We start from the raw sequence: 115343 nt of genomic DNA on the forward strand, positions 1-115343 counted from the left end.
AAGAGTTTAGCGGACAAATATGTTCCACCAAACTTGATGAAGAAAAATAAAGACAATCAAGAGGTCGCGATCCAACCTCACCCCCGCGAAAAAGGTGTGAGCTATGAGTTTGGTCGTCCCAATTCTTATCCTTTATTTTGGGTGAAGCGCACAGCCGTCAGCTCACAAGCCGGCGCGACTCCCGAAGCGGGAAACATCAAAGGGGAACTTTTAGATATCACTTCTAATCAACGCTTGGTCGGCAAACCCACCGTGGCCAATCTTTCGGGCGACTTCCCGGGCATGCAAATCTTTGGTTTTTTAATCCATTTATCTTTAGATAACACTAAAGATGAAAGTATCGTTGATTATCGCTTCAAAGTAGATTCTTACAACATCGAAGGCAAAGACCTCGTCCAAACCCCAGAAGTTAAAATTTCCTTTAATAAAGCTAAAGGCGCGATGAACCTGGATGGAAAGCTTGTGGGTCTTAAAAACGTCACTTTGAATTTGGACAACCGCTTTAGCCAAATTGAGTACGCGGTGTCTTCAACCAATGATATCGCCGATCAGATTTTAAAAGCCGTGTTTGCCGGAATCCCGACGGTAACCTTAGATGTTGATGGCCAAGGAACCATTCCTAATGTGCCACTTTCGATCAACTCAAATCTAGGACCCGAATTGCAAAAAGGATTTGAAAAACAGATCCAAGCTAAGATTGAAGAGGCCAAGAAAAAAGTTTCCGAGCTTATCAATCAAGAAATCGGCAAACAAAAGGCACAAATCGATGCGGAACTCAAAAAACTCCGCAGCCAATTTGATGGCGAAGTCACCAAAGCACAAGCACAGTTAGATGCGCAGAAAAAAACAGCCGAGTCGCGCGTTGAACAAGCTAAGAAAGATGCCGAAAACCAAGCTAAAAAAGGTTTAGAAAAAGAAGGTCAGAAAGCTGTTGATGACCTAAAAAAGAAATTTGGCTTCTAAAATTTTCTTGAATAGCACAAGGCTTGAGTGATCTTTTCACTCAAGCCCCCAAATCTTCTCGCCGGAATCCTTCTTCATTCTTATGTTTAACGTCCAAGCTCTTTACAGGACCTGTCTAGACCTTCGACGAAATACCTAACATGCAGTTATTACTAAATTTTTTTTCAACAAGCCTGTTTTTTATGCAAATGTTTTTGGGCTCACCTGACGAAGAGGTAGTTATGGAAACTTTGAATCTTCAAACAAAGTTAGTTGTAGCGTGTGTGTTCATGTCGATGCTTTCTGCTTGTAACAAAGTAGAATTCAAACCCGTCGCTGCCGACAACATTCCTACCGGGATTGTAGAGCCGGAACCGAACACACCATCTAAGACCATCTCTAAGAGCGAAATCGTTGCTTACGGAAATAAGCAAGTCGACTTCCTTTTAGTCCTCGACGACTCAAACTCGATGCTGCCGGAACTTAAAAAGCTTTCCGCACGCATGGCGACTTTTGTAAGCTCATTGGAAGCGAGCAACATTGATTGGCAGATGTGTTTAACCACGACTCGTGGATACGTTTCTGGCACAAGCCTAGTACACGGACCAAATCTAGTTTGGAGAAATTATGTCCCGAAATCGGGAGTGCCTGCATACCTATTAAAAAAAGGGGCCTCCAACTTAAATAGTATTTTCACTTCGACGATCGATAACCTAACAATTGGCGGAGCAAACTCTGGCGATGAGCGCGGCATCAAAGCCACACATGATCACTTTAAGAATTCTGCTTTACACAGCTGTTACCGCGAAGGTGCGGCCGTTTCGGTGATTCTGATTTCTGATGAAGACGAAAGATCTGTGGGCGGCGATGCGAAATACGTCAAAGCCAAAGACGCTCCGGGCGCTTACCAACCCTTTGAGCTTGAAGACCTACCGGACACTTTACTGGCGCGCGCGAAAACAACATTCGGCGACGACCTCCGCTTTACGTTTAGTTCGATTATTGTGAAGCCCGACGACCTAGTTTGTGAGGCCGAACAAGACCAGGACACTTCACCAAGTCACTTCGGTCGTACTTATGAAACAGCCTCTAAGCTGACTGATGGGGGCGTGGGAAGCATCTGTGACGCCGACTACAGTGCAAACTTAAATACCTTCAAAGACAAGATCGTAAATTCGCTTTCATCTCTAACACTTGATTGTGAAGCCGATCCAAAATCTTTAACGGTGAAAATTGAAGGGCTCTCCGTACCAGGCTTGAAGCTTGACGGTAAGATCTTGAAATTTGCGTACCCATTAATTGAAGGAACGAAAATCGATCTTAGCTATAACTGCCTGGATTAGATTACTTTGCTAAGAGCGCTTTCATATAAGCAATTGAGTCCTTGTTATACCAATCAATAGAGCCCACAAGCTTTTTTGTAAGTTTGTGCTCTTTATCTAAGACCAAAGACTCAGGCAAACGAGCTACATCAAAGCGCTTCATTACGGAGCGATCTTCATCAAAAACGATGCTCATATGATCGCCTTTTAGTTCAGGGAAAGATTTTAAAAACACATCGATGTCTTCACGATTGCTATCGCCAGAAACGGCAATAAGAACAACATCCCCTTTGAATTCTTTGATCAGCTTAATCAGCGAGGGCACTTCTTCAATACAAGGTCCACACCAAGAAGCCCAAAAATTCAGAATAACAACCTTACCCTTAAAAGATTCAAGCTCATAGGACTGCCCTGCCAGATCTTTAAAGGCGAAGTTCGGGACACCTTCCGTTTCCATTTGCTCTACGGTGGCTAGAGCCCCTGAGGTTTCGGTCAAACGAGCATTCATGAAGTGAACATAGGCCCAAACGCCCCCAGCGGCGACGACGACGACAACGGCAAAAGCGATCAAATGTTGTTTCATAAACTCTCCTGGAAGCTGCCAAAAGCCTAAGGCAAAACGATCGTATTATCAAGGCACAGAAGACAGCCGCAGCTTTATGAAGCAGGCTTTTAATACAAAAAAAGGCCCAGGAAACCCTGAGCCTTTTAATAATTTATTTATAAATCTGAAGTTCAAAGTACACCGATCTTATCGGCGCTCAAACTACGCGCGAGATGCTGCGCGGTCTTTCTTTTGAATCTTTTTAACAGATTTCTTTTTAGCAGCTACTAGTTTAGTAGAAGCTTTTTTAGCTTTAGCTGCTGGAGCTTTAGCGGCTTTCGCCTCGCCTTTTGCTGCTTTAGCTGGTTTAGCAGTTTCTTTCGCTGCACCTTTAGCTTCGTAGTCATAGTCTACGAATTCAAGGAATGCCATCTCTGCCGTGTCACCAGGTCTGCGACCGATTTTGATGATACGAGTGTAACCACCTGGACGAGTTTTGAAACGAGGAGCGATATCTTTGATGATCGCAGATACTGCATCTTGATTGTTGTTGAAACGAGATAACAACAAACGAGTTGCTGCTAGATCGCCAGCCTTACCTACAGTAATAGCTTTTTCAACGTGACGACGTACTTCTTTCGCACGATCAACAGTTGTCGTGATACGACCGTGTTCAACCAACGAAACGACCATTCCGTTAAGAAGGGCTTTTCTTGGGCCAGATTTACGATCAAAATGTTTTACTCTTCTTCTGTGTGAACTCATGTTCTCTCCGTTTAACGTGCCGACCGTACAAGGTATCGACACATGCACGCCCTTTTAGAGCGTTTCTTTAAAGCCATCCGGGCTTGCCCGCCGTAGCCTTTTGGCGAAGGTGGGGCGTATAGTTAACAAGCCCCATTCTTGGGGCTTGTTTTAAAAACAAATTACTGAGGCACTTCAGAGCGCTTCACTGGTGGTTGAGAAGGATCCCAACCTGGAGGTGGCCAACCTTCGATTTTCATACCGAGGCCAAGTCCCATCTCGCCCAAGATTTCTTTGATTTCATTCAAAGATTTGCGACCGAAGTTTTTCGTTTTCAACATTTCTGCTTCAGAACGAACAACTAACTCGCCGATGTAACGGATGTTAGCGTTTTTCAAGCAGTTTGCTGAACGAACTGAAAGCTCAAGATCGTCAACAGAACGGAACAAGTTCTCATTCAATGAAGGAGATCCCATTTCGCGTGCTTCTTCAGCTGGCTCCATCATTTCATCGAAAGTTAAGAAGATTTGAAGTTGTTCTTTCATGATTTTAGATGAAAGAGCTACTGCTTCTTCTGGTTTCAATGAACCGTCAGTCCATACTTCAAGAGTCAATGCATCGTAGTCAGTACGTTGACCAACGCGAGCATTTGAAACGTTGTAGTTCACCTTACGGATGGGGCTGTAAAGAGCATCAACACCGATAAAGCTGATTGGCAAATCAGTTTCTCTGTTTTCAGTCGGAACATATCCGCGACCAAAGCTTACGATGATTTCAGCAGAGAAGTTTGCATTCGCACCCAAAGTCGCGATGTGAAGATCTGGGTTCAAAACTTCGATCTTATCAGTCGTTTGGATATCCGCTGCTGTAACTTTACCCGGACCTTTTTTATTGATCTTCAAAGTTAAAGCATCAGAAGTGTATTGTTTGAAGCGAACTTCCTTAAGGTTCAAGATAATGTCAGTAACATCTTCTAGAACATCTGGAATCGTAGTGAACTCATGCAAAACACCTTCGAATTTAACCGCAGTGATTGCAGAACCCATCATTGAGCTAAGAAGAATTCTTCTCAATGAGTTACCAAGAGTAACACCGAAGCCTCTTTCAAGGGGACGGATAATAAACTTAGCGTAGTCATCACGGAGAGTATCACGATCAATTTCAAAACCTTTAGGCTTGATCATCTCTCTCCAAAATTTATAATAGTGCTCTTGCATTGCTCCCCCGAGAAGTAAAATTATCTTGCGTAATAACCAACGATCATAGTTTCTTTACAGAGCGTTGTCATCCTTCAAAACCTGTACCAGGTTGAAAGCGTCAAACATTTTCTGAGGAAACCCATGATCGACTCAAGGCAGTATGCGTCATAGCACACCACCCGAGTATCTCCATTAGATTCTTCTGCGTTTAGGCGGACGGCATCCATTGTGTGGCACTGGAGTGATGTCTTTCAAAGACAAGATTCTCATGCCTGTAGCTGCCAACGCGCGGATAGCTGGTTCACGACCAGCGCCAGGGCCTTTCAGATACACGTCGATAGACTTCATACCTGCTTCCATAGCTTTTTTCGCTGCATCTTCAGCCGCAACTTGCGCTGCGAATGGAGTACCTTTACGGCTACCTTTGAAACCAAGGTGACCCGCAGAAGACCAAGAAACTGTCGCACCAGTCAGGTCCGTCATAGTAACGATCACGTTACCGAAACCAGCTTGGATGTAGCAGTTCCCTTGGGGAACGTTCTTTTTAACTTTTTTCTTTACAACTTTTTTGTTGTCTTGAGCTTGTTTATTTTCAGCCATTAGCTACTCCCTAGACCGCTTTTTTCTTATTCGCGACCGTTTTCTTAGGACCTTTACGAGTACGAGCGTTCGAACGTGTGTTCTGACCGCGCACTGGTAAACCTTTACGATGACGGATACCGCGATAGCAGTTTAGATCCATAAGACGTTTGATAGAGAGGCCGATTTCACGACGAAGATCACCTTCAACTTTGAAGCTTTGCTCGATGATTCCACGGATTTTAGCAATGTGCTCGTCCGTTAAACCTTCAGTGCGAAGTTCATGGGGGATACCCACTTGTTTACAGATGCTAGCCGCACGAGGGCGACCGATGCCGTAAATATACGTCAAAGCGATTTCAACTCGTTTATTTCTAGGTAAGTCGACACCAAGTAAACGTGCCATTTTTAACCCTGCCTTTGCTTATGTTTAGGGTTTTCGCAGATAACGCGAATAACGCCTTTTCTTTTAATAACTTTACATTTGTTACAGATAGCTTTAACCGATGGTCTTACTTTCATAACTGTCTTCCCATGCTTAATTCTTTTGCCCCCGATAGTAGAGGCAAAAATACTGGCAATAACACGAACGCGGTCCGGCACACTAACGCTGAAAAGAATTAAAGTCTAGAAATAAAAAAAATAATACAGTGGTCTATCTAAGATATTATTTTTTCGATTTCGTTGTATACATTTTCAGTTTCGCGGTTGCCGTCCACTGCCGTGAACTTGCCTGCTTTTTTATAAAAATCTTTTAGGGGGCTTGTGAATTCTTCGTAGGCCTTAAGACGAGTGCCAATGACCTCCGCCTTATCGTCATTTCGCTGAATGACTTCGCCGCCGCAGTTATCACAAACGCCTTCCTTCGTGGTAGGCTTGCTAACGATATGGTAGACAGCCCCACAGTTTTTGCAAACCCGTCTACCCGTCAATCGATCCATCAATATCTCCATCGGAACTTCCAAAAAAATGGCTTTTCCGATTGTGAGATGCATTTTATTTAACAATTCATCCAATGCCTGCGCTTGCGCCACAGTTCTTGGGAAGCCGTCTAGAATAAAGTTTTTTACACCTTTAGCTAGCACTTCCTCTACCATACCGATAACAATGCTATCCGGTACGAGCTGCCCCTTGTCCATAAAGGCTTGAGCTTGCTGGCCTAGTTCAGTCTTACCCTTGATGGCAGCGCGGAATAAATCTCCCGTGCTGATCTGAGTCATATCTTTACGCTTAATAAGCAATTCAGACTGAGTACCTTTGCCGGCTCCCGGAGCCCCGAACAGGATCAAGTTCATTAAAATTGAACCCTTCTGCTACGGATCTTAGCTCCTTTTAGGAAGCCCTCATATTTTTGAGTGATCATGTGAGATTGGATTTGCTGAGCAGTATCCAAAGCAACACCGACTAAGATTAACAAACTGGTTCCACCGAAGTGGAAAGGAACATTCAATTGAGAAGTCAAAAGACCTGGCAAGATACAGATCGTGCAAAGATAGATACAACCTAGAACATTCACGCGCTCAAGAACACGTTGAATGTAATCAGCTGTGGTTTTACCAGCACGGATACCAGGAACGAAACCACCGTATTTTTTAAGATTGTCAGCAACGTCATTAGGGTTGAAAACGATCTCAGTATAAAAGAACGAAAAGAATACGATCAAAAGAACGAACAAGATATTGAAGATCGTCCCAGACGGATTCAATGAGTCTTGAAGCGCTTTCAACCAAGGTACATTCACGAATTGAGCCATGGTCGCAGGGAACATAAGCAAAGAACTCGCGAAGATCGGCGGGATAACCCCAGAAAAGTTGATTTTAATTGGAAGATGGCTTGAAGGGGTTTGCATTGACTGCATTCCGCCACCACCTTGACGTTGAGAATACTGTACCGTGATACGACGTTGCGCAACTTCCATATAGATAACTGCCGCAATGATCGCCACCATGAAAATGATCAGACCCAAAATGACCGCAAAGCGCATTTCGCCTGATCTCATCAGCTCCCACAATTGTTGAGCACCGTGAGGAATCGCCGCTGCGATACCTGTAAAGATGATCAAAGAAGTACCGTTACCGATGCCACGTTCGGTGATTTGCTCACCCAGCCACATGATAAAGCATGTACCTGCGGTCAGGGTGATGATTGTCATGATTTGGAACGGAAGAAACGCCACCACCGGCGCAATCACCAGAGGTTGTCCTTGGGGACTTGTCGAGTTCATCAACCACGTGCTGATTCCATAACCTTGGATAATAGCCAAAGCGACAGTCGCATAACGAGTGTATTGATTGATCTTACGACGGCCTGCTTCGCCTTCTTTCTTAAGAGCTTCAAGATATGGAATCGCCGAAGTCAAAAGCTGGAAAATGATTGAAGACGAGATGTAAGGCATGATTCCCAATGCAAAGATTGAGAATTGAGAAAGCGCACCACCCGTGAAGGTATTGAACAGGCCAAAAATGCCATTGTTCTGCGCTTGGAAAAATGAGAGCACCGCGTTTCCATCCACACCTGGGGTTGGAACGTGAACACCTACTCTGTAGATAGCTAACAGCGCTAAAGTGAACAAGATGCGTTTACGAAGATCGGAATTCTTTGCGATGCTCTCAATTGCAGACACTACTTAATTACCTCGACTTTGCCGCCAGCAGCTTCAATAGCTTTCTTAGCGCTTTCTGAGAATTTATGAGCTTTAACAGTCAAAGCTGTTTTAAGCTCGCCTTTTCCCAAAATCTTAACAGCGCCTTTGGAAACAAGTCCAGCAGCTTGTAGAGATTCAGGAGTTACTTCTCCAGAAAGTTTAGCAAGTTGTTCAAGATTAACAATTTCAAAGTTGTTAGCGAACTTAACGTTGCTGAAACCAAATTTTGGCAAACGACGGTGCATAGGTGTTTGACCACCTTCGAAACCACGGCGCACAGTACCACCGGTACGAGCCAATTGACCCTTGTGACCTTTAGTAGATGTGCCACCCATACCAGAACCGATACCGCGACCGATTCTTTTTGGGTAATGCGTAGATCCGGCTTTTGGAGCTAATGTACTTAGCAAGCTCATGACTACCCCTTAACTTCAACATCGACAAGATGTTGAACTTTCATAATATTTCCACGCGCCGCAGGAGAATCTTTCACTTCTGCAGTGCTACGAATTTTTTTAAGACCAAGGCAACGAACTGCATCTTTTTGATCTTGAGTGCACTTGTTAGTTGATCTTTTCAATGTAAGAACAAATGTTTTAGCCATCTGATTCACCCGTCTATTACAGCTGTTGTTTCAACTGTTTTAAGCCGTCGATAGTCGCTCTTACTGCATTGTGCGGGTTACGAGTACCAACACATTTAGTAAGAATGTCTTTTACACCGACAGATTCAAGAACCGCACGCACCGCGCCACCAGCAATAACGCCAGTACCAGGAGCCGCAGGTTTCATGATTACTTTTGCTGCGCCGAATCGACCAATCACTTCATGAGGGATTGTGCGACCATCTTTTAATTGAACGCTTTTCGCAGTTTTCTTTGCAGATCTGCTAGCTTTTCCGATAGCTTCTGGAACTTCAGATGATTTACCAGAACCGAATCCGATATCACCAGCTTTGTTTCCAACAACTACTAGAGCTGCGAAAGAGAAGCGACGACCACCCTTAACAACTTTTGTTACGCGGTTGATCGCTACTACACGCTCTTCTAATTCAGCTGCTTGAGCTTGAACTTTCTCCACACATCACTCCTTAGAAATTGAGGCCGCCCTCACGAGCGCCTTCAGCTAGAGATTTAATACGTCCGTGATAAAGGTAACCGTTGCGGTCAAAAACCACAGAAGTGATTTTTTTAGATGTAGCAGCCTTAGCGGCTTCAACACCTACGTGTTTCGCAAGTTCGATACCAGATTTATCTTCATTACCTAGAGAAGAAACAGCAACCAATGTCGTGCCATCAACGTCGTTGATAATTTGCGCATACATGTGTTTGCCGCTGCGGAATACGCAAAGGCGTGGTCTTTCCGCAGTACCTGTTACAGTCTTGCGGATGCGGATTTTCTTCTTGAGGCGATTTGCTTTTCTATCGCTTGTATGTTTTCCGATTTTAACTTTCATTTTCTACCTCAATTATTTACCAGCCGACTTACCAGCTTTACGTCTGATATGCTCACCAGTGTAACGAACACCTTTACCCAAGTACGGCTCTGGTGGACGGAAGCCGCGGATTTTCGCCGCTACTTGACCAACAAGCTCTTTGCTTGGACCAGTGATGCTCAATGCAGTTTGCTTATCTACTTTGATTTCGATGCCTTCAGGGATATCGAAGATCACTGGGTGAGAAAAACCTAGTGAAAGCTCCAATTTTTTGCCGGCTACGTTTGCACGGTAACCGACACCTTGAAGTTCAAGACCTTTTGTGAAGCCTTTAGTTACGCCAGTAACTGCGTTTTGAATAAGAGCGCGATAAAGACCGTGCAAGGCACGAGTTTCTTTAGAGTCATCTTTACGAGTCAAAACAACTTTGCCAGCTTCTACTTTCGCAGTGATAGCTTGTTGAAGACCGATTTTCAAAGAAGACTTCGCACCTTTAACGGTTACTTCGTTAGAAGGTGAAACGCTTACTTGTACTGTGTTATCAAAAATAACGGGTGCTTTTCCAATACGTGACATTTTTCACCTACCAAATAGTCGCTAGCAATTCGCCACCGATTTTTTGATCGTTAGCTTGTTTGCCGCTCATGATGCCTTTGCTTGTGCTGATGATGGACATACCATAACCAGAACGAACAACAGGAATCTTGTCAGATTTAATATAAACACGACGGCCTGGACGGCTGACGCGATCGATAGAATTGATAACGTGGTTACCAGCTTCGTCGTATTTCAAGTAAAGGCGCATGATGCCTTGTTTACTATCTTTAGCGACTTTGAAGCTTCTGATCAAACCTTCGTTAACAAGGATTTGTGCAATCCCTGCGCGAACTTTTGATGCTGGAAGATCCACTTTTTCGTGCTTTGCAGCACCAGCGTTACGAATCAATGTAAGGAACTGAGAAATTGTATCCATCTTATTACCCCTACCAGCTAGCTTTCGTTACGCCGGGCAATTTACCGTCAAGCGCCAAAGCTCTGAATGCAATACGAGACAAACCGAATTTTCTGTAGTTACCACGAGGGCGACCAGAGATTTCACAACGAGTGATAACGCGGTTTGGATTTGTATTCTTAGGAAGAGCTTGAAGCTTTTTACGAGCTTCCATTCTTTCCTCTTCAGACAACTTCATGTTAACAGCTTTTTCTCTAAGCTCTGTGCGGTAAGCCGCATAGCGCTTAGAGATTTCTTTACGTTTATTATTTTTTACGATGCTTGATTTACGAGCCAAGTGACACCCCTCTTACTTTCTGAAGGGCATACCAAGTGCTTCAAGAAGCGCTCTGCCCTCAGCGTCGTTTTTCGCTGTTGTACAAATAGTGATGTTCATACCGCGGACTTTATCTACTTTATCGTAGTTGATTTCCGGGAATACGATTTGCTCTTTCAAGCCCATGTTGTAGTTACCACGGCCGTCGAAACCTTTATTAGGCAAACCACGGAAGTCACGTACGCGAGGTAGTGCCAACGTGTTCAAACGATCCATGAAAGACCACATACGGTCTCTACGCAAAGTCACGCGAACACCCAATGGGATGCCAGCACGCAATTTGAAGTTAGAGATCGCTTTTTTAGCTTTAGTGATAACCGCTTTTTGTCCAGAGATCGCAGTGATCTCATCAACAACAGTGTTCAAAATTTTTGGATTTTGAACTGCTTCGCTTAAGCACACGCTTAGAGTGATTTTCTCTAAACGAGGAACTTGCATCACGTTTTTCGCGCCTAATTGTTTCATCAATGAAGGAGCGATTTCTTTTTGGTATTTATTCTGTAAACGATTCATTTCATTCACCTACAGTACTTCCGGAGCTAGTGATACAATCTTTACGAAAGATTTAGCTCTCAATTCTCTGGCAACTGGGCCAAAGATACGTGTTCCGATGGGCTCTTTAGCTGCGTTGATCAAAACTGCAGAGTTATCATCGAAACGGATGTAAGATCCGTCTGGACGACGCAATTTTTGAACAGTTCTAACAACAACGGCTTTAGCTACGTCACCCTTTTTTACTTTTGCATTTGGCAAAGCTTCTTTAATAGAAACGACAATGACGTCACCGATAGAAGCAACACGACGTTTAGATCCACCAAGGACCTTAACGCACATAACTTCTTTCGCGCCAGAGTTGTCAGCAACATTGAGTCTTGTTTGCATTTGAATCATGACAACTCTCCCTATGCCTTAGCGGCTTCGACTACTTCAGCCAAAGTCCAACGTTTAGTTTTGCTAAGAGGGCGAGTTTCACGGATCTTAACGATATCACCAGTTTTAGCTTGGTTCTTTTCGTCATGAGCCTTGAATACAGATGTCTTCTTAACATATTTTCCGTATTTTGGATGTTTAACCATGCGGTAGATAAGAACAGAAATGGTTTTATCCATTTTGTCGCTGACTACTTCGCCGGTAACTTCAATTTTACGACCTCTAGTATTAGTTTCTGTACTCATACTCTACCTCGCCACTTTTTTAACAATGGCTGTATTGATTTTCGCGATATTCTTACGAAGATCACGAATTACCAACGGGTTTGAAAGCTGACCGATGGAATTTTTGATACGCGCTTGGAACAACTCCTCAGCGAAAGCTGTTCTACGCTTTTTTAATTCAGTTACAGAAAGATCTTTAATCTCAGTGAACTTCATGACTACTCCCTTACCAAGAAACGAGTTTTAAAAGGGAGCTTGTGAGCCGCGCGCTCGAAAGCTTCTTTAGCTTGCTCGCGAGTGACGCCGTTCATTTCAAACAGGATTTTACCTGGAAGACAGCGTGCAACCCAAAGTTCTGGATTACCTTTACCGCTACCCATACGAGTTTCAGCAGGCTTTTTGGTTACTGGAATATTTGGGAACACACGGCACCAAATTTTACCACCACGCTTTACTGAACGAGAGATAGCGATACGGCCTGCTTCTAGTTGACGAGCTGTAAGGCGACCTTCCTCAACGCACTGAAGACCGTAGTCTCCGAAGTCAAGGTTAGAGCCACGAACTGCGAAACCAGTTGCACGACCTACGAATTGTTTACGATGTTTTACTCTTTTAGGACTTAACACGACCTGCCTCCTCAACTTCGCGAGCAGATAAGATATCGCCTTTATAGATCCATACTTTCAGACCGATGATACCGTATGCTGTTAGAGCTTCTGCAGTACCGTAATCGATATCTGCGCGCAATGTATGAAGAGGAACACTCTTCTCATTGTACCACTCTGAACGAGCAATCTCTGCACCATCAAGACGTCCCGAAACACGGATCTTGATACCTCTCACGCCGCCTTTGATCGCAGCTGCAATAGATTTTTTAAGAGCTCTTCTCCAAGAGATACGTTTCTCAAGTTGTTGAGCAATGCTCTCAGCGACGAGCTGAGCATCGAGGTCTGGCTTGCGCACTTCTTGGATGCTCAAGAAAACTTCGTTGGGTGTAAGTTTTTGAACTTCCGCTTTAAGCGAATCAATACCAGTACCTTTTTTACCAATAACAACACCTGGGCGAGCAGTCGAGATGATGATTTTAATCTTCTTCGCTGCACGTTCCATTTCAATTTTTGCGACACCCGCGTGCTTAAGTTTATCTTTTAGATATTTTCTTAAGCGGATGTCTTCGTGAAGGTTTTCAAAATATTGTTGACCCTTCGCGTACCAGCGAGAATCCCAAGTTCTGATAACACCAACGCGTAAACCAATTGGATTAACCTTTTGTCCCACGACTATTTCTCCTCAAGTACTACGTTGATGTGACTTGTCTTTTTACGTACACCGAAAGCACGGCCTTGAGCGCGTGGACGGAAACGTTTAAGAACCGGACCTTGATCAACCCAGATGGTTTTGACGTAAAGGTTATCTACGTCCATAACTTTTTTGTATTCAGCATTCGCAACCGCTGATTCGATTAATTTCTTAACCATTCCAGCCGTTTTCTTGTTCAAGAAAGTAAGAGTTTTTACTGCTTCGTTCACGTCTTTACCGCGAACAAGGTCAGCTACCAATCTTGCTTTCTGTGCGCCTACTCTTGCATATTTTAAGCTAGCTTTAACTTCCATTATCAACCTCTATTACTTCTTGGCTGCAGCAGGAGCAGCTGCTTTCTTCTCGGCGTGACCTTGGAAAGTTCTTGTTGGAGCAAACTCACCGAGTTTGTGACCAATCATATTCTCAGTGATGTACACTGGAACGAACTTTCTTCCGTTATGAACTGCGAATGTCAGTCCAATCACTTCTGGAAGAATTGTTGAGCGGCGAGACCAAGTTTTAATAACTTTCTTATCATTTTTTTCGATCGCTGTGTCGATTTTCTTTTGAAGATGTAAATCAACGAAAGGACCTTTTTTAATTGAACGTGCCACCGATGACTCCTACTTACGTCTCTTGATGATTGAAGAGTTGGTTCTCTTGTTATGTCTAGTTTTGTAACCCTTACACGGTTGACCCCAAGGAGTTACCGGGTGATGACCTTTACCAACACCCTCACCACCACCCAATGGATGGTCGACTGGATTCATATGCATACCGCGAACTGAAGGGCGGATACCTCTCCAGCGAGAACGACCTGCTTTACCAAGTTTGATGTTTTCGTTGTCAGTGTTACCAACTTGACCGATCGAAGCTTTGCAAACAGACAAGATCTGTTTCAATTCGCCTGATGGCATACGTACTTGGCAGTATTGATCACCTTTACCTGCAAGAGTTGCAGAGGCACCAGCACCACGGCATACTTGGCCGCCTTTACCTGGACGCATTTCGATGTTGTGGATCACAGTACCAACTGGGATCGCCGCCAAAGAAAGGCAGTTACCTGGCTTGATATCGGCTTTGTCAGAAGCAAGAACAGTATCACCTACGTTCAAACCTACTGGAGCGATGATGTAAGCTTTCGCTCCATCAATGTAAGAAATCAAAGCGATACGGCAAGTTCTGTTTGGATCGTACTCGATCGCAATAACTTTTGCTGAAACTTCAACTTTAGTACGTTTGAAATCAACCAAACGATACTTACGTTTATGTCCGCCACCTTGGTGACGAATAGTAATCTGTCCATGATTGTTACGAGCCGCTTGTTTTTTCAAAGGAGCCAATAAAGACTTCTCTGGAGTGGTTTTAGTGATTTCTTTGAAATCAAAACCAGTCATTCCGCGACGGCCGTGAGAGCGTGGGGCGAATGTTTTAATACCCATCTCTATACTCCCTCAAAAAGAGCGATCTTCTCACCTTCAACAAGCTTAACGTAAGCTTTTTTCCAGTAAGGGATCTTGGTTAATCCGAATTTAGTGTACTTCGAGTGGCCGCGGCAGATGCTTGTACGCACGCTGTCTACTTTTACTTTGAAGTTCTTTTCAACTGCAGCTCTAACTTCAGTTTTTGAAGCTTTCAAATCAACTTCGAAAACATAAACGCCTGCAGCGTTGTGATATGTGTTTTTCTCCGTAATGAGTGGAGTCTTAATTACTTGTTTCATTACGCGTTCTCCAATGAGCAACGATCAACGATTTTCGCTACAGAGTCTTTAGTGATGACTGCTGCATCGTATTTCAAAAGATCGAATACGTTCAAACCTTCAACTGGGAAGTATTTGAATGTAGGTAGGTTTTTAGTAGCGCGACCGAATTTTTCGTTAACAGCAGAGTCAACCAAGACAGCTTTCTTCAAGCCGAATGCTTTTAAGCGCTTGTTAAGCTCAGCTGTTTTGCCTTCAGAAGTCATGCTGTCCACGATGAACAACTTGCCTTCAGCTTGAAGGTGAGAAAGCGCCATGCTCAAACCTAAGCGACGGACTTTTTTAGGAAGTACGAACGCGTAGCTGCGAGGTTGTGGACCAAACATAGTACCACCGCCAGGCATTAAAGGTGAACGTGAAGAACCTTGACGAGCTCCACCAGTTCCTTTTTGTTTGAAAGGCTTTTTACCACCACCAGACACAAGACCTTTAGTTTTAGTCATGTGAGTACCTTGGCGACGAGCAGCCAATTGCCATTGAACTACTGTGTGAAGAACTTCCTTTTTAACAGGAGTTTCGAACACGTCAGAAGCCAACTCAACGGATCCAACTTTTTCTTTTTTCCAGTTTAATACGTTTACTGTAGCCATATTACTCTCTCACCAACTTAACCAAAGTGTTTCTAGCGCCAGGAACTGGGCCTTTCACCAAAACAACGTTTTCATCAGCAATAATTTGCACGATTTCAACGTTCTTAACTGTGACGTTTTCAGCTCCCAAATGACCTGGGAATTTTTTACCTGGCATTACGCGACCTGGCCATGTTCTGTTACCAGAAGAACCCGGACGACGGTGGAATTTAGAACCGTGGGATGCAGGACCGCCCGCAAAGCCCCAACGTTTTACTGAACCTGCAAAGCCTTTACCTTTAGACTTAGAAGTCATCTTAACGATGTCTCCTGCTGCTAAAGAATCGATAGACACTTGCGCGCCTACTTTAAGACCTTCTGGAGCTGCTTGACGAAGTTCTTTTACAAACTGAGCGCCATTTTCAAAGCCAGCATCTTTAAGATGACCTTGTTCAGCTTTGTTAGAATTTTTTGCTTTTTTAGGAGTGCAAGCTACTTGAATAGCTTCATAACCATCAACGTCATTAGTTTTGATTTGAGAAACAAACCAAGGCTCATAACGTAGAACTGTAACAGGAATAGCTTCACCTTGTTCATTATAAACAGTAGCCATACCTTCTTTGAATGCGAACAAGCCGTTCAATTTCAAGCTCGCTGTAGTGTTTTGTGTAGTTTCGCTCACGTGTTACTCCTAGATCGCCGACAGCTTGATTTCAACATCAACACCTGCAGAAAGATCCAACTTCATAAGTTGGTCTACTGTTTGTTGGGTTGGTTCTAAAATATCGAGCATGCGCTTGTGAGTTCTCACTTCGAATTGTTCACGAGATTTTTTATCTACGTGCGGAGAACGCAATACAGTGTAACGGTTGATGCGAGTAGGCAAGGGAATTGGACCCGCAATTTTAGCACCTGTACGGCGAGCAGTTTCAACGATTTCTTTCGTCGACTGATCAAGCAGCTTATGATCGAATGCCTTCAATCTGATTCTGATTTTTTGACTTTGCATATGGACACTCTTCTTCTTTTTAAAGTATCGTAATTACTAGCATTTTTCTTCAAACAACCCTATCCCATCGAAAACTTATCCCCGAAATAGCCCTTGCGGCTGATGTCGCTTCTACGCGGGGGGTTTTTTGTAAATTTGGTTGCTACGAGTGCGCGAGTATGCTGAGGAGGAAACTCTTTGTCAAAGGGAAATTATTATTTTTTTAAAATCTTTGGGGAACCCGCAAAGTGCGGTTTTTCCCAGTGAAAAAAGCACCCAGAGGGTCTTCAAAAAAGCTCCCCCGGAAACGCAAATATGCCCATAATTAGGGCATATTTATCGAAGGATCTTCGTATATATTTATAGTCAGGCTCGGAATCCCATCACAAAACGTCTTCTGGCCCGCTGAGTCGAACCTTAAACTCTAAAATCCAACGTTCAAGATCGGGCAGACGCTGATCAAACCCTTATTGTTAAAGTTGATCAGACCAATTTGAATACCATGTAGATTTTCCGCGATATTCACGACCCCCAGCTGAAGACCATAAACTTCCTTGGCTCTATTATAAAGACCTGCCTGCACCCCGAAGACATCCGTGAAAGGCGCATGATTCCCCGCCGCCAACTGAAGACCCACAATGTCAGAATCTGCCGACTGATAATTCATCAAGGCCACCTGCAAGCCGTAAGCGCTGACCTTATTTGTATTGATGTTGGCCACGCCCGCAAACTGAAGACCTAAAATGGTCGTCTGCCCACCCGTCTTATTAAAAAGGCCACTCACAGCCAGCCCCGTGAAGGTTTGATCGGTGATATTTCCCAATGCACCGACATCCAAACCATAAACATTGCGATGATGTCCATATAACAGACTTAAACGAAAACCCGTGATCGTGAAGTCATCTGAAGGAAACTGCACCGGGGGCACAATCCCTACAGCCAACGGCGTGATCGTGGTCGCAGCCATGACATGGTTAGAGAAAAAAACAGCGAATACGACAAAGATGATTTTTATGTGAGTCTTCATAGGAGTATTGTAGGAAGTTTTGACAGCAAATCAACACTTCGTACATTACAACAGCCAAACACGCTGGCATTCCGCCTTTTTTGTTAAAATATCAGCGAAAGAATGAGTTTTAATTCGTGGAATGATGATTGAGCCATACCACTGGTGGGATTTTCTGCCTCAGTTGCAAAATGCATTTCCTCCACATACCTTTCATCTGCCCCATGTCCATGGGACGGGCCCCACGGGCCTGTCACTCACTTCTCAAAGTGTAAGCAAAAACCTGACGTATTTACGTCAGCAGATTAATTCTTCCACGACACGGCCTCTTCATCAGAGGCTTATTTTAAAGCTTTGCGCTTCTTGCCGTAATCTTTAAAAATACCGAAGTCACCATGGCGTTCGCAGCAGAACGCCATGATATGTGAAGCTCCCAGCGTCCGAAATCCGGGAATGCCATCCTTTAAAAATGGACTGACCTACGCAGCCCCTCATCTAAACCATCAAAATCATTATATTTCGACTCCTCCAACATCTTGGCATTTTCGTTGCGATAAGAGGCATTTGAGACTTATGGAGGTCCCAGATGATTAAAAGCTACCTGATAATCGGAATTTTCTATCTAGCCTTTTCAACCCCAGCCTTCGCATGGGACATCGGCATTGCAAAAGGAGATGATCCCCAATTCGTTAAAGATATAGTAGAGGGAGCCAAGCATGGCGGAACTCAAATCGCTAATGGGGCTAAAAAAGCAGGTACAGAAATCAGCAACGGAGTTCGAGACGTATTTTCTGTCGTAGGCAATGCGACGGGAATCTCCGACGTAATCGATTCAAATATGGAAACAATTATTTCAGCCGGCCGAGCAAAAGCTTGTTTAGCTACTTTATGTTACAGCGAAATTTTGAGAAAAAAACAGCTCGAAGAAGCTGAGGAAAAAGCAAAAAAACAATACGAATTGGCATTCCAGGATTACGTTGAAAAATCTTCGCGAGCGGACCGTGAAATGAGAATTTCATCAGCAAAGAGGGCTTATGAACTCGCTAAAGCTTATTACAACCAACTGTATGAAAGATATCAAATTGTCTTAAGCCAACATAAGGCGCTGTTCTCCATTCAGCAAGCCATTTTCGCAGAGAATGAGTATCGAAAAAAACTCGAAGAAGCGGGTGTCCAGGGTAGACGACTAGAAAACCGAGAGATGATCCCTCCAACAAACGAGTTTGTCCAAAATCGATCGCAGAATTACACCACCGCCATGCAAAAACTCAATCAACAGATGGAAGTCATTTCGGCGCAGACAGGGCGTTCACGAGAGAAGTTGCTGGCTGAATTCGTACGGATATTAGACTTTCCGACAATGAAATCTATCATAAACGATACAAACTCAATCGGCGAGAACATGCTGAAGGAAAAAGCTGACCTAAAAATTCAGCTTCAAAAAGCACACAAAGAATTAAAAAAACAAGAAAATAATTATAACGTGGAGTTGGCATAATGAAATACTTTGCATTTATATTGCTAACTATGATGTCCCTTCATTCATTTGGAATGAATGACCTGGAACGAGGCGCCCTTTTTTATTCCAATCTGTATTCATATGGAACTTTCCTCCCAGACATGGAAAGCAGAATGACTCTGATCCGGCTTGAATATGAAAAAAAGAAGTCAGAGCTTAAGATGAGTTTTGAGGCCAATTTCAGAGCATCACAAATTGAACAAATCAGACATGCGATTACAATCAACAAAGAATACATCAGGTCCTTTGCCGCTGAGAAATCAATGGCTGAAGCAAAACTTAAATCTTTTTCCATCTTAGTTGGGTATGCCAAAAACCTCTTTAAGGGCTCAGTATCCCGCGAATTGATTTTGAACGAAATCGCAATATATGCTGAAGAAGACGAATCTTTCAAAAAAGATTGGAACCAAATTCTGATTGAATCAGGCGCCCTTGAGGTCGAAAGCTCTATCTCAGAGAAAAATGAATTAATATTCTCTACGGCACTTGAAATTCAGGCACAACTTGAAGTTTTGCAAAGCTCAATTCAGATTCAAATTGATGATCTAGAAGAAGAAAATCAGCAGCTTGATGAACAGCTTAGGACGATTCAATGAAGACATTCATCAAATTCGCGATATCGTTTTTAATCACCATCAACGCCGTTGCCACCCCCGACTCTTCGAGCGGATACATTCCAATTTTTATCGAAAGCGACGGGGATACAGAAATTAATTTTTTTGTGCCTGACAGAAACCCAGAATCATTAATCCCCGGAGAACTCTATTATTTCACGGATGGCACAAATGAATATCAAGGAATTTACAAAGGTGTGAATGAGGACGGAAGAGCACACTGGACAAACTTTGAAAAAGCGCCGACTGACGATATAAACTCACATGTCTATTCAGGTCCCTCCTTGAATGACAGGAAAAAAAACTCTGGTGTTCAAAGTCCGTTGCAATCCGCTGACTACCTAAATTCAGATGCTCATAAAAGAGGTGTTAGCTCCGCCACGTCGACAGGCTTAGCACATGCTATTTACAAAGGAATTATTTTTACCCCAGATTACATGTCAGAGTTGGCACGAATTCAAACAGAGACGGCAAAAAATCAAGCAAAGTCGGAGGCCAACTATAAGCATATCCGTGAAACAGTAATCCAAGCAGAAGAAAAATATAAAAATGCAATTACTGCTTTTCAAAAATCACTAACCAATCTTAACCAATCAGGTGCGTCCCACGTATACTCTATCGATTTCAAAAGTAATGACGTGGCTCTAGTCAAAGAACTAAAGTCTCTAGAACAAATCTTTCGCGCGAGCCGAACTCTAACAACAAAAGGACAAAACTCGCGGCGGTATGGATTAGAAATGATCCGCCAATCCGATATTTCTTCTACCTTCGGCGATACGGAGGCTGCATACGCATTTAAACAATATGCGGAATCATTCGCTGACATTGTGGTCGGATTGGATCCAGTGACGGGTCCAATTCGGGATGTTTATGAAGCGTTCACCGGTAAGAACCTCATCACAGGAGAAAATCTAGAAACAGTTGACAGAACTTTCGCCGTCTTAGGCGCCATATCTTTCGGTTTCGGATCAAAACTATCGAGAGGTATTAAGGCGATAACGAAAATCGTCGGCCGAAATACTGAAGCCATCATTCATTCTGAACGCATCGCGATACATACTGAGGAAAAACTTGGGCTCGAGAGCCGTGCGCAATACCATGCATACATAAAATATCTACGAACAAAGATGGAACGTCCTAAATTCGAAGATCCTATTCTGTCCGAATATATGGATTGGTTTTGGCGAAGGGATGGAAAAGTCGGCAACGGAAGCACGATGGCCGCTATTCGAGCTGAGAGGGCATCTGGCAAAAAAATTGGTGGACGCTCACATACCCAGAAGGGATCTGATGCGGTAATAACGTTGACTAATTGGCTAAGGAATAATCCGAATGCGAGCACAGCTGACCGTCGGGCTGTTGAGAATATTCTTTTGGATCTCATGGATGCACTTAAGGGAGATATATGAATAATCAAAGAAAAATAACGGCCTTAATAGTAGCTAAATTACGCGAAGGCCAAGACAGTCTTACTGATAATATTGAACAGCGCCTTCGTGAGGTGAGCAGTTTTCCGGACAGAGTTCAAGTTCAGTTCATCGTGAGCATTTTTGCCAAAAATCCGTCGGAAACTGATTGGAAAGTTCTTTTCGAAAATATTGAAAGTCTTCTTTTAACCACAGACGAAGATCAGCTGGAAGTCATCTATCAAGATGTCCTTGAAACATTATCTAATCTTATCTGCAACCAAGTGCTAGCTCCTCACTTGGTAACTTCGGTCATTGGCCCACGCTCACGTAAATATATAGAAGATTATGACAAACTCCTAGGGTCTAAAACTCCCGGTTTCTAAAAGACTGTCCGGATTCTCAGACGTAAGACGGACAACAAATCCACCTCACTCCATAACTATTTGTAATTACTTATAAAAATGAATTGGCCACATTCCTGAGGTTGGCGGCGATCTTTGCATTAAGCGCTATGACAAAGGAGATTTAATGAAAAACATCTTATTACTATCGATAGTCGCTATTTGTATCACGGCTTGTGCGCCCGATACGAAAGACCCTTATATTGGAACCAAGATATATGGGTATTCAAATGATGTGATTTTTGAACTCGGAAACGTCCATAACGACTCAGGTAGCCTTCCTTCCCAAGTAAAAGTGAATCTCGAAAAACCTGACCCGAAATTTTCAAAATTAAGAGTAATACCGTTTATCGAAGAAAACGCACCATATCCTCAAGACACCGTTGTAAAAATCGGATGCGACGGTGCAAGCCAGGATATGCCGGAAGTCCTAGAGGTGCATACCATCATTTTGTGTGGAGATTTGTATTTTGAAAAACAAAATCTTAACTACACAGCAAATACGATCATTTTGATTTCGGCAAATATCAAGATAGTTTCTACGTATGAAGATTTAAAATATCTTGGCGTTAATCTTAGAGCCCAATCAAAAATCATTTTAAAAGGAAGATCTGTTATAAATCTACAAGGTCGAGCTCGACCTAACAATGCAGGCCTCGAAACACCCCCTAGACTGACCATGGCCACAAAATTATTCGACGAAGAGGGGTCTCTAGAAGTGACATCAAAAGCCAACTACCTCATTTACGGAAAATAGTGTGAAAAATCTTATCGTTGCTTTTTTTGCTATTACGCTTCCCGTTCATGCTTTTTCTCAAGAAAGGTCTGTTCTACAAGGTGTCATCGAAGAAATGACGAAAAAATACTTAGAAGAAGTCTCGAAGACCTTTGTAACTAAAAAACTGGAAGAATATGCGGCCCAAAAATTGGGAATGGAATTGACCGGTCGATTGGGTACCGCGCTCGCATTCGTTAGTCTCGTCGACGGAATTATTCAATATGATAAAGCGACATCTGAAACTCAACGCTATCAATCATTCAGTCAAACAGTTGCTTCTGGTATTTCGCTCGTCGCTCCCCCTGTTGGAGCACTAGTAGGATTAGGAGTTATGGCACAGGGGATGATGGGTGCCCTCGTATCTAAAACCTACTCACTTAAAATAGCGAAGTTGGTAAACGAAATTAGCGATCTCGAAAGAAAGTCTTCCGAATTACTAATTAAACAGGCGGAGTCGGAAAAAAATCGCTTTGCAGTTCTCCTTGCGAGATCAGAGGCAATTAAAATTTTGGTTGAGGAAAATTCAAAGATCATCGAGCGACGGTGCTCCGTAGAGCAATCCTTAGTGGCTGAAATCAACTCCTGTTTTCAGAGTGCACTTTTACAGAGATCTCTACTAAGACTATATATTAGTACAATGGCTAGAATCGCCGGATTTAACGGAAGATTTATTAATGTTATTGCTGGATTAAATCAGACTGAGATAGCCAAAATCAACGCAACCTTAAAAGCAGCCACTGATCATGTGACGAAGATTGAGTTGTCAATTCAAGAAACCGTCCTCTACCTCACAACAGCCTCGGCCCTTTTTGTTCGCGATGAGGTAAAGAAAAAATATCGCCACCTGACTTGTGAAAGATTGTTACTTTCAAACACAAAAAAGATTTTATCTTTGAAAATCTTAATAGAGAATAGCGCTCCATCAGCTGAATTACTGAGCTTTGCCATTGAAGAATACCAAATAGATCTAAAGTCCCTAGCAGAGGAATCTTGCGCAGAGGCTCTGAAGCTTTTCGATCCATCTATTCAAGCAGTTATCCAAAGCCTTCTGCATACTTGACTTGTAATCGACATGGTTGTCCCATAGGATATTTCGGAACAAAAATTAAACAGCGTCTCAAACCGAGACGCTGTTTTGCTTCAGAGGGCCACGCAAAAATCCGATAATATCCCAATGAAACTTAAATCCATCGGGACTTTTATTGGGTGTGTTTGCCTGTCGGCGTTCATTCCTTTTTTTGCGATGGGTGATTCCGACAAGATCTGCCTGATCATGACCTTTAAACAAGACCTGCAGGGCACCGATGCGGACCTAAAAAATTATCGAGATATCGCCGCCAATAACAATTGTAAGCCGGTCGAACTCAATGAAAAATTCTTTATCGACAACCATCCCAAAGAAAAAGCGCTGAAAAAGCTGCAAGCCATGTTGGGATCTAACTATACAGATGTTCTCTTCATGTATTCTGGTCACGGACATTGCCTTTCCAACGACCGCTATGCAGGCACCGAAGCGGCCTTGCCTGCAGAAGCCCTTCGCAAGCCCGGCACTCGCGGGCTGACACCAGTTTCAAAATCGGGTGTTGAAGGAAGAATGTTCGGTATGGAGTTTGGCAATTCAGATCAATGCATCACCAAGTGTCCCAAGCATAACTTTGCTGACTGCAGGCTTGCCTGTCGAAAAATCAATAGTATTACCGACACCGACCTCGAGGCCATTTTTGCGGGCAAGAACGTTTCTTCCATCATCGACGCTTGTGGCAGTGGATGTCAGGAAACCAAACAATTTGGTCCAAGAACTTATAATGCCTTAACCTCGACCAATGATGGCAGCACTTCTGCGGACAGCCCTGAAGGCGGAGGGCTGAATTTAAAGATTAAAGAGGTCGCAAGCTCTTCCCAAGCTTGTTTGGCAGACACCGACAAAGACGGGATGATTTCCGTTAGCGAAATGACGTCTTACATTTCGAAATCTCCGGGCGAAAACCTGGATAAGAAAGCGTATTTCACGTCTAAGGGACAAGGCCCCCACCCCGTCCAATTGATCAAAGTATCCAGCGATGTTTCTTGCGGAAAAAATTCAAATTCGAAAGCAAATCAAAGTTCCAAGGGTGGTGTCCAGTGAGAAAAGTACTTTTTCTTTTCATACTGCTGACAAGTCTGCCCGCTTTGGCTTTTTTGAAACTGGAAAGAGTTGATCTCACCAAAAAAAATATTGAACTGGAGTTCTTTGCCGATGGCTCTAATGTTGTGCTGCGAGACGAACAAGGTTGGGTGACCTTAAAGCTAGTGACTCTTTTGATGTTTCAAGATTCCATTTACGCCTCTTATAAAAAACCGGAAAAAGCGGCGGCTTACTTAAAACAGACTCCACCCCACTTAAATACCCTGGCACCAGTGTTAAAAGAAATTCTTAAGAAAATAAAATCCCAAAATATCAATGCCGAGCAGATAGATCGCCTCGAGTCATTAGAGGAATCAGGCCTCCTGGATTTACAAAAAGATCGCAAAAGAACTACAGAAATTCTTTTACATGATAAGATCGCTCCTCTGCTAGCGACCGCCCCTGAAATCAAAATACTAAAAATGAATATTAATGGCAAAGAGACGCAGAAGCCCGCCAGGAGTTTAAATCCTGATGATTTCATTGCTTACCAGCTGACAGCCTCGACCCTCGAGGTACCGCCGGCAAAGATTTACAAAACTTCTCCGGAAATTCTTTGGAACAAAAAGAGAACCCTTTTTGTGATTCCTAAAGGAAGCTCTGAATAAGTTTTAAGGCCCGGTGTTTCCCGAATTGAATCCTTGAAATGTCGTGGCGCGATTAATCCAAGTGCTGGCGGCTTCGGTGCGAAAACCAATAGAACCCGCTTGAACGGCTGAGCCTCTGGAAATCGAATTCGATCGCAGGACAGTTCCCGTGAGTTTTGTACCATTCATGGGAACGGAATCAAAGGTGCCCGTCTCCCAAATGACTTTTAATGCCGAGATCAAACCATAGTGGACGTTGGTTAAAACGTTTTTTTCAAAAATATGAGAATCGATGTTGCCACCTGCGGAATCCCATTGATCAAAGGCGATTCCCATGTTCGTCATGCCGTTAATCGTGTTACCGCGAAAAACGTTTCCAATCGCTCCCCAATCAAGAGAAGAGTCATAGCCGTAAACCATCCCGGTGTAGATTCCATTATTTCCATCCGTGATCGTGTTGTTAGCTGTTAAAGAAAAATAAAGTGGCGCTCCGTTACCGGCCATATTTGAGACGTGGGTTACAATCATCAAACCGTGGCGCATGCGAGAGATCGTATTCTTATCAACGATCGCATCAACACTGCTGCCAAAAACATTCACCGCCGTTGAGGCTGAATCATGGGTGGAGTGAGTCGTGCGACCTTGAAATGTATTATTATATACGACCGTTTTTTCCGAAACTGCGTTGATCAAAAATTTACTGCTCGCATCCGGCGCAATCGTCCATGCTCGATCGACGGTCACCACCCCGGCCGCAACTGAAACAACTCGTCGATGCTGTCCTAAACCTTTGCCGCTGGTGATGGTGATATCTAAGCCGCCTTCGGTCGTTGTTGGATCTGAAGTCACGGAAGCAAAAGTCACTGAACTTGCGCCCACGGCGGTAGCTGCCGTTTTGTATTCACCACCTCCAAATTCAAAAAGAATTTGTTCGCCCATATTGCAATCTACAAAATTACAATCGCGAGGTGCATAATTGTGAGAAGCATTACCTGAAAAGTAGGCATTACGTAAACTGCCGAAGTGACCTTGGGAGACGAACATGCGACCGATCCCGTGACCATCCGCTTGTGTTTCATCGAAATTAGAGAAATCGTTGTTGGTCAGGGCGATCTCTCTCCCGCCCCATAACGACACCCCACTTTCGGCGTCATTCGTCAGGCGAAAAGTCGTGTTATTAATAAACACTTGCGAAGCCGAAGCCCAAAAACTTCCCGCCCCCACAAAGTCCACGCCATCCAGCAGGATGTTATTACATCCGTTGCCAACCTCGAAGACTTTGCCACCGCGAGATTTCAAGCGCGAGTTGATGATCTTAAGATCATTTACCGACATGTAAATCAAAGCTTCGCCATTCGCGGCAATCATGCCGTCAGCATCAATTTCAATACCCTCAATCACGATGCCGCTGCCGATGTTTTTTATAAATCCATTTTCAGTGGGTAAAGGGATCGTCATTTTTAAACTAGTGACGTCTCGGCCCGCGCCTAACAGACGAGTTTTCGCTGGTAAAAAGAAACTCTCACTCACCGCATAGGTCCCGGCGGGTAAATATACCGTCGCCGGTGCCCCTGAGTTGCCGGCGGCAATGATCGCGTTGCGAATAGCGACCGAGTCATCCGTCACGCCATCACCGACAGCATTATAAGGTGCGTTCTTCACATTGAACGTTTGGGATTCAACTCCCGCCCACGGTGACGTCGCTAAAACATTTAAAGTCAAAGGCCCACTCCAACCAAAACGTCCGCCATGACCGTTGTGAATCCACAGCTCATAAGTTCCCGCGGCAAGGTTGGGCACCACAAAATCCACTTTATACGGGTTCACTGTCGTAGGCGTCACCCAAGAACCCTCAGCATTCGCGGGCTTCACATAAACGTACGAAGTTGAAGTGCCGTTGCCGTAAGATAGATTACGACCAAAAATGGAAATAGTCTGACCTGCGATCGCCTTTTTGGGACCGACCCACCAGCCTTCGGTGCGATTGAGGGCGAAGGCCTTTCCGCGCACGTCACCATCATGGGGCCACACCAGATACATCGCCCATGGCAATCCGCCAGGGACCGTGGTTGAAGCCGTTCTGGTATTTGTATAAAGAGGCGCTACGGATTGAGTCGCGCGATCTGAACTTATTGTCTGAGAGAAAATTTCGAACTTCATCCCCGAACTAAAATTTTCACCAGCCAGGGTGAAAGTTTCATCCGCGCCCGCAGTACGCAACATCTCCGCTATAAGTGGACCGGTATCTTTTGTTTCAAGTGAAGGAGGCTGATAGATGTCGACGCCCGAAGGAAGAGTAGGCTCCGGGTTGGGAACCGGGAAACCAAAATCCGCCGGCTCGGCTAAAGGTCCTAAATTAGGGTTCGGCGTGGTCGTCCACGGAATTGGAAAAAATGAATTCTGAGTGCAGGAAAGGGTGAGGAAGAGTAAAAACGGCAACAGCCAATACCCGTGTCCACTTTTCTGCATCGTAGAACCCTCCGAATTTTATCTCTGGGTTCTATTTTCGATGCTAGTGAATTAAAAGTAAATGAGGACGTCTCACTTGTATGTCGACAATGCTCGGTTTTACCGACTAAAAACGGCCCATTTTGTGAAGGATCTCAGCTTTAACTTTTGGTGGTACGACTGCATATTCCAAGAATTCCATACTGAAACTTGCACGGCCTTGGCTTAACGAACGCACGTTCGTCGCATAACCAAACAAGTTAGATAACGGAGCTTCGGCAGAAATCACCTGACCGCCACCGACTTTTGCATTCATCGTCAGGATTTTTCCACGACGAGAATTTAAATCGCCAACAACGTTACCCACGAATTCATCCGGGCAAGTCACTTCCAGCTTAAAGATAGGCTCTAACAATTCCACTTGGGCGTTTTTCACGGCCTCACGGAACGCTAGGCTGGTCGCCGCTTTAAAGGCCATTTCGCTAGAGGCTTCCGGACGAACTTCAACAGCATTCAAAGTCCCGCGGATACCAATCATCGAATAACTTGCTAAAGGACCCACTTCCGCTGCTTCTTTAAAGCCACTTTCGATCGCTTTTAAGAAACCTTGGTTGAACTCTTTAGAAATAGAAACTTTCGATTGAAATTGGATTCCGTCATGTTGAGAAATCGGATCAATCGTCAAAGAAACTTTAGCGAACTGCGCTTCACCCGCAACTTCACGTTCGTAAATGAATTCAGAAGTGGCAGAAGCAGAAATCGATTCACGGTAAGAAACTTGGGGCTTACCGACATTGGCTTGAACTTTGTGTTCACGCAACAAACGATCGACCAAAATCTCTAAATGCAATTCACCCATCCCAGACAACAGAATCTGCCCTGTCTCAGGATCGTTACGCAAACGGCACGATGGATCTTCTTTACCTAGCTTATCTAAACCTTGAAGCATTTTTTCTTGGTCCGCTGAAGACTTCGCTTCAATCGCCACAGAAATAACAGGCTCAGGGAAAGTGATCGACTCAAGAACCACTGCGTGTGAAGTTTCACACAAAGTGTCGCCCGTTGCTGTGAACTTCAAACCTACCACAGCTCCGATATCCCCCGCTTTAAGGCTTTGGATTTCTTCACGAGAGTTGGCGTGCATTTTCACTAGTTTTTGGATGCGCTCTTTTTTCTCTGTACGAGGATTGAAAAGTTGGTCGCCCACTTTCACTTCGCCAGAGTAAACACGGATGTAAGTCAAAGTTCCCGCAAATGGGTCATTGGCAATTTTAAATGCCAACGCTGCCACATTGGCGTCAAACTCTGTTTTACAGATAATTTCTTTTTCAGGTTTCGCAGGATCATGACCTACGATCGCCGGCACCTCAATAGGTGATGGCAAATAATCGATCACGCCATCTAGCAGTGGCTGAACACCTTTATTTTTAAAAGCAGCTCCGCAGAATACCGGGAAGGCTTTTAATTCTAAAGTGCCTTTGCGAAGAGCGGCTTTAAGCTCAGCGACCGACACTTCTTCGCCATTCAGATATTTTTCTAAAAGTGCATCGTCGAATTCAACGATTTTCTCGACAACTTCAGTGCGGAAACGAGCGACGTCTTCTTTCATGTCAGAAGGAACGTCTTGCACTTCAAAGTTATCTCCCATGCCGGATTGATCCCACATGTAAGCTTTATTTTCTAATAGATCTACAACGCCACGGAAGGTGTCTTCCATACCGATAGGTACTTGTACAGGAATTGGATTGGCGTTTAATTTGTCTTTGATCGTCCCGAAAGACATCACAAAGTCAGCTCCGACACGGTCCATTTTGTTCACAAAACAAATGCGCGGAACTTTGTATTTATCGGCTTGTTTCCATACAGTTTCAGATTGAGGTTCTACGCCGTTGACGCCGTCGAAAACCGCAATAGCTCCGTCAAGAACACGCAATGAACGCTCCACCTCGATGGTGAAGTCCACGTGTCCGGGAGTATCTATGATGTTGATTCTGTGATCTTTCCAGAACGCCATGGTCGCGGCCGAAGTGATAGTAATACCACGTTCTTGCTCTTGAACCATCCAGTCCATGGTGGCATCGCCATCATGAACTTCTCCGATTTTATGACTTTTACCTGTGTAGTAAAGAATGCGCTCGGTGGTGGTCGTTTTACCGGCATCGATGTGAGCCATGATGCCGATATTACGAGTGAACTTGAGATCAGCTACTGTTTTTGGATCTTTAGCTGACATTAAACTAGATTACCAGTTGTAGTGAGAGAAAGCCTTGTTCGATTCAGCCATACGGTGAACGTCGTCTTTCTTCTTAATCGCGTTACCACGATTGTTGTAAGCATCAACGAATTCGCCAGCCAAACGCTTAGCCATGTCTTTTTCACCACGCTCGCGAGAGTATTCAACCAACCAACGCATTGCCAAAGCAAGACGGCGAGATGGACGAACATCTACTGGAACTTGGTAAGTTGCTCCACCTACGCGGCGAGAACGAACTTCGATAGAAGGCTTCACATTTTCCAAAGCTTTTTTGAAAACATTCATTGGCTCTTCACCTTGAATTTTTCCTTCAAGCTCTTTCAAAGCTCCGTAGAACAACTTTTGAGAAGTTGCTTTTGCGCCATCGTACATCATTTTATTGACGAACTTAGCTACTACTAGATCCTTGAAAACTGGATCTGGAATGATTTCTCTTTTAAAGGTCTTTTTACGACGTGACATTTCTCAATCCTTATTTCTTAGGTCTCTTAGTACCGTATTTTGAACGAGAACGAAGACGTCCGTTCACACCTTGAAGATCCAACACACCGCGAACGATATGGTAACGAACACCCGGCAAGTCCTTAACACGACCACCGCGGATCAAGACCACGCTATGCTCTTGCAAGTTATGACCGATACCTGGGATGTAAGAGATCACTTCAAAACCGTTAGAAAGACGGACTTTTGCTACTTTACGAAGAGCTGAGTTCGGTTTCTTTGGTGTTGTCGTGTAAACACGAGTGCAAACACCACGGCGCTGAGGGCAAGCCACCAATGCTGGAGACTTTGTTTGGTTCTTTTGAACTTTACGCTCACTTTTGATGAGCTGGTTAATTGTAGGCACGTTTAAAACCCCTTAAACAATTTATACAAATCCGTCTTTTCTTAGGACGCTGGAAATTACATTCACAAAGCGCCCGGGTCAAGACTTAGTTATTAATTTTTAATGGCCTGAAAACCGCTGTGAGATGAGGTTTCCGGCCGTTTTATCTAAGCCCTGGAAATTCCAGGGCTTTTCATGAAAACTACCCTTGAGGCTGTGCCGATGCACCCATTCCTGGCAACGCCACGAATGAAGTATCGTCATCTTCAGCCACAGACACCTTCCAACGTTTGTAAGAAGTCAGACCGGTACCAGCAGGGATCAAACGACCCATGATGATGTTCTCTTTCAGACCACGCAAATGATCCGTACGAGAGTTGATCGCCGCTTCCGTCAAGACTTTTGTAGTCTCTTGGAAAGAGGCTGCTGAAATCCAGCTGTCTGTGCTTAAAGAAACCTTGGTAATACCTAGAAGAAGCGGAGTCGCCGTTGCTGGCTGTCCACCTTCGCGGTTAATACGTTCGTTTTCTTCAAGGAACGCGTAACGTTCTGCTTGCTCACCCGCCAAGAAACGGCTGTCACCAGCGTCTCTGATTTCTACTTTACGTAGCATTTGGCGAACGATCACCTCGATGTGCTTATCATTGATGACAACCCCTTGAAGTCGGTAAACTTCTTGGATTTCGTCAACAAGATATGCTGAAAGGGCTTTCGCACCTAGAACCGCCAGAATGTCATGAGGATTTGTTGGACCGTCCATCAACGCCTCACCGGCTCTTACGTACTCACCTTCGCGAACCGCAACGTGTTTACCTTTAGGGATAAGATATTCTTTTTGCTCACCCACTTCAGGCGTTACGATCACGCGTTGTTTACCCTTCACGTCTTTACCGAATGTCACATAACCATCAATCTCAGAGATGATAGCTGCTTCTTTCGGTTTACGAGCTTCGAACAATTCAGCAACGCGCGGAAGACCGCCCGTGATATCCTTCGTTTTCGAAGTCTCACGATGCATTTTCGCGATCACGTCACCGGCATGAACTTCCTGTTGATCCGTCACTAGCAATTGAGCCCCCACTGGGATCAAGTAACGAGCTGGGATATCACGACCAGGAAGATTCAATGTCTTACCAGCACCGTCCACCAGGAACACTGTTGGTTTGATATCAGAAGATTTAGACTCCATGATAACTTTAGTAGCAAAGCCTGTTACCGCATCGACTTGCTCCTGCATTGTTGAACCTTCTTCGATATCATGGAATTGGATCTTCGCAGAAACCTCTGCAATGATCGGATTCGAATATGGATCCCACTCAGCAACAGTTTGTCCTTTAGCGACTTTGTCACCTTCTTTGAAATTAAGTACAGCACCGTAAACAAGCTTGAAGTTTTCACGCTCACGACCTGTTTCGTCGATAACAAGTGCAGAACCGTTACGATTCATCACTGTTAATTTACCATTGCGGTTTGTGACTGCATGAACGTTTTCAAGTTTGATAGTACCGTCATAACGAGTTGTATGAACGGATTGTTCAACTGAACGAGAAGCCGCACCACCTAAGTGGAACGTACGCATCGTCAACTGAGTACCCGGCTCACCGATAGATTGTGCCGCAATGATACCTACTGTTTCACCCAAATTAACGGTAGCGCCGCGAGACAAGTCACGTCCGTAACAACGAACGCACACACCACGATCAGATTCACACACTAAAGCGGAACGGATCTCAACGCGGTCAATACCCGCTTCTTCGATACGCTTAACATCAGTTTCAGTGATCTCTTGGTTTGCACGAACCATCACTTGGTTGTTTGCAGGGTTCACAACATCCTTCAATGCTGTACGACCCAAGATACGATCGCCGATGTTTTGGATGATCTCACCAGCTTCATAAACTGGAGTGATTTCCAAACCGTCTGTCGTACCGCAATCTACTTCAGAAACAACAACGTCTTGAGCCACGTCAACAAGACGACGAGTCAAATAACCCGAGTTGGCTGTTTTAAGAGCGGTATCGGCAAGACCTTTACGCGCACCATGCGTTGAAATGAAGTACTGGATAACCGTTAAACCTTCACGGAAGTTTGCCGTGATCGGTGTTTCGATGATCTCACCTGATGGTTTCGCCATCAGACCACGCATACCACCCAACTGACGGATCTGAGCCGCGGAACCACGGGCTCCGGAGTCAGCCATAATGAAGATAGGATTGAATGAAGGTCCGACGATTTCTTTACCATCCACCACGAAAGTTTGTTTTTCGATGGCGTTCATACCTTCTTTCGCGATCTTGTCACCCGTTTGGGCCCAGATATCCACGACTTTATTGTAGCGCTCACCATCAGTGATCAAACCTTCATCGTACTGTTGCTGGATCTCAGTCACTTGAGCTTCCGCATCTTTAATCATCGTCGCTTTGGCAGCTGGGATCACCATGTCGTCGATACCGATCGACATACCCGCAGCGGTAGAATATTTGAAGCCAAGTTCCATGATTTTATCTGCTAACAAGCAAGTCGCTTTTGCACCCGCAAGACGGAACGTCTTATCGATCAAAGCTGCGATTTGTTTTTTATTCATCGGAACGTTCACTTCGCTGAACGGAACTTCTTTAGGAACGATGTCCGAAAGAATAGAACGTCCTACAGAAGTTTCTTGAACTTTTCCGTTGATACGAACTTTACAAGCCGCTTGCAAATCAACCAAACCAGTTTCGTAAGCGTATTGCGCCTCTTGAACGGTCGAGAAAGCTTTGCCAGCTCCTTTTGCGCCCGGACGAATACGAGTCAACCAGTATAGACCCAAGACGATATCTTGAGATGGATTGATGATTGGTTTACCTGATGCAGGAGTAAGGATGTTGTTTGTAGACATCATCAATACGCGAGCTTCCACTTGTGATTCCACTGAAAGTGGAACGTGCACGGCCATTTGGTCACCGTCGAAGTCGGCATTGAACGCCGTACAAACTAACGGATGCAATTGGATCGCTTTACCTTCATGCAAAACAGGTTCAAAAGCTTGGATACCAAGTCTGTGAAGAGTCGGCGCACGATTCAGAAGAACCGGATGCTCTTTAACGACGTCAGCAAGGATATCCCATACTTCCACTGTCTCTTGATCAACCAAACGCTTAGCTTGTTTGATTGTTGTCGCAAGACCCTTTTCTTCTAATTTGTTGTAAACGAATGGTTTGAACAATTCCAAAGCCATCTTCTTAGGAAGACCACATTGGTGAAGTTTCAGGGTCGGACCAACCACAATCACCGAACGACCAGAGTAGTCGACACGTTTACCAAGTAGATTTTGACGGAAACGACCTTGTTTACCTTTCAACATATCAGAAAGTGAACGAAGAGGACGTTTGTTTGGACCGGTGAAAGTCTTACCGCGACGACCATTATCTAAAAGAGCATCTACTGCTTCTTGCAACATCCGCTTTTCATTGCGGATGATGATGTCTGGAGCATTAAGCTCTTGAAGACGTTTCAAACGGTTATTACGGTTGATCACGCGACGGTAAAGATCATTCAAGTCCGATGTCGCGAAACGACCGCCATCTAGCGGAACTAGAGGACGCAAGTCTGGTGGCAACACTGGAAGAGCTTCTAACATCATCCATTCAGGCTTGTTGATAGAGCCTTTGAAAGCCTCAACAACTTTAAGACGTTTAGTGATCTTCTTCATGCCTGCTTCAGATTTAACATCTTTAGCTTCTAGGCGAAGTTTACGAGAAAGATATTCTGGATCAATTTTACGAAGAAGTTCACGAACGGCCTCACCGCCCATGCCCGCTTTGAAGCTTGGACCGAACTCATTAAGAGCGGCTTGGTAAGCTTCTTCAGTAAGGATGGCACCTTCTTCTAAAGTTGTTTCCATTGGATCGATAACTACGTGCGCTTCACAGTAAAGAACCTTTTCAACGTCTTTCAAAGAAAGATTTAAAAGGTTACCGATACGAGAAGGCAAAGAGCGCAAGAACCAAATGTGCGCTACTGGCGTTGCCAATTCGATGTGACCAAGGCGCTCACGGCGAACCTTAGTTTGTGTTACTTCAACGCCGCACTTTTCACAAACGACGCCACGGTACTTCATACGTTTATACTTACCGCACAAGCACTCGTAATCCTTAATAGGACCGAAGATTTTCGCACAGAACAAGCCATCACGTTCAGGCTTGAATGTACGATAGTTGATAGTTTCTGGCTTCTTAACTTCACCAAATGACCAATCACGAATCATTTCAGGTGACGCCAACGATACTCGTACGGCGTCAAACGAAAGTGGATCTTTTGGTTTATCGAAAAAATTCAACAAGTCTCTCAAAGAACACCCCTGTTGTTAAATTATTAATTAATGCTGACCTTGTTCGTCGTTTCCAGACGAAACAGGGGCAGGCGTTACTTCAACTTCCATCATGTCGTCGCCATCAAAATCTTCATCTTGATCGCGTAGAATGTCGGATTCCATCAATTCAACATTTAGTGCCAGAGATTGAAGCTCTTTTACTAGAACGTTGAACGATTCAGGAAGACCCGGCTCAAGGATGTTTTCACCCTTCACGATGCTTTCGTACATACGAGTTCTACCTGCTACGTCATCGGACTTCACAGTTAAGAATTCTTGTAGTGAGTACGCGGCACCATAAGCCTCGATCGCCCAAACTTCCATCTCCCCTAGACGCTGACCACCGAACTGTGCTTTACCGCCCAGAGGTTGTTGCGAAACTAGTGAATAAGGTCCGATAGAACGAGCATGGATCTTCTCTTCAACCAGATGGTGAAGTTTCAACATGTACATGATACCGACCGTAACTGGATTCGTGAACGGCTCGCCTGTACGACCATCGAATAGAACCGATTTACCAGAAGTTGGAACTTGCGCTTTATCAAGCAAGCCCTTCACGTCTGTTTCACGAGCTCCGTCGAATACTGGCGTACCTACGTGGATACCATTCTTCATTCTAGTCACGATTGATTTCAATGAACCATCGTCTGCTTTATCAAGTTTCGCAGAGATGTCTGTGTCATTGAAAATGTCTTTCATGTCTTTACGTGCGTTTTCTGCATTCCACTTATCAAGGTGAGCACCTAATTGCTTACCAAGATTGTGCGCGGCCCAACCCAAATGCACCTCGAGGATCTGCCCGATGTTCATACGAGAAGGAACGCCCAGCGGATTTAGAACCATGTCGACAGGAGTTCCGTCAGCAAGGTAAGGCATGTCTTCAGCAGCTAGTACTTTAGAAACGACACCTTTATTTCCGTGGCGGCCGGCGAATTTGTCACCGACTTGCATTTTACGTTTAATCGCAACGTAAACTTTAACCATTTTAATTACGCCTGGAGGCAACTCATCACCTTTGCGCAAACGATCGATTTTTTCATTGAATACCAACTTAACGGCATCCAATTGGTTACGAGCGTTGTCGATGATCTTGTTCACTTGGAACTCAAGATCTTGCTCAAGAGGGATATAGTTTAACAATTCAAATGGAACTGTTTCGATATCCGACTCAGTGATGATTTGACCTTTGTTAAGCAACTTCTGACTTCCGTCTTCGTTCAAAAGAACGCCGTTAGTTGTTTTACCAACTAGGATGTCACGAAGCTTAGAGATCGCGTTATTTTTGATAACGTTTTGCTCAACAGCCAAGTCTTTTTCTAATTTGCGCTTTTTCTCTTCGATAATTAAAGACAAGCGCTCGTCGCGGTCCGCTCCCTCACGAGAGTAAACTTGGGCGTCGATAACTGTTCCGTAAACGCCCGATGGCGCACGAAGGGAGGTATCTCGAACGTCCCCCGCTTTTTCACCGAAGATCGCGCGAAGAAGTTTTTCTTCAGGTGACAACTGTGTTTCACCTTTTGGAGTCACTTTACCTACCAAAATAAACCCTGGACGAACTTCCGCACCGATGCGGATGATACCCGAGCTATCAAGGTCTTTAAGGGCTTCTTCACCGACGTTGGCGATATCGCGAGTGATCTCTTCTTTACCTAATTTCGTGTCACGCGCTACGCACTCGAACTCTTCGATGTGGATAGATGTGTAAACGTCATCTTTAAGAAGACGCTCAGAAATCAAGATCGAGTCCTCGAAGTTGTAACCCTGCCAAGGAGTGAAGGCCACCAGGATGTTTTGTCCCAATGCCAACTCACCTAGCTCTGTAGAAGGACCATCGGCTACGATGTCACCTTTAGAGATACGGTCACCAACTGTTACGATTGGTTTTTGATTGAAGCATGTATTTTGATTTGTACGTTGGTACTTCGTTAAGTTGTAGATATCAACGTTCGCACCCAACTCTCCACCTTTGGCAAAACGGCGGATAACGATACGAGATGCATCTACTTCTTCAACGATACCGTCGTTCTGAGCAACTACGGAAGTACCAGAATCGCGAGCAACTAAACGCTCTACACCTGTACCTACTAGTGGTGCGCGAGAACGCAACAATGGAACCGCTTGACGTTGCATGTTCGATCCCATCAAGGCACGGTTGGCGTCATCGTGCTCTAGGAATGGAATCAAAGACGCGGCGATAGAAACTAGCTGAGAAGGAGATACGTCCATCAAAGCTACTTTATCTTTGTCTACGATTTCGTACTCACCGTCACGGCGAGTGATTGTTGTTGGAGTTTGGATCGCTTTGTTTCCAGCCTCATCGCGAGCCGCAGGAGCAATGTGATGTCCCGCTTCTTCTAGAGCTGAAAGATAGTTGATGTCTTTAGATACGTTACCTTGCTCAACTTTGCGATACGGAGTCTCAATGAAACCGTAGTTGTTGATACGAGCATAAGTCGCCAAAGACGCGATCAAACCGATGTTTGGTCCCTCTGGAGTTTCGATCGGACAAATACGACCGTAATGCGTCGGATGTACGTCACGTACTTCGAAACCTGCGCGATCACGAGTCAAACCGCCGGGTCCAAGAGCCGAAAGACGACGTTTGTGCGTGATCTCTGACAATGGATTCGTTTGGTCCATGAACTGTGACAATTGAGAAGAACCGAAGAATTCTTTAACTACGGCATTGACTGGTTTCGCATTCACTAGATCGTGCGGCATCATTGTTTCTACGTCTTGTAGAGACATACGCTCACGAATCGCGCGTTCCATACGAACCAAACCAATACGGTATTGATTTTCTAATAACTCACCCACGGAACGAACACGGCGATTACCCAAATGATCGATATCGTCGATCACGCCGCGACCGTTTTTAAGATCGATCAAAGTTTTGATCGTGCTTAAGATATCTTTATGAGTCAGTGTGCGGTGTGAAGGCGGGCACTCGTCCATAGAGATAGAGAAACGGTGATTGATTTTAATACGACCTACTTCAGAGAGGTCATATGTTTCAGGATCAAAGAACAGACGACCAAAGAACGTAGTCGCCGCTTCAAGTGTTGGTGGTTCACCTGGGCGAAGACGTTTGTAGATCTCAATCAATGATTCGTCTTTGTTAGAAACTTTATCTACCAACAATGTGTTGCGCAGGTAAGGTCCCACCGTCAAACCGTCAAAGAAGATCATGAAGAAACGATCGATACCGGCTTCGATAGCGCGGTTGATGATCGCTGTGTTCAATTCAGCATTCGCGTCCGCGATGATTTCACCTGTGGATTCATCAATCAACGGTTTAGCAAGGACTTTGCCTTCAAGATCTTTAGGCTCAACTGAAAGTTCAGTGATGTTCAAATCTTTGATTTTTTTAACGATCGCACGAGTGATACGACGACCGGCTTTAACCAGCGCCTCACCTGTTTTTGGATCTTCGATATCTGTCAATGCACGTTGGCCTGACATTCTTTCGATATCCAATTTACGGTAAAGTTTTCCGTCACGAGCATAAACTTCATCAAGATCGTAGAAGTACTCAAGCAATTGTTCCGCGTTGTATCCCAATGCTTTCAAAAGAATTGTCACTGGGAATTTACGACGACGGTCAATACGTACGTGGATAAGATCTTTTTGATCGAATTCAGCATCCAACCAAGATCCGCGATAAGGAATCACACGTGCAGAGTAGATCAACTTACCAGAAGCATTGTTTTTACCACCATCGTGGTCAAAGAACACACCCGGAGAACGGTGCAACTGAGATACGACAACGCGCTCAGTACCGTTGATGATGAAAGAACCATTCGCAGTCATAAGTGGGATTTCGCCCAAATAAACTTCTTGTTCTTTTACGTCACGGATGCTGCGTGCTTCAGTTTCTTCGTCAACGTCAAAGACGATCAAACGAAGAGTTACCTTGATAGGAGCGGCGAAAGTCATACCACGTTGACGGCATTCGTCGACGTCGTACTTTGCTGGCTCCAAAGTGTAACTTACAAACTCTAAGCTTGCAGTGTTGTTGAAATCTGTAATTGGGAATACAGATTTGAAAACGCCATTAAGACCCGCCTCACCACGGCGATCTGGATCCATATCTTTTTGAATGAAAGCTTCGTAAGAAGATTTCTGTAGTTCAATCAGATTTGGGATATCAATGACTTGCTTGTTCTTTGCAAAAGACTTACGAACACGAATGTTCGAAGCGGTAACTGGAGTTCTTTCCAACTTACTCTCTCCTGATATGATTGCACTTCAACTTGCGCTGAAGTCGGACGTTCGCTTCGGGGGGAACTTTCCAAGGCCCACATTAAATAAAAACTTTGGGTAAGGTACCTAAAGTACTCCAAGTTCTTGGAAAATCAAGTGATTATAAGGGGTTTGTGATTAGGTAAAAATTTTCGAAGTGAGGTTTTGGGCGCGAAGACAAAGTCTTATTGCGACTCGGTGCGGCATGGACGTGACCTTGATCCAAATCGGATTGGTTGGTTTTTAGGAAAAATCTGACCAGGAAAACTCACTAAAAAAGATATAGAGAGGCCATGGATCAAGACGCAAAAAAATGACTCGATGAGTTGTTTAGCTCTAAAAACATCGCCCCAGCTTTATTTCGGCATTTTAAAGCACAAAAGCCCAGAGGTTTGGGCTTTTGCTATTCCTGATAACTGATTATTTCTCTGAGCCTTCGCGAACGACTCTTCGTCAACTGACTAGTGTTATTGGAGCCTGATTTCGAAGATGAAGCTTTCATCATTCTCAGATATCTTCTTGAATCCACATGATTGGTAGAGCTTCTGTGACGCTAAGTTGTCCCTGTAAATTTCTTTTAAGGTAATCTTTTCCCATTTAGACGCCCGAGCAAGCTGCAGTAGATGAAGAACAACGGCTTTTGCAATTCCCTTGCCTCTGTACCTGGAGTTACCAATCACAATTGGCATTGTGTCTTTGGCAAGGGTCACATCCCCAATAGAGATCCACATGGTGTCATAGTATTCGACAATATAAAACTGACCGCGATTACTTAGGTCCTTGTACATGGCTCGTATCATTTGCTCCGAGCATGGTTCAGTGCGATTAGGAGAAATCGTACCCGATAGCACGATAGGATCAGCATACCATTTCAACGCTGTTCCAATATCCGCCTCGGTGAAAGATCGAAGTCTTAGGTTTTCGTTAACGTAATTATATTCCACGACCTAATGTATTTTTCATTTCTCAATCTGTAAAGAAAGGTAACCCTTTCCGCGCATCGCAACATCAGGTTTACTGCGCTTTCCTGATGTCTAATCTGGGTCCTTTCCACCAAATAATTCGTGACCGAGCGAAGACCTCAACGAATTGAATATTGCGTTCTTAATTCTTTCTTAAAAGAGCTAAAACTTTCCTCGCTTGGTTCTCAATTTTTAGCCACTTAGGATGCATCGACAGAAAACTCCGAAAGGCCAAAGGCCCTAGAGCTTGCATCATCACATTTTCATAAGGGTTATCAAAATTTTTAATCATAAGCTTTAATCTTACGAGCGCCTTCCATTGGTTCAGACTAAGCCTTCCTAAACTCTTCTTATAATAACCGCAGATTTCTAAAAATTTTAATGTGGCTTCATCATAGTAGGCAAAAGCAAGAACACGCTCATGCTTTAAAGATCCACTTGGACCTTCCCTCGAAAAGGCTTCTAAATAATCCAAGAGCGCAGAGGACACATTGATGTACTCTCGTTTAAAACGAGATTTTTGCAAAATCTTATAAAGTTCCCAATCTTGGTTTTTTTCTTCCATTGCAGCATAAAAAATCATCTCTTCTCTTCGAGATTGATTTTCCCGCATCAATATTAAAATCTGCTGGACGTAACTTTCAATTTTTCTCCAAAAAGTTGATTCTAAAATAAAAGATTTCAACTCAGCATCGCTTAAATCCTGACTGAATACCGCTTTATCTAACTGGCTCACTATTCGAGCAAGACGCAAAATCTCCTTCGCTTCACAGTATGCCAATCGCGATGACGACTTTTTTCTTCCCCGTAAATCACTTCTGATAATGTCCGCATGGGTATCAAAGTCCATCGAGAAATCTTCATAACCAAAACTACTTAGAATAAAATCACGAGCCCTTTTAGCATCAGGCCCATAGTTTGCCAGCGCTTCTAAATCTGAGACAAGATTGCCAATAACATTGCCATATTCTCGAAGAACTCGCGCGTCCGTCAAAGCAATGGCTAATTCACTTGCATTGATCATTTAGTTACCCCTTCCTGCCTCAGGTCTTTCGTAAAAGATCTAAAGTCTTTCTGGCTTGATTTTCGATTTTAAGCCATTGAGGATGCGACATGAGATAGGGCTCAACGGAAATATCTTTTTTCCAAAATTGCTCTACATTTAAAATAGCGTCCAGACGGTCGATCATATGATTGAGTCGTAATATTTCATTGAGCTCAGTACAGCCTACGGTGCATTGCCCTTTACGTAAATCGCTCTTAAGGTATTCGCAGTTCTCATCGTAATCCAAAGTGCACTCAATATACCCGGCAGGACTAAAAAGATAATCTCTATTTCGTTGGGGAACTTCTTCACTATTGCTTAAGAGTTCTAACAGGGTCAAAACTCTTGGATAAATCATTTTATAGTCGCGCAAATACCTTAGATCTCGGGTGGATAAAGCCATCTATTCTACCTCCGGCTTGATCCAAGGAAATTTAGAGATATCAAAATCTCCAAATGGGATATGAGAATCATCCGTATCTTCCACCTCTAACTTAATCCCATTTTTATCGTAATATTTTCCATCTTTACTAACCCTAATGTAGGCATCTCGAGAGTTCCGGTATTCAGAGTTAGGCTTCCCCGGCATGACCCTTACTCTTATATGGTCGTTGTTGGGATCAAGAAACTCGATTCCCTGAAGTTCTTTTTTACTACCTTTTGAAACCTTCACTCGCCAGTCATGAGAAATATTGAGTTCCTCAACGTCTCTACTCAGTTTCTCTAAAGTCTTATAGCTCTCCATGTTTTTGATCTGCCGATACTTTTTTTGGACATCATCTGCATAGGAGACCGGTCCATGCAGAACTTTATCGGCATAGCGATAGGCTTCGCCACTTCCGGCTAAAACTCCTATGGCTGCCATGAAACGCTCTTGATCTGTTAAGTATTCGTCCGTAAAAAAGTTTTTTCCGGTTCCGGCTTCATAGAGATCTATAAGATCGTTCAGTCCAGGTACAAATCCAAACCCGGCACGAACCATGTCGTCATATAAAAGTTTTTCGAGACCAGCTAGAAGCTCTCGCTCGGAATTCCAACCAAAATAGGCCGCAATGGCTTGAACATTTTGACGGAAAGGAGCCTGATAATAATCGTACAAACTCAAACTCTGAGGTTGGTCTGTCGTGTTAAAGAAAGACACTTCTTGCCGGTCAAAACCTTCAGACTGCGTCAATACATAAAGTGAAGTGCCTTCGACAGACGAAAGTCTTTGCTTAGGTACTGCCCCTTGAGCTTTCGCTGACATGGTCGCCTGCATGAAATCTTGATAGTCGTAATATCGCCCCTTCACCAAATCAGCGGCTTTAAAAATCTCCCCAGGAACTTTCCCGGTCATCTCATCAAATATCTTATCTTTAAATTCAGATTTTATCTTTGAAGGAAGCTTCAGAGGCGCATTGACATCTATCCTCTTCAAGATCGACTGCTCAGCTTCAGGATAGTTTTCCCAAAGAGTTTGGTTGTGCAATCCCCACACGATCTGCTGGATGTCCGCCTGATCGTATTTACCTTCCGCTGAAAGCTTTAAAATTTCCTTAAGATAAAGAAATTTTCCGTTGTTTTTACGCCATTGAAAAACTTCGTCGCTCTGAGGTGCAGCCTTTCCACCTTCAAGACAATACGACTTTAGTGGCAGTGTTAATGCAGTTTTAGGAGGAATAGATAGTTGCCCTTCGAATGGGCGATATTTGAGCTGTTTATAGGCCTGCAGCAATGATCTATGCAAAGCCTCATCTTGGGGACTTAATACTTTCTTTCGCTTGATAATTTCTTTCAAGCGAGCCATATCTTTTTTTATTTTTACGACGTCGATCTGATAAAGAGTTATTTTCTCTTGAACTTGAGGTTCAATGACTTCTTTAGAAAACGTGGGAATATTTTTTGGCACCGTGCCACATTGAGAGAGAAGCAGGCCGCAGACTATCAGTGCCAGTTTTATAAATAATCGCATAATCTTCCTTCGAAGAATTAAAGAATATATTTGATTATGTTTACCTATCAAGAACTTATTATTGATCGCCCGGTGATGGCTCCGTCGTGGTCGTTAAGTTCAACTCCCTCACTCCTAATGTCCCGAAGCCCCCTCCGCCCCGATGCCCGTTTCGGATCGCACTGACTGCGCTAAGAATCCGGCTTTATCCTGTTCGGCCCGCGCACTGCGGTCTGTAAGTGACACCAACCAAATCAATACGAAAGCTAAAGGCATCGAAAAAATCGCGGGCGAAGTGTAAGGAAACGGCGCACTTCCCGCAGGATTTCCCAATGTGGCTTCCCACACCGAAGGAGATAAAACTGTGAGGACCACGGCCGTAATAAGTCCCGCAAAGCCTCCGCAAAAAGCCCCTCGCGTGGTGCAACCTTTCCAAAGGACCGACATAAATAAAACCGGAAAATTCGCCGAAGCAGCCACGGCAAAAGCTAAGGACACCATGAAGGCGATATTTTGTTTTTCAAAAACAATCCCTAAAAGAACCGCCACAACTCCCAGAGCGATCGTCGTCAACCGTGACACTTTCAGCTCTGAGGCCGAGTTGGCTTTTCCTTTTTTTATGACCGTTGAATAAAGATCATGCGACACGGCCGAAGCTCCGGACAAAGTAAGACCCGCAACAACGGCCAAGATCGTCGCAAACGCGACCGCTGAAATAAATCCAAGAAACACATTCCCACCAACAGCCGTGGCCAAATGAACAGCCGCCATATTGCCGCCACCTAGCAGTCCGCCTTTAGAATCTAAGAAGTTAGGATTGGACGAAACCAAAACAATCGCCCCGAAGCCGATAATGAAAGTAAGAATATAGAAATACCCAATCCAGGTCGTCGCCCAGAAAACAGATTTTCTTGCTTCTTTTGCATCTGGAACAGTAAAGAAACGCATCAAGATATGCGGCAAACCGGCAGTTCCAAACATCAAGGCCATACCAAAAGAAATTGTGGAAATCGGATCCTTCACAAAATTTCCGGGCGCCATAATAGAAACGCCTTTAGAAATCGCTTCTTCACCACTAGATCCCGCGGCTTGAGCCGCCTCTGTTTTAATGCGAATAGCATCGGCAAAGAGCGCCTCTAACGAAAATCCGTAGTGGTATAAAACCATGAAGGCCATAAAAGATGCACCCGAAAGCAAAAGTCCGGCCTTAATAATTTGCACCCACGTGGTCGCCGTCATTCCGCCAAAAAGCACATACACCATCATCAAGATGCCCACGATAACAACCGCGATCCAATATTCTAATCCGAAAAGAAGTTTGATCAATTGCCCTGCACCCACCATCTGCGCAATCAAATAGAAAGCCACGACGACCAAAGTTCCCGACGCCGCAAAAGTTCTGATAGGAACTTGACTGAATCGATAAGCCGCCACATCGGCGAAAGTGAATTTGCCTAAGTTGCGTAATTTTTCGGCCATCAAGAAAGTTAAAATCGGCCAACCCACTAAAAACCCGATGGAGTAAATCAACCCATCATAGCCGCTGGCCATAACTGCGGCAGAAATTCCCAAAAAGGAGGCCGCCGACATAAAGTCGCCCGCGATCGCTAAGCCATTCTGAAATCCCGTGATCCCGCCACCGGCCGTATAAAAATCGGCCGCCGAACGAGTCTTAGCGGCGGCCCATTTCGTAATCCACAAAGTGGCCACCACGAAAATGGCGAACATAGAAATTGCCGTCCAATTTGTCGCTTGCTTTTCAAGCTGCCCAAGGTCACCGCCCGCGGCCTGCGCCGTTTGAGCAGCAAAGATCACAACCAAGGATAATAATTTTGAATTTTTCATTACTTGATGCTCTCTTTCACTTCACGAGTCCATTTATCAAAGTCCGCGTTTGCCTTACGTACATACACTCCGGTGATCAGAACCGTAAACACAATCACCCCTATCCCTAGCGGAATCGAAAGAGTCATGACTCCTTCACCAATTCTTTGCGCCATGATTTCGCGATGAAAGGCGACAAGATAAATGTAACCATAAAAGACAACCATAAGGATCGCCGTTAAGGTCCAAGCATATCGTGATCTGGTTTTAACTAAGTGTTGGTAGGTCGGATTTTCAGAGATGGCGCGTACAGATTTGTGGTCCATGAGGCTCCCTTTAGCAATGTTATGTAGCTGCTAAAATTAAATCACGGCGCCCCCGACTAAACAAACTATATAATAAGAAGTCTTTCCTAAAGTTAATGTAATCCTAGGCAAACTAGCCCACTAAGATCGAAAGGCCTTTCCGTTCGTGCATCAACCACACGACGACATCAGTAAAAAGACTTTTCGGGAAATTGATTTCAAACATCGGTGTTGGATGAGGACCGATGGCTTCGGGAATCAGCTGGCCGACAAAAACTTTTTGATCACGAAACTCTTCGATCGCCCTTTGAAGCAATTCTTCGGCCCTTTCTTTTGATGAGAGGTCAAAATAAAAATGCGCATCAAATTCTCGAGGAAATCCTGCCGGCAACAATTTAGAATTTACGATGTAGTTTTTTTAAGTCACAAATCCCTTTAACGAATTATCTTCCGGAAAACAAGGGTTCGCTCCCCAGGTGAAAAGGAGTTGACCTTGCCTGTTGACACTATTTCCTTACTTCAGACGCTCCGCTTCCGGACCTCATGGCGGCGCGTTTGAGTTTGATTTTAAGTGGGTCTGTATTCAGACTTAAAACTACTTAACTCGACAATGAGGTCGAAAAATAAAGGAGAAAAAATGAAACTTCTAGTTATTGCTCTTGCTATGGTGGGCTTCTCTATGACAGCAAACGCACAAAAAGGTCTTAAAGGCGATGGCGTTTACGGAACTGCTGGTTGCGGTCTTGGTTCAATGGTTTTCGGTAAAGAAGAAGGCGCTATGCAAGTTATCGCTGCAACTTTGAACGGTACTGGCGTTCAAACTTTCGGTATCACTTCTGGTACTTCAAACTGCGGTAAAGGTCTTTTCGCAAAAGCGGAAGTGAACTCTTTCATCCAATCAAATGCCGTAGCTCTTGAAAGCGACATTGCTCGTGGCCAAGGCGAAACTTTGAGCACATTGAATAACATGTTGGGCTGTGACGCTCAATTCGGTTCAACTCTTCAACAAAACTACAAATCAATCTATGCTCCAGGCACAGATTCTTCTGAAAAAATCCAAGTTTTGGCGCAAAGCTGCCAAGGCTAAGAGTGTTTCTTAAGCACACTAAAAGCCCCATGGAAATGGGGCTTTTTTCTTTTCTTACGTTCTTTGTTTTTTGCTCTGTAGCTACGGCTCAAGTTCCGCCCCCGACAGAGTCCCTGATCACTCGCGCTAAAAATGAAAAATGGGCTGAACATTTACAATGGCATCGCCTTATTCAATATGAAAAAAATCTTTTAGGTGGATATAAAAGCAGTGCTGAACCCGGACCTTTCTTTTTAAGTCCGCAGGGTCAAAAAAATCCTGAAAGTGAATTGCTAGCGACCTTGGCCGCGTTCAGCGACGAAAAAGTTTTAGTCTCTTCTCAAGATAGTAAATATAAAGAACCAGCCGCGTGCGTCTTCCCCGCTCGTAAAATCTGGATAGAAAAAATCAGTGGCCACAAGTTTGCTTCGCCAGCATGTGAGCGCTATGAACGCTTTATCGAAATTCTGGCGCCAAAATCTTTAACTTATGTTTTTTCTTCTTATTACCTAAACAATCCTGCTTCGGCTTTTGGACATACTTTTTTACGCATTAACAAAGCCCCTTCTGCACGAGACGGGGAACGCTATGAGCTGTCCGATTACGGTGTGGGTTATGCCGCGATGAAAGTTTCCGACAACCCCTTGGTTTATTCTTTTTTAGGTCTCTCGGGCTTGATGCCGGGAACCTTTGATATCAATCCTTATTATTATAAAGTCCGCGAATACAATGACTTTGAGTCCCGCGATCTTTGGGAATACGACCTGGATTTCAATCCTGAAGAAGTCCAGATGGTGGTCGCCTATATCTGGGAACTTTTAGGCGCACATTTTAATTATCACTATATGTCGGAAAATTGCGCCTACCGCATCCTTTCCATTTTTGAAGTGGCGCGCCCCAGCCTTGACCTCACCTCCAAACAAAAAGCCCAAGTCATGCCGGCAGATACCGTCGGAACCTTGAATCAAGTCCCAGGACTGATCACCAAAATCCACTATCGTCCTTCGGTGCGCGCTTTATTTGAAACTCGTTACCAGACCTTGAACTCTGAAGAAAAAAAACGTCTCTATAAATTTTCACGCAGCAATAACTTGGCGGATTTAAAAGACGGCCTTTCTAAAGATGAACAGCGGCACACTTTGGATGCCGCCATGGATTTTTTAGACTATCGCTATCCCAAAGAAATTTTGATGAAGACGGGAAAGTTTCATTTAAAAAAACAAGTCCTAGCAGAAAGAGCGGAAGTCGGCGGCATCACACCCACTTTAAAAGTTCCTGAGCCTTGGAGTGAGGCTCCTCACGATGCCCAAGGTTCACGCCGCTGGGGCTTGGGTGGCCGAGAATGGAACAATCAAAAATATTATCTATTAGATATGAAACTTGCTTTGCATGATCTTTTAGATCCCAAGATCGGCTATCCGCCGACCGCAGAAATGACGATGGGATCTTTCAGCGCTTCTTACAACCTAGACAATCACGAAGTGGCTTTGGATCGCGCACTTATTTACGAAGTGGTTTCTTTGTCGCCGGTGAATGACTTTAATGACAGTCCTTCGTGGCGCTTAAAAGTGTCCGTGGAACGAGGGTATGAAAATAACTGTGCCGGTCTTTGTCGATGGACGGAAATCAGTGGCGGATCAGGTATGACCAGAACATTTTTTGGTCATCTTGATTTAGCCATTTGGTTGCGAGCCACGGGCATGACCAGTCCTGATTTTGCCATTGAAACCTGGCGCGTGGGTGCCGGACCTAGTGTCATGGCCCGTTGGAATCACGGCAAGTTTTCTTTTTTGGCCGAATCTTATTATCGCTATGATTATAAGGGTGTCGATACGGAGTTTCGCCAAAATTCTGTCGGCGTGAATTTAAGTCTTAATAAGTCTTTCAGCATTCGTTTGCAAGGCGAAGATGTACAAAACACGCAACGCCTTGATGGTAAGATCTTCTGGTATTATTAGCTTGGACTACTTTGAACCGCACCTTCGGGTTGAATCCGCTTAGGTTTTACTAAAGGTTCAGGTTTCGTGACATTACCCAGAATAACTTCGCGACCTGCATCTGAATTTCCGGCAGCAAGTTCTAACTCAAATCGATCCGCATCCAAATCGCGAATACGCTGAGCCACATCCGCCGCTTCTTCATCTGAAACACCTAAAGTTTTTAAACAGGCTTCACCAAACACAATGGCCGACTCAAAAGTTTCGCGCACCTGGAAATCAACTCCCTTGGTTACTACTTCACGAGCGTGGGTACGGTCCCAAGTGCGCACTAAAATTTTCGCTAACGGAAATTCGGATTTCACCAGATCAATAATTTTATTAGCGACTTCTTTATCGTCCACGGCAATGGCGATAAGCTCGGCCGTGCCCGCCCCCGATGCGCGCAGGACATCCAATCTTGAGCCATCGCCGTAATAAACTTTAAACCCAAATCGACTGACACTTTTTATGATATCCACGTCGGAATCGATAATCGTCACATCGGCATTTTTCATCAGCAACAACTGACAAAACACTTGCCCAAATCGTCCAAAACCAATCACTAACACATTGCCCGAAAGACCATCGGCCTTTTCCACTCCGTCCAATGATTTTTCTTCGTCTTTTAAAAGACGATACATCAATATCACGGCAAGAGGTGTTAATACCATCGACAGCACCACCGTTGCCGTTAACATCGCCTCCTGCTCTGCAGTGATTAAGTTTCCAAAAGCGCCGGCGCTAAAAAGAACAAAGGCAAATTCCCCACCTTGAGCCATCAGGATCGCACGTTCAATAGACATGCGATGAGGTGAGCCCGTGACTCTCGCAACCGCATAAACGCATGCCGCCTTCACCGCCATCATCGCCACGACGGCAGCTAAAACAAAATGTAGGTTTGCATAGACAACGCTTAAGTCTAAAGACATACCGACAGCCATAAAGAACAAACCTAAAAGCAGACCACGGAAAGGTTCAATATCGGCTTCGATCTGATGACGGAAAGTCGATTCCGCCAAAAAAACCCCGGCCAAAAATGCTCCCATCGCCATGGAAAGTCCGCTCAATTGCATTGCTAAAGCGGTCCCTAAAACCACGAGCAACGCGGCCGCCGTCATCACCTCTCTTGATTTTGCCAAAGAAAGAATTCGGAAAAAGGGATTCAAGAGCCAAATTCCCACCACAATTAAACCCACCATGGCCGCAATCGGGAAAACAATTCCCCACACTCCAGAGCTCCCCACCTCTTGTCCGCCGCCGGTACTTTGCGACGCCAACGCAACAATCGCTAACAAAGGCACGATCAAAAGATCTTCAAATAAAAGAATCGAAACTATTTTTTCACCTGGTGGATCCGCCAGCTGTTTTCTTTCGGCCAAGAACTGAAATACAATCGCCGTCGAGGTCATCACAAAACCCGCAGCCCCCAAAAGCGAAAAGGCTAACGAATATCCACTGACTAAACCTAACAAGGTCAATGCACCGATACAGGTAAATATCTGCAATGCCCCCAGACCGAAAATATCTTTGCGTAAACTCCACAGATGCTTAGGACGCATTTCCAAACCGATAACAAAAAGGAACATGACTACTCCCATTTCCGCGATATGCAGAACAGAGCCAGCGTCACGAAACAGGCGCAAACCAAAAGGTCCGACAATCAATCCCGCAACCAAATAACCTAAAACAGAGCCCAGACCTATTTTTTTGAACAATGGAACCATCGTGATGGCGGCCACTAGCAAGACGACAATTTTATCAAGACCGTGCGAACTCAGCTCTGCTGACATGGGAATCTCCAACAATACTCTAAAATTTTAATTCGAGTCTTAAGACTGTCACGTTGGCGATGAGTTCTGTAGTAAAAACTTTGGTTTTTGTTGCCATTTCACAAGAAAGATTGAAGATAGAGTTATGAAAAAACAGGTTTTCTTTTTACTCATTGGAATGATGTTTTCATTTTCGTCTGCTTTTGCCGATGTCGCCGTTCAATACAAGGTCAGCCGCACTCACGGGTTGATTAAGTTTGTGATGGCAGTTTCCGGCGAGCCTAATATTTCCGATAACATAAAACTTTCTTTAGAACGCAGTAAATTTAAAGATTCACCCAAAGTCCTTGAGGCGCTTAAAAAAATCGAATCTATTCAAAACGATCTGCACGCCGGGATTGAATACGAAAGCGAAAAGTCCTTACAACGTCGTGGCAGCATGGACGTAGTGACCTTTATCAATATTCAAAGTATTTTTGCTTCAAGCATTGATGATCTTAGCACACGAGTGATGGGGATGATGCCTATGGCGACCCATGCAGTTTATTTTTCGGCCTTAAAAGAAATTGATCCCATCTATGAAGAACTTTATTGGCGCAAAAGCAGCCAAACGCTTTACGGCATGCAAAGCCATCTTGAAAGTATTGCTCGCAGAGTAAAGCTGTCAGACATGTTTAAAAAAACCGAAAAGTTTTACGAAGCTTCCTGGCCCGCGGAAACCCCGTTTATTATCGGTCTTTATCCCATCTTGCGCGTAGACAACTATGACCGCAACGCCACGACATCGCAGTCTTTAGGTAATATAGAAGAACACGGAGTTATGGTCGGTGGAAAGAGAAAAGACAGCGGAGACTTTGGCGTGGTCTTTCATGAACTATGTCATTCCGTTTACGGCGCCCAAAGTCCCGAGACTATGGCAAAATGGGAAAATTATTTTAGCGCCAGCAAGTCCCCTTACCGACTTTATACGTCCATCTGGCTTAACGAAACATTAGCCACCGTCTTGGGAAATGGTTGGGCCTATTTTTTAGAAAATAAAGTTCTTGAAAAGGACAATTGGTATAATCATCCCATCATCGATAAGTTTGCCCAAGCTCTGTACCCCAAGACTCTCGAATACCTGGATGCCGGAAAATCTTTAGATCAAGAATTTGCTGAGCACATGATTACAAAGTTCGCTGAACTTTTTCCTGACTCTATTTATGATTACTCAAATATTTTAAATCGAATTGTGATTGCCAGTGACGGTGAGGTTGCAAATCAGCGCGACTTCATTCGCCTGCTTAGAAAAAACTTTTCGATTGCGGGCATCGGCGTTTCTTCACCGCTGACTAATAAGGCCACCATTGCAAGCATCAAAACAAAACCAAACTTTTCCGTTATGTTTATTTTTTCAGGAAATAGCCGCGAAAATCTAAAGAAGGCCTTAGCACAGCTGCCGGAACTGGGCACGCAAAGTAAAATGTTTTTAAACATGAAACCTCGACAGATATTTAGTTATCAAGATACTACTGCTCGCAGCATCACACTTATCCGCGTTGAAAAACCGCAGGATCTGCGAGATGTCGTCGACCACATGAAGAAAAATAAAATTAATCCGGTTCATCCTTTGACCAGCTTTTAAAACTGCGGCTTAATTTCTTGGAAGATGTGGAGGTCAAAATGGAAAAATCTATCGTCGTCTATTTGCCCGAAGGTTTTGCTGATTGGGAAGGAGCTTTCCTTTTACCTGAACTTCGCCAGGCCCATAAAAAAGTGATCATCGCCTCCGCCACCGGGGAAAGTGTACGCAGCATAGGAGGCTTAAGTGTCGTGCCCGAAAGAAGCATTCAGGAAGTTGAACCGGGAAGTATCGAGGCTTTGATTCTGGTGGGCAGTGATTCATGGCCTGATCCCAAGCAAAATCAAAAAGTCTTGGAGCTTACTGGCAAACTCATTAAAGAAAATGTTTTAGTCGCCGGAATTTGCGCGGCCACGGTCGCCTTAGCACGCATTGGTCTTTTAGATAATCGACCCCACACCAGCAACAACTTAGACCTGTTGAAACAACTCGTTCCCACTTATAGTGGCGAAAAATTTTATTCAAAAAAATTAGCTGTCGCTGACGGCAATCTTATTACAGCTTCTGGAGTCGGCGCGATAGAGTTTACTCAAGCAGTGATGAATCACTTAAAGATGTTCACCGCGGATTATCGTAAACACTGGTTCGAGCTTTTTAAAAATGCAGTGACCCCTCCGCCAGAGTTTTGGGACCAAGGGTCCTAGCTCTGCGCTTATATATAGACAGGAACTTCGTTTCTCATTAAATGTGAGGGATGATCAAAATAATTATTAGCCAACTATCTAATTCTATTACATTTTTTCACAAATGCGAGTATACTCACATTTGCATTGAAACCCCAAAAACACTGCGTTATAACCCATTCCATTGAAACGATATTTTAAATAACCTCTGGCCCCGCGGCCAGAAAAGGAATGAAAATGAAAAAGCTCATCGTTGCTATGACCGTATTGGTTGCCGGTGTTTCTGCTCACGCGGCTCGTCCTTCTTGGACTGAAATCTCTCAAGCTAAAACTGCTTACGTAAAAAACCACGCTGGCATAAAAGCACGCGTTGCCTACCTCGGTGGAACGGCCTTCACCGCAGTTGAAAATGCAAATAACCGCTATACGATCACGACTAACAACGGCTGCGCTTTCAACGCCCGCATTGCCTATAGCGAATTCGGCTTCAACCCGTCTGCAGCGGACAAAGGTTTTGACGGCCTTTCTCTTTCTAAATCAGTGTGCAATTAATTTAGATCAAGCTAAAAGCGACTCAAAGCCTCTGGGATCCATACCTAGAGGCTTTTTTAGTTTGGATGGATATCGTCTAACTAGTAAACAGCCTTGAAAGACCTTCTTGCTTTCAAAACTTAACCTCGAAAGCTCGCGTTCTCGTGGTAAGACTGGGAATCCAAAAAATGGGAGTCTTTATGAAAAGCATTATTGCTTCTGTAGTACTGATGATGTCGGTTGCCGCCTCGGCGTCCAGTGGAGATTTGATCTTTGTCGAAGGCCATCAAAAGGGCCAAGTCGCAGATTCCACTTCTTTCGTAGGGATTTACAATGTTTGTTATGTTGGAAATCCGTATGCTGTCCAAACAAAAATGCGACGCTGGCTGGTCGAGGATATCGAAAAAAACAATACCTTCATCAAAGTCGATAAAAAAAATAAACAGATCATTTTTGGTTATGTTGCGACAAAATGTTTAGATGACAGTCTTGATGCGACCCCAGAGGGCTGTCGTCAATGGGTGAACATCCCTCCTTGCAAAGGATAAACTATGTTACGAGCTGCGTGTGTCTTTATCGGATTTTTGGTTTCGCTCACTTGTAGTATTTCTTTGGCGGCGATCGTCGCGCAGAAATCTGCTAGCAGCTGGCACCCGGCTCGCCCGACTCACGTCATCGTAGCCGCTAAAGGTTTAGCTTTTGCGTCGGTGGGTTATCAGCAGTTTAAGATCTATGAAGAACTTTATCCTCATGATCAGTTTATTTTTATCACCAACTTGCCAGCGCAAGGACCTTATCGTAACTCCAAGCAAATTGAGCTTCGCAAGTTAGGCTTTACGATCACTGAAGAAAGCTCTGCCATTCTTGATACCAGAAAATTGATTCAAATCTTAACCTCTACGACTTCAAGTATTCAGACCTTAGATATCATCGGCCATAACGGCGTGAACCTAGGACCCTGGCTTGAAAGTGGCGACTTCCGCATGGACTTTAAAAACACGGCTTTGATGAGTCTGTTACGTCCTTTATTTGCGCCCCATGCTTGGGCTCGTATTGCGGGTTGTAACTCCGGATGGTATGTGGCTCCGGCTTTAAGTGCCTCTTGGGGAGTTCCCGTTTTTGGCAGCTTCACTTCCACGGGATTTTATTATTTAAATACCGATGGGAACTATGAGCTTTTTGATTCCATCGAAGGTGGTCAAGCCTCCGACGATGTTCATCCCGGTAAAATCGATAACAGCTTTGAGGTTCCGCAAAAGTGTTCGGAAGGAACTTGCTTTACGTTAAAACCCGAAGCAGCTCCGTACCACATGCACGTTCATAAATCACCCGATGCCGCGTGGTTACCGTTCGTAAAACCAATTTGTGCCGCGACGATCCCTTCTGCTCGCTGTCAGGCAGCGCAAGCCGAAGCCATCATTGCTTCCATCGCGCCATTTGCGCGCAAAGGAGCTTTGCAAAATCCCGCCGTATTTGAACAAATGGTTTATCACGCTATCTGCGGTTCTTATTCGAAAGTCGCGGGCCAAAATGATTGTATGAACAAAATGAAAGCGGCTTACGATGCCCAGATTTCTTACTTCCCTTATTCACTTGGAAAACAATTAAAATGTTCAGGCATTCGCGGCTGTTCATTTCAGTATATCTCAATTGATTTAAGAAAGAACTCTCCGGATGCCACCAACGATACGACGATGTCTTATATTGCCAATGCCTTTATTGGCTATTCCTTACTGCAAAGCGGGAACTACTAGTTCTGAAGAGAGTTTTAGAAACAAAAAAAGCCACGGGATTCCCGTGGCTTTTCTTTTTAAGCGAACTTAAACATTAGATGCAAAGACCAGAAACATCAGCTTTGATATTGCTGAAAAGTTCTGAAGCGTTTTGCGCTGGAGCCACTACGTTGTTGTAGTTTTGTTGAAGACGGTTACCAATCATGTCAGCAGAAGCTTTGCAACCCATTGCTGAAGCAAGAGCCGTTACGTACTCACCACGGCCTGCCGCCAACTCAGATTTCAAAGAGTCAAAGTTAGTAGCAACATAGTCAGAAGCTTCACGGTCGTTAGCGCCAACATCCAATTTATCACAACCCATTGTTCCAGTCGTCATACCGAAAGTGGGAGGAACGAAGGCGTTTGTTGTTCCGCGAGTTGTTGTCGCCGTGTAAGTTTTTTTGTCAGTGACTTGCCATCCAAGACCGCAACCATCCAAACGATCGCCTGCGTTTGCAAATGAAGCCATTACAGTCGCTGCTAAGAATGCCAATACTAGATTTTTCATGTGATCTCCTTGTTGTGTTAAAACATATCCGCTAATTAGCTTTTACTTGCGCTTGCAATCAGTCAATTGAAAAACTGAATGAAGCTCAAAGAAGCTTCCCAATAAGAATTGCCGACCCGCGAATCCGGCGTCACCCAAAGATTTATGTTTCGCAGTTCTTGATTGCGTCCCAGACTAAAGGACTGGCGAAAAGCGTAAGATGTCGAATTTCGGCAATCATCAAACGCGTTCACGTCGCAAAAATATCTGACCTCAAGCTGCGCTTTATATTTATCGACCGGATTGAAAAGAAGACCCATTTCTAAGCCCGGGCTGTAGGCATACCCCTTCATGAGGTGATCAGCTAAATCAATCTTGGCTAAAATTAATGTGTAAAACCATGCGCGATCTTGCGAGGACGCAAACGTCATCCCGCCCCCCGCTTCACCACTGACAATCGAACATTCATCACAGCGGATGTATTCACGATCGGTTTTCATTCCCACCGACATCCGATAGCTGATCGGCGTCCGTAAATCATTGACCGGGGTCAGCGAAGTGGTGGCCAAGCCCAAAACTTCTTCAATATGAAATTCGCGATTTCGGTCATTGTATTGAAACTCAACCGAAGGAAATTCAATCTGTGAAAAAGGACTGTAACCCAAATCATGGTTTAAGAGATCATGATACGAAGAACGCAGACGCAATCGCGTGAAGGTTTCATCTTGCGAGGGTTGATACTGGCGATGTCCACCACCCCATGACCAATAATATGAGTCATGGCCCCAATCAGGCCTCGTGGTTCCAGTGAGCTCAGGGAAACGTTTTTCTTCTTCGATCGTCGCCACTCCTAATTGGGCCCGTCGCTGCAAAACTTGTTGATGGAGATCTTTTAACTGGCCCTCGAAAAGATCTTTATCTTCGCTTTTTAAATAATCTAAATAAAGGACTGCTGAATCTAAAACCGGGCGAGAAGAAATTTGGTCAACCGAAATCTTCTTACCCGTAAGGCTTTTGAAAATGTTCTTTTCATCTTTTGTCAGCCCCGAATATCTTTGCCACATTTTTTTGTACAAAGACGGTCGATATTTTACCGACTTTAAAACACCTTCTTGCCTAAGGGCGAATTTGATACTTTCACCGGGAATCATGTAAATCTTGTGATGATCTAAATTCCAGTCCGGCTTGATCGCCTCGATAGCTTTTAAAACTTGATAGGAACAGTTTTCATCGAAAAAATAGTAATCAAAATAGGTGTTGGTTTCAATTTCCCACAAATGGGCCAACAATCGACGTGTTTCTTCAGGGGTGAAGTTAAATTCATACTCCCAAAGCTCTCGGCTTTCAAAATTCACGTATTCCCGCACTTTGACATAATAAGGCTGAACCGACCATTGCCCCGGGTAACCGCCCGTGACCCCAAAATACATAAAGGCGAAAGGGTTTTCGTCATCGGCCACCGCGGCCGCGAAATTTACGCCGTTATCCAATAAATCGGTATCGCGATCTGATTTTATTTTCAAAAAAGTATGTCCGAACATAGACGCAGGATTATTGGGATAGGCACTTGAAAAAACCAAGCTCAACCCCTGAGGGTTATGGAAGCGCCCCATAAAAGATTCAAACACGGGACAAGCCACCGGTTTTAGCTGCAAATGAAATGTCTCATTTAAAAATCTTGTGCGTTCCGGAAAAGCACAGCGTGGAGTCAATTTAAATTTCCCCACGATCTTCGTGTTTTCGATAATATCTTTAAAAGACGCTTGCAGCTCGGCCTTGGGATCCGTGTCCCCGCCTTCGGCAAAGAAAAAACCTTTCCCGTCGAGCTGGCTTTGATAGCCGTTCCATGTTTTTTCGTAATGCAAAAGACGCAACCATGCCGTGGACTGAGAAACTTTATCGATCTGTGCTTCGTCTGACATGAAGGCCCACGTCTTTTGAAACGACATCACTAAAATTAATAGCAGAATAAATTTCAAAGAAAGCCTCCACAACCTGAACAAACATTGTTAGGTTAATGCCATGAAATCATACTGTCACTGGTCCTTATCGACACTGGGCATAGTAATGACACTCACTTTGAGTGGTTGTGGGCATTTATTTTATTATCCTACCCAATACATGTATGTGGATCTAAAAAAAGTAGACCCGAAGCCCGAACAAGTTGAATTTAAAAATCAAGACGGTAAAAAGCTGATCGGTTGGTACTTTAAAGGTGCTGACAAACCCAAAGCTAAAATTCTTTTCTTTCACGGCAACGCAGAAAATATCAGTTCGCACTTTTTAATGCTGCACTGGATTTTAAAACACGGTTACGACTATTTTATTTTTGACTATCCCGGCTATGGCGGCAGCGAAGGTGAACCCACTCAAAAATCCACCACCGAGGCAGGCCAAATGGCGCTAGAGTGGCTTTCCAAAAAATCGCCACAAGTTCCATTAGTCGTTTTTGGTCAAAGCTTGGGGGGCAATATTGCCCTTTATACGGCCGCTCAAAATCAAGGTAAGATCCCCCTGTGCTTAGTCGCGGTGGAAAGCACCTTTAAATCTTATAAAAAAGTAGGTCAAAGACTTTTAGCGGGACGCTGGTGGACGTGGCCCTTACAGTGGGTGCCTTTGGTGACGGTCGGTGAAAGCTATTCCGCCACAGATCGGATCGATAAGATTTCCCCAACACCTTTATTAGTCATGCACGGAGACGCGGATCGCGTGGTGCCTCTCAGTAACGGCGAAGATGTCTTTAATGCTGCCAAAGAGCCTAAAGAATTTTGGCGCGTTCCTAACGGACTTCATATCCGGGCTTTTTTTGGCAGTGACGGAGCTGACTTCCAAAAAAGATTTTTAGATAAGCTTGCCACTTCTTGCAGATAATTTTGCTGATATTTGAAACTCATACTTAGAAATAAAAAAGGCGTCATTGCGACGCCTTTTTTTTTGATTATGCTTCTTCGGCTTCCTCGTGATGACGATGACTAAAGCGAGATAACAAACTATACACGCTGGGCACCACATACAGAGTTAAGATCGTTGAAACCAAAACCCCACCGATCACCGCAATCGCCATCGGTTGACGAGCCTCGGCCCCCGGGCCGAAACTTAAAGCGGCAGGCACCGCGCCAGCAATCGTGGCAATCGAGGTCATCAAGATCGGACGAAGCCGATTCGGGCAGGCTTCTAGCAAGGCCTCGCGAACCTCTTTACCTTCCTCGTCACGCACTTGATTCGTAAAGTCCACAAGTAAGATCGAATTCTTTTTCACGATACCCATCAATAAGATCAAACCGATCATACTGAATAAGTTCAATGACTGATTTCCGATCAAAAGTCCCAAAAATGCACCCGAGAAACTAAACGGTAAGGCCACAAAGACCGTGAATGGATCGATAAAGCTATTAAACTGCGAAGCCAACACCATGTAAGCAACCACAAATCCAAGCACTAGCGCAATTAAAAGACCCACAAAGCTTTTTGTGAATTCTTCGGCCGAACCGCTCAGCTTAAATGTGTAACCTTCTTTAAGAACTGATTTCGCAATTTCTTCAGCTTTCGTCAGACTTTGTTGCTGGCTTAATCCTTCCCCCATATTTCCGAAAATAGAAATCGCACGCTCACGATTTTTTCTTGAAATCGACGACGCCACCGTGTTTTCTTTGATATCTACAACCGACGATATTGGTACCAACTCACCGCGATTATTACGCACGGAAAGACCCATGATGCGATCTTTTGGTGATTTGCCATCTTCGATCATCTTGACCCGAATATCATAACGGTGACCGCCTTTTTCATAGGAGCCCGCGATCGCCCCGCCCAGTGCCGCGTTTACCACCGCGCCAATAGCCGCCACTTGCACCCCTCGCTCAGAGGCTTTTTGACGATTCGGAACGATTTGCACTTCGGGGGCCCCCGTTAAAAGATCTGAATTCACATCGGTCATGACTTTCTTAGCTTTGACCTCTTCCATGATCTTTTCGGCCATTTTGCCGAGCTCGGCCCACTCTGGTCCCTGAATTGTAAATTCAACCGGGAAACCACTGCCTCCACCCCCGCCAAAACCTTGGGTGGACGGATCCTGCACCTGGGGTTTGGCCTCGGGCAGTTTTTCATTTAGGTAAGTACGAACCACTTCGATAAATTGCTGTTGGCTTAATTCTTTTTTTGTTTTTTCATCCACACCACGTTGACCTTTGGGTTTTAACTCGACAAACAGCATCGCGGAATTCGTTTCACCCCCCGTGAAGCCACCGGCGGCCACAAAATAAGACTGCACTTCAGAACGGCTTTTTAGGTAGTCTTCCACGACCTTGACTCGCTCATTGGTCAAAGTGATCGCCGTGCCCGGAGGATTGGTCATTTGAATCATCAACATACTTTGATCTTGCGCTGGTTGGAATTCTCCGCGCAGAAGCCCCGCCGACATGAAACTTAAAGCAAAGAACACAACAGATGCGAGTACCACTTTCCAGCGGTGATTTAAGCTTTTCGTTAAGGTGCGCAAGTAAAACGCACGTAAACGTTTAAAACTTTCTTCAAAGAAACGACCAAAACGACTGGTACGTTCGATGTCTCCTTTGAACTGTGCGGCACGCATCGGGGTTAATGTTAAAGCTTCCAACAATGAAATCATCACCGCCGCACTTAACGTCACCCCGAACTCAAACAAGAAACGTCCGATGATACCTTCCATGAACGCGATCGGTAAGAAGATCGCTACAAGGGAAACGGAGGCTGCCATCGCCGCAAAGGTGATCTCGCGCGCGCCGACCAGCGCGGCTTGACGACGCTTTAAACCTTTTTCGCGATGACGAATGATATTTTCTAAAACCATGATCGCATCGTCGACGACGATACCGATGGCCAAGCTCAACCCTAACAACGTAAAGATATTTAGTGTGAAGTTAGCAAAGTAAAGAATGATAAAACTTCCCAGGACCGATGTCGGAATTGCCAACAAAACGTTAAACGTCGAAGACCAAGAACCGATGAACATCCAACAAACCAGCGACGTCAATAGAGCCGCTAATACCAGGGTCAGGATCAGTTCATGCACAGACTCTTCAACGAATTTTGTTCCGTCAAAGTTCACCATGATTTTTGTGCCTTCAGGCAGTGATTTTTGAATTTCGGCAATACGAACTTTCACCGCTTGCGCGACAGAAACCGCATTCGCCCCCCGCTGCTTGACCACTCCTAAGCCAACGGCCGGATCGCCATTGGTTCTAGCAAATTGCAGCACGTCGACAGTGCCTTCTTCAACTTTGGCCACGCGATTTAAAGGCACGGGGGCAAAGTTCGGTCCGCCTCCGCGAGAATTAATTAAAAGCTTCGAAAAGCCTTCAACCGTTTTTTCTTCCCCTAAGGTACGCAAGCTATATTCTTTTTTATCGTACTCAGTCCGGCCGGAAGGAGGTTCTTGATGTTCAGCTTGAATGTTGGCCACCACATCAGAAACCGAGAGTGCATAGCGCTTAAGATCTTCGTTTTTTACCCACACGCGCAGATTCGGCTCTAAGTATCCGGGCATCCATAAGTTGCCCACGCCCGGAACAGTCGTAATACGATCACGGATGTCGTTTTTAACAAAGATCATCAAATCATTCAGCGGCATATTTTCGCTGGTCACAGAAATCCACATGATTGGAAACTCAGAGATCGCAATCTTCATCGCCGTGATCGGATCGGTTCCGGTCGGCAACATTTCTTGGACCTGCGAAATTTTAGCTTGCACATCCTGGAAAGCCGCATCAATGTCGCGATTTAAATCAAACTCTAAAGTGATTTCGGCGACGCCCACGCGAGATTTCGAAGTGATATTTTTAATACCTTGGATACTGATAAGAACGTCTTCTAAAGGATCGACGACGTCGGCTTCCATCACCTCGGGGGCCGCCCCTTCATACCGAGCGGTCAACGCGATGATCGGAAATTCAACATCGGGCATTTCACTGACACCCATGCGAGTGAAGCTGATCGCTCCGAAAACGATAAGCCCGAACATCAACATCCAGGCAAAGACGGGTTTACGAATTGATAAATCAGAAAGTGTCATTATTCCAGTTCCTTAGTCAAAATAGAAGGGATGTTTGCCGATGCTAAATCAAGACGAATGCGTTCTAATTGCGCCTGATAGCGAGCAGCATCGTAAGCGCGTTTCTGGCCACGGTATTCGGTTAAACCCACTTGCACATCGGTACTGCGAGCTAAACCACGACGAGAATCACGCAAAAGAAATTTATAATTTTTTTCCGCCAGTTCGGCCGAAAGTTTTAGATATTTAATTTGATCCGCACGTAAGCGTAAGGACTCATGCAATGATTTGATTTCCGCTTCTGCTTTGCGACGAGCTTCATTTAATGCTAAATCTGCGCCCGCTCTTTTCGAAGCCGCTTCACGTACTTTCGATTGCGTCGTTCCGCCTTCGTAAAGCGGCAACTTCATTTTCAAAAGCACATCCCACTTAAGATCTTCGGTAAAACCTTCAGGACGAATCAAATAATAATTGGCCGTAAGATCCAACGTTGGCCAGTGAGCACCCTTCGCAAAAGAAACCTCTTCATTAGAAGCTTCTGTTTGCTGTTTTTTTACTTTTACATCTGGACGATCTTCAACTTTTGCTAAATAGTCAGAGAGCGGTTGCAAAGTCATCACCACATTTTCTGGCACATCATCAAGTTTCGTATCCACGGGCAAACCAGTTAAAAACGCGAAGTTTTCGCGCGCCGTTTTTAATTTTCCCGATTGAATTTGAAATTCTGCATCTAATGCGGCCGATGTCGATTGCGCTTGGAATGCCTCATTACCACTGGACTCCCCACGGCGTGACCGCGCTTGCAGATCTTTCACCCGGTCTTGATAGATTCCCCGCTGAGCTTCAATGTTGCGGATGTCTTGCTCTAAAGACAGTACTTCCATGTAGCTATCAGCCACTTTTTGATAAAGCGCCATCACCTCAACCATGAAAGTCTGTTTTTGAGCAGCGACCAAACTATTCTGACGACGAATCGCCGCGAATTCTCTGAGCCCTCGGAACAAGGGTTGATTTAAAGAAACATTGGCGGTTGTCTGCCGATCCGGAAAAAACTCTGCCGCGATCGGGTCAGACACCTCCGGCTGAATCAAATAACTACCCTCAAGAGCAATTGTCGGCAAAACCGAGCCGGTAGCTTGTTTTTTTAATTCTTCCACTTGCACGACTTGTTCTTTGCTTTGACCAACAACTTCATTTTTTTGAAGCGACGATTGAACCGCTTGATCAAGTCCAATGGCGTGCGCAGATTGAGATAGAAAAAGGGCAATGATAAAAACCATGGGAGACCTCACTTCCCACAATTAAATCGCACTCCGAATTTTCTTGAAAGATAATTCTGAAATTAAATTTATTTTTGGAATTTAGCTTTCAAGAAGACCCAGGCATCGGTACACCAAAGGGCCCAGGCCACCAAGACAGGTTGAAAGAAAAGACGAATCAAGCGAGAAGTATCCGAATTCAACCCAAAGGCATCAATCCGATAAACATACTGATTAATATTCCCGGGAAAAATAGCAATAAAGAACAAAGCCCCCACAATACCCACATAAATTTTGTATTTAGTCAGAAACAAGAAACTAAGCCCTAACAAAATCTCAACAATCCCCGAAGCCACAACAACAAAATCCGGATCCAAAGGCTGCCACACCGGAACTTGAGCCAAAAACTCTGCCCGAGCAAAAGTAAGGTGGCTAACCCCCGCAAAAACCAAAAAGGAACCCATCAACAACCGCAAAAACAATTTCATAATTCCCCCGATCAAAAAAATTATGTCACACCAAATTTAAAAGTACAGTTGTTACAAAAGTTAAGAGTTTAACCAATCACAACGGCAAGCCTCAAAGAGGCGAGCTTTTTTGAAGTCATTTGCTAGCAAAAGGCAAAAAAATCCCAGGAGGGGATTTTTTCGCGCAAGCCCCGAAGGGGTTGAGGGCAGGAGCCCGAAACAAAAAAAAGCCCCGGGTTTCCCCGAGGCTTCTCAAGTTCTTCACTAGAAGAGCAAAAACTACTTAACAGTAACTTTCGCGCCCGCAGCTTCAAGAGCTTTTTTGATTTTCTCAGCGTCTTCTTTAGTCGCGCCTTCTTTAACAGCTTTGTTACCAGCTTCAACAAGGGCTTTTGCTTCAGCAAGACCAAGACCAGTCAAGCCACGAACTTCTTTAATAACGTTGATTTTGTTGGCGCCAGCGTCAACAAGGATAACGTCAAAAGCAGTTTTTTCTTCAACTGCAGCAGCAGGGCCTGCGCCAGCAGCAGCTACAGGAGCAGCAGCAGACACGCCCCATTTTTCTTCAAGTTGTTTTACAAGTTCAGCGATTTCAAGAACAGTTTTCGCTGACAACGCTTCAATTAATTGATCGTTAGAAAGAGACATTTTAAAATCCTCCAAGGGATATAAATAAATTTATTAATTCAAATCATGTGGCAACAACAAGCACTATGCTTGTGGAGCCGCTTCAGTACTAGCACCGCCACCAAGCTTTTCGCCATAAGCTTTCAAGCATCTTGCAAGTGCAGAACCTGAAGCCAAGAACGTAGCCAATAGTTGCGCGCGAAGTTGATCTTTGCCTGGAAGAGTCGCCAAGAATTTAATCTTGTTGCTATCCAAAGCTTCACCGTCCATTACACCAGTTTTGATTTGAAGGATTTCAACATCCTTAGCAAAATCAGCCAATGCTTTAGCCGTTGCGTTCACTTCACCGTATGAGAATACGATGGCGTTAGTACCTTTCATTGAATTAGCAAATGCTGTATCAATAGCCGGGTGATCTTTGAACGCTCTTTTAGCTAGAGTGTTGCGGACAACTTTCATCTCTGAATCAGCGGCATTCAATTTTTTGCGCAAGCTTGTCACTTGCTCAACTTTGATACCTTTGAAGTCTACGATGAAAGCTCCTTTAGCCTTACTGAATTTATCAGTAATAACCTTAATCTCTTGCTCTTTATCTGCGCGAGTGATCATAAATGAGCCTCCTTTCATTAGAATTGTCCCACTTTCGTGGGAGCACTGTGCGATACAGTACGGTTTGGAGTTCGCTCACAGGAAGTTCGATGGGTTGATCGAACATTTGCTTACAAAACTTTTTGCCTTATCTCGGTAGGCCTCTCACAGTCGAGAGATTAAATTCGAGGATGAAAACCTACTGTCTCTGATCGCAATTTACTTTTTGCACTCCGACTTCGTCGGAGTATTTACTAAAGTTTTAGGACCTCAGCTTACGCTGAAGTCCTATTTAAAAACAATGATTACGTTGTCGCCGCGCCAGCTGCGATTGCTGCTGCGTTTGGCTCAATTTTCACGCCTGGTCCCATAGTTGAAGCTACAGAGATAGAGCGCATGTAGATACCTTTAGAAGATGCTGGTTTCGCTTTCACAAGTGCTGATAACAACACCATGAAGTTGTCGCGAAGTTTCGCATCGCCCATTGATTTCTTACCAACGCTAGCGTGAACGATACCTGCTTTATCAACGCGGAAGTCTAGCTTACCTTTTTTCTCAGCAGCTACAGCTTCGCCCACGTTCATAGTGACAGTACCGATTTTTGGATTCGGCATCAAACCACGAGGTCCAAGAATTTTAGCAACTTTAGAAACAGTCGCCATCATGTCTGGAGTCGCGATACATTTATCGAAATCCAACCAGCCGCCTTGGATCTTAGCAACAAGATCGTCAGCGCCTACGAAGTCTGCACCTGCATTTTTCGCTTCAGCTTCTTTCGGGCCTTTTGCGAAAACGACAACTTTAACATCTTTACCAAGACCGTGAGGCAATGAGATCGCGCCACGAACTTGTTGGTCAGATTGTTTAGGGTCGATACCTAAACGAACTGCTACGTCGACGGACTCGTCAAATTTTGCTGGAGCAGCTGCTACAGCCAATTTGAAAGCTTCATCAACAGAGTATTTTTTTGAAGAATCAACCTTCTTAGAGGCTGCTTCGAATTTCTTTCCTGCCATTGATTACCACCCTTATGCGATGTCGATGCCCATGCTTTTAGCCGTACCAGCAACTTGTGACATTGCAGATTCAACTTTTAAGCAGTTCAAATCAGGCAATTTCGTTGTCGCAATTGTCTTGATTTGTTCGTTATTGATTTTGCCTACTTTGTCTTTTTGAGGTTGCTTGGAACCAGATTCCAATTTCAACGCCTTTTTGATCAAAGAAGACACCGGTGGTGTTTTCGTGATGAAAGTAAACGATCTGTCTTGGTAAACAGTGATGATGATAGGGATAATACTATCACCCAATGCTTGCGTACGAGCATTGAACTGCTTACAGAATTCCATGATGTTTACCCCGTGCTGTCCAAGTGCCGGTCCAACGGGAGGAGCTGGATTAGCTTTCCCTGCCGGTATTTGCAGCTTGATCATTCCTGTAACTTTTTTTGCCATGACCCACTCCTGCAGGAGGTTATTAAATTTTCCACTCTGGACCCATTCCAGAACAGAAACGGAATCCCTAAGGATTCCGTTTAAATATTTTTTAAATATTTAAAGCTCTACGTATGTAGCGCTTTAATTAGTTTTTTTCAACCTGAATATAATCTAATTCTACTGGGGTCGGACGACCAAAGATGCTCACAAGAACCTTCAGCTTCGCTTTGTCCTCGTTAACCTCTTCGACAGAGCCCTGGAAGTTGCTGAATGGACCGTCAATAACGGTTACATTCTCTCCCACAGCGAATTTGACCTTTGGTTTCGGTTTCTCTGAAACACCTGCCATTTGTTGCGTAACGCGTAAAACCTCAGCTTCTGGGACTTCAGGAGGGCGAGTTTTAGTTCCACCCACGAAGCCAGTCACTTTGGAAGAATTACGAACCAAATGCCAAGTTTCATCGTTCAAGAACATTTGAACAAAGATATAACCTGGGAAAAATTTACGTGATTTAGTTTGTTTTTGGCCTTTTACGAGCTCCACGACGCTTTCCGCAGGGATCAAGATCTCTCCGAAGAACTCTTCCATTTTATTGGATTTGATCTTTTCTTCGATGGCCTTTTTAGCCGTGTTTTCACAGCTAGTTTGAACGTTAACGATGTACCACTTTTTATCCATCTATCCGTCCTACTTCATAAGGTGGTTAATGATAAAACCCGAAACTAAGTCGAATGTGCTGATGATCACGCTTGAAATAAGAACCATGATCACACATGCGATAGTCATTGCCGTCACGTCTTTACGAGAAGGCCATACGATTTTGCGAACCTCAGTAACTACTTCTTCACCCCAAGCCAAAACTTTTGGATTGAACTGAAGAACCGAGAAAACAACAAGTCCCAAAACAATCGGGAATCCGTGTCTTACAGCATCTGAATCCGTCATTCTTGCAACAACACCAAAAGCGCCGGCAAAAGCTTTGATCAGAAGAGAGGTTGTTAAAGCGACCAAGATAGCTGCTGTAGCAAAGCTGATTGTCAAAATCTTAGAGTTAGCCTTATCCATTAATTCCCCGTTTATAATGGTTAAAAACTTAAAATTGGCAGGGGCGGAGGGATTCGAACCCACGACCTAACGATTTGGAGTCGTTCGCTCTACCGCTGGAGCTACACCCCTGCATCAAAAAACAAATAAATACACATGCCAAGAAACACCGAGGGGGACCCTCTTGTCAAGGAGTCCCCCGGGTGGTTTTAACTTAGCTTATTAGCGTTATTACTACTCAAGGATCTCAGTAACTACGCCGGCGCCAACTGTACGGCCACCTTCGCGGATCGCGAAACGCAATTCTTTTTCCATTGCGATTGGAGCGATCAACTCTACAGAAACCTCAACGCGGTCACCAGGCATAACCATTTCAGTTCCAGCTTTCAAAGTACAAACACCAGTTACGTCTGTTGTACGGAAGTAGAACTGAGGACGGTAACCATTGAAGAATGGAGTATGACGTCCGCCTTCTTCTTTAGTTAGGATGTAGGCTTCAGCTTTGAATTTTTTGTGTGGTTTTACTGTTCCTGGTTTAACAAGAACTTGGCCACGCTCAACGTCTTCTTTTTTAGTACCACGAAGAAGAACACCGCAGTTGTCCCCTGCTTGACCTTCGTCAAGAAGTTTACGGAACATTTCGATACCAGTCACAGTCGTTTTTTGAGTTGGACGGATACCTACGATTTCAACCTCGTCACCAACTTTAACGATACCACGCTCTACACGGCCAGTAACAACTGTACCACGACCAGAGATAGAGAATACGTCCTCTACTGGCATCAAGAAAGTTTTGTCAGTAGCACGAACCGGTTCTGGAATGTAAGTGTCACAAGCATCCATCAATTTCATGATAGATGGACGACCGATTTCAGATTGATCGCCTTCAAGAGCTTTCAAAGCTGAACCTTTAACGATTGGAATCTCGTCACCAGGGAATTCGTATTTAGAAAGAAGTTCGCGAACTTCAAGCTCAACAAGCTCAAGAAGTTCTTTATCGTCAACCATGTCTACTTTGTTCATGAAAACAACTAGAGCAGGTACACCGACTTGACGAGCAAGAAGGATGTGTTCACGAGTTTGTGGCATTGGACCGTCAGCTGAAGAAACAACTAGGATCGCGCCGTCCATTTGAGCAGCACCAGTGATCATGTTTTTTACGTAGTCAGCATGGCCTGGGCAGTCAACGTGAGCGTAGTGACGTTTGTCAGTTTCGTACTCAACGTGAGTTGTAGAGATGGTGATACCACGCTCACGCTCTTCTGGAGACTTATCGATTTGATCGTAAGACATCGCTTGAGCTTTACCAGCCGCTGCAAGAGTAGTAGTGATCGCAGCAGTCAAAGTTGTTTTACCATGGTCGACGTGACCGATTGTGCCGATGTTCACATGCGGCTTATTACGGTTAAATTTCTCTTTAGACATTATTCCTCCTGCAGAGATTTATTTTTAAGTCTTAAAACCTTACTTATTTTATCTAACTAATACAAGTAACAAGTGGAGCCCATGATCGGAGCCGAACCGACGACCTCACCCTTACCAAGGGTGTGCTCTACCACTGAGCTACATGGGCGTAGCTTCTGAAATTTGGAGCGGGAGACGGGTCTCGAACCCGCAACCCTCTGCTTGGAAGGCAGATACTCTAGCCAATTGAGCTACTCCCGCCCATCAGAACGCCCGTATCTTCAGTAACCCTATTCTCGGCGAAAACATTCAAATGGTGGGCAGGGAAGGATTCGAACCTTCGTAAGCGCAAGCTAACGGATTTACAGTCCGTCCCCTTTAGCCACTCGGGCACCTACCCATTGTGAACGTAATCCTCAGAAAAAAATGGAGCTGGTTATGGGACTCGAACCCGCAACCTGCTGATTACAAATCAGCTGCTCTACCAATTGAGCTAAACCAGCATTACTGAGATAACCGAGATGTTTTACGGACAAAACGACCGCCCGTCAAAGATATTTATTTGCCGGATTACGATTTTTTTGTGTTCTCACGCGTCGCGTGCTGACTTGCATGCTGTCGCAACGTCTCGGTCAATGCCATCGCCGTGGCTACCGAAGCGTTGTAACTTGCAGAGGCACTTGCCTGCGGAATGAACACTAACTCATCACACAGACGCTCTGTTGTCACACGCATTCCCTTGTCTTCGGAACCGATCGCCCAGACGACTTTTTCGGGAAGTTTCAAATCAAAGATGGATTTTTCTCCGCGGGGGCTCAGACCGAAAATCCAATACCCTTTTTCTTTAAGTTCTTCCGCATACTTAGCAAAGTTCGTAGTCTCTTCAACAGGGACATGTTCGACCCCGCCGCAAGCCACTTTATGCACAATCGGACTTAGACCCACCGCGCGATCCTCAGGAATCAAAACACCGTCAACTCCCGTAAGCCAAGAAGTTCTCACGATTGCACCTAAATTGTGCGGATCTTCGATACCGTCCAAAATCAAAACAATGGATGTATCCAGCTCAGCTAGACCTTGCATATCAAACTCGGGCGCACCCTCAGCAAAAGCCGCAGCTCCCTGGACCGAAGAACCAAACTTTTCTAAAACCTGGGAGGCTTTCACTTCGATTTTCACTCTCGCCGCCAGTGCCAGATCATTGAGTTCACGCAACTCTGCAGAGTCTTCCCACCCTTGACGTAACCACATGCCTTTGATTTGTTTCGGACGAACTTTTAAAACTTCCGTGATTGCATGAGTGCCGATGATCACGCGCCAGTCGCGCGGGATTTGATTTTCATTGCGACTGCCACCATTTTGGAGGGCGCGCTCACCACCACCGCGACGAGGTCCCCCTTGAGAAGGCCCCCGCGAAGATTTTTGATTTGATTTATTATTGCTTGAAAATCGAGAGTTATTTTTCTTCATACACTGCCATCACAAAATCAGTTGCCGTTTCCTTGATGTCTTTTGCTTCAAGGATCGGACGACCAACCACCAGGGCCGAGGCCCCTTTGCGAAGAGCTTCTTTAGGACCCATAATGCGTTTTTGATCGCCAGAATCCTGCATACTAAAGCGAATTCCCGGCGTGACAAGGTAAAGATCCTGGTTTTGTAAAAGGTCCAACTCGTGCGGAGAACAAACCACGCTAGACAACCCCGAAGCCTTTACTAAACCCGCAAGCTCCGTCACATGCTGGGCAATCGGCTGAGGTTTCATATTCCCAGGAAGCGAGTTTTGATCCCAAGAAGTCAGAATCGTGACGGCTAAAATTTTAAAGGGTCTTTTTTGGCTAAGTTCTTTTTCTACCTCAGCCATGCGCTTTAAGGCCTCATGCCCGCTTAAGGCATGCACGGTCACAAGCGACGCTCCGGCATCGAAACTGGCGCGAACGGCGGCCTCCATTGTCGAGGGAATATCGAAGTGTTTATTATCCAAAAAAATGGGCCCGCGTTGGGCGATTTCTTTGACGAAATCCATCCCATAACGGAGGCACAAACGGGGTCCGAGTTTAAAACCTCCCACGATTTCCGCTAAGCTGTCGGCGATTTTCAAAGCCTGATCTCGCGTGTCCACATCCAAAGCAAGAATGATGGGATTTCTCATGGGCTCGGCGCGCAGGTTCTTTTTCATGTGTCCTCTTGGTTTTTGCCTAGCATCTCACTAGGAGAGCTAGGCAGGCAAGAAGAGACTATTTAACTTCGTTTTCCTCTGGCAACGCGGGCTGATTAACGTCATTGCGTCTTTCCATCTCTTCACGCTCTTTGGGAGAAAGAGGTTTGGTTTTTTTATGTTTATGTTTTTTTTCTTTATGATGCGCTGGAGGAGCTTTGGCCACCTCTTTAGAAGGCTGAGTTGTCTCTAAGCCCTTCGCATTAGGTCCGGTGGGGGCTGGCGGCGTCACCACCGTGTCAGCAGCATAAACGGCAGGAGCCATAAACATCAAAGCGGCTACAGTTAAAATCACAGGCAATTTCATGAGTAACTCCTTTCAAAAGTTATTCCCCCAAGATATCGGGGGAATCTGAAAGAGAGCATCTAAATGCGAGTGAGCTGTCAGCAAACACCGTGTGGATTGTTTTTATGTAATCTTAAACCCACTTTTGCGTTAACGCGACCTGACCGGTTCCTTTTTTGATGGCACCCAGCTTCCAAGCCTTCACGTTTTTGTCTTTTAAAAAGCTTAAAACACTTTCAGCGTCTTGTTTTTTCACTAAGACCGTCAATCCAATACCCATATTGAAGGTACGGAAAAGTTCCTCTTGCGGAATATCTAAACGACTGACGATGGGTTTAAATACCGGCGCAATTTCAGTGGATGGCGGCCAAGAACTCAAATCGTAATCAAAGGCTTCGCTCATGCGTGGGATGTTATCAATCCCCCCGCCCGTCATGTGTGCCGCCGCCAAGATGCTTCCTTGAAATTTTTTGCGCAATTGCGTGAATACTTCGACGTAAATTTTTGTCGGCACCAAAAGTTGCTCCATCAGCTCCTTTTCGTCGTCTTTCACAAGCTTTCTTAAAAGAGAGTACCCGTTAGAATGAAAACCGCTCGAGGCAATACCAATCATCACATCACCTTCGGTCATATTCTTTTCACTGAACATGTCTTTAGGATCAAGGTCACCCACACTGAAACCGGCAAGGTCGTATTCTCCGTCTTGGTAAACGCCCGGCATCTCTGCCGTCTCGCCACCAACCAAAGCCATTCCCGATTGTTTACAACCGTCCACCATGCCGGCGATCAGCTCTTCACTGACGCGCGTGTCGAGTTTTCCAAAGGCCATGTAATCTAAAAAAAACAAAGGCTTCGCACCTACACACAAAAGATCATTCACACACATCGCGACAAGATCAATCCCGATGCCGTGGTGTTTGTTCAACTTCTGACCCAGCTTTAACTTTGTTCCCACACCATCGGTGCAAGCGGCGATGTATTTTTCTTCATTCAACTTGTAAACGGAAGCAAATCCGCCAATACCGTCTAAGACATTTTCATTAAATGTCGTCGGCACAAGATTTTTGATTCGCTCCACAAAGGCATCCGCCTTGTGAACATCGACGCCGGCTTCTTTGTAGTCAATTTTTGACATTTTTCTCTCCAGTTAAAAAAACCTAGGTAAATACTTTCTTCCTTCTTTAAAACTAATGAAGGAAGTGACGTCGGCCCGTGAATAGCATCGAAATACCCAGTTTATCTGCTTCCGCAATCACGTCATTATCTTTCACCGAGCCACCGGGCTGAATGATGCACTTGACCCCTAATTTGGCAGCCACTTGCACAGAATCTGGGAATGGGAAAAAGGCGTCCGACGCCAAGACCACCTCTGAAACATCTTTGATTCCTTTGTCAGTGAGTCTTGAAGTGATCAGCTTTTCAATACAATCCACGCGATTGGTTTGGCCTGATCCCATCGTCATAAGGTCAAACTCCGGGCCCTCTTGTCGAGCCAAGGCGATGGCGTTGCTTTTTAGATTTTTCACCGCAAGCATTGCAAAACTTGCTAAGCGTTTTTTATCTTCGCTCACCGGATTTTTAGTGACGACTTTGGTGTTTGAAAGATCAAACGTATCAGCCTCTTGCACCAACCAGCCGCCCTCAATCGAGCGGACTTGCCACGCCGGTTCTGATTTCAACTTCACTTCCATGATACGACAGTTCTTTTTTAGCTTTTCCTTGGCTTTTTCATCAAATGACGGTGCTAAAATCACTTCGACAAATTTGTCAGTGAAAAACGCCGCGACTTCTTCTGTTACGGGGAAATTCAGCGCGATGATTCCCCCGAAAGAGCTTTTCTCGTCCCCTTTCCAGGCTTTTTCTAAGGCGCGGATCGGGGTTTCACCGATCGCCAGGCCGCAAGGCGTATTATGTTTCACAACAACTGCCGTCGGCAGACTTTTAGTCCCTTGCCATTGATGCACATCTTGCAAAGTTTTAAGAGCGAAATCCGCATCCAGGTAGTTATTGTAAGACATCTCTTTACCTTGAAGGGATTTGGCGTGTGCCAGGCCTTCTTGGAAAGGATCTTTCATCACAAAGGCTTTTTGGTGCGGGTTTTCACCGTATCTTAAAGATTCACCCGTGCTTTGAGTTAAGTAAGACGCGATCGCTTGATCATAAAAAGCCGTCATCGTGTAAACTTGCGACGCACATTTTTGGCGGAACTCTAAACTCGTCTCACCTTTGTTTTCTTGGAATTCTTTGATAAAAGTGCCGTATTGTTCGGGATTACACAAAACCGTGACAGAACGGAAGTTTTTCGCCCCGGCTCTTAGCAACGTCGGTCCGCCGATATCAATGTTTTCGATACATTCAGCAAAGCTTGAATTCTTTTTTAAAGTTTCATGGAATGGGTACAAATTCACTACTACCAAATCAATGGGGCTGATACCCAAATCTTTTGCTTGTTTGATATCGGAAGGGTCTTCGCGGCGATACAAAAGACTTGAAGCGATCTCAAAGCTGATAGTTTTCATGCGACCTTGAAAGGCCTCACCTTTACCGCTTAACGTTTCAACGGCGGTCACTTTGTAACCGGCTTGTTCTAAAGATTTAGCCGTGCCACCACTGGCGATCAATTCAACATTTTGTGCGGCTAAAACTTTTGCTAAATCTAATAAACCCGTTTTATCAGATACGCTTAATAAAGCTCTTTTAATAGTCATGGCTGAGTCCTTAAGTAAGTCACTGCATTTTTAAAAAATTCTAAGCCGTAAGCCGTGCCTTCAAATGGCAAGTGCCAATCGTGCAAAGCGGCCTCGGGATGAGGCATCAATGCGAACACCAAACCTGAAGGATCACAGACGCCGGCGATTTGCGCTTGCGCGCCATTGACGTCTTCTTTGTATTTCAAAACGGCTTGGTTATTTTGGATAAGTCGCTTTAACAAGCTTTCTTCTTTACAGACAAAGCGTCCTTCCCCGTGGCGCATCGGTAAAACAAATTCTTTCGGAAGATTCTTCGTCCAGATACACGGAGATTTTTCATCGCGCTCCACCGTCACCCATTGGTCAATGAAATGACCTTGGCGGTTTTTTACTAAGGCACAAGTGCGATTGAAATCGGCGTCGGGCAAGAGACCTAGACGAATCATGGTCTGAAAGCCATTGCAGATTCCCAGGACGGGACGAGTTTTTACGAATTCTTGTAATTCGCTTTTTAAGACGTTTTCTAATTTAAGCGAAAGAATCTGACCGCTGCCCAGGTGATCGCCGAATGAAAATCCTCCCGGAAACACCATGGCTTGATATTCGTGAAGACTTTTAGGATTTTTTAAAAGCTCATTGACGTGAACCTTTTTCGCGGATCCCCCTGCAAGCTCGATAGCGCGGGCCGTTTCATTTTCACAGTTAATGCCATCACCCCAAAGGACTAAGAACTTGGGAGCTGTTTGGTTAGGCTTCGTAGACATTTAAAACTCCCTTAGACCAGATGTTTTGCAAGTTTGCGGTCGGAACTGTTTGCGTGCTCCCGCCGAACGACCATTTCATTTGGCCATCTGCCGTTGTTGTTCCGACATGTTTTGCGGCCTTTGCAAAATGCGCTTCAAAATCCTTTTTCTTTTCAGTCGGCACGCTGACCACAAAGACCGAGCCCGTTTCAGACCAAAGCTGATTCCACGTGAGGTCGTTCAAATTTAAGTTTGCGCCTAAGGCGTTACCAAAACAAGATTCCGCCAAGGCCCCCATCAATCCCCCCTCGGAGAGATCGTGGCACGAAGACATAAGTTCTTGGCGATGCGCTTGGAAGATTTTTTTGTAAAGATCGTTGTTGGCTTTTAAGTTTGGATATTCAGGGGCCTCTTCGTTAACGACAAATTCTTGCGCCAAAGTCGAAGCATAAAGACTGCTCGTCAGCTGACCTAAGATATATATTTCCTCCCCGGCTTTTCGGAAGAATCCAGGGCATGTTTTATTGGCCTCAGGAATTTGACCTATCGCCGTCACTAACAGTGTTGGCGGGACTGAGATTTTAACCGTTTCGCCGGATTTAGTTTTTCCGATGAAATCATTTTTCATGCTGTCTTTACCGCTGACAAAGGGAGCCCGGAAGCTTTGCGCAGCATCGTAAAGACCTTCACACGCGCGCACTAACTGCGCCATTTTGTGATGAGCATCGGGGTTGCTTGATTTTTCAATTGGATCCGGCCAACAGAAATTATCACAAAGTGCTACTTTTTCTGGGTTCGCCCCGGTCGCCACCAGATTACGAATCGCCTCATCGACAGATTTTTGCGCCATCAAGTAAGTGTCATAATATGAAAACTGAGGGCACAGACCATTGGATACGGCGACGGCGTTGTTTTCTTCCCCTCCGTGGACCGATAAATCAATCACACCGGCATCGTTAGCCCCTTGTTGAGTTTTACCACCATAAGGTTTTAAGCGCGTGGCCCCTTGAACTTCGTGATCGTAATATCTCACGATCGGTTCACGGGACGCCACGTTGGGTGAAGCCAAAACTTTTTCTAATGCTTTTTGCACACCTTCCGCCGTCGGGGCTGGGGCGGGCGTTTTTGCGGTTTCTCGATAAAACTCTTGGTATTTTTTCGGACCTTCAAAGTGAGCTTTGATCTTCATGCGGCTTAAACCCTCATGAAGGAAGTGTAAATTCAAAGTCGCCAGGGGTGTCGCCCCATGCACGACTTCGAAGTTTCCGCTATTGGTAAATTCCCCAAGGACACTCGCTTCAACACCCATGTCTTGAGCCAATTGCAAAAACGGACTGATGTTATTTGGAGTCACCGCATAGGACATACGTTCTTGCGATTCACTGATCAGCATTTCCCAAAATTCTAAGTTAGAATATTTAAGTGGATGCTTGCTTAAATCCATCCGTGCGCCGCCAGAGTATTGCGACATTTCCCCGATCGAAGAGCTCACACCGCCTGCGCCATTATCCGTGATTGCTTGGATCAAACCGCGATCGCGTGCTTGCAATGTGAAGTCTAATAAACGCTTTTGCGTGATGCTGTCCCCGATTTGTACGACGTTGGAAGCGACGTGGTCATGCAAGGCCAGCGAACTGAACGTCGCGCCGTGAACCCCGTCTTTACCTAAGCGGCCCCCGGCAACGACAATCAAATCACCGGGGTTGATTTCTTTAACTTCCGAATGACGGTTTTGGACTTTTTTAGGCATGATTCCTAAAGAGCCCACGAATATTAACGGCTTTGCCGCAAACTCACTGGCAAAATAAAAACTGCCATTCACCGTTGGAATACCACTTTGATTTCCGCCCTCTTCCACACCCTGATGAACCCCGCGGAAGATCACGCCGGGGTCCTTTAAAAGTTCAGGACGTTTTAGGGACTCTGCGGGAGGAAAAAGTTCTTTTTTAGAAAGACAGAACACATCCATATTGGCGATAGGCTTAGCACCTAATCCACAACCTAAGATGTCGCGATTAACTCCCAAGATCCCCGTGATGGCCCCACCAAAAGGATCTAGCGCCGAAGGACTGTTATGCGTTTCTACTTTCACGCAGACATTAATATTTTTATCAAAATCAACGATCCCGGCATTGTCTTTAAAAACAGAAACCAAGTATCCACAGTCCTGCAGATCTTTGGTCGCTTTTTGAATATAGCTTTTATAAAGACTGGTGACTTTTTTATTCCCAATCGCGGGGTAATCGCCTTGAGATTCTGAATACTCGACTTCGGCGGCAAAGATCTTGTGCTTACAGTGCTCACTCCAAGTTTGGGCTAGACACTCTAATTCGACCTCAGTGACTTTGTTAGCCCACCCTTGGGCTTCACGGCTTTTTACGACCTCGGGGCTTGAAAAGTGGTTGATGATGGTTTGAATTTCCTCATCACTTAAAGCCAGGCCGCGCTCTGAATTTATTTTTTGCAAGACATCGGTCTTAAGATCAAAAAGCAAAAGCTTTCGGTCTGAGATGGCGGGCGAATCCCAGAAATGGCCAAAGTTTTTCCAAAGACTGATGGTGTTTTGTTCAGATCCTCGCGCCACATCGACTTTATTTAAAAGCGGATTGGCCAAAGACTGAAATAACACTTTTTCGATTTGTTTTTGATTAAAATCCCCGTGGATTTCAAGTTCCCACCCGCTGTGAGCTTCAATACCGAACTCTTGCCAAGAAGTATTATGTTGCGGTGAAAAGAGCATCAAAGCTTCGGTGGCTGAACGCGCGATATTGTCCGTCACCCCAGCTAAGAAACGAACTTCCACGTAGGTGGCGTCGGCGCGGAATTCTGGCAGGCCATGTTTGATTTCTTCGGCCACGGGATCAAAGAAAATACGATCCATTAAAGTGTCGAGCTTGATTTCTTTGGCAAAGCCTGGTGTTTTTTCTAAGAGCCAATAGACACGGCGAAGTTTTAAATCCGTGATCGGGGCTTCTTTAGCAAAAGATTTTTTGAGGCTCTCTTCAGCGCTATGGTCATAAAGACTGCGAACGGAAATTCTTTGCATTAGGGATTCTCCTCAAAATAGACCGTGGACTGCTGGCCGGTTGAAAGGCTGTCCAAAAAATCAGTATAAATACGATGTTCAAGTTGGTGCATACGTGCACCCAGCTGCTCCAGGGATTCGGCAGCATGGATCGCCAATGGTTCTTGGCGAATCACGGCCCCAGTGTCCATGCCTTCATCGACAAAATGGATTGTGATCCCCGTATGGGACACTTTGTCGTTATAAGCGCGCGCGATCGAATCAACGCCGGGATACGCGGGTAAGAGCGAGGGATGGATGTTCACGATTTGGCTTTTACCTTGATGCCAGCTTGCAAACTTCGCTAAGAAGTCTGCCGAAATCAAGCGCATATAGCCCGCCAGCAAGATCCAATCCACTTTGTGCTCTTTTAAGAGTTTTAAAATTTCAGCCTCATGGGTGGCTTTATCTTGTTTTTTTTCTACTAAATAGGTGCGCACCCCTTCATTTTGAGCCTTCGCTAAAACAGGGGCCGTGGCTTTGTCCGACAAAACAAATGAGATCTCTAACTGCGACAGCGTCTTAGATTTTTGAATCAAAGCCATGGCGTTTGAACCCGTTCCTGAAGCAAAAATAGCGACCTTCACAGGTTTCACAGTCCGATGTCCTCTCTGAAGTACATGCCTTCATAAGAGACCTTTTTTAAATCTTCATACGCTTGCTTGCGCGCTTCTTCTTTGGAGGCCGCTAACGCCGTCATTCCTAAAACTCGTCCGCCGGTATTAACGATCTGCCCGGCTTTTTCGCCAACACCGGCAAAGTAAAGTCGAGACTTTGTTTCTTGGGTCGGGTATGTCACGGGATTTCCCAAAATCATTTGGCTTTGTGGATATCCTTGGCTCACCGCCACGACGTGAACCGACGTCAATGACGAAAGTTCACACGTTTGATTTTTGAGTTCGTGTTGTACTGCCGCGGTGATGATTTTTACTAAATCACTTTTTAATCGCGGCATCAGGCTTTGGGTCTCTGGATCACCCATGCGAACATTGTATTCCAAAACGTAAAGCCCTTTCGCCGTTTTCATCAAACCCGCAAATAAAAAGCCCTGAAAGGGTGTTCCTTGAGATGAGAGATAATTTAAAGTCTTTGCGAAGGTTTCGTGGATGGTTTTATCATCTTCAGCAGAAATAAAGTCACAAGGACTGTAAGCCCCCATGCCCCCGGTGTTGGCACTAAAAGGGTCTGGGGTGATTCGTTTGTAATCACAGGCTGTTCCCAAAACGACAAAGTCCTTGCCATCGCAAAGTGCAAAGGCGGAAAGCTCTTTACCTATAAGACATTCTTCAATTAACAGTGGATATCCGTATTGAGACCCCAACACGTCCACGGCCTCTTCGGCCTTAGCTAAGCTTTCACAAACCCAGACACCTTTGCCGGCGGCAAGGCCATCGGCTTTCACCACGATCGGGCTAGAAAAATCATGAGCGTGGATTTCTTTTAAAGCGTCCTCGTTATTTTGGGCCAAACTCCAGTGCGCGGTCAGCACGCCGGATTTTTCTAAGACCTCTTTGCAAAAGGCTTTCGATGATTCCAGTTTGGCAACATTCGGCGTGGGAGCAAAGACAGGAACGTTTTTAGATTCTAAACGAGATTTTAAATCTGAAAGAATCGCAGCCTCGGGCCCCACCACGACAAGAGACACCTTGTTTTCAAGACAAAATGCCTCAATATCCGCCGGTGATTCAACAGGGGCGCATTGGATTCCCATTTTTTGCATTCCGGGATTCCCTGGGCACACCCAAAGCTCACTCACCTCAGAGGACTCGCGCAGCTTGGCGGCTAGCGCATGTTCACGTCCCCCTTTACCTACTACCACAACCTTTTTCATTTAGTTTCCTAAAATTTCTTGGGCCTTTTCATGCCAACGCTTTAAAGTCATCTCTTCCGCAAATGGCTTTTTACGACCGACAACGCTCGCGACCTCATTAGCTAAGGCTTGATACAACAACGCACTGACTTCGATTTGTTGCGCAGAGAGTTTTTTGGGAACTTCTTTAAGCTCATCTTTACAGATGGATTTCCAATCTTGAGTTTTTCTTTCGGCCGCCAACTCTTTAGACTTTTTCACGGCATCGCTCCAAGACGTATTGCCGTAAAGCTGACGCAAAAATTCTTTAGACAGTGGCAAACCTTCGTAAGTTAAACGCAATTCATCAGGACCAATAGAATCAACCAGTAAAAGCTCACGATCCCCGTCAGCCTTTTTCTTACCGAACGCGTATTCAACTTTTCCGTCCCACAGTTTCACGCCGAAAGATTGAAAAAGCTTTTCAAGCTCTACCACGATTTCTTGTGTTTGCGCGCGCAGGGCTTTTTGTTCGCCTTCAGACACGATGTTCATGTCCGCGATTTCTTTTTTGGTTAAATAGCGATCGGACGTTTCAAGTTTGGTTGAAAATTCGACCAAGGCAGGATCAAAGGTCGTTGCACCCGACGGAACTTCTTTAAGACCAAGATCCGCCAAATAGGCCGGATTCTTTTTTAAACGACCTTCAAGAGAGTTTCCTTGTCCCAAGTGTTTGCGAAAGATCACTTCTAATGGCACTAAAGCCTCTGTCGGGCGATCTTGGTACATCGAATAGTCGTACTGACCTTCAATGAAATGCGGGCGTAAAACCTTAACGGCTTTTACTTCAATGGTATTTGGATTTACTGTTCCCACGAAGTGAGAAGGAATGCCTTTTTTTGCCAAGTGTTCAAAAAAAGACGCCGCCATGGAAGCCAAGGCCTCGCCCTTGTGAGGGATTTCGTCTGGCATTTCGCCCCAATCAAAAATGGAATAGCGATTGCTGTATTTGAACACCAACTTGTTACCGTCTTTATAAAGATCTTTAACTGAACCTGTATAGACTAGTTCCATGCTGTTTTCCCTGTTTCTACTAGTTTTTTCCACTGAATTACAAAGTTACCGATGTTGTTAGCACCGACCCACGCACCACCTGCTTTGGCTTTCGTGAAGAAGTCCAAAGCCAATTGAGAATTGGCCAACTGTTCTTTTTCACAAAGGAACAAGTTTAAGCCAGAAGATTGTGGCAATTCCCAAGGGCTGACGATTTCACCGAAACATTTTGCATCTTTCACGTCGGTCCATTCCACCGCCGCGCCACTTTGAGTTTGGATGTCTTCAATCGCTTTTTGAATTGGCGAATAAGATTCCAGATTTTTATTCCAGTGAAGATGGATTTTATCACTAGGAATGTTTTTCCAACGGATCAGCATATCAGCAATTGAATTGGCGTTTTCTTCGGTCACGCAAGCCACCGGAACACCTTTAGGCATTTGCACCACTGAAAGAAAGGCGTCTAATCCCGCGAAGGCCCCATTTACGGAAATTCCAAAAACGGGTTTTTGAGTCAAAGAGGCTACCACACCTGGAAGATGGGCTGCTAAGCCTGCACCCGCCACGAACACATCAGCTCCGCAAGTCGTGACGATTTCACGAACACGGTCGGGATTTCTGTGTGCCGAAGCCACTTCCATGGTCACCGGGCCACATTTTTCCAAAGATCGACATAAGGGACCATAAACTCTTTCATCACTTGCGCTACCAAAAAGCACTTGAATCTTCATAGAGGGACCTCACTTTTTCCGTCTCCACCGGTATTGTGTTTACGGGTTTTTAAAAAATCTTCTGTTGATACTGGAACTGGATATTCGCCGTCTAGACAAGCACTGCACAGGTCTTGCAACCCGATGCCTTCTTTCAGACGATTTAAAGGTAAATAGACTAAAGCGTCGACCGTAAGCGCTTTAGCAATCTCATCTTCCGTGCGTTGATACGCCACCAAGGATTCCCCGTCCGGGAAATCAATGCCATAAAAACAGGGGTGACGAATTGGCGGACAGGTGCTCGCTAAATAAACTTTTTCGGCCCCGGCGTCTCTTAAAAGTTGAATGATACGTGCGGACGTCGTGCCGCGCACAATGCTGTCATCGACTAGCAAAATCTTTTTCCCGCGGATTTCACTTTCCACAGGGGAAAGTTTTAAGTTCACCATCATCTTACGCAGCTCTGGCGAGTTGATAATAAAACTTCTTTGCACGTAACGGTTTTTAATTAAAACTTCACGGTAAGGCTTTTCTAAAACTTCGGCTAAACGACATGCGGCCGCGCGGGAAGTATCTGGCACAGGTGCCACCACATCAACATCTAAGCCCTTTTTCTGAACCTCTTCGGCTAAGATTTGTCCTAGGTTTAAACGCGTTTCATACACCGGCCGACCATGCCATTCGGTTTCGGAGCCGGCGAAATAAATCCATTCAAACATGCAAGGCCGGGCTTTTTTCTGACTTAAGTTGAACGAATGAAAATTGAGATCTTTATCGATAAACGCAAGCTCACCGGGGCCCAAATCTCTCCAAAATTCAAAACCCAGACCAAAAAAGACCTGTTTTTCAGAGGCAAAACAGTAGCTGTATTTATCGCCATTTTTTTTGCGACCGATCAACATCGGACGAATCCCGTGCGAATCACAAAAAGCAAAAAGACCTTGCTCGGCAAGCATTCCGACGGCGCTGTAAGCTCCTTGGACTTTCTCTAAAAGTTCTTGAACGGAAGCGGCAAGGTTTTTAGGAAGATCGGGGCTGTCTTTACGGGAAGCTAAGCCCACGGCTGTCATGTGCATCAAAATTTCTAAGTCATTGCGACTGAAAGTCCAACGCTGCTTGCGATCGCGTAAGTAACTCACAACTTCGTCATAATTGGTGACGTTGCCGTTATGGATCATGCCCATGCCATAAGGATAACTGAGGAACAATGGCTGCAAGTCTTCCTTATCGACGGTTCCAATGGTTGAATAGCGCGTGTGACCAATCGCCATGGAGCCTTTAAGGCGCTGTTGCCTTTCAGGCGTGAAGACGTCTTCAACCAATCCCAAATCTTTTTCTAAGTGGAACTGCGATCGTTCAAAGTCATAGCTTAAAATTCCTGCGGCATCTTGACCCCGATGCTGAAGCGCAAATAATGCGGGATAAAGCTTTTCACCGGCCTTGGATTCACCAATCAGCCCCACTACACCACACATAAGCGACCCGCCTTTAAAAAAACAAACGGCGTCGAAGGGACGCCGTTATTTAGAAGATTCAAATTTTTGAAACACTTTGGGTGAGAGGACACACGTGGGGTGTCAGACCAGTGGCTGCCTGCCCCCGAGGGCGGCCTAAAGAGCGATTTCTTCTTAGAGAATAAAACCAGAGCCATTGTCTCTCTTTTTCAATATGTTTTCGGAATGAGTAAAACTAACGACGATGACAGAGTTTGGTCAAGGTTCCTGACATAATCCTGACAATTCAACACGGGCTGGCACAAGACGCGTGAAATTCCTCTATTTTCTGACCAAAGGAACGGCCATCACGGCCGTCAGAATCCCCAGTAAGACCAAGGCTGAAAAGAGCGGACCGGAAATCAATCCCGCATCATAGGCGAAATTGGCAGCTAAGATTTCCATGGCTCCGCGCGCATTAAGAATTGCCGCAAGATTCCAAGAGTCTTTGTGATTCGCGCCCGCCCAACGCGAAAAGACATAACTTCCAACTGATTTTGTCGCCACCGCCAAAATAAAGACGGTCAAAAAGGATTTTAAGTCAAAAAGCCGCCACAAATCGATCTTCCAGCCCAACCCCAAAAAAAACAGAGGGGCTAAGATCCAAGTTTGTGCGTGTATCAAAAATGATTTCTGAGTGGGCCATTCAATAATGCGCCCTAATAAAAGACCAACAAAAAACGCCAAGACAATCCAATGACTGAGGACCCAGGCCCCAACACTTTCCGCAGGAAGCAACCACACCAGTGCCAGCCACGCACCGATGTCACAAAGACTGGCCAAAGTGATTGAGCGTCGAGCGAGTGAAGTGGCATAAAGGCCTTTTTCTTTAAGAAGCTGAATCGTAATGGGCAGTGCTGAAATACCCATCGCCATGGCCATGAAAAAGTTTTGAAAGACAACCCACCCCGTCACTGCCGGAACGACAAAACTTCCAACAAAAGCAAGGAGGTAGAATTTTCGGTCTGGATACAGATTTAGAAAACGCATCTCCCAACCGGCCAGAAATAGAAAAATTCCTCCCGCTGCTTGCGAGGCGCCATTAAACCACTCTGGAGATTTGATTGCCAAAACCGACGGGCCCAACAACAAACCGAAAATCAGCCATAAAATAAACTTCACCTGGGATCCTTGTTCTTTTTAGACTTGCGGTAAGCAAAAAAGAAAAGTGACACAAATGAAAATAAAATCGCCAAGGTGACATAGATTTTACCTTCCGTTGAATCCTCATTGGCCGATTTAATTCCGAAATAAAAAACGGCGGTTTTCACCACCAAGGTGGCTTGCAGCATCATCCAGATATAAGAAAACAATTCCCAGAAAATCTTTTGTTCTTCGGTCTTAGGTTTTTTTTCTTTTTTGAGAAGTCTTTTTTCGCCCCAGTAATTTTGATGAAAATCTCGGACCACTTCATTCCAAGCCTTTTGATAATCTTCGCGGGTGGTTCCGTGAACGGCCTTGGCCAACTTTTCCATGGCCCTTTGCCGAAAGATATTTTCAGAAGACTCACTCCACGGGCCCCCCGCACTTTTCCAAAGATCTTGAGAGATGCTGCGCTCAAGCTCTTTGAGAAACTCACCCCCTTCGGGCGAAGCCGGTGTATGGGATTCAAAAAGGTGGTTGAGACTTTGCGACATGCTTTTTATTTAGCGGATAACTTCTATCTTGGGAAGCGCTTTAGCGGTGCAGCTGCCAGCGTCTCACAATGAGATTGAAGAGTTGCCTCGGGCCGAGCTTGGGCCTGGTGTCTAGGGCCTAGACATCTTTGGTGCGCCAGCCCCCTTTTGTTTATCTTTAGCCCCCCTTCCCACTGGTTTCGTTCCTGCAATATTTCCGTGAGTTAGCAACTTTAAGTTCCCGGAGGATTAAAAAATGAAGAATTATCTTAAGCCGATCAGCATGACTTTCATGGCCACTGTTCTTTGTGTTTCTACGGCGCAGGCGCAGTTTTTGGATATTTTTAATCCTAAGAAAGTAAAAGAAAAGATCGGAAACACTTTAAATCCGGGCAGGCAGCAAACTAGACCTACACAAAATAATCAGTACAATCCACCGGCCAATCAACCGGCCCTAAAACAATATGGCGCTGCTATTCCTGCACCTGCGGTACTTAATCAGGCAGTTGCGCGCCTGATATCCCAAAATCCCAACAGAATTGGCAATACAGCTATCGATATCAAAAACGTGAGAGCATTATATGCCCTTCGCGGCAATAAAGCGATCTGGACAAATGAAGAAGGGCTCTCGAACATGGGAAAAGCTCTTCAAGATCTTCTGACCAACCTCTCGACTCTTCATGGCCTTGAGCCACAATATTACCTAACGAACGATGTTAAAGAACGTTTTGTAGGTGGAGATTGGAACTCAGTCGCTGAGCTCGATCTTCTTCTGACTCAAGGATACATGCTTTTTGTAAAAGATATGTCTACGGGGCGGATCAATCCTCGCGATCCTAGCCAAGGTCTCCAGGATATTGAACTGAAAAAAAATGAAGCTCCATCTTTGGCATATCTCAACTCTATTACAAAAAATGCAAATCCAGATGAATTATTCGCAGGCGTGGCGAACACTGCTCCTCAGGTGCAAGGATACACACTGCTTGTTGAATCCCTTGCAAAAATTAATGATGGAATCAAGATGGGCGGCTGGTACGGTCTGGATAAAAATATCGTTCTTAGACCGGGACAAAGTCATCCAAACGTCGTCGGTTTAAGACAGCGCTTAGTTGATTTCGGCTATTTACCATATGATCAAAGAGCCAACATGAGCCAAAGCTATGACTCCTCAATGGTTGAGGCCATGTCACGCTTTCAACAGTACAACTTTCTGAAGGCTGACGGCGTTGTAGGCCCTGCTGCTTACGGGGCAATTGACCAGCCAGTACAAAAAAGAATTTCTCAAATTCGCGCTAACTTGGAAAAATGGCGTCTTTATCCCCGCAAAACACCAGATCGCTTCATCCTTATCGACATGGGTCGACAGCAGCTTGATGTCATGGATGGTGGCCAATTAATGATGCGTATGAATGTAGTAGTGGGAGCTGAACTGACAGGGACGCCATCGATGCTAGATAAAGTCACAAGCATAGTTCTTGCGCCCTACTGGACATCTCCAAACAGTATCGTCGTGAAAGAAACAATTCCACAATTTGGAAGCTCCCCAGCAGATAATCTAGCGGCTTCCAACGTTGAGATTGTATCTGGTAAGAGAATTTTGACGGACAGTGAAATCAATTCTATCAACTGGGGACAATATACGATGCAGAAACCCCCTCCATATTTGTTCCGTCAAAAAAGAGGCGAGCGTAATGCGTTGGGAATGGTAAAATTCAATCTAACGAATGATCATTCTATTTACTTGCATGACACCAATGCGAAAAATAAATTCAACGAAATCGTTCGATATTTCAGTCATGGCTGTATCCGCCTTGAAAAACCATTCTTATTGGCGGCCTACCTGAAGGATCCTGAATCTGTTTCTGGAATTTACGGCAGAACACTTCATGAGCGTCTTGCCAATGTCGAGGCCTCATTAGAATACTCTGCCGGCAGTCTTTTGGCTGACGCTCAAATGAAGGCCCAGTTTGAACAAGGCTTGGAAGCCAAGGCCGATCCGGTATCTCCAGTGTCCGTTTATATTTTTGGCACAACAACCGTCAACTATCTCGATGGCGAAATTGGTTTCGGACAAGATATCTACAAGCAAGACGAACGAATTATAAAAGCATTAGACCAAATGGCAAACTCGGATTCAGCTTTAAAAGCTCTTGGAAACCAATAAGGATCCGATCAAAAATTTTTACTTGAGAAAAAAAATGTTTAAGGATTTAAACGCATTTTTGAGAAAATTGATGAAGATAAAAAATTCATCTCGCCGTATCAAGAAATTGATGCGGCTGTGCTCACTTACGTTTATCTATGTTTTATCTTTCAGTCAAATCTCGTGCAGTCCTTCGACCGCGAATAACTATCTTACAGCACACGGCTCCGACAAAAAACTTCCGGATGATGACGGTTACACCGGCAGTGGCGGCACTGGTGATGGTGGTGGTGGACAAGGAATCAAGTGTTCAGAAAACACGAAACTGCCCCAGTTTAAATCAAAACTTTATGTCCGCGATATTTTCGAATCCCTTTACGTGTCCAAGCTTAACCTAAAGCCAGGGCCAATAAATAAAAGTGACAGTAAAGAAAAAATTCGTAGCGAAGAAATCCGGTTTTTAATCGAAATCCTTCGCTCTTATTTTGGCCACGCCTTACTTAAAATGGAAATTGGTAATGAACGATTTTGGCAGTCTTTCGTATCAAAAATTTCATTTATTGATGATGGTGCGAAACTAAACCCAAGTCAGGATGCCAACTCCCCCATCGTTCTGCCATCAGGATGCAAGATCGTGCAAATTGCATTTTGGGATGACTCCGAAGCTGCGGGAGAAAACGGCGTTTTATATATCGATAAATCCTATTGGGAGCAGCTGGACTCTATAAATAAAGTGGCTTTACTCGCCCATGAGTATTTTTTCAAGGAAGCGCGCCAAGCTGGATTTAAGAATTCCGACTTTGTTCGTGCGAAGATCGGAAAGCTATTTTCCTCTGAAGGACTTCCGCCCTTAGTGAAAAATTGGACACCCGCAGCAGAGGAGTCTTCGAAAGATATTCTGCCCTTAGATATAAACGGATATAAATATTGCTATGGCTCCGTAGCGGACGACCCATCGTCGGGCATTCAATTATTCCTTTATAATGGCAACCAATTGGCAATTCCTATCATAAAATCTAAACGCCTAGGTATAAGCTCTTTACAGCCGGTGAACTTTATCGTTGGACCTCGAGCTACCACCGCTCTGGAGCTAGCGCATGTAGCCGTCCATACCAAAGGTGGCTCCGAGGAGGACATCAATTTTTGGATGCGTGAAACTGCTATTTCCCGAAATGATGATTTGAAGAGAGGCCTTGAATGGCTTGAGTCCAAAATGGAATTTGCTGCTAACGATTCGAAGGCCCTTTGGACCTCTCAACTAGCCACCCCGACCTCTGTAATGCAGATTAGTTTAGAAAATCCTATATTTCGTCGTAATGATCAAATAGCGACCACGCCCAAAGATGCATCCGCGCAAATATTTGCGATCATCCAAAAACTGCTTTCAACTCCTTACCCTCAATTAATTTCCGGGGCCGCAGTTGGCGCCATGATTTCAGATCCAGTAAAGGACAAAGTCATTATTTTTACAGAAACTGAGCCGTTAACAGACGAAAAACTGAGAATTTCCACGTTGAATGCCTTCTCTGTCTTAAACCAAGAAGTTGATAGAAGTATCAAGAACGGGAAATACCCAGAAGCTTTTCCAAAATGGACGGCGGCCCTTGAAAGTTTATCAAAAAAAATGGTTCGTCCCTACACCATTAACAATGCCGAAAGGTATATGGCAAAGGTCAGAAGCTTTCCGGAATTACTGTATAAATCAAAGATAGGGATTTTGTCTGAAACCGAAAAAGCAAGATTAGTACGCGACTATGAGCAAATCGCTCTCGATCCTCATGCAAAGAAGAACTATTATCTTCAAAATGGGCGTTTATCGCTTCAAAGCGACAGCCAAAAAGTCACCTTTGATCTCAATTGCGCAGACGCGGGACTTGTCTATAACGACAACAACAAAATGCCAAACCTCTCATCTGAAGTAAAATCATCCGAAGTCACATTTACCATTGATTCCGCTAAATTTACTGATGATTCCCAAATCCTGAATTTCGAAATCGCTCAGACGCTAAGACGAATTTCGGGACGTTCCACGTCGAAGCCCCCCTTCCAACAGGATGGATGGACCATCTATGAACAAATCTCATTGAATGGCACGGGCGCGAAGAGCCTCAAAGATTTTCTTTCCAGAACAGATTCGGTAAAGATACTTTCTTGTGAAGATTTCAGTCCCGTATTTGGCGGTAAAAGATTCGAATTACAGCACGAAGATTTGAGGATAGCGAACTGCCTCGTAATTAATATCACGGAAAACAATAGTTTTTTTATGGTTAAAACCTCAGAGCCTACAGAGGAAGTTTTCGACAACAATGCAAAAACAGCCTCCTATTATATTTCTGTGAGGGCGATTATACCGCCGAAAAAACGTAAGCTCGATGATTTTGTTTTTTAAATGTGTAACCCCAATTATGGGCAAAATGATAGAAGTGGAAATGCCGAAGCACACGCTAGACACCCCTATTCTTACGATGAAGCTCCTCTTCAGAACTTCTTTGCGCGTACTTTTTTTGGGGATAGTTCTTTTATCAGCTATGGCTTGCACCCCAAGCACAACTAACAACTACCTCACGGCCAACGGCTCCGACAAAAAACTTCCTGATGATGACGGTTACACCGGCAGTGGTGGCACTGGCGATGGCGGCGGGGGACAAGGGATTCTTTGTTCGGACGCGACTAAAAATCCTCAATACAGATCTAAATTGATGGTGCGTGATATTTTTGAGGCTTCATTCATTCAAAAGCTGAAACTTCATCCGGGTCCTGCTAAACAGGGCGGCATCCAGGAACTGAGCGATGAAGAGTTGCAGTTTTTGCACTCAAATCTTAAAAGATATTTTGGGCATGCAATTGGTCAGCTTGAGGTTGGGTCTTATAAATTCTGGCAGAAATTCATTTCGAATATTTCATTCATTGATGAAGAAGCCAAACTCTTTCCAAGTAAAGACGCCAACTCTCCGATTGCATTGCCCAATGGATGTAAGATTGTGCAGATTGCATTTTGGGAGGACTCTCCGGGCAACAGTCAGAACGGAACTCTTTACGTAGATAAAAAACTTTGGACCCAGCTGGACTCAATTAACAGACTAGCGTTATTGGTGCATGAATATTTCTTCAAAGAAGCGCGCCAAGCAGGATTTAAAAATTCGGACTTCGTTCGGGCAAAGGTAGGACAATTTTTTTCTGAGTTTCCTATTAAGCCTTTATTCAAAGAATGGCGCCCTGCAAAGATTATGGGTGTTGCCCCCGAAGCGCTTCATAGCTATACCCCATCATATAAGTTTTGCAAGGGATCCGTTAAAGACGACCCATCTGCCGAGCTTCATCTCTATTTTTATAATAATGCTGATGTCACAATACCTCTTTTAAAATCGAAGAATCTGACAATCAGTTCTTTGCAAGGTTTTGACTTTCAAATTTCACCTCACTCTGAATACCCTTGGCTCAACCATATACTTTCTGCTTTCAATATCATTCACTTAAAATCATATACTCCCTATTACCTTGTGGAAAGAGCCAGCACTAAGTTTCGGTTCGACCTCCTAAATCACGAGGAATCAAGCCACATGTTGACAGATGAATTGGGACGCCATCTCTGGAATTCAGGCTATGAAAGGAAAGACCAGACCGTTGGGCAGTGGACTTCCGTTAATATGGAATATGCATCTGCATTACCGAAAATAATATGGTCAACGAAAGGGTTCACAACAAACGCTACACTTCAGTTCGATCTTGAAAATCCAGTGAGCAGAATCGTTTCTGAAAAAAAACAGGAATTACCAGACATAAATTCTCAAATCTTTGAACTCTTTGCAGAAGACGTGCGACAATTTGTGGAAGACTATCGTTTTGGGAACCAATTCGTTCCTGAAAACTTGGGCGGAGAAAAACTCGATTTTGACAATTTTGCATTGAGTGAAGGTGAATTTAATAACGGCATCATTTCCATGTACGCCGCGCTTACCTTTGATATTCAAAACTCCGTTCAATCAGGTCGATACCATGACGAATTTCCAAGTTGGAATAAAGTCTCTGAAGATTTTATTCCCAAGTTATTTCGTGTAAAATTAAAATCTCAAATCCGCGACTTAAAAAGGGATTTGGAAAGTGATTTCCCAAAATTGATTTATAAAAATAAGGCGGGAATTTTATCTTCTAAGGAAAGACAGGACCTGGAATCAAGATATCACTCGCTGCAAAATAAAAAAAATGAGGATAATGACGAACCACAATTCGAAATAAAAAAAGGAAATTTGGTCGTAAAAAGCAATAATCTTCAGATTGATTTTGAGTTGAACTGTGAAGGTGCGGGTGAAACCTTTAACCGTTCTCTTCTCAACACAATCAAGGATCATCCGCCATCGACTAAGATGAGTGTAAATTTCAAAATTGATGCAATCCACAACCCGATCCAACCCGGCCTAGGGAAAGACAGAATCAAACACTATATTGAAAATATAACGGATATTGCCCTATCCCAGAAGAACCAGTTTAATTTTTTGGGAGATCGAATGGCCCTCAAGGAACATTTGGAGTCATCTCGGGACATCGTTGTAAAATCATGCACAAGCATTGACCCTGACTTTAAACCTCCTGAGAAATTTGTGAACTCAGAATCCAATGACATGGCGGAACAGTCAGTGGACGAATCCGAATACTGCATTGTGATTGATTTTCCAATCACTCGTGCGAGATACCTAGTAATTGCTTCGGATGTTGACGGCTTTTCGAGCCCCCACGAGATATCCTTCACCCCGTTTATTTTTATTAGGGGCATGGCAAAATCGGACGATCCGTAAGGCACTTAGTAAACTCTTTATCTTAATTTTGGGAAGATCATTAACCTGCTAGAGAATGAACCTGGAAAAATTAATGGAGAAATACATGACCAAATTCCTATTAATCACGTTGTTAACGTTTTCAGCAGGGAGTTACGTTATGGCTGAAAATTCCAGCCGCGATTTTTCTTTTTCTGGAAGATGCTTAGGCGGAGATTCCGCTGTTATATCGTTTAGCGGAGACGTTCTTCCTCACCATAAAATGTACCAATCAATTATGCCTGCCAAAAGCTTTGCACCACTTTGGAATAAAACCAATGGCTTGATCAAAGAAGCCGACTTTTCCGTTGCCAATTTAGAAGGGCCCGCCGCGATGGGAATCAACGCATCTGGAACCGATATGGGAGATGTGGGATGGATATATGACGCTCGTTATTATGAAAACGGACCAAAAGATCCAGATTATGACAAGAAGGTTATCTATTCAGGCACTAATTTTTTATTCAATTTTCATCCCCAGATTTTAAAGGATCTTAAAAACACGGGCTATGACCTTCTCACGGTCGCGAACAATCACTCATTGGACCGCAAATCTATTGGGATAGAACGAACTCTAGAGTTTGCTCGGAAAATAGGCTTACCCACAACCGGCATGAGAATGCGGAACGAAGAACTTGATTCTGATCTTTACAATATCTCTATTATTAATAACCTCCTGGTGGCTTTTATTGGTTGTACGGAGTCGACGAATGGCAGAATGGAAGATGAAGTTACACCTAGATCGAAAGTAAGACATTACCAAGTTCTCAGATGCATGGGCAAATCCAAGCGCATTTCTGATATGATCACTCAAGTCGCACCTTCCGTTGACGCCGTCGTAGTTTTACCCCACTGGGGGGATGAAAACGAGGAAGAAGAACATCCTAGGCAACGTGCGTATGCGCAAGAATGGATCAAGGCGGGAGCTCTTGCTGTTATAGGTTCTCACCCTCATGTTCTTCAACCTTGGGAGAAATTTATAGTAAGAGATAAAAATGAGAATCCCATCCGCGAAGGGGTGATCATGTACTCTTTAGGTAATTTTGTAGCGGGGCAGGGTAAACCTGACGGGAAGCGTTCTTCAGAAGCCAAGAAAACTGGTGTGGTCGCCTATTTAGGACTCACGAAAAATGGATCAAAAACAGAAATCTCTGCGGTAGGCTACACGCCCACTTATCGCACGGGCACCCAAATTGCTCCGCTAGAAAAAATGAATTCAATGATTTCCCAAATCGTGATTCCAAAGTTCGGAACAAAAAACCTGGTTCGTCCTGGAGAACCACTTGGAAAAATTTTTTGCAGATGATGCTCACACGGCCTTTTTTAGAAGTGTTTCGTTAATAATTGTCTGGTACCCCACTCCTCGCTTTTTGGCTTCTCTTTTAGCCCATGCGAGGACTTGAGGGTGGAGCTTAATTGAAATAGGAACGAACTTTTCATTTTCGGATTTTGCGGGACGACCTCTATGGGGCCGCTTCTTGCCTGTCCTTTCTTCGATGGCCTTGCGGCCCATTTCAACTTCTTCGGCTGAAATTCTGCGCGCTTTACTAAAAGGAAAGCTTTTTGAAGTCTTCATATATTCTCCGTTCCCGCCGGCTGGCCGCCCGCGCACTTATAATCCGATAGACCTTACCATGAAGTCGTTTTGTGAATACAACCACCAAAACGCCATTATCTGAAAGACCGACAATCCATTCGCGAACTTCCGTTACCGTCGAATGCTTTTCATCCGTCGTGATCCAAGCCCAGGGGTCGTCAAATACCGTCATCGCCAATTCAAAAGACACACCGTGTTTTTTTAAGTTCTTTTCAGACTTCAAATTGTCCCATTCGAAACTAAATGACTTATTTTTAGTATATACCATAATTAGCACGCTTTCAACAAAAGCTAAGCAATTATGATTCCTAGGTTATTTTGATTTTAAATGGATTTAAAGCCTTACCGATCCGGGCAACGGATTAATCGACTGAAAGATCATCGCGCTTCAAAACCAACGGGTGCTTGGCTTTATCCATTCGCACCCGGGCTCTGCCAATCAGGTAGGAGCTGATTGGAATTCCCATGCATAAAATCGCTGCCGCCGCCGCAAGCATGAGCGACGATTCAAGATCTTGAAAATGGCTGATCGCGGCCAAGCAGAAAAATACCACTCCCGCCGTTGATGCCTTCGTGACTGCCGCCATGCGGGTTAAGGTGTCTGGGAATTTTAAAGACCCAACCGCTGCAAGCAAAGTCAAAATCACGCCGATTAAAAATAAAATCAGGGTTAGCGGATTCATTCGTCAGACTCCGTTCTTTGCTCTAAGTAATAGGCTAAAGCGGCCGTTCCGACAAAAGAAAGAATTGCCAAAACTAAAACCAGACTGACAATTTCTTTTCGATCAAAATAAATCGCGTAAAGAACCGTTCCCCCAATCATCACGCTGGTAAGAAGATCAAATACCAAGACTCGGTCCCCGAAGGTGGGGCCAAGATAAAACCTGATTCCTGCTAGCAAGGTCACTATAATTAAAAGAGCACATCCAATGATCATCACTCCTCCTTTACCCAAAGACCTTGGTTAAACGATCTTCAAATCTTTCGCGAATGCTGCTCATGGATTTTTCGGGATCACGCGTGTGCAGAAAATGCACATACAAGGTGCTGTTGTCTTGAGATAAGCCCAACACCAATGATCCCGGAGTTAAAGAGATTATCAAAGCCAAAAGCCACAGGCCGGTGTCACTGCTCACTCGCAAAGGATACTTGACGATGACGGAATTCATTTGGCTATTGGGTTTAAAAATCCAAAGTATCACATCCGTGATCGCCACCATAAATTCCCACATAAATAAAAATACCAACTGCAGGCATAAAACTATTTTTTTCATTTTTGCCCCCGATCTTGAACTTGGACCACCATCTGTTTTGAATACTCTAAAATGGCATTCGCATTAAGACCGACTAAGACCGTCCAAAGGTTTAAAATCACCAAGGGGACATACAACCACTTGCGACGTCGATTAAAATCCGGGGAGACTGCGGGCAAGCCTGAAGGCTTAAAGAAAGCTCCCAGCCAGATTTTTAACATCGACATCAACGTAAAAAGGCTGACCCCAAGACAAAGGAGCAATCCCAGATAGTCTTCACGCTTTAGAACCGCCTGTACGGTAAAGACCTTTGCCCAAAAACCGGAAAGAGGCGGGATGCCGATCAGTGATAAAGCGGAAAAAAGAAACAGCACGCCCAATAAAGTTTCGCTTTGCCACAGTCCGCCTAAACGCGAAACTTGCAGCCCCTGCCCACGCTGCTCAATGTAAGCCGCGGTAAAAAATAAATTAGTCTTTACCACCATATGATGGATCAAATAAAAAATCGCCGCCGCAATTCCCAGCTCAGTTCCCAAAGAAAGTCCCAAAGCGATGTATCCCACTTGCGAAATAATATGAAAAGATAAAATGCCTTTGATATTGTCTTGAGAAAGAGCTCCTAAAACTCCTAACACCATCGAAAAAAGAGCCATGAAGTAAATAGCCCACTGCATTTCGGCAGAGCCTAGATCCCCGAACGGAACCAGCACCCGAAGCAAACCGTAAATTCCGACCTTGGTAAGCAAACCTGAAAAAACGGCGATCACCGCGGTGCTGCCTTCGGGATAAGAAGCCGGCAACCAAAAATAAAAAGGAAACACACCGGCTTTAATTAGAAAAGCCAATGCCAATGAGGCAAGTCCCAGTTGAAAGGTCAACGAACGTTCGCCCGCATAGAGCGCATGAAGCTGTGTTAAATCTAAACTTCCCCCCGCACTATAAACCAAAGCGATACCTATCAAAAAAATAAAAGAAGACAGAATACTTAAAACTGCATACTTAAATGCACCGCCAAAAGAGTTCTTTTTCTTCAGCACCGTCAGCAAGAAAAATGACGACACCAATAAAACTTCAAACCAAACATACAAATTAAAAAGATCACCCGTAGAAAATGCACCCAAGACACCTAATATTAAAAAATGATAGAGTGGATGATAACCACGCAATTCCGTTTTAGGCGATAAGGTCGCTAAGGACGCAATCACCCCACACAGTCCTAAGAGCGAACTGATCATTAAAAGAACGGCGCCCAATAAATCAATATGAAAAAATATACCGAATGGTTTTTCCCAATTTCCAAATTGCAAGCGCAAAGGGCCTGACTGAATAACCATGAAAAGAACATTCACACTGCACAAAAATCCGATAAAAGCGCCCGTCAAAGAAATGCCACGCACCCAGCGCAAACTTCTTCCCGCAAAAAGGCAGCATAAAGCCGTCAAAAAACTAGCTAAGACAGGTGTAAATATCATGGCACCTCCTTAAGCTGATCGACGTCTTCCACTGATTCTTTCTTTCGCGCGAAGTAAGCAAAGACCAATAACAAGGTTTGTAGTCCCAAACCAATTACGATGGCGGTCAAAATCAAAGCCTGTGGGAATATATCTGCCGCCTCTCCACTAGATTGTAAAAGCAAAATATTGACGGCATGGCCCAACATCGAAATTCCCATGATAGTTTTAAGCCATTCTCGAGAAAGCAGTAGCCACACCCCCACTGAAAAAATCAAAGCCGCCATAAAGGTTACGAAATCAATGCTCATAACCGTCGTCCCTTTAATGAAAAACTCAGTTGGCTCACAACGCCAACGACCGTGACAAACACACCAATATCAAAAATGAGCGGGGTGCCTAAACCACCCTCGCCCCACCACTGAGCCGTGAAATAAGGATTTGAATAAGCCAAAGGATAAAGACCAGCCAGAAGGGCCAAGAAAATCCCGGCACCAATCCAATAAATGGGCTTGATCACTAAAATCCTCTCTGCCGACTTTGCACCATGAATTAAAGCGTAAAAGGCCAGCGCGATGGCAAAGATCAACCCACCGACAAACCCTCCACCAGGTTGATTATGCCCACGATAAAGCACGTACAAAGAAACCAACACGAATAACGGTAAAAATATCGCCATCGCCTTTTTTATAATAATAGATTCCCGCAAACGCATCGGAACTTTTTTTTGATTCAAAAATAAAAAATACGCGCCCAACGCAACAATTCCTAAAACAGTGATTTCGCCCATCGTATCTAGCGCACGAAAATCGACTAAAATGACATTGACCACATTTTCGCCACGACCCACGGTGGGCGCTTTTTCCATAAAAAACGGCGTGATCTGCGAAGGCACTTTTCCATTATGGATCAAAGAACCGATACCAAGGACTGCAAAAAAAGAAATGACGGAAACCAATCCTCGACCCCACTGATAACCTCGGGACAGAACGAGCGGTTGTTGCCGTAAAAGATCAAGGACCAAAATGAATACCAATAAAGCCACGGTCTCTACTGCGATTTGAGTCATCGCCAAATCCGTGGCGGCGGCGTTAAGAAAAATCAGTCCCACCGCGTATCCCACGATTCCTAAACCCATCACTTGGGTGAAATTTGAAGAGCTTTTCACTAATGGCACTAATCCGCAAAAGATCATCAGCATAGGGAAAATTTCAATCCAAGATCCGGTCCATCTCCAGGAATCGATCTGCAATTGAAATAGAAAATAGAAACTCACCGCAAAAACAGGCAGCAAAAGCCACAGCATGTAAACGCTTAAACGACCGTTCTGCAGCGACGACGTCAAACGACTGGCAAACTTATAAACCAGATCTATCCGATTTTTAACCGAGCGATCAAATCGCAGCCACATTTCAACGCGGGTCAGATGTCGAGCCACGGCCCAAGACAATAAAACACCCAATGCCGCCGATATAATACTAAGACCGATGCCTGCGTTAAATCCGGTCCACATCTGCAACTTCAGATCCATCTCTTGCAAAAGAATCGAAGAAACCACCGGAATCAAAACATATTCGTTCAAAGGGCCTAAAAAGAAACTGACGACCCAGCCAACCAACGACAGAAAAAGGGCGGGCAGCCACATCGCCACCGGAGCTTCACGCAGCACTTTTCCCGGACGTCGATCCCGCTTGAACATCAACTTTAAAAGCCTGTAAGCCACGACGATAGAAAGAGCACTCGAGCAAACCAGCACCGCGATCAGAAGCGAGCCCGGGCCCTTTAAAAGTAAAGCAGACTGTAAAAGGTATTCCTTACCCAGAAATCCAAGACTGAACGGCAGACCAATCATTGAACCTAAAGACAAAACTATCGCGGCTGAGGTGATCGGCATTCGACGAATTAAGTCTGTGATGCTGTAAATATCGCGGGTCCCAATCTGTTTATCTATATTTCCGACACAAAGAAAGAGACTGGCCTTATAACAGCTGTGCGCGAATAAATAAGAAAAAAAAGATTTCCATGAATAAGAAAACGGCAATCCAATCAAAATAAACAAAGCCCCCAATGAGCTGACCGTCGTCCACGCGAAAAGCAGTTTCAGATCGGTCTTTACGAGCGAGACAAAGAGTCCCCAAATCAATGTGATGGCTCCGACAACGCACAAAGTGGTCACCCACAAAGTTTCGCCCTCAAACAAAGGCGAAAAACGGGCTAAAAGAAAAACACCTAATTTGACCATCGTCGCCGAATGCAGATAACAACTGGCCGGAGTGGGCGCCTTCATCGCATTGGGAAGCCAAAAATGCAGCGGAAATTGCGCTGACTTGGTCATGGCCGCGAAAGCGACCAATAAAATAAGAAAAGTATTATCGACAGAAAAAAGGTCTGCTTGTTGCAAAATGACCGAAAGGGAATAACTGCCCACGCGATCGGCCATAATCAACAAAGCCGTTAAAAGGGATAAGCCCCCCGCGGTATTCACGATTAAGGCTTGGCGCGCTTTCATGCGCACATCTAAATCTTGGTATTTAAATGCAATCAATAAAAACGAACAAAGACTGGTTGCTTCCCAAAATGTAAAAAGCGCAAATACATGATCCGCCCACAAAACGCCTAGCATCGACCCGGTAAAGAAAAATAATAAGGGATAAAACTTGCGCGCATCTTCTTTAGAAAAATAAGACCCTGCATAAAGACTGACGCAAAAACCCACGCCCATCACAATGCAGGCAAAAAAATCAGAAAGCGCGTCGCGCGGAAATTCCCAGCTTTGCTCGATGAAAGGCTTAAAAGATTCAATAAATGCTAATGCATAGGGAACTAAGAACAAAGGCCGCCAAACCACAGGAGGCAGGCGATTCATGAAGATCGCTATAGCAGAGAAGATAAAAAATAATCCGATCCACCAAGTCATATGTCATTGTCTCAAAAATCTTCAAAAAGGTCATGGCAGCTTGCAGAAAGACAATTAAAAACCCACACGCTCTGGGTATTGCGGAGCTTCAGTGGTATACTAAAATTAGAATTTTTTACGAGGAGAAGCTGTCATGAGATCAGGACTAATGGCTTTGAATCCCAAAGCCGCAGAAAGTACGTCGTTTAAAAATTTCTGCACCCAAATCAACACCCTTCAGAAAAAAGGCCTTCTGAGCAAGGTGAATATAGTCTCACTGATCCACCCCAATTTTTTTGCGATGCCTTCAGATATTTATTTTTCGCAAAAAGAAACTTTGATGAACGAAGTAGAAAAATCTTTAGCCACAGGATTAGGACAACAAATCGCCTATAGCGATCTCACCGTGTTGGAATCGCCGTATTCAAGCTATGATGAAATGGTCGGTTTTTTATCCCAGCTCGCTTATCGACAAAGGGACAGCGTTATTATAGTTGGTATCGATCCGCAGCAAAAAGTTTACAAGTGGCTCGCGGGTGGACTGCCAGAAACGGCCGCTTTAAGTGCCCAAATTCCAATTCTTTTGGTTAAAGTCGATCAAACATGTCTTATTGATAAAGAAGAGCCCAGGGTGGTCTTAGCAGTGGATACCGAGGCCCCGCCGACCAAGAAAGCGTTGCGCAGATTCGCGCGACTCGTTCGTCCCCTAGGTACTCCGGTCGATATTTTACACGTACAAAGAAAAGCAAACTTCGTAGCGTCTTTGATCGGGGCCTCCACCGGCCCGAAAGAAAGTGAGGCGATTTTAGCAAGTACTCTCGAGGACCTTCGTTCTCTAAATTTAGATGGCAAAATCCACACGATCGAAGAAGAAGATTCGGTTGCCGCCACCATCGCGAAATTCGCAAACAACCAAGGCGCCTGGATCACGGCGACGAGTTCGCCGACTCGCGATATTCGTCATCGGTTGGTATGGGGATCTACGACGCAAAACTTGCTCGAAGAATTATCATGTCCGTTGCTTGTATTAAGATCTTCATAAAAAAGCCGCGCTGTTAACGCGGCTTGATCTGAAAGGGCGTGAAATTACCGTTAGTAGGATTTTGCGAAAAGCACCCATTTCGTGGCTGGTTTGCCGCTGAAGATACAGTTGCCTGAAACAGCCTCTTGATTCAAAGGTGCACAACGTGGCGTCACTTTTAGTTTGCCTAAAAGCTCATGCCCCACACCAGCTTCACACCAAGGAACCAAAGCAAAACCTGGCGCTGAACTTTCATCACCCGTGAAGTGCTTTTCAAAATCCGCAAGGCTTGTGATCTTTTTAATATTGTCGTCACGGAATTTCTTGGCTCGCTCAAGCAGTCCATCTTGGATTTCTTGCAACAAGCTGCCGATCCCTTGAACAAAGGCATCGCGGCCTTGCGAAGCTTTCTCTTTCGGACCCTTGTCGCGACGGCCCACGAAAACTTCACCTTTTGCCATATCACGAGGGCCCACTTCCACACGCACCGGCACACCTTGCTTGATGTATTGCCATGCTTTTTCACCACCGCGCATATCACGGTCGTCGATTTTTACGCGAATGCCTGATCCCACATAAGATTGATTTTTAAGATCTTTAGCTAAGCTTTGAACGTATTCAAGCACTTGAGCTTTTTCTTCATCATTGCGGTAAATTGGGATGATCACCACATGCAATGGCGCAATTCTTGGCGGAGCCACAAAACCATTGTCATCACTGTGGGTCATGATCAAACCACCAATAAGGCGAGTAGAAACTCCCCAAGATGTCGTCCAGGCGAATTCTTCTTTACCCTCAGCGCTCAGATATTTGATCTCTGAAGCTTTAGCAAAGTTTTGTCCTAAGAAATGCGAAGTTCCGGCCTGCAAGGCTTTACGATCTTGCATCAAAGCTTCAATCGTATAGGTATCCACCGCGCCCGGAAATCTTTCGTCGGGCGTTTTCATGCCCTTAATCACCGGCATCGCCATATATTCTTCTGCAAATTTTTGGTAAACGTCTAACATCTGTAAAGTTTCTTCTTGGGCTTCTTTAGCCGTAGCATGAACCGTGTGACCTTCTTGCCAAAGGAATTCGGCGGTACGCAAGAACATGCGCGTGCGCATTTCCCATCTCATGACGTTACACCATTGATTGATCAAGATGGGCAGATCACGATAGGACTTGGTCCATTTTGCAAACTGATGACCGATGATGGTTTCACTTGTCGGACGGATGATTAAGGGCTCCTCAAGTTCTCCATCCGGAATCAACTTGCCGTTGCCATCACCTTTAAGACGGTGATGAGTGACGACTGCACACTCCTTAGCAAAACCTTCGACGTGAGCCGCTTCTTTTTCCAAGAAACTTAAAGGAATCAAAAGAGGAAAATAAGCATTCACGTGGCCTGTATCTTTAAACATGCGATCTAAAACGGCCTGCATATTTTCCCAAACTGCGTAACCCCAAGGTTTAATCACCATACAACCACGCACCGGAGAGTTTTCAGCCATATCGGCGGCCACAATCACTTGTTGGTACCATTCAGGATAATTCTGCGCACGGGTGGGGGTAATTGCTGTATCTGCCATTGTCGTCTCTTTCTTTAGTTGTCTTTCGTATCAATTCCGTAGGCTTTGATTTTGCGATGCAAGTAACTGCGCTCTAAACCAATCACTTCGGCGGTCTTACTGATGTTGCCATGATTTTCTGAAATTTTTCTTAATAGATATTCTTTTTCAAACTGCGCCCGTGCCTCGCGGAACGTGGACATATCTTCCATCACCATGGATTTTTCGTCAGCTGCATCCACAAGCCCCGCAAAGCGCAAATCGTGCACGTCCACGAACTCTCCCGGAGTCAGGATGTAAACGCGCTCAATAAAGTTTTTGAGTTCGCGCACGTTCCCCGGCCAAGTATAGCTGAGCATTTTTTCGATCGCTTTTTCTGAAAATGCTTTTTTAGGAATTCCACTTTCACGCGATACATTGTCAGAGAAATAAGAAACTAACACAGGAATGTCTTCCACGTGTTCACGTAAAGCCGGAACGCGGAATGGGATCACGTTCAAACGGTAATAAAGATCTTCGCGGAAGCGGCCTTCTTTCACTTCTTTTTCAATGTCTTTGGATGAAGACGCAATCACGCGCACATCATGGTCAATATATTCAGTCCCACCCACGCGAGTGAACTTTTTAGTATCAAGGTAATTTAAAAGTTTCGCTTGAGCCGCCATATTCATTTCAGCGATTTCCGCAATGAACAAAGTACCGCCAGTAGCTAAATCTAATTTTCCTTTTTTAGCCTTATCTACACCTGGCATGGCGCCCTTTTCGATCCCGAAAATTTCAGATTCCAAAAGGTCTTCCGGAATCGCGCCACAATGAATGTCAACAAACGGACGGCTGGCGCGACTGCTCATATAGTGAATATTTTGAGCCACCAAGTTTTTACCAGAACCGGCCTCCCCTTGAATTAAAATCCAAGATTGCGTGGGCGCTACGCGGGCAATGATTTGTTTGGTTTGAATGATCGAAGGGGCTTCACCAATCAACGCAATCGACTTGCGAAGTTTGTTAAGAAGTAACGCCTTTTCTTCTTTTTGTTGCTGGAAGCTTAAAATATTAGAAACGCCGATCAGAATTTTATCCATCGACAAAGGCTTTTCAATAAAGTCCCAAGCACCAAGCTTTGTGGCCTTCACTGCGGTTTCAATCGTCCCATGGCCCGAAATCATGATAAATTCAACATTCGGAAAATCACGACGAGCTTGATTTAGAACTTCCATGCCATCGTATTTGCCCGGCATCCAAATATCCAAGAATGCGACGTCGGGTTGCACTTCTTTCAGTGCTTGCAGCCCTGACTCTCCGTCATGAGCTAAGAAAACCTGATAACCTTCATCGCGCAAAGACGCCGATAGAACATCACGAATTGGAGCCTCATCATCGATGATGAGAATTTTTGTGGAGTTCATGGGGGACCTTTCTTGTTACTCGTTGTGCTCTGCGGGCTTCCAAGCGCCCACTTCGTGAACCGGCATTTCGATCACCATCTTCACCCCGTGAGGCTCATTAGGAGTCGCGCGGATGAAACCATTGTGATCTTCGATGATCCTTTTCACAATGGCTAAGCCTAGCCCAGTTCCGCCTTCTTTTGTAGAGTAGTAAGGCTCAAAAATACGACTTCGATCTGCCGCAGGAATACCTTCCCCGTTGTCGGCCAGAGTTAAACGCACGGTTTTGATATCTCTGTCGTATTGAGTCATAACTTGAACACTGGCCTGTGGCTCTTTTGCAACAGCTGATACCGAGTTGTCGATCAAATTCACCAGAACCCGCTTGATCTGATCGGGGTCAAATTTGAACTCAGGCACTTCCTGATCCGCATCGAATTTGAAATCCACATGAGGATGAGCCTGGCGATAAAGCCCTAAAGACTCTTCCACCACGGCATTTAAATTGGCCACCACCGGGCGCGCTTGAGGCAAGCGTGCAAAGTTGCTGAATTCGTTGACCAGATTTTTTAAGCCATCGACTTGTTTTACAATCATCGTCGTACATTCCGCAAAAGCCGGATCGGTGATCACGCCCCCAAATTTTCGCTGCAAGCGTTCCGCCGAAAGCTTAATCGGCGTCAGGGGATTTTTAATTTCATGAGCAATACGACGAGCCACTTCCGTCCAAGCCGCCGCACGCTGGGCATTCACAATAGGTGAAAGATCATTAAAGACTAAAACCTTACCGATATCGTGACCTTTGTCATCTTTAAGAATCGAAAGATTGATCATCAAAGGCACTGCCTCGCCTTGGATATTTAAGCGCATTTCTTTTTGAATGGATTCGATTTTATGATCCATCATGGTTTTTTGCAGTTCCGCAAAAGTGCGGAAGTATTCCAACGTCAAAAGATCACGCACCGGTTTTCCGATGTACTTATCGGGATCTAATTTTAACAATTGACCCGCATGCCGATTGATCGTCGTGACTACACCTGATTGATCAACAGAGATCACTCCCCCGCTGACATTTTTTAAAACCGTGTCGGTGTACCGAGCGTGTTGATCAAGCTCTTCTAAGGTGTGCTCTAAAGTGCCGGTCATCGAGTTAAAACTTGAGATCAAATCGTTGATTTCTTCAGAACCAGTTTTTAGGTTTAACGGAGTATAATCACCTTCCGCCACTCGCCTTGTCGCTCTTCCCAATTGCACAATGGGAACCGCTAACTGCCTTGCCAGGTAAAATCCAAACCAAGTGGCGGCCAGCAGGATCACAAAAGTCATGAGAACCAAAATATACAGGTAAATAGATTTCAACGGGTATTCCAGTGGATTGATATCCCGGAATTCGTCATAGGCCGTAGAGATATCATTCATCTTAGAAATCAAAGACAGCGGCAAAAAGCTAGAAACAACGATCGCCCCTTTTTCAGAACCTTCTTGCACGGGAACAATCACGCGCACCAAGTTCCCATCTCCGAATTGATGGATGATACTGGCTTCAACCTGCTGTTTGATCCCTTTCTGCAAGAACTCCAAAGACACGGCCGGAACCGTAGGAACAGTGTCGTCTTCGGCAGATACCACCGCACGCTTACCAAACAACGAAGGATAATATTCAACGGCATCAAGGCTAAACTCTTTTTGCAAGCGTTCGATTTTTGTCGCCACGTCTTTTTGGTTTTTTAAAGGACGAATGGCATCGGCAATCTGGTGAGCAAAGTGATAGTTCTTTTTCTTGGCATTGAAATAATAAGCGTTCGTGACTTCAATCGAGCTTTTTAATACGCCCGCCATCTTAGCACTGAACCACTTATCGAAGCTGGAGTTGATATAAAAGACCGAGATGATAAACATCAACACGGTCGGAACAAAACTGAAGGTCACAAACGCCGCAATCAGTTTTGCCTTCAGGCTGCTACCAAAAATGCGCCCCTGCCGTTCCACGAAGACTTTCACGACGTTACGGAAAATCATGAACAGCAATAATAAAAGCAGGATGATATTGAAGTTAACTAAACCAAAGAAAAAGATCGAATGAACAAAAGGAAGCTGCTGGCTGGTCGCAAACAGCCGGATCTCGAACCATGTTAAAAGACCAAATAAAAACGACACCACAAGAACAAGTAAAATCTCGCGGCGTCGTTTTTTAAACTCCTGAGTGTCAGGAGGAAGGAATTCATCTTTGTGGGTATTTTCCATTACACCCTATGCTAGAGACTGTAGAGACTACTTTCTAGCTTTTTTCTTGGTTTTTTTAGTTTTCGCAGCTGCTTTGGGGGCTTTGGCGGGCTTAGTGGCTTTCGACGCTTTTGCCATTTGTACGGCCGTTCTCATGGTCACCGGGATCTCTTGAGTTAAACCGATCATCTCCATCACCACTTGAGCTGATTCTTCGCCCTTATTGCCATGGCTGCCGCCTGCGCGCTCGTGGGCTTGTTCTTCGTTTTCAGTCGTTAATACACCAAAACCGATAGGTTTTTTGTAATCAAGCATCAAGCGAGTCACGCCGTCAGTCACAGAATTGCAGACATAGTCATAGTGAGTCGTGTCTCCACGAATCACGGCGCCCAAGGCCACAACGCCGTCACAACCCGCATCAAAGAAGGCCTGAACGGCCAAAGGGATCTCAACCGCACCCGGAACAAGGGCCGCAAAGATTTCAACACCTTCACAAGATTCTAGGTAAGAAATCGCGCCTTCTTCAAGTTTTGAAGTGATCTCTGAATTCCAACGAGAAGTAACAACACCGACTTTAATGCTTTTCATTATTTTTGTCCTTTTACATTTTCGATAGCGACGATTTCGACAATTTCAAGATCGAAGGCCTTAAGGCCGACTTTCTTTTCTGGTTTATTAGTCAACAAGCGGATCTTATTAGCACCGATGGAACGCAAGATTTGCGCTCCGATCCCGTAATCACGTTCATCCATCAAAGGTGTCGTCGGACGTACATCATCCATACCCATCAGCACTTGCAATTCTTGAGTCAGCCCACTGGTGCGATTGTTTCCACGAAGTAAAACAAAAGCCCCACTTTGAGATTCATTGATTAAGCGCAAGCTTTCCACAACTGTCGAAGCGCCTCGCTGCAAAACCGCCATAAAATCACGCGTGAAATTGTCCACGTGTACGCGCACCAAGGTTTCTTCATCGGCCATGATTTCACCTTTTTGAATCACTAAATGTTCTAACCCATCCACGGTGCTCCGGAAAACACGGGCCTTAAGGCCTTCCCCAAATGAAGCCGGCAAATCAAAGCTTGAAAGTTCTTCGACCAAAGTTTCATTAGCCAAACGATACGCGATTAAATCCACGATCGTGCCAATTTTCATATTATGTTTTTTGGCGAATTCTTTTAAGTCACCCACTCGGGCCATGCTGCCGTCTGGATTCATGACTTCACAAATCACCGCCGCAGGATTTAATCCCGCTAAGCGAGCCAAATCCACGCTGGCTTCGGTGTGCCCAGCGCGTTTTAAAACGCCCCCTTGTTGCGCACGAATCGGGAAGATGTGACCAGGCATATGAACATCCACAGCTTTGGCATGCGGGTTCGCCGCAACCTTCACCGTGTGAGCACGATCAGCGGCTGAAATCCCTGTGGAGATTCCTTCAGCGGCTTCGATACTAACTGTGAAAGCTGTTTTATTCGGAGCAAAGTTAAGATCATCACGAACCATCAGCGGCAATTGCAGACGTTCAATTTGTTGCGCCGTTAACGTCAAACAAACCAAACCGCGCGCTTCCGTAATCATAAAGTTGATCGCTTGGGTCGTTACGTGATCTGCGGCTAAAATCAAATCACCTTCGTTTTCACGATCTTCGTCATCCACCAAGATAACCATTTTGCCATTACGAATATCATCGATAATTTCTGGGATTGTATTAAAAGACATTTCTAATTTTTCCTAACTTCCAAAGATCTTTGGATCGCACGCGCCATATAATCAGGCTCTACATTCACCACACCGCCCACTTGGACAGCGCCTAAATTTGTGCGTTTCAAGGTTTCAGGAATTAAACAAACAGACACGGTGTTGCCCTGAAGCTCATTCACCGTCAGACTGACGCCGTTTAAGGTGACGCTGCCTTTTTTCCAAACGTAAGGCAAAATGCTGTCGGCCACTTGCACATCCAAAAAGAAGGATTCCCCCTCAAGAGCCGCACGCGCTACTTTGCCCAGGCTGTCCACATGTCCCGTGACCAAATGCCCATGGATGCGATCGCCAAATCGTAAAGATCTTTCAAGATTGACCTGCTTACCCAACCAGCTCTGTGGATTCCACTGCAAAACCTTGATGGTTTCAGCCGCCAAAGCAAAGGTCATGTGCTTGTCGTCAAAGGCTTCAACTGTCAAACAAACACCGTCGCAGGCAATGCTGTCGCCAAGCTTTATATCATTAAAATCACTAGGTTTTTTAATCTTGATCCGATAGGCGTTTTGCAGCTCTTCAGAGCTTTCAATTGGCATCACGGCTTCGACGATTCCAGAAAACATAAGGGCCTCGAGTTTTGCTCGAGACCCTACAATTTTTAAGCTATGAAGGCAAGAACTAGCCGCGGCTAGGTTTTGTGGAATTCTGGCCCGAGTTTGAGCCCGATTCGGATTGAACGGGAGTCACCGGTGTCACCCCTGCGTCAGGAGCTTTGTAGTCGTCCGCATGCATTTTATAGAGCTTCACCTTCGCGCCAATAACCGCATTTTCATCGGTTTGCTGAACCACGCGGCCACGGGAAATTTCATCGCCCACCCAGTCGATCTCGATTTTAGCAACCGCCGTGTTTGCCGCAGCACCGCCACCTAAATACTTCGAATTACAAGGCTCACCTTCCCAATAGTAGTCCTCGTTGTAAATAAGCAACTGATCACCCACCTCAAGACTCACATCCGAACCACCACGGATGACAACGTGGGTGTCATGATTTGCCATTACACGCGTGTACCATTCTTCTTTTACCAGCTGTGTGCTTAAGTCATTCACGGCTTTTGCTAAACCGTTTTTTGAAACTTGTGCCAGTGGTGATTGGTAATAAAAGCTAGGACCGATAGAAATCGCGCCCAAGTTAATACCCAGATTCACTTTCGTTTTAGTTTGTTTTGAGGTCACATTCGTTGCTGCCATCACTGACGAAGTTAACGGACGAGTCGCCACCATAGAAAGATCCAGCTGCATAAATTCAACGTTGAAACCTAATGAAGCCCCATTCACCGGATAAGCACCTGCCGGAGTAAAACCAATGCTTAATCCCCCACCACCCAGTAATTCAAATGAATTTACGGAACCTGAGATTTTCGCCTGTGGCAAGTTCACCATACACCAAGCAGTTTTTGCGTATTCCAAAGAATAATTGTCTTTACCCACCGCTTCCGCGAATGCCTTCATCATCTGACCGTCGGCTTTTGAAAGATTAAAAAAGTTTTGATCCCCCGTCGCTTGCGCTGGCGGAACCGCGATCGGCGGATTGTATTTGAAAGCAAATTGCTTGCTTTCTAATAGTACCGAATAAATTTGCTGATTAGCCACGAATTGAAAGTCGAAAGATTGTCCTCCGGGAAAGTTAATGGGACTGGAGCGAATCGCCCCCAAATCCACGATCTTCTTGAGCGAACGGGCTGTGGGCTGAACTTTCTGTTCACACTTTTGGTTCCCCATTGTCATCGCGGCACCCGCGACAAGAACTACGGCCTTCATGAGCGTTTTCATTTTATGTTTCCTCTTCACCCGGCAACACCGGTGTGCAAACAAATGATATTCGTGATTCCAACACAGTATACGGAGCACTTTGCCTAGACCTTAAGCGAGTGCTAACTGATTGATCTCATTTGAAAAAAGAAAACCGGTCTTATCGTGAGACACGCTAAGTAGTGGATTTAATTGAAGAGCGAAAAAATTTGCAGCTGCTGAAAAAAATGCGCGTGTCGAATGTTTCGACTGTTTACGGAATTCTTCCGCGATAGATTTTTGAAATGTTGGTGAAGATTGTAAAAGAAGTTTTCGCTTCACAAAAACTTCTTAAGGAATCATGAGCTCTTAAAGAACTCCACCGCCGGAAAGAACAATAAAGTACTGCGTTTCATCTTTTCCTAAAACGCGGTTGTTCTTATCGGTGCGGTCTTCTAAATAGTGATTGGCTTGCACGCCGCCACCGATTCTTAAGCCACCTAGCGCAAAAGTAATTCCGGCTTTACCAAATACGGCATTTGATTTTTCAGTGGCGACACGCACGCCAGGGCCGGCGTAAAGTTCTACACCCAAAGCGCGATTGGAAGTGTACGCATCCACATTAAACAAAGCCGCGGAATCCAAACCATACACGGTATTAATTTCAGTTCCGAATTGCGTGAAAATAGAATTGCGCCAGTTCAGCCAATCTTGCACAAACCAATTTAAACCTAAATGAATTTCAGAATAAGTTTCGCCGTCGCGTGAACCAGAACCACCACTGAGATCATAGGATAGGCTTGAGCCAGAAGCGGCGAAAGAAGAAAGACTCAAAAAACAAATGGCCAAGAAAACTGTGCATGATTTTTTCATACACCTATTTTCCTGGCCATTTTAATTAAGGTCAAGACTAGAAGGTCAACCCGGCGTCATTGGCTTTCACATGCACCGTATCACCTGATTTTACTTTGCCCGCAATAATTTCGCGCGAAAGTGGATTTAAGAGTTCGGTCTGAATAACCCGCTTCAAAGGTCGAGCTCCGTAAATCGGGTCGTAGCCTTTTTTGGCCAAGAACGCGATCGCCTCTTTTGAAAAGTCGATGCCGATCTTTTTGGCTTTCAAGCGTTGAGCCACTAAATCCAACTGCACCTTCACGATGCCGCCGATTTGGTTTTCACCTAAAGAGTTAAACATGACGACTTCATCGATACGATTTAAAAACTCGGGGCGGAAACGCTCGCGTAAAGCCTCGTTCACCGCTTCGCGCTTTTGAATATCAGTCATACCTGGATCTAAAATAGATTGTGATCCGACATTAGAAGTCATGATCAAAACTGTATTTTTAAAATCCACCGTGCGCCCTTGCCCGTCGGTCAAGCGACCGTCATCTAAGACTTGTAATAAAATATTAAACACATCCGGGTGCGCTTTTTCGACTTCATCTAAAAGCACCACACTGTAGGGACGACGACGAACGGCTTCGGTCAACTGACCACCTTCTTCGTAACCCACATATCCCGGAGGCGCGCCGACCAAACGCGACACCGCATGTTTTTCCATATATTCACTCATGTCGATGCGAACAATAGCTTGTTCATCATCAAACAAGAATTCCGCCAAGGCCTTGACCGTTTCGGTCTTACCAACCCCTGTCGGTCCCAGGAACATGAAAGTTCCAATCGGGCGATTCGGGTCCGAGATTTCCGCCCGCGCCCTGATGATGGCATCGGCCACGATTTTTAAAGCATGATCTTGCCCGACCACGCGATTTTTCAATGAATCTTCCATATGCAAAAGTTTTTGCGATTCACTTTCAAGCATTTTAGAAACGGGAATGCCTGTCCATTTCGCCACGACTTCAGCCACGTCTTCAGGGCCGACCTCTTCTTTAAGCATGCGCTCTTCTGTCGCCGTCTTTTCTTTGCTGCGAGCTTCCAGATTTTTTAATTTACTTTCAGCTTCCGGCAATTTGCCGTATTTAAGTTCGGCGGCTTTTCCTAAATCTCCGTCGCGTTCGGCTTTGCTGACTGCGATTTTAAGATCTTCAATGTCCGCTTTTAATTTTTTGATCTGATCGATGCCACCTTTTTCAAACTCCCACTGTTCGCGCAGAAGTTGATTTTGGGCCGTTAATTCACCGATGCGTTTTTCAATCACCGACAAGCGATCTTTAGCGGCTTCATCTTTTTCTTTTTTCATCGCTTCTTTTTCAATACGAAGCTGCATCAACTCGCGTTCAATTTTGTCAACCTCTTCGGGGACGGAACGCGTTTCAATGCCTAGCTTACTTGCGGCTTCATCGATAAGGTCGATGGCTTTATCGGGTAAAAAGCGATTGGTAATATAGCGATGTGATAATTTCACCGCCGACACCAAGGCCGCGTCAGTGATACGAATCCCGTGATGGACTTCGTACTTTTCTTTTAAGCCGCGCAAGATCGTAATCGCATCGTCAACGCTGGGTTCTTCAACAAGCACGGTTTGAAAACGACGCTCTAAGGCCGCATCTTTTTCAATATACTTGCGGTATTCGTCCAAAGTAGTTGCACCGATACAGCGCAATTCACCACGAGCCAAGGCTGGTTTTAAAAGTTGCCCCGCATCCATGGCGCCATCCGTTTTCCCGGCGCCTACTAACGTATGAAGTTCGTCGATAAATAAAATAATCTGGCCATCGCTGGAAGTGACTTCTTTTATGACCGCTTTCAAACGATCTTCGAATTCACCACGGTATTTTGCGCCAGCGATCAAGGCCCCCATATCCAAGGACATCAATTTTTTCCCGATAAGATTGTCAGGAACGTCTTGCTTAATAATACGCAAAGCCAAACCTTCCGCAATCGCGGTTTTACCAACGCCCGGCTCCCCGATTAAAACCGGGTTGTTTTTTGTACGACGAGATAAAACCTGAACGACGCGACGAATTTCTTCATCACGACCCACGACGGGATCTAATTTCCCTTCAGCCGCCAAGGCCGTTAAGTCGCGGGCGTATTTTTTCAAGATCTCATATTTGTTTTCAGGTTCGTCATCGGTGACCTTTTGGCTGCCCCGCATTTCTTGCAAAGCAGGTTTGACCGTCCCCTCTGTCAGCTTATATTTTTTAAATAAGGATCCAAGTTCTTGATCCCCGGCGCGCAGCATTCCTAAAAAGAAATGTTCCGTCGAAATGTAGGCGTCGCCCCATTCTTCTGTGATATTTTCTGCCAGTTTAAATACTTTTTCGGTTCGTGGGCTGGCAAAAATCTTCTGATTACCACCCGAAACTGTCGGAAATTTATCTATACGACCGCGCAAGTCCGTTAAAAATTGGGCTTGATTGACTTGGAGTTTGTCTAAAAGGCGCGGAACGATACCTTCCGATTGCTGAACCAGCTCCATCAGTAAATGTTCGGGCTCCACCGAAGGGTTCCCTTTGCGTTCTGCCAAACGCGCAGCGGCTTGCATCGCTTCTTGGCTTTTTCGCGTCATTTTTTCAATATCGTTGCTCATAAACTCTCCCTGAAATAAGGATGAGTCCTAAATAAAATTTGTCAATGTTAGCGTCAGTTTAAGGACCAAGAATGTCGACCAAAATGAAGCCCGGAATTGTGAACCCAAAAGGCCCCGGAAAATCAAAGCCGCGCCTGCATGCTTCAATAAAAAAAGACACGGTGAATCCTTCTGATTATTTGAAATATGACACAAGATTTTCCTGTGAAGACTGCTCTCACTTTGACTCTGAAAAAGTTCTTTGCACCATCGGCTACAACCCCATTCATCACTTAAAAGCCACGCAAACGCGCCAATACGAGCTTGCGGGTAATATGGCCTTTTGTCGCTTTCTAGAAATTGACTGAGCCTAAGTCTGTAAAATTCCCTTTTTCCCCTCTGTACGTCCTGTATTTTAATGATTCAGGACAATCTTACGTCCGGATTCCAAGATCCGTCATTGGGCCAGTATTGTAAAAAAAGAACAAAACCCGTCTGACGTCCTGTCAAGACGGTGTCTCATTTCCCGATCAGTCCTGTATCAATGATTCACTCAGAAGGAGTCAAACAGAGCGGTCACTCTGTTTGTACAATACCGAAAGGAGGGCCTTCAAGGATGAGATGATAAGAACAAAGGTTTGTTCAAGCGCTGTGCTTAACAGCCAGCGAGCCCTAAAAAAATAAGTACCGACTCGGATGTCAGTACTCAGCCAAGCGAGAATAGGTTTCGCCGAAGCTAAAAAAAATAATCAAGGAAGGTCATGAATATGAAAACAAAAAAATAAAGTAATTTAACGGAGGATTTTTAAATGGGAATGCGTGTAACAACAAATATGGCAGCGATCAATGCACAACGTAACTTGATTGGTTCACAACGCCAAATCAACGATTCAATGGCTAAATTGGCTTCTGGAAGCAGAATCAATAAAGCTGCTGACGATGCTGCAGGTCTTGCGATCTCTGAAGGTTTGAAAGCTCAGATTCGTTCTGGTGTTCAAGCTCAACGTAATGCTAACGACGGTATCTCTATGGTTCAAACTGCTGAGGGTGGCTTGAACGAAATCGGTAACATCGTTGTTCGTCTTCGTGAGTTGGGTATCCAAGCGGCTTCTGACACTGTTGGTGAAAAAGAGCGTGGCATGTTGAACAAAGAGGTTGTTCAGTTGAAATCTGAGATTCAACGTATCGCTTCTGTAACTACTTGGGGTACTACTAAACTTCTTGATGGTTCATCACCGAAGTTTGATTTCCAAGTTGGTTTGTTCAACAACGCGGAAGAAGATCGTATCTCTTTCAACGCTGCTGAAAACGTAGCTACTTTGGACGCTCTTGGATTGTCAGGCATTGACTTCTCTTCTAAAGAGGGAGCTCAAGAAGCTTTGGCTTTACTAGATAACGCTCAGACATCGGTTTCTGGAACTCGCGCTAACCTGGGTGCACTCCAAAATCGTTTGACTTCAACTGTAGACAACTTAGGTGTTGCTACTGAGAATATGTCTGCAGCTAACAGCCGTATCCGTGACACAGACGTTGCTCAAGCATCTTCAGAGATGACTCGTAACAACATCTTGTTGCAAGCTGGTACTTCAACATTGGCTCAAGCTAACCAATCTAATCAACTTGCTCTTAAGTTGATCGGTTAATCCGGCCTTGCCGAGAATGCGGGTCGCGCAAGCGATCCGCTGGACTGAGTCCGGTTTAAAAGGACTAACAAGTACTTCAAAAAACCCGAGGGATCTCCCCTCGGGTTTTTCTTTTTTCGACCAAGCTTCGGTCACCCCTTGAGTTCACTTACGCAAATTACGCCAAATCTTTTTACAGGACCCGGCCGCCCGTTTTTTAGTGCTTAAAAAGTGTCGAACTTTTTTACCAATAATTTCAAATATTTAGCTAAAGTCCAGCAGCCCTGCAGCCGAAATATTAGGCAGAAGCTTGGAGGAACTATGAAATTATCAACGATGAACTACCTAATGACTGCGCTGGTCACCACCTCTCTTCTTTCAGCATGCGGTAAAGGTTTCGAATCGGTGTCCCCGTCCAGCCTTACCGGACAAAATGACAACGCATCTCAAGGAACGGGAACTCCTCCACCAAAGGGTCCGAGTGAATTTGATAAACTCGACATGAGTTCTTATGTATCAGGAGGCAATTACGACAACGAACAAGTTTTGGCATTAGACAAAGCTAACAACGCGTTATTGTTATTTCTTCCGATTCCGGGGGCCTTCACTTCTTTCAATTTAGATGTTCCAGAGATGAAAGGGGTCAAAATTACTACGGTTTTGGACTCTCAACAAAAGGCACGCGTGGCGGTGAGCATTCCATTAAGACTTGTCGTTAAAGACAAAGTCACGACTTTACCGACAGCAAGCACCCTTCCCGGAGGCCGTCCCCTGCCGATGATGCCGAGCGGAGAATACCCTTCACTAGGTCTGGCTATTAATGCCGGCGGAGATAACAAAGTTTATCTCTATGTTGGAGTTAATGCGGTGGGCGTCTTCGTTGAATCAGGGTTTTTCCCAGAATATCTAGGAATCACCGCTCCAATTAAAAACAAAGCGGGCACCCGTACTTTGGGTTACTTTACGATCGTTCCAAAACAAGGGCAAAACAAGGGTGGACTTTTCCTTTCTTTCTTGATGCCTAAAGACTTAGCTACCATCATCGATAATCACTTGAGTGGGATTATTAATTAGTAACCAAGACCTAACGCTTTCAGACGCATTTTGATTTGCCTGCCCCCTTAATTATCGCTAGTCTAAGGGGGCATTTCATTTTGAACCAGGACTTTTCAGGGAGCGAACCATGGCAAAGAAAAAAGCAAAAAAAGCTGCTAAACCAGCTAAAAAAGCAGCCACTAAAAAGGCTGCAAAACCAGTAAAAAAAGCTGCTAAAAAAGCCGCAAAAAAAGCGACTAAAAAGCCAGCTAAGAAGGCTGCTAAACCAGCTAAAAAAACGACTGCAAAAAAAGCTGCTAAGCCAGCTAAAAAAGCCGCGACAAAAAAAGCAGCTCCTAAAGCCGCTAAAAAACCCGCTGCAAAAAAATCTTCAGCAAAAGAAAAAGTAGTTAAAGCTGCTGTTGTTGGCGCGGGCGCTGCCGGCGCTGCTGCCGCGATCAAGCCATCTGCCGCTAAAGCAGAGCCAATGGACTTCGAAGAAGATGATGCTGAAATGGAAAGCATGATCGACATCGAAGAAGAAGATGAAGTTTCTGCTGACGACTGGAGTGATGACGAAGGTGAAGAAGAAGGCGAATCTTCTGCGACTGAATCTGAAGATGAAGAAGGCGAAGAAGAAGAAACTTCTTCAAGCTCATCTGATGATGATGACGACGATGAAGATGAAGACGACGACTTCGGTGATGACGAAGGCTACTTCTAGTTAGCACATCGCCATATTCCACTTGGAATTACAAAAAAGGCCATCTTGGCCTTTTTTGTTTTTTAGGGCTATGATCCAAGGATGTACAAAAAGCTCTACTCTCGATTTTTAGCCGCTCACCCACATGAACTTCATTTTGCCTGCCACAGCCATCACTATTGGCCCGATGTCAGCCGCGAAGCTCACCTGCAATACTGGGATGACTCTTGCCAGTTCGTCGATAAAAAATGGGACCATTTCTTTTCCGTTAAAATTCCCCGTGCGCAAAAACTCATCGCTGAAAACTTGCATCTGCAACACCCAGAACAAATCGTATTTGCGCCGAACACTCATGAATTCGTTTTCCGTCTTTTAAGTTCTTTAAACTGGAACCAAAAGGTTCGCATCTTAACGACGGACTCAGAGTTTTACAGTTTTGATCGTCAGATCAACCGCCTGGCAGAATCCCCACAGTTTGAAGTCGTTAAAGTCCCGACCCAACCCTTTGCCACCTTTGAAGATCGCTTTGAAAAAGAGCTTACGTCTTCAAGTTGGAACCTCGTGTTCTTAAGTCATGTCTTTTTTAACTCGGGGGTGGTGTGTGATGTTATTCGCCTGTCAAAGGCCGCCTCAGCACAGACACCGTTTGTGATCGACGGATATCATGGGTTTATGGCCGTGCCGACAGATCTGTCCTTGATCCAAGACAAAGCCTTTTATCTGGCGGGATCTTACAAATACGCTCAAGGGGGCGAAGGCGGCTGCTTTCTTTACGTGCCTCCGTCAACTCGTCACCGGCCCGCCTACACCGGATGGTTTGCTGAACTTTCGCATTTAAACAATGTGGGAAACAAGGTGGGTTATCCCGAAGACGCCCTTCAATACGCCGGCAGCACCATGGATTTTTCGGCCGTTTACCGACTGGTAGCGGTTTTAGAAAAATTTAAATCTGAAGGTTTGGGCGTTGAAAAAATCCACGAGCATGTCGCCAGCTTGCAGAAGGTTTTCATTGATGGCCTCGCCAGCCATCCTTCGATCGTGGAAGAAAAAAAACTTTTAAAAGGAAAGGGCCTTGTTCACGGACACTTTTTAACTTTTGAACTGCCTTCTGCAGAAATGACGGTGAAGGTCGGCAAAGAATTAGACGGCATGGGATTACAGA

At 44.8% G+C, this 115343-nt stretch carries 114 protein-coding genes and 5 tRNA genes (2 of these 119 cut by a window edge); 28 read left to right on the plus strand and 91 right to left on the minus strand.

Annotated elements, in window-relative coordinates; all coding sequences use genetic code 11:
* A protein-coding gene (locus AZI86_RS01900; protein WP_061833393.1) for a TIGR03545 family protein crosses the window boundary here: on the plus strand, positions 1-963 show its end. The gene continues 987 nt to the left of window position 1, outside the view; 963 of the gene's 1950 nt are visible here — the last part of the coding sequence; the start codon falls outside the window, past its left edge; the stop codon is at positions 961-963.
* Between the two features lie 221 nt (positions 964-1184).
* Positions 1185-2285, plus strand: a complete 1101-nt coding sequence (locus AZI86_RS01905; RefSeq protein WP_061835016.1) for a hypothetical protein — start codon at positions 1185-1187, stop codon at positions 2283-2285.
* A 1-nt stretch (position 2286) separates the two neighbouring features.
* On the opposite strand, the gene AZI86_RS01910 is transcribed toward AZI86_RS01905, so the two are convergent.
* The 29 genes from AZI86_RS01910 to AZI86_RS02045 all read right to left on the minus strand — a co-directional run bounded on the left by AZI86_RS01910 (position 2287) and on the right by AZI86_RS02045 (position 17538).
* On the minus strand, positions 2287-2847 hold the full coding sequence (locus tag AZI86_RS01910) for a TlpA family protein disulfide reductase (protein ID WP_061833394.1): 561 nt from the start codon (positions 2845-2847) through the stop codon (positions 2287-2289).
* 183 nt (positions 2848-3030) lie between these two features.
* A complete protein-coding gene (gene rplQ / locus AZI86_RS01915) occupies positions 3031-3573 on the minus strand; it encodes a 50S ribosomal protein L17 (RefSeq protein WP_061833395.1) in 543 nt (180 codons plus the stop codon).
* A gap of 161 nt (positions 3574-3734) precedes the next feature.
* Entirely contained in the window at positions 3735-4769 is a 1035-nt protein-coding gene (locus AZI86_RS01920) for a DNA-directed RNA polymerase subunit alpha (protein WP_061833396.1), read from the minus strand.
* Between the two features lie 174 nt (positions 4770-4943).
* On the minus strand, positions 4944-5351 hold the full coding sequence (gene rpsK, locus AZI86_RS01925) for a 30S ribosomal protein S11 (protein ID WP_061833397.1): 408 nt from the start codon (positions 5349-5351) through the stop codon (positions 4944-4946).
* A 10-nt stretch (positions 5352-5361) separates the two neighbouring features.
* Entirely contained in the window at positions 5362-5736 is a 375-nt protein-coding gene (rpsM, locus tag AZI86_RS01930) for a 30S ribosomal protein S13 (protein ID WP_061833398.1), read from the minus strand.
* Between the two features lie 2 nt (positions 5737-5738).
* A complete protein-coding gene (gene rpmJ / locus AZI86_RS18965; protein WP_011165332.1) occupies positions 5739-5852 on the minus strand; it encodes a 50S ribosomal protein L36 in 114 nt (37 codons plus the stop codon).
* Between the two features lie 137 nt (positions 5853-5989).
* Positions 5990-6625 carry an adenylate kinase gene (locus tag AZI86_RS01935; RefSeq protein WP_061833399.1) on the minus strand — a complete coding sequence of 212 codons (636 nt, stop codon included), beginning with the start codon at positions 6623-6625 and terminating at the stop codon, positions 5990-5992.
* Positions 6625-7953 (minus strand): preprotein translocase subunit SecY, encoded by a 1329-nt coding sequence (secY, locus tag AZI86_RS01940; RefSeq protein ID WP_061833400.1) that lies wholly within the window; start codon positions 7951-7953, stop codon positions 6625-6627. The genes AZI86_RS01935 and secY overlap by 1 nt, the downstream gene beginning before the upstream one ends.
* On the minus strand, positions 7953-8390 hold the full coding sequence (gene rplO / locus AZI86_RS01945; RefSeq protein ID WP_061833401.1) for a 50S ribosomal protein L15: 438 nt from the start codon (positions 8388-8390) through the stop codon (positions 7953-7955). Before rplO ends, secY begins: the two co-directional genes overlap by 1 nt.
* Positions 8391-8392: 2 nt before the next feature.
* Positions 8393-8578, minus strand: a complete 186-nt coding sequence (gene rpmD, locus AZI86_RS01950; protein ID WP_061833402.1) for a 50S ribosomal protein L30 — start codon at positions 8576-8578, stop codon at positions 8393-8395.
* 16 nt (positions 8579-8594) lie between these two features.
* On the minus strand, positions 8595-9053 hold the full coding sequence (gene rpsE / locus AZI86_RS01955) for a 30S ribosomal protein S5 (protein ID WP_061833403.1): 459 nt from the start codon (positions 9051-9053) through the stop codon (positions 8595-8597).
* Between the two features lie 10 nt (positions 9054-9063).
* A complete protein-coding gene (rplR, locus tag AZI86_RS01960) occupies positions 9064-9429 on the minus strand; it encodes a 50S ribosomal protein L18 (RefSeq protein ID WP_061833404.1) in 366 nt (121 codons plus the stop codon).
* 12 nt (positions 9430-9441) lie between these two features.
* Positions 9442-9984, minus strand: a complete 543-nt coding sequence (rplF, locus tag AZI86_RS01965; RefSeq protein WP_061833405.1) for a 50S ribosomal protein L6 — start codon at positions 9982-9984, stop codon at positions 9442-9444.
* 7 nt (positions 9985-9991) lie between these two features.
* Positions 9992-10381 (minus strand): 30S ribosomal protein S8, encoded by a 390-nt coding sequence (gene rpsH / locus AZI86_RS01970; RefSeq protein WP_061833406.1) that lies wholly within the window; start codon positions 10379-10381, stop codon positions 9992-9994.
* A gap of 10 nt (positions 10382-10391) precedes the next feature.
* Entirely contained in the window at positions 10392-10697 is a 306-nt protein-coding gene (gene rpsN, locus AZI86_RS01975; RefSeq protein WP_061833407.1) for a 30S ribosomal protein S14, read from the minus strand.
* A gap of 12 nt (positions 10698-10709) precedes the next feature.
* A complete protein-coding gene (gene rplE, locus AZI86_RS01980; protein WP_061835017.1) occupies positions 10710-11249 on the minus strand; it encodes a 50S ribosomal protein L5 in 540 nt (179 codons plus the stop codon).
* A gap of 9 nt (positions 11250-11258) precedes the next feature.
* On the minus strand, positions 11259-11627 hold the full coding sequence (gene rplN, locus AZI86_RS01985; protein WP_061833408.1) for a 50S ribosomal protein L14: 369 nt from the start codon (positions 11625-11627) through the stop codon (positions 11259-11261).
* Between the two features lie 11 nt (positions 11628-11638).
* Positions 11639-11911 (minus strand): 30S ribosomal protein S17, encoded by a 273-nt coding sequence (gene rpsQ, locus AZI86_RS01990; RefSeq protein ID WP_061833409.1) that lies wholly within the window; start codon positions 11909-11911, stop codon positions 11639-11641.
* A gap of 3 nt (positions 11912-11914) precedes the next feature.
* Positions 11915-12106: a 50S ribosomal protein L29 gene (rpmC, locus tag AZI86_RS01995; RefSeq protein ID WP_061833410.1), complete on the minus strand. Its 192-nt coding sequence runs from the start codon at positions 12104-12106 to the stop codon at positions 11915-11917.
* A 2-nt stretch (positions 12107-12108) separates the two neighbouring features.
* Positions 12109-12516 carry a 50S ribosomal protein L16 gene (rplP, locus tag AZI86_RS02000; RefSeq protein WP_061833411.1) on the minus strand — a complete coding sequence of 136 codons (408 nt, stop codon included), beginning with the start codon at positions 12514-12516 and terminating at the stop codon, positions 12109-12111.
* A complete protein-coding gene (rpsC, locus tag AZI86_RS02005; RefSeq protein WP_061833412.1) occupies positions 12503-13168 on the minus strand; it encodes a 30S ribosomal protein S3 in 666 nt (221 codons plus the stop codon). The genes rplP and rpsC overlap by 14 nt, the downstream gene beginning before the upstream one ends.
* A 2-nt stretch (positions 13169-13170) precedes the next feature.
* Entirely contained in the window at positions 13171-13503 is a 333-nt protein-coding gene (rplV, locus tag AZI86_RS02010) for a 50S ribosomal protein L22 (RefSeq protein ID WP_061833413.1), read from the minus strand.
* A 12-nt stretch (positions 13504-13515) separates the two neighbouring features.
* Positions 13516-13806: a 30S ribosomal protein S19 gene (gene rpsS / locus AZI86_RS02015; protein ID WP_061833414.1), complete on the minus strand. Its 291-nt coding sequence runs from the start codon at positions 13804-13806 to the stop codon at positions 13516-13518.
* 9 nt (positions 13807-13815) lie between these two features.
* Positions 13816-14634: a 50S ribosomal protein L2 gene (rplB, locus tag AZI86_RS02020; RefSeq protein WP_061833415.1), complete on the minus strand. Its 819-nt coding sequence runs from the start codon at positions 14632-14634 to the stop codon at positions 13816-13818.
* 2 nt (positions 14635-14636) lie between these two features.
* Positions 14637-14915 carry a 50S ribosomal protein L23 gene (rplW, locus tag AZI86_RS02025; RefSeq protein ID WP_061833416.1) on the minus strand — a complete coding sequence of 93 codons (279 nt, stop codon included), beginning with the start codon at positions 14913-14915 and terminating at the stop codon, positions 14637-14639.
* Positions 14915-15544 (minus strand): 50S ribosomal protein L4, encoded by a 630-nt coding sequence (gene rplD, locus AZI86_RS02030; RefSeq protein ID WP_061833417.1) that lies wholly within the window; start codon positions 15542-15544, stop codon positions 14915-14917. Before rplD ends, rplW begins: the two co-directional genes overlap by 1 nt.
* Before the next feature lies 1 nt (position 15545).
* Positions 15546-16205, minus strand: a complete 660-nt coding sequence (gene rplC / locus AZI86_RS02035; protein ID WP_061833418.1) for a 50S ribosomal protein L3 — start codon at positions 16203-16205, stop codon at positions 15546-15548.
* Between the two features lie 9 nt (positions 16206-16214).
* Complete coding sequence (rpsJ, locus tag AZI86_RS02040; protein WP_061833419.1) at positions 16215-16532, minus strand: 30S ribosomal protein S10; 318 nt, start codon at positions 16530-16532, stop codon at positions 16215-16217.
* A 403-nt stretch (positions 16533-16935) separates the two neighbouring features.
* Positions 16936-17538 (minus strand): LA_2272 family surface repeat-containing protein, encoded by a 603-nt coding sequence (locus AZI86_RS02045; RefSeq protein ID WP_061833420.1) that lies wholly within the window; start codon positions 17536-17538, stop codon positions 16936-16938.
* A 565-nt stretch (positions 17539-18103) separates the two neighbouring features.
* Here AZI86_RS02045 and AZI86_RS02050 point away from each other — a divergent pair.
* From AZI86_RS02050 to AZI86_RS02085, 8 genes are all read left to right on the plus strand, one after another.
* Complete coding sequence (locus AZI86_RS02050) at positions 18104-19015, plus strand: hypothetical protein (protein WP_061833421.1); 912 nt, start codon at positions 18104-18106, stop codon at positions 19013-19015.
* Entirely contained in the window at positions 19015-19632 is a 618-nt protein-coding gene (locus AZI86_RS02055; RefSeq protein ID WP_061833422.1) for a hypothetical protein, read from the plus strand. The genes AZI86_RS02050 and AZI86_RS02055 overlap by 1 nt, the downstream gene beginning before the upstream one ends.
* Positions 19629-21059, plus strand: a complete 1431-nt coding sequence (locus AZI86_RS02060; RefSeq protein WP_061833423.1) for a pre-toxin TG domain-containing protein — start codon at positions 19629-19631, stop codon at positions 21057-21059. The genes AZI86_RS02055 and AZI86_RS02060 overlap by 4 nt, the downstream gene beginning before the upstream one ends.
* Positions 21056-21442, plus strand: a complete 387-nt coding sequence (locus AZI86_RS02065) for a hypothetical protein (RefSeq protein ID WP_061833424.1) — start codon at positions 21056-21058, stop codon at positions 21440-21442. Before AZI86_RS02060 ends, AZI86_RS02065 begins: the two co-directional genes overlap by 4 nt.
* 145 nt (positions 21443-21587) lie before the next feature.
* Positions 21588-22217 carry a hypothetical protein gene (locus AZI86_RS02070; RefSeq protein WP_061833425.1) on the plus strand — a complete coding sequence of 210 codons (630 nt, stop codon included), beginning with the start codon at positions 21588-21590 and terminating at the stop codon, positions 22215-22217.
* Position 22218: 1 nt separating this feature from the next.
* Positions 22219-23298 (plus strand): hypothetical protein, encoded by a 1080-nt coding sequence (locus tag AZI86_RS02075; protein ID WP_061833426.1) that lies wholly within the window; start codon positions 22219-22221, stop codon positions 23296-23298.
* A 114-nt stretch (positions 23299-23412) separates the two neighbouring features.
* Positions 23413-24363, plus strand: a complete 951-nt coding sequence (locus tag AZI86_RS02080; RefSeq protein ID WP_061833427.1) for a caspase family protein — start codon at positions 23413-23415, stop codon at positions 24361-24363.
* Positions 24360-25010, plus strand: coding sequence for a hypothetical protein (locus tag AZI86_RS02085; RefSeq protein WP_061833428.1), 651 nt, complete (start codon positions 24360-24362; stop codon positions 25008-25010). The genes AZI86_RS02080 and AZI86_RS02085 overlap by 4 nt, the downstream gene beginning before the upstream one ends.
* Before the next feature lie 3 nt (positions 25011-25013).
* On the opposite strand, the gene AZI86_RS02090 is transcribed toward AZI86_RS02085, so the two are convergent.
* From AZI86_RS02090 to AZI86_RS02150, 13 genes are all read right to left on the minus strand, one after another.
* On the minus strand, positions 25014-27458 hold the full coding sequence (locus AZI86_RS02090) for a glycosyl hydrolase family 28-related protein (protein ID WP_061833430.1): 2445 nt from the start codon (positions 27456-27458) through the stop codon (positions 25014-25016).
* Positions 27459-27564: 106 nt separating this feature from the next.
* The gene (gene fusA / locus AZI86_RS02095; protein WP_061833432.1) at positions 27565-29670 is read right to left on the minus strand and encodes an elongation factor G; all 2106 of its coding nucleotides are present in this window, start codon (positions 29668-29670) and stop codon (positions 27565-27567) included.
* 9 nt (positions 29671-29679) lie between these two features.
* Positions 29680-30153 carry a 30S ribosomal protein S7 gene (gene rpsG / locus AZI86_RS02100; RefSeq protein ID WP_061833435.1) on the minus strand — a complete coding sequence of 158 codons (474 nt, stop codon included), beginning with the start codon at positions 30151-30153 and terminating at the stop codon, positions 29680-29682.
* A 10-nt stretch (positions 30154-30163) separates the two neighbouring features.
* The gene (rpsL, locus tag AZI86_RS02105; RefSeq protein WP_061833437.1) at positions 30164-30538 is read right to left on the minus strand and encodes a 30S ribosomal protein S12; all 375 of its coding nucleotides are present in this window, start codon (positions 30536-30538) and stop codon (positions 30164-30166) included.
* Positions 30539-30719: 181 nt separating this feature from the next.
* Positions 30720-34847: a DNA-directed RNA polymerase subunit beta' gene (rpoC, locus tag AZI86_RS02110; protein WP_061833439.1), complete on the minus strand. Its 4128-nt coding sequence runs from the start codon at positions 34845-34847 to the stop codon at positions 30720-30722.
* Between the two features lie 27 nt (positions 34848-34874).
* The gene (gene rpoB / locus AZI86_RS02115; protein ID WP_061833445.1) at positions 34875-39089 is read right to left on the minus strand and encodes a DNA-directed RNA polymerase subunit beta; all 4215 of its coding nucleotides are present in this window, start codon (positions 39087-39089) and stop codon (positions 34875-34877) included.
* Between the two features lie 488 nt (positions 39090-39577).
* Entirely contained in the window at positions 39578-40054 is a 477-nt protein-coding gene (locus AZI86_RS02120; RefSeq protein WP_081111754.1) for a GNAT family N-acetyltransferase, read from the minus strand.
* Between the two features lie 160 nt (positions 40055-40214).
* Complete coding sequence (locus tag AZI86_RS02125) at positions 40215-41096, minus strand: hypothetical protein (protein WP_061833450.1); 882 nt, start codon at positions 41094-41096, stop codon at positions 40215-40217.
* 19 nt (positions 41097-41115) lie between these two features.
* Positions 41116-41520: a hypothetical protein gene (locus tag AZI86_RS02130; protein ID WP_061833452.1), complete on the minus strand. Its 405-nt coding sequence runs from the start codon at positions 41518-41520 to the stop codon at positions 41116-41118.
* The gene (locus AZI86_RS02135) at positions 41521-43068 is read right to left on the minus strand and encodes a pre-toxin TG domain-containing protein (RefSeq protein WP_061833454.1); all 1548 of its coding nucleotides are present in this window, start codon (positions 43066-43068) and stop codon (positions 41521-41523) included.
* A gap of 114 nt (positions 43069-43182) precedes the next feature.
* Positions 43183-44892 carry a cation acetate symporter gene (locus AZI86_RS02140; RefSeq protein ID WP_061833456.1) on the minus strand — a complete coding sequence of 570 codons (1710 nt, stop codon included), beginning with the start codon at positions 44890-44892 and terminating at the stop codon, positions 43183-43185.
* On the minus strand, positions 44892-45197 hold the full coding sequence (locus tag AZI86_RS02145; RefSeq protein ID WP_061833457.1) for a DUF485 domain-containing protein: 306 nt from the start codon (positions 45195-45197) through the stop codon (positions 44892-44894). Before AZI86_RS02145 ends, AZI86_RS02140 begins: the two co-directional genes overlap by 1 nt.
* Positions 45198-45309: 112 nt before the next feature.
* Positions 45310-45570 carry a DOPA 4,5-dioxygenase family protein gene (locus AZI86_RS02150; RefSeq protein ID WP_061833458.1) on the minus strand — a complete coding sequence of 87 codons (261 nt, stop codon included), beginning with the start codon at positions 45568-45570 and terminating at the stop codon, positions 45310-45312.
* 243 nt (positions 45571-45813) lie between these two features.
* On the opposite strand from AZI86_RS02150, the gene AZI86_RS02155 reads away from it, so the two are divergent.
* Together AZI86_RS02155 and AZI86_RS02160 are read left to right on the plus strand one after the other, a co-directional pair.
* The gene (locus AZI86_RS02155; protein WP_061833459.1) at positions 45814-46263 is read left to right on the plus strand and encodes a DUF3015 family protein; all 450 of its coding nucleotides are present in this window, start codon (positions 45814-45816) and stop codon (positions 46261-46263) included.
* Between the two features lie 29 nt (positions 46264-46292).
* Positions 46293-48200, plus strand: coding sequence for an Lnb N-terminal periplasmic domain-containing protein (locus tag AZI86_RS02160; protein ID WP_061833460.1), 1908 nt, complete (start codon positions 46293-46295; stop codon positions 48198-48200).
* On the opposite strand, the gene AZI86_RS02165 is transcribed toward AZI86_RS02160, so the two are convergent.
* On the minus strand, positions 48197-50011 hold the full coding sequence (locus tag AZI86_RS02165) for a monovalent cation:proton antiporter-2 (CPA2) family protein (protein ID WP_061833461.1): 1815 nt from the start codon (positions 50009-50011) through the stop codon (positions 48197-48199). The two genes, AZI86_RS02160 and AZI86_RS02165, sit on opposite strands and share 4 nt — an antisense overlap.
* Before the next feature lie 124 nt (positions 50012-50135).
* Here AZI86_RS02165 and AZI86_RS02170 point away from each other — a divergent pair, with 124 nt between their 5' ends.
* From AZI86_RS02170 to AZI86_RS02190, 5 genes are all read left to right on the plus strand, one after another.
* Positions 50136-51614, plus strand: a complete 1479-nt coding sequence (locus tag AZI86_RS02170) for a hypothetical protein (protein WP_061833462.1) — start codon at positions 50136-50138, stop codon at positions 51612-51614.
* Positions 51615-51652: 38 nt separating this feature from the next.
* Positions 51653-52255 (plus strand): DJ-1/PfpI family protein, encoded by a 603-nt coding sequence (locus AZI86_RS02175; protein WP_061833463.1) that lies wholly within the window; start codon positions 51653-51655, stop codon positions 52253-52255.
* A 216-nt stretch (positions 52256-52471) separates the two neighbouring features.
* Positions 52472-52786 carry a hypothetical protein gene (locus AZI86_RS02180; protein ID WP_061833464.1) on the plus strand — a complete coding sequence of 105 codons (315 nt, stop codon included), beginning with the start codon at positions 52472-52474 and terminating at the stop codon, positions 52784-52786.
* Positions 52787-52965: 179 nt separating this feature from the next.
* On the plus strand, positions 52966-53313 hold the full coding sequence (locus tag AZI86_RS02185; RefSeq protein WP_061833465.1) for a hypothetical protein: 348 nt from the start codon (positions 52966-52968) through the stop codon (positions 53311-53313).
* Between the two features lie 3 nt (positions 53314-53316).
* Positions 53317-54519 carry a hypothetical protein gene (locus AZI86_RS02190; RefSeq protein ID WP_061833466.1) on the plus strand — a complete coding sequence of 401 codons (1203 nt, stop codon included), beginning with the start codon at positions 53317-53319 and terminating at the stop codon, positions 54517-54519.
* 73 nt (positions 54520-54592) lie between these two features.
* Here AZI86_RS02190 and AZI86_RS02195 read toward each other — a convergent pair whose 3' ends face one another.
* Both AZI86_RS02195 and AZI86_RS02200 read right to left on the minus strand, forming a co-directional pair.
* Positions 54593-55045 (minus strand): DUF3015 family protein, encoded by a 453-nt coding sequence (locus AZI86_RS02195; RefSeq protein WP_061833467.1) that lies wholly within the window; start codon positions 55043-55045, stop codon positions 54593-54595.
* 62 nt (positions 55046-55107) lie between these two features.
* A complete protein-coding gene (locus AZI86_RS02200; protein WP_061833468.1) occupies positions 55108-57003 on the minus strand; it encodes an Lnb N-terminal periplasmic domain-containing protein in 1896 nt (631 codons plus the stop codon).
* Between the two features lie 43 nt (positions 57004-57046).
* Between AZI86_RS02200 and AZI86_RS02205 the strand changes: the two genes are divergently transcribed.
* On the plus strand, positions 57047-57895 hold the full coding sequence (locus AZI86_RS02205) for an alpha/beta hydrolase (protein ID WP_081111756.1): 849 nt from the start codon (positions 57047-57049) through the stop codon (positions 57893-57895).
* Positions 57896-57962: 67 nt separating this feature from the next.
* Here AZI86_RS02205 and AZI86_RS02210 read toward each other — a convergent pair whose 3' ends face one another.
* From AZI86_RS02210 to AZI86_RS02350, 29 genes are all read right to left on the minus strand, one after another.
* The gene (locus AZI86_RS02210; RefSeq protein ID WP_061833470.1) at positions 57963-61073 is read right to left on the minus strand and encodes an efflux RND transporter permease subunit; all 3111 of its coding nucleotides are present in this window, start codon (positions 61071-61073) and stop codon (positions 57963-57965) included.
* Entirely contained in the window at positions 61073-62332 is a 1260-nt protein-coding gene (locus tag AZI86_RS02215) for a TolC family protein (RefSeq protein ID WP_061833471.1), read from the minus strand. Before AZI86_RS02215 ends, AZI86_RS02210 begins: the two co-directional genes overlap by 1 nt.
* A gap of 68 nt (positions 62333-62400) precedes the next feature.
* Positions 62401-62799 (minus strand): DoxX family protein, encoded by a 399-nt coding sequence (locus tag AZI86_RS02220; protein ID WP_061833472.1) that lies wholly within the window; start codon positions 62797-62799, stop codon positions 62401-62403.
* Positions 62800-63057: 258 nt separating this feature from the next.
* A complete protein-coding gene (gene rplL / locus AZI86_RS02225; RefSeq protein ID WP_061833473.1) occupies positions 63058-63426 on the minus strand; it encodes a 50S ribosomal protein L7/L12 in 369 nt (122 codons plus the stop codon).
* A 63-nt stretch (positions 63427-63489) separates the two neighbouring features.
* Complete coding sequence (gene rplJ / locus AZI86_RS02230) at positions 63490-64014, minus strand: 50S ribosomal protein L10 (protein ID WP_253715580.1); 525 nt, start codon at positions 64012-64014, stop codon at positions 63490-63492.
* A 284-nt stretch (positions 64015-64298) separates the two neighbouring features.
* Positions 64299-65009, minus strand: a complete 711-nt coding sequence (gene rplA / locus AZI86_RS02235; protein ID WP_061833475.1) for a 50S ribosomal protein L1 — start codon at positions 65007-65009, stop codon at positions 64299-64301.
* A gap of 12 nt (positions 65010-65021) precedes the next feature.
* Positions 65022-65444 carry a 50S ribosomal protein L11 gene (gene rplK, locus AZI86_RS02240; RefSeq protein ID WP_061833476.1) on the minus strand — a complete coding sequence of 141 codons (423 nt, stop codon included), beginning with the start codon at positions 65442-65444 and terminating at the stop codon, positions 65022-65024.
* Between the two features lie 127 nt (positions 65445-65571).
* Positions 65572-66105 carry a transcription termination/antitermination protein NusG gene (gene nusG / locus AZI86_RS02245; protein WP_061833477.1) on the minus strand — a complete coding sequence of 178 codons (534 nt, stop codon included), beginning with the start codon at positions 66103-66105 and terminating at the stop codon, positions 65572-65574.
* A gap of 9 nt (positions 66106-66114) precedes the next feature.
* A complete protein-coding gene (gene secE, locus AZI86_RS02250) occupies positions 66115-66492 on the minus strand; it encodes a preprotein translocase subunit SecE (RefSeq protein WP_061833478.1) in 378 nt (125 codons plus the stop codon).
* A gap of 35 nt (positions 66493-66527) precedes the next feature.
* Positions 66528-66603, minus strand: a tRNA-Trp gene (locus AZI86_RS02255).
* Positions 66604-66705: 102 nt separating this feature from the next.
* Positions 66706-67896, minus strand: a complete 1191-nt coding sequence (gene tuf, locus AZI86_RS02260; RefSeq protein ID WP_061833479.1) for an elongation factor Tu — start codon at positions 67894-67896, stop codon at positions 66706-66708.
* Between the two features lie 73 nt (positions 67897-67969).
* Positions 67970-68044: transfer RNA gene (locus tag AZI86_RS02265), tRNA-Thr, on the minus strand.
* Positions 68045-68059: 15 nt separating this feature from the next.
* Positions 68060-68136 (minus strand) — tRNA-Gly (locus tag AZI86_RS02270).
* Between the two features lie 53 nt (positions 68137-68189).
* Positions 68190-68275 (minus strand) — tRNA-Tyr (locus AZI86_RS02275).
* A gap of 27 nt (positions 68276-68302) precedes the next feature.
* A tRNA-Thr gene (locus AZI86_RS02280) sits at positions 68303-68378 on the minus strand.
* A gap of 67 nt (positions 68379-68445) precedes the next feature.
* A complete protein-coding gene (locus tag AZI86_RS02285; protein ID WP_061833480.1) occupies positions 68446-69345 on the minus strand; it encodes a TrmH family RNA methyltransferase in 900 nt (299 codons plus the stop codon).
* On the minus strand, positions 69332-70051 hold the full coding sequence (gene pyrF, locus AZI86_RS02290; protein ID WP_061833481.1) for an orotidine-5'-phosphate decarboxylase: 720 nt from the start codon (positions 70049-70051) through the stop codon (positions 69332-69334). The genes AZI86_RS02285 and pyrF overlap by 14 nt, the downstream gene beginning before the upstream one ends.
* Before the next feature lie 58 nt (positions 70052-70109).
* Positions 70110-70397 carry a hypothetical protein gene (locus AZI86_RS02295; RefSeq protein WP_061833482.1) on the minus strand — a complete coding sequence of 96 codons (288 nt, stop codon included), beginning with the start codon at positions 70395-70397 and terminating at the stop codon, positions 70110-70112.
* A gap of 112 nt (positions 70398-70509) precedes the next feature.
* A complete protein-coding gene (gene purM / locus AZI86_RS02300) occupies positions 70510-71511 on the minus strand; it encodes a phosphoribosylformylglycinamidine cyclo-ligase (protein ID WP_061833483.1) in 1002 nt (333 codons plus the stop codon).
* Positions 71512-71563: 52 nt separating this feature from the next.
* Positions 71564-73084, minus strand: a complete 1521-nt coding sequence (gene purH / locus AZI86_RS02305) for a bifunctional phosphoribosylaminoimidazolecarboxamide formyltransferase/IMP cyclohydrolase (protein WP_061833484.1) — start codon at positions 73082-73084, stop codon at positions 71564-71566.
* Positions 73081-73830 (minus strand): phosphoribosylformylglycinamidine synthase subunit PurQ, encoded by a 750-nt coding sequence (locus tag AZI86_RS02310; protein WP_061833485.1) that lies wholly within the window; start codon positions 73828-73830, stop codon positions 73081-73083. The genes purH and AZI86_RS02310 overlap by 4 nt, the downstream gene beginning before the upstream one ends.
* Positions 73814-76855: a phosphoribosylformylglycinamidine synthase subunit PurL gene (locus AZI86_RS02315; RefSeq protein ID WP_061833486.1), complete on the minus strand. Its 3042-nt coding sequence runs from the start codon at positions 76853-76855 to the stop codon at positions 73814-73816. The genes AZI86_RS02310 and AZI86_RS02315 overlap by 17 nt, the downstream gene beginning before the upstream one ends.
* Complete coding sequence (gene purN / locus AZI86_RS02320) at positions 76855-77469, minus strand: phosphoribosylglycinamide formyltransferase (protein ID WP_096000870.1); 615 nt, start codon at positions 77467-77469, stop codon at positions 76855-76857. The genes AZI86_RS02315 and purN overlap by 1 nt, the downstream gene beginning before the upstream one ends.
* Complete coding sequence (purD, locus tag AZI86_RS02325; protein ID WP_061833487.1) at positions 77466-78704, minus strand: phosphoribosylamine--glycine ligase; 1239 nt, start codon at positions 78702-78704, stop codon at positions 77466-77468. Before purD ends, purN begins: the two co-directional genes overlap by 4 nt.
* Entirely contained in the window at positions 78705-79736 is a 1032-nt protein-coding gene (locus AZI86_RS02330) for a phosphoribosylaminoimidazolesuccinocarboxamide synthase (protein ID WP_061833488.1), read from the minus strand.
* Positions 79727-80446: an AIR carboxylase family protein gene (locus AZI86_RS02335; RefSeq protein WP_061833489.1), complete on the minus strand. Its 720-nt coding sequence runs from the start codon at positions 80444-80446 to the stop codon at positions 79727-79729. The genes AZI86_RS02330 and AZI86_RS02335 overlap by 10 nt, the downstream gene beginning before the upstream one ends.
* Positions 80443-81900 (minus strand): amidophosphoribosyltransferase, encoded by a 1458-nt coding sequence (purF, locus tag AZI86_RS02340; protein ID WP_061833490.1) that lies wholly within the window; start codon positions 81898-81900, stop codon positions 80443-80445. Before purF ends, AZI86_RS02335 begins: the two co-directional genes overlap by 4 nt.
* Before the next feature lie 300 nt (positions 81901-82200).
* Positions 82201-83040, minus strand: a complete 840-nt coding sequence (locus tag AZI86_RS02345; RefSeq protein WP_061833491.1) for a cation:proton antiporter — start codon at positions 83038-83040, stop codon at positions 82201-82203.
* Positions 83037-83555: a hypothetical protein gene (locus AZI86_RS02350; protein ID WP_061833492.1), complete on the minus strand. Its 519-nt coding sequence runs from the start codon at positions 83553-83555 to the stop codon at positions 83037-83039. Before AZI86_RS02350 ends, AZI86_RS02345 begins: the two co-directional genes overlap by 4 nt.
* A 235-nt stretch (positions 83556-83790) precedes the next feature.
* On the opposite strand from AZI86_RS02350, the gene AZI86_RS02355 reads away from it, so the two are divergent.
* The 4 genes from AZI86_RS02355 (at position 83791) to AZI86_RS02370 (ending at position 91794) form a co-directional block, all read left to right on the plus strand.
* Complete coding sequence (locus tag AZI86_RS02355; RefSeq protein ID WP_061833493.1) at positions 83791-85698, plus strand: L,D-transpeptidase family protein; 1908 nt, start codon at positions 83791-83793, stop codon at positions 85696-85698.
* A 358-nt stretch (positions 85699-86056) separates the two neighbouring features.
* Entirely contained in the window at positions 86057-88066 is a 2010-nt protein-coding gene (locus AZI86_RS02360) for a hypothetical protein (protein ID WP_157684605.1), read from the plus strand.
* Between the two features lie 16 nt (positions 88067-88082).
* Complete coding sequence (locus tag AZI86_RS02365; RefSeq protein ID WP_157684606.1) at positions 88083-90470, plus strand: hypothetical protein; 2388 nt, start codon at positions 88083-88085, stop codon at positions 90468-90470.
* 55 nt (positions 90471-90525) lie between these two features.
* Entirely contained in the window at positions 90526-91794 is a 1269-nt protein-coding gene (locus tag AZI86_RS02370; protein WP_081111757.1) for a CapA family protein, read from the plus strand.
* 3 nt (positions 91795-91797) lie between these two features.
* Here the strand turns inward: AZI86_RS02370 and AZI86_RS02375 are convergent, their stop codons facing one another.
* The 8 genes from AZI86_RS02375 to mbhE all read right to left on the minus strand — a co-directional run bounded on the left by AZI86_RS02375 (position 91798) and on the right by mbhE (position 97655).
* Positions 91798-92064 (minus strand): BrnA antitoxin family protein, encoded by a 267-nt coding sequence (locus AZI86_RS02375; RefSeq protein ID WP_061833497.1) that lies wholly within the window; start codon positions 92062-92064, stop codon positions 91798-91800.
* Positions 92036-92308, minus strand: a complete 273-nt coding sequence (locus tag AZI86_RS02380; RefSeq protein WP_216635884.1) for a BrnT family toxin — start codon at positions 92306-92308, stop codon at positions 92036-92038. The genes AZI86_RS02375 and AZI86_RS02380 overlap by 29 nt, the downstream gene beginning before the upstream one ends.
* Before the next feature lie 139 nt (positions 92309-92447).
* On the minus strand, positions 92448-92768 hold the full coding sequence (locus AZI86_RS02385; RefSeq protein ID WP_061833499.1) for a cation:proton antiporter: 321 nt from the start codon (positions 92766-92768) through the stop codon (positions 92448-92450).
* The gene (locus AZI86_RS02390; protein WP_061833500.1) at positions 92765-93022 is read right to left on the minus strand and encodes a monovalent cation/H+ antiporter complex subunit F; all 258 of its coding nucleotides are present in this window, start codon (positions 93020-93022) and stop codon (positions 92765-92767) included. The genes AZI86_RS02385 and AZI86_RS02390 overlap by 4 nt, the downstream gene beginning before the upstream one ends.
* 10 nt (positions 93023-93032) lie before the next feature.
* Entirely contained in the window at positions 93033-93359 is a 327-nt protein-coding gene (locus tag AZI86_RS02395) for a Na+/H+ antiporter subunit E (RefSeq protein ID WP_061833501.1), read from the minus strand.
* Positions 93356-94810, minus strand: coding sequence for a complex I subunit 5 family protein (locus tag AZI86_RS02400; protein WP_061833502.1), 1455 nt, complete (start codon positions 94808-94810; stop codon positions 93356-93358). The genes AZI86_RS02395 and AZI86_RS02400 overlap by 4 nt, the downstream gene beginning before the upstream one ends.
* Positions 94807-95100 (minus strand): sodium:proton antiporter, encoded by a 294-nt coding sequence (locus AZI86_RS02405; protein ID WP_061833503.1) that lies wholly within the window; start codon positions 95098-95100, stop codon positions 94807-94809. The genes AZI86_RS02400 and AZI86_RS02405 overlap by 4 nt, the downstream gene beginning before the upstream one ends.
* Positions 95097-97655, minus strand: coding sequence for a hydrogen gas-evolving membrane-bound hydrogenase subunit E (gene mbhE / locus AZI86_RS02410; protein ID WP_061833504.1), 2559 nt, complete (start codon positions 97653-97655; stop codon positions 95097-95099). The genes AZI86_RS02405 and mbhE overlap by 4 nt, the downstream gene beginning before the upstream one ends.
* A 184-nt stretch (positions 97656-97839) precedes the next feature.
* On the opposite strand from mbhE, the gene AZI86_RS02415 reads away from it, so the two are divergent.
* Entirely contained in the window at positions 97840-98727 is an 888-nt protein-coding gene (locus AZI86_RS02415; protein WP_081111758.1) for a universal stress protein, read from the plus strand.
* A 50-nt stretch (positions 98728-98777) separates the two neighbouring features.
* On the opposite strand, the gene proS is transcribed toward AZI86_RS02415, so the two are convergent.
* The 9 genes from proS to clpB form a co-directional block, all read right to left on the minus strand.
* The gene (gene proS, locus AZI86_RS02420) at positions 98778-100277 is read right to left on the minus strand and encodes a proline--tRNA ligase (protein WP_061833506.1); all 1500 of its coding nucleotides are present in this window, start codon (positions 100275-100277) and stop codon (positions 98778-98780) included.
* A 14-nt stretch (positions 100278-100291) separates the two neighbouring features.
* The gene (locus tag AZI86_RS02425; RefSeq protein WP_061833507.1) at positions 100292-101662 is read right to left on the minus strand and encodes a sigma-54-dependent transcriptional regulator; all 1371 of its coding nucleotides are present in this window, start codon (positions 101660-101662) and stop codon (positions 100292-100294) included.
* 15 nt (positions 101663-101677) lie between these two features.
* Positions 101678-103885 carry a sensor histidine kinase gene (locus AZI86_RS02430; protein ID WP_061833508.1) on the minus strand — a complete coding sequence of 736 codons (2208 nt, stop codon included), beginning with the start codon at positions 103883-103885 and terminating at the stop codon, positions 101678-101680.
* A gap of 27 nt (positions 103886-103912) precedes the next feature.
* Complete coding sequence (ribH, locus tag AZI86_RS02435) at positions 103913-104452, minus strand: 6,7-dimethyl-8-ribityllumazine synthase (RefSeq protein WP_061833509.1); 540 nt, start codon at positions 104450-104452, stop codon at positions 103913-103915.
* Positions 104452-105582, minus strand: a complete 1131-nt coding sequence (ribB, locus tag AZI86_RS02440) for a 3,4-dihydroxy-2-butanone-4-phosphate synthase (RefSeq protein ID WP_061833510.1) — start codon at positions 105580-105582, stop codon at positions 104452-104454. The genes ribH and ribB overlap by 1 nt, the downstream gene beginning before the upstream one ends.
* A 2-nt stretch (positions 105583-105584) precedes the next feature.
* Positions 105585-106184, minus strand: coding sequence for a riboflavin synthase (locus AZI86_RS02445; RefSeq protein ID WP_061833511.1), 600 nt, complete (start codon positions 106182-106184; stop codon positions 105585-105587).
* 55 nt (positions 106185-106239) lie between these two features.
* A complete protein-coding gene (locus AZI86_RS02450; RefSeq protein ID WP_061833512.1) occupies positions 106240-107391 on the minus strand; it encodes a hypothetical protein in 1152 nt (383 codons plus the stop codon).
* A gap of 327 nt (positions 107392-107718) precedes the next feature.
* A complete protein-coding gene (locus AZI86_RS02460; RefSeq protein WP_061833514.1) occupies positions 107719-108222 on the minus strand; it encodes a hypothetical protein in 504 nt (167 codons plus the stop codon).
* A gap of 37 nt (positions 108223-108259) precedes the next feature.
* Complete coding sequence (clpB, locus tag AZI86_RS02465; protein WP_061833515.1) at positions 108260-110842, minus strand: ATP-dependent chaperone ClpB; 2583 nt, start codon at positions 110840-110842, stop codon at positions 108260-108262.
* Positions 110843-110913: 71 nt separating this feature from the next.
* Here clpB and AZI86_RS02470 point away from each other — a divergent pair, with 71 nt between their 5' ends.
* From AZI86_RS02470 to AZI86_RS02490, 5 genes are all read left to right on the plus strand, one after another.
* Positions 110914-111189, plus strand: a complete 276-nt coding sequence (locus tag AZI86_RS02470) for a hypothetical protein (protein ID WP_253715583.1) — start codon at positions 110914-110916, stop codon at positions 111187-111189.
* A gap of 441 nt (positions 111190-111630) precedes the next feature.
* Positions 111631-112464 carry a flagellin gene (locus AZI86_RS02475; RefSeq protein WP_061833516.1) on the plus strand — a complete coding sequence of 278 codons (834 nt, stop codon included), beginning with the start codon at positions 111631-111633 and terminating at the stop codon, positions 112462-112464.
* A 300-nt stretch (positions 112465-112764) separates the two neighbouring features.
* Entirely contained in the window at positions 112765-113517 is a 753-nt protein-coding gene (locus AZI86_RS02480; protein WP_253715586.1) for a hypothetical protein, read from the plus strand.
* A gap of 109 nt (positions 113518-113626) precedes the next feature.
* Entirely contained in the window at positions 113627-114202 is a 576-nt protein-coding gene (locus tag AZI86_RS02485) for a hypothetical protein (protein WP_061833517.1), read from the plus strand.
* An 81-nt stretch (positions 114203-114283) separates the two neighbouring features.
* Positions 114284-115343: the 5' portion of an aminotransferase class V-fold PLP-dependent enzyme gene (locus AZI86_RS02490; protein ID WP_061833518.1), read on the plus strand. The gene runs 110 nt beyond the window's last position; the window shows 1060 of its 1170 coding nt (coding positions 1-1060); the start codon lies at positions 114284-114286; its stop codon lies beyond the right edge, outside the window.

Source organism: Bdellovibrio bacteriovorus (genome assembly GCF_001592735.1).
Taxonomy (GTDB): domain Bacteria; phylum Bdellovibrionota; class Bdellovibrionia; order Bdellovibrionales; family Bdellovibrionaceae; genus Bdellovibrio; species Bdellovibrio bacteriovorus_D.

Excerpts from the sequence above, each read along its gene's own strand:
- AZI86_RS01905 (WP_061835016.1), top strand. The coding sequence starts at position 1,185 with ATGGAAACTTTGAATCTTCAAACAAAGTTAGTTGTAGCGTGTGTGTTC.
- AZI86_RS01910 (WP_061833394.1), bottom strand. The coding sequence starts at position 2,847 with ATGAAACAACATTTGATCGCTTTTGCCGTTGTCGTCGTCGTCGCCGCT.
- rplQ (WP_061833395.1), bottom strand. The coding sequence starts at position 3,573 with ATGAGTTCACACAGAAGAAGAGTAAAACATTTTGATCGTAAATCTGGC.
- AZI86_RS01920 (WP_061833396.1), bottom strand. The coding sequence starts at position 4,769 with ATGCAAGAGCACTATTATAAATTTTGGAGAGAGATGATCAAGCCTAAA.
- rpsK (WP_061833397.1), bottom strand. The coding sequence starts at position 5,351 with ATGGCTGAAAATAAACAAGCTCAAGACAACAAAAAAGTTGTAAAGAAA.
- rpsM (WP_061833398.1), bottom strand. The coding sequence starts at position 5,736 with ATGGCACGTTTACTTGGTGTCGACTTACCTAGAAATAAACGAGTTGAA.
- rpmJ (WP_011165332.1), bottom strand. The coding sequence starts at position 5,852 with ATGAAAGTAAGACCATCGGTTAAAGCTATCTGTAACAAATGTAAAGTT.
- AZI86_RS01935 (WP_061833399.1), bottom strand. The coding sequence starts at position 6,625 with ATGAACTTGATCCTGTTCGGGGCTCCGGGAGCCGGCAAAGGTACTCAG.
- rplO (WP_061833401.1), bottom strand. The coding sequence starts at position 8,390 with ATGAGCTTGCTAAGTACATTAGCTCCAAAAGCCGGATCTACGCATTAC.
- rpmD (WP_061833402.1), bottom strand. The coding sequence starts at position 8,578 with ATGGCTAAAACATTTGTTCTTACATTGAAAAGATCAACTAACAAGTGC.
- rplR (WP_061833404.1), bottom strand. The coding sequence starts at position 9,429 with ATGAAAGTTAAAATCGGAAAACATACAAGCGATAGAAAAGCAAATCGC.
- rplF (WP_061833405.1), bottom strand. The coding sequence starts at position 9,984 with ATGTCACGTATTGGAAAAGCACCCGTTATTTTTGATAACACAGTACAA.
- rpsH (WP_061833406.1), bottom strand. The coding sequence starts at position 10,381 with ATGGATACAATTTCTCAGTTCCTTACATTGATTCGTAACGCTGGTGCT.
- rplE (WP_061835017.1), bottom strand. The coding sequence starts at position 11,249 with ATGAATCGTTTACAGAATAAATACCAAAAAGAAATCGCTCCTTCATTG.
- rplN (WP_061833408.1), bottom strand. The coding sequence starts at position 11,627 with ATGATTCAAATGCAAACAAGACTCAATGTTGCTGACAACTCTGGCGCG.
- rpsQ (WP_061833409.1), bottom strand. The coding sequence starts at position 11,911 with ATGAGTACAGAAACTAATACTAGAGGTCGTAAAATTGAAGTTACCGGC.
- rpmC (WP_061833410.1), bottom strand. The coding sequence starts at position 12,106 with ATGAAGTTCACTGAGATTAAAGATCTTTCTGTAACTGAATTAAAAAAG.
- rplV (WP_061833413.1), bottom strand. The coding sequence starts at position 13,503 with ATGGAAGTTAAAGCTAGCTTAAAATATGCAAGAGTAGGCGCACAGAAA.
- rplB (WP_061833415.1), bottom strand. The coding sequence starts at position 14,634 with ATGGGTATTAAAACATTCGCCCCACGCTCTCACGGCCGTCGCGGAATG.
- rplW (WP_061833416.1), bottom strand. The coding sequence starts at position 14,915 with ATGAAACAAGTAATTAAGACTCCACTCATTACGGAGAAAAACACATAT.
- rplD (WP_061833417.1), bottom strand. The coding sequence starts at position 15,544 with ATGGCTACAGTAAACGTATTAAACTGGAAAAAAGAAAAAGTTGGATCC.
- rpsJ (WP_061833419.1), bottom strand. The coding sequence starts at position 16,532 with ATGCAAAGTCAAAAAATCAGAATCAGATTGAAGGCATTCGATCATAAG.
- AZI86_RS02045 (WP_061833420.1), bottom strand. The coding sequence starts at position 17,538 with ATGAAGACTCACATAAAAATCATCTTTGTCGTATTCGCTGTTTTTTTC.
- AZI86_RS02050 (WP_061833421.1), top strand. The coding sequence starts at position 18,104 with ATGATTAAAAGCTACCTGATAATCGGAATTTTCTATCTAGCCTTTTCA.
- AZI86_RS02055 (WP_061833422.1), top strand. The coding sequence starts at position 19,015 with ATGAAATACTTTGCATTTATATTGCTAACTATGATGTCCCTTCATTCA.
- AZI86_RS02060 (WP_061833423.1), top strand. The coding sequence starts at position 19,629 with ATGAAGACATTCATCAAATTCGCGATATCGTTTTTAATCACCATCAAC.
- AZI86_RS02065 (WP_061833424.1), top strand. The coding sequence starts at position 21,056 with ATGAATAATCAAAGAAAAATAACGGCCTTAATAGTAGCTAAATTACGC.
- AZI86_RS02070 (WP_061833425.1), top strand. The coding sequence starts at position 21,588 with ATGAAAAACATCTTATTACTATCGATAGTCGCTATTTGTATCACGGCT.
- AZI86_RS02080 (WP_061833427.1), top strand. The coding sequence starts at position 23,413 with ATGAAACTTAAATCCATCGGGACTTTTATTGGGTGTGTTTGCCTGTCG.
- AZI86_RS02090 (WP_061833430.1), bottom strand. The coding sequence starts at position 27,458 with ATGCAGAAAAGTGGACACGGGTATTGGCTGTTGCCGTTTTTACTCTTC.
- fusA (WP_061833432.1), bottom strand. The coding sequence starts at position 29,670 with ATGTCAGCTAAAGATCCAAAAACAGTAGCTGATCTCAAGTTCACTCGT.
- rpsG (WP_061833435.1), bottom strand. The coding sequence starts at position 30,153 with ATGTCACGTCGTAAAAAGACCTTTAAAAGAGAAATCATTCCAGATCCA.
- AZI86_RS02125 (WP_061833450.1), bottom strand. The coding sequence starts at position 41,096 with ATGATCAATGCAAGTGAATTAGCCATTGCTTTGACGGACGCGCGAGTT.
- AZI86_RS02130 (WP_061833452.1), bottom strand. The coding sequence starts at position 41,520 with ATGGCTTTATCCACCCGAGATCTAAGGTATTTGCGCGACTATAAAATG.
- AZI86_RS02135 (WP_061833454.1), bottom strand. The coding sequence starts at position 43,068 with ATGCGATTATTTATAAAACTGGCACTGATAGTCTGCGGCCTGCTTCTC.
- AZI86_RS02140 (WP_061833456.1), bottom strand. The coding sequence starts at position 44,892 with ATGAAAAATTCAAAATTATTATCCTTGGTTGTGATCTTTGCTGCTCAA.
- AZI86_RS02145 (WP_061833457.1), bottom strand. The coding sequence starts at position 45,197 with ATGGACCACAAATCTGTACGCGCCATCTCTGAAAATCCGACCTACCAA.
- AZI86_RS02155 (WP_061833459.1), top strand. The coding sequence starts at position 45,814 with ATGAAACTTCTAGTTATTGCTCTTGCTATGGTGGGCTTCTCTATGACA.
- AZI86_RS02160 (WP_061833460.1), top strand. The coding sequence starts at position 46,293 with ATGGAAATGGGGCTTTTTTCTTTTCTTACGTTCTTTGTTTTTTGCTCT.
- AZI86_RS02165 (WP_061833461.1), bottom strand. The coding sequence starts at position 50,011 with ATGTCAGCAGAGCTGAGTTCGCACGGTCTTGATAAAATTGTCGTCTTG.
- AZI86_RS02170 (WP_061833462.1), top strand. The coding sequence starts at position 50,136 with ATGAAAAAACAGGTTTTCTTTTTACTCATTGGAATGATGTTTTCATTT.
- AZI86_RS02175 (WP_061833463.1), top strand. The coding sequence starts at position 51,653 with ATGGAAAAATCTATCGTCGTCTATTTGCCCGAAGGTTTTGCTGATTGG.
- AZI86_RS02180 (WP_061833464.1), top strand. The coding sequence starts at position 52,472 with ATGAAAAAGCTCATCGTTGCTATGACCGTATTGGTTGCCGGTGTTTCT.
- AZI86_RS02185 (WP_061833465.1), top strand. The coding sequence starts at position 52,966 with ATGAAAAGCATTATTGCTTCTGTAGTACTGATGATGTCGGTTGCCGCC.
- AZI86_RS02190 (WP_061833466.1), top strand. The coding sequence starts at position 53,317 with ATGTTACGAGCTGCGTGTGTCTTTATCGGATTTTTGGTTTCGCTCACT.
- AZI86_RS02195 (WP_061833467.1), bottom strand. The coding sequence starts at position 55,045 with ATGAAAAATCTAGTATTGGCATTCTTAGCAGCGACTGTAATGGCTTCA.
- AZI86_RS02205 (WP_081111756.1), top strand. The coding sequence starts at position 57,047 with ATGAAATCATACTGTCACTGGTCCTTATCGACACTGGGCATAGTAATG.
- AZI86_RS02210 (WP_061833470.1), bottom strand. The coding sequence starts at position 61,073 with ATGACACTTTCTGATTTATCAATTCGTAAACCCGTCTTTGCCTGGATG.
- AZI86_RS02215 (WP_061833471.1), bottom strand. The coding sequence starts at position 62,332 with ATGGTTTTTATCATTGCCCTTTTTCTATCTCAATCTGCGCACGCCATT.
- AZI86_RS02220 (WP_061833472.1), bottom strand. The coding sequence starts at position 62,799 with ATGAAATTGTTTTTGCGGTTGTTGATGGGTTCCTTTTTGGTTTTTGCG.
- rplL (WP_061833473.1), bottom strand. The coding sequence starts at position 63,426 with ATGTCTCTTTCTAACGATCAATTAATTGAAGCGTTGTCAGCGAAAACT.
- rplJ (WP_253715580.1), bottom strand. The coding sequence starts at position 64,014 with ATGATCACTCGCGCAGATAAAGAGCAAGAGATTAAGGTTATTACTGAT.
- rplA (WP_061833475.1), bottom strand. The coding sequence starts at position 65,009 with ATGGCAGGAAAGAAATTCGAAGCAGCCTCTAAGAAGGTTGATTCTTCA.
- rplK (WP_061833476.1), bottom strand. The coding sequence starts at position 65,444 with ATGGCAAAAAAAGTTACAGGAATGATCAAGCTGCAAATACCGGCAGGG.
- nusG (WP_061833477.1), bottom strand. The coding sequence starts at position 66,105 with ATGGATAAAAAGTGGTACATCGTTAACGTTCAAACTAGCTGTGAAAAC.
- secE (WP_061833478.1), bottom strand. The coding sequence starts at position 66,492 with ATGGATAAGGCTAACTCTAAGATTTTGACAATCAGCTTTGCTACAGCA.
- tuf (WP_061833479.1), bottom strand. The coding sequence starts at position 67,896 with ATGTCTAAAGAGAAATTTAACCGTAATAAGCCGCATGTGAACATCGGC.
- AZI86_RS02285 (WP_061833480.1), bottom strand. The coding sequence starts at position 69,345 with ATGAAGAAAAATAACTCTCGATTTTCAAGCAATAATAAATCAAATCAA.
- pyrF (WP_061833481.1), bottom strand. The coding sequence starts at position 70,051 with ATGAAAAAGAACCTGCGCGCCGAGCCCATGAGAAATCCCATCATTCTT.
- AZI86_RS02295 (WP_061833482.1), bottom strand. The coding sequence starts at position 70,397 with ATGAAATTGCCTGTGATTTTAACTGTAGCCGCTTTGATGTTTATGGCT.
- purM (WP_061833483.1), bottom strand. The coding sequence starts at position 71,511 with ATGTCAAAAATTGACTACAAAGAAGCCGGCGTCGATGTTCACAAGGCG.
- purH (WP_061833484.1), bottom strand. The coding sequence starts at position 73,084 with ATGACTATTAAAAGAGCTTTATTAAGCGTATCTGATAAAACGGGTTTA.
- AZI86_RS02310 (WP_061833485.1), bottom strand. The coding sequence starts at position 73,830 with ATGTCTACGAAGCCTAACCAAACAGCTCCCAAGTTCTTAGTCCTTTGG.
- AZI86_RS02315 (WP_061833486.1), bottom strand. The coding sequence starts at position 76,855 with ATGCAAAGAATTTCCGTTCGCAGTCTTTATGACCATAGCGCTGAAGAG.
- purD (WP_061833487.1), bottom strand. The coding sequence starts at position 78,704 with ATGAAAAAGGTTGTGGTAGTAGGTAAAGGGGGACGTGAACATGCGCTA.
- AZI86_RS02330 (WP_061833488.1), bottom strand. The coding sequence starts at position 79,736 with ATGGAACTAGTCTATACAGGTTCAGTTAAAGATCTTTATAAAGACGGT.
- AZI86_RS02335 (WP_061833489.1), bottom strand. The coding sequence starts at position 80,446 with ATGAAGATTCAAGTGCTTTTTGGTAGCGCAAGTGATGAAAGAGTTTAT.
- purF (WP_061833490.1), bottom strand. The coding sequence starts at position 81,900 with ATGTGTGGTGTAGTGGGGCTGATTGGTGAATCCAAGGCCGGTGAAAAG.
- AZI86_RS02350 (WP_061833492.1), bottom strand. The coding sequence starts at position 83,555 with ATGTCGCAAAGTCTCAACCACCTTTTTGAATCCCATACACCGGCTTCG.
- AZI86_RS02355 (WP_061833493.1), top strand. The coding sequence starts at position 83,791 with ATGAAGAATTATCTTAAGCCGATCAGCATGACTTTCATGGCCACTGTT.
- AZI86_RS02365 (WP_157684606.1), top strand. The coding sequence starts at position 88,083 with ATGGGCAAAATGATAGAAGTGGAAATGCCGAAGCACACGCTAGACACC.
- AZI86_RS02370 (WP_081111757.1), top strand. The coding sequence starts at position 90,526 with ATGAACCTGGAAAAATTAATGGAGAAATACATGACCAAATTCCTATTA.
- AZI86_RS02375 (WP_061833497.1), bottom strand. The coding sequence starts at position 92,064 with ATGAAGACTTCAAAAAGCTTTCCTTTTAGTAAAGCGCGCAGAATTTCA.
- AZI86_RS02385 (WP_061833499.1), bottom strand. The coding sequence starts at position 92,768 with ATGAATCCGCTAACCCTGATTTTATTTTTAATCGGCGTGATTTTGACT.
- AZI86_RS02390 (WP_061833500.1), bottom strand. The coding sequence starts at position 93,022 with ATGATCATTGGATGTGCTCTTTTAATTATAGTGACCTTGCTAGCAGGA.
- AZI86_RS02395 (WP_061833501.1), bottom strand. The coding sequence starts at position 93,359 with ATGAAAAAAATAGTTTTATGCCTGCAGTTGGTATTTTTATTTATGTGG.
- AZI86_RS02400 (WP_061833502.1), bottom strand. The coding sequence starts at position 94,810 with ATGATATTTACACCTGTCTTAGCTAGTTTTTTGACGGCTTTATGCTGC.
- AZI86_RS02405 (WP_061833503.1), bottom strand. The coding sequence starts at position 95,100 with ATGAGCATTGATTTCGTAACCTTTATGGCGGCTTTGATTTTTTCAGTG.
- mbhE (WP_061833504.1), bottom strand. The coding sequence starts at position 97,655 with ATGAATCGCCTGCCTCCTGTGGTTTGGCGGCCTTTGTTCTTAGTTCCC.
- AZI86_RS02415 (WP_081111758.1), top strand. The coding sequence starts at position 97,840 with ATGAGATCAGGACTAATGGCTTTGAATCCCAAAGCCGCAGAAAGTACG.
- proS (WP_061833506.1), bottom strand. The coding sequence starts at position 100,277 with ATGGCAGATACAGCAATTACCCCCACCCGTGCGCAGAATTATCCTGAA.
- AZI86_RS02425 (WP_061833507.1), bottom strand. The coding sequence starts at position 101,662 with ATGAACTCCACAAAAATTCTCATCATCGATGATGAGGCTCCAATTCGT.
- AZI86_RS02430 (WP_061833508.1), bottom strand. The coding sequence starts at position 103,885 with ATGGAAAATACCCACAAAGATGAATTCCTTCCTCCTGACACTCAGGAG.
- ribH (WP_061833509.1), bottom strand. The coding sequence starts at position 104,452 with ATGAAAAGCATTAAAGTCGGTGTTGTTACTTCTCGTTGGAATTCAGAG.
- ribB (WP_061833510.1), bottom strand. The coding sequence starts at position 105,582 with ATGTCTTTTAATACAATCCCAGAAATTATCGATGATATTCGTAATGGC.
- AZI86_RS02445 (WP_061833511.1), bottom strand. The coding sequence starts at position 106,184 with ATGTTTTCTGGAATCGTCGAAGCCGTGATGCCAATTGAAAGCTCTGAA.
- AZI86_RS02450 (WP_061833512.1), bottom strand. The coding sequence starts at position 107,391 with ATGAAAACGCTCATGAAGGCCGTAGTTCTTGTCGCGGGTGCCGCGATG.
- AZI86_RS02460 (WP_061833514.1), bottom strand. The coding sequence starts at position 108,222 with ATGAAAAAATCATGCACAGTTTTCTTGGCCATTTGTTTTTTGAGTCTT.
- clpB (WP_061833515.1), bottom strand. The coding sequence starts at position 110,842 with ATGAGCAACGATATTGAAAAAATGACGCGAAAAAGCCAAGAAGCGATG.
- AZI86_RS02470 (WP_253715583.1), top strand. The coding sequence starts at position 110,914 with ATGTCGACCAAAATGAAGCCCGGAATTGTGAACCCAAAAGGCCCCGGA.
- AZI86_RS02475 (WP_061833516.1), top strand. The coding sequence starts at position 111,631 with ATGGGAATGCGTGTAACAACAAATATGGCAGCGATCAATGCACAACGT.
- AZI86_RS02480 (WP_253715586.1), top strand. The coding sequence starts at position 112,765 with ATGAAATTATCAACGATGAACTACCTAATGACTGCGCTGGTCACCACC.
- AZI86_RS02485 (WP_061833517.1), top strand. The coding sequence starts at position 113,627 with ATGGCAAAGAAAAAAGCAAAAAAAGCTGCTAAACCAGCTAAAAAAGCA.